At 60.5% G+C, this 113764-nt stretch carries 113 protein-coding genes, 2 tRNA genes, 1 other RNA gene, 3 pseudogenes and 1 riboswitch (2 of these 120 only partly in view); of the genes and pseudogenes, 54 read left to right on the forward strand and 65 right to left on the reverse strand.

From position 1 onward, the window contains the following. Positions 1-1037, forward strand: the 3' portion of a protein-coding gene (locus ND528_RS22295; protein WP_263471265.1) for an OprD family porin. The gene continues 280 nt to the left of window position 1, outside the view; only the last 1037 of its 1317 coding nucleotides appear in the window; the start codon falls outside the window, past its left edge; its stop codon occupies positions 1035-1037. A 185-nt stretch (positions 1038-1222) separates the two neighbouring features. After that, positions 1223-2731, forward strand: coding sequence for a sensor domain-containing diguanylate cyclase (locus tag ND528_RS22300; RefSeq protein WP_263471266.1), 1509 nt, complete (start codon positions 1223-1225; stop codon positions 2729-2731). A 150-nt stretch (positions 2732-2881) separates the two neighbouring features. Here ND528_RS22300 and lpxC read toward each other — a convergent pair whose 3' ends face one another. The 18 genes from lpxC to rsmI all read right to left on the reverse strand — a co-directional run bounded on the left by lpxC (position 2882) and on the right by rsmI (position 22472). Further along, a complete protein-coding gene (gene lpxC, locus ND528_RS22305) occupies positions 2882-3793 on the reverse strand; it encodes a UDP-3-O-acyl-N-acetylglucosamine deacetylase (RefSeq protein WP_007916984.1) in 912 nt (303 codons plus the stop codon). A 112-nt stretch (positions 3794-3905) separates the two neighbouring features. Next, positions 3906-5102: a cell division protein FtsZ gene (gene ftsZ / locus ND528_RS22310; protein ID WP_016773283.1), complete on the reverse strand. Its 1197-nt coding sequence runs from the start codon at positions 5100-5102 to the stop codon at positions 3906-3908. 105 nt (positions 5103-5207) lie between these two features. Further along, positions 5208-6467: a cell division protein FtsA gene (ftsA, locus tag ND528_RS22315; protein WP_016773282.1), complete on the reverse strand. Its 1260-nt coding sequence runs from the start codon at positions 6465-6467 to the stop codon at positions 5208-5210. A 15-nt stretch (positions 6468-6482) separates the two neighbouring features. Continuing rightward, the gene (locus tag ND528_RS22320) at positions 6483-7349 is read right to left on the reverse strand and encodes a cell division protein FtsQ/DivIB (RefSeq protein WP_073473459.1); all 867 of its coding nucleotides are present in this window, start codon (positions 7347-7349) and stop codon (positions 6483-6485) included. A 4-nt stretch (positions 7350-7353) separates the two neighbouring features. Continuing rightward, positions 7354-8328 (reverse strand): D-alanine--D-alanine ligase, encoded by a 975-nt coding sequence (locus ND528_RS22325; RefSeq protein WP_263471267.1) that lies wholly within the window; start codon positions 8326-8328, stop codon positions 7354-7356. Beyond that, entirely contained in the window at positions 8325-9785 is a 1461-nt protein-coding gene (murC, locus tag ND528_RS22330) for a UDP-N-acetylmuramate--L-alanine ligase (protein ID WP_024014243.1), read from the reverse strand. The genes ND528_RS22325 and murC overlap by 4 nt, the downstream gene beginning before the upstream one ends. Then, complete coding sequence (gene murG, locus ND528_RS22335) at positions 9778-10848, reverse strand: undecaprenyldiphospho-muramoylpentapeptide beta-N-acetylglucosaminyltransferase (protein ID WP_016773277.1); 1071 nt, start codon at positions 10846-10848, stop codon at positions 9778-9780. The genes murC and murG overlap by 8 nt, the downstream gene beginning before the upstream one ends. Next, complete coding sequence (gene ftsW, locus ND528_RS22340; protein ID WP_016773276.1) at positions 10838-12055, reverse strand: putative lipid II flippase FtsW; 1218 nt, start codon at positions 12053-12055, stop codon at positions 10838-10840. The genes murG and ftsW overlap by 11 nt, the downstream gene beginning before the upstream one ends. Then, entirely contained in the window at positions 12052-13398 is a 1347-nt protein-coding gene (gene murD, locus ND528_RS22345) for a UDP-N-acetylmuramoyl-L-alanine--D-glutamate ligase (RefSeq protein ID WP_137214131.1), read from the reverse strand. Before murD ends, ftsW begins: the two co-directional genes overlap by 4 nt. Before the next feature lie 5 nt (positions 13399-13403). After that, complete coding sequence (gene mraY, locus ND528_RS22350; RefSeq protein ID WP_016773275.1) at positions 13404-14486, reverse strand: phospho-N-acetylmuramoyl-pentapeptide-transferase; 1083 nt, start codon at positions 14484-14486, stop codon at positions 13404-13406. Further along, positions 14486-15853 (reverse strand): UDP-N-acetylmuramoyl-tripeptide--D-alanyl-D-alanine ligase, encoded by a 1368-nt coding sequence (locus tag ND528_RS22355; RefSeq protein ID WP_130909690.1) that lies wholly within the window; start codon positions 15851-15853, stop codon positions 14486-14488. The genes mraY and ND528_RS22355 overlap by 1 nt, the downstream gene beginning before the upstream one ends. Further along, the gene (locus ND528_RS22360) at positions 15846-17309 is read right to left on the reverse strand and encodes a UDP-N-acetylmuramoyl-L-alanyl-D-glutamate--2,6-diaminopimelate ligase (protein ID WP_263471268.1); all 1464 of its coding nucleotides are present in this window, start codon (positions 17307-17309) and stop codon (positions 15846-15848) included. The genes ND528_RS22355 and ND528_RS22360 overlap by 8 nt, the downstream gene beginning before the upstream one ends. Continuing rightward, positions 17309-19048: a peptidoglycan D,D-transpeptidase FtsI family protein gene (locus ND528_RS22365; RefSeq protein ID WP_174823877.1), complete on the reverse strand. Its 1740-nt coding sequence runs from the start codon at positions 19046-19048 to the stop codon at positions 17309-17311. The genes ND528_RS22360 and ND528_RS22365 overlap by 1 nt, the downstream gene beginning before the upstream one ends. Then, a complete protein-coding gene (ftsL, locus tag ND528_RS22370; RefSeq protein WP_016773269.1) occupies positions 19048-19341 on the reverse strand; it encodes a cell division protein FtsL in 294 nt (97 codons plus the stop codon). Before ftsL ends, ND528_RS22365 begins: the two co-directional genes overlap by 1 nt. Beyond that, a complete protein-coding gene (gene rsmH, locus ND528_RS22375) occupies positions 19338-20285 on the reverse strand; it encodes a 16S rRNA (cytosine(1402)-N(4))-methyltransferase RsmH (RefSeq protein ID WP_024014247.1) in 948 nt (315 codons plus the stop codon). Before rsmH ends, ftsL begins: the two co-directional genes overlap by 4 nt. Continuing rightward, entirely contained in the window at positions 20282-20737 is a 456-nt protein-coding gene (gene mraZ, locus ND528_RS22380; RefSeq protein ID WP_007917012.1) for a division/cell wall cluster transcriptional repressor MraZ, read from the reverse strand. The genes rsmH and mraZ overlap by 4 nt, the downstream gene beginning before the upstream one ends. A 402-nt stretch (positions 20738-21139) precedes the next feature. Next, positions 21140-21493: RNase P RNA component class A (gene rnpB, locus ND528_RS22385), an RNA gene on the reverse strand. A 73-nt stretch (positions 21494-21566) separates the two neighbouring features. Beyond that, entirely contained in the window at positions 21567-22472 is a 906-nt protein-coding gene (gene rsmI, locus ND528_RS22390) for a 16S rRNA (cytidine(1402)-2'-O)-methyltransferase (protein WP_161984073.1), read from the reverse strand. A 177-nt stretch (positions 22473-22649) separates the two neighbouring features. Between rsmI and ND528_RS22395 the strand changes: the two genes are divergently transcribed. The 4 genes from ND528_RS22395 to ND528_RS22410 all read left to right on the forward strand — a co-directional run bounded on the left by ND528_RS22395 (position 22650) and on the right by ND528_RS22410 (position 26093). Further along, positions 22650-24461, forward strand: coding sequence for a penicillin-binding protein activator (locus ND528_RS22395; RefSeq protein WP_130909687.1), 1812 nt, complete (start codon positions 22650-22652; stop codon positions 24459-24461). Then, the gene (locus ND528_RS22400; RefSeq protein ID WP_263471269.1) at positions 24461-24823 is read left to right on the forward strand and encodes a YraN family protein; all 363 of its coding nucleotides are present in this window, start codon (positions 24461-24463) and stop codon (positions 24821-24823) included. Before ND528_RS22395 ends, ND528_RS22400 begins: the two co-directional genes overlap by 1 nt. Before the next feature lie 101 nt (positions 24824-24924). Next, entirely contained in the window at positions 24925-25518 is a 594-nt protein-coding gene (locus ND528_RS22405; protein ID WP_008082788.1) for a phosphoheptose isomerase, read from the forward strand. Beyond that, on the forward strand, positions 25515-26093 hold the full coding sequence (locus ND528_RS22410; protein ID WP_024014250.1) for a BON domain-containing protein: 579 nt from the start codon (positions 25515-25517) through the stop codon (positions 26091-26093). Before ND528_RS22405 ends, ND528_RS22410 begins: the two co-directional genes overlap by 4 nt. A 158-nt stretch (positions 26094-26251) precedes the next feature. On the opposite strand, the gene ND528_RS22415 is transcribed toward ND528_RS22410, so the two are convergent. From ND528_RS22415 to rplM, 7 genes are all read right to left on the reverse strand, one after another. After that, entirely contained in the window at positions 26252-26665 is a 414-nt protein-coding gene (locus ND528_RS22415; RefSeq protein ID WP_016773263.1) for a ClpXP protease specificity-enhancing factor, read from the reverse strand. A 16-nt stretch (positions 26666-26681) separates the two neighbouring features. Next, positions 26682-27299 (reverse strand): glutathione S-transferase N-terminal domain-containing protein, encoded by a 618-nt coding sequence (locus ND528_RS22420; RefSeq protein ID WP_007961620.1) that lies wholly within the window; start codon positions 27297-27299, stop codon positions 26682-26684. 146 nt (positions 27300-27445) lie between these two features. After that, entirely contained in the window at positions 27446-28228 is a 783-nt protein-coding gene (locus ND528_RS22425; protein WP_212617101.1) for a cytochrome c1, read from the reverse strand. Further along, a complete protein-coding gene (locus tag ND528_RS22430) occupies positions 28228-29439 on the reverse strand; it encodes a cytochrome b (RefSeq protein ID WP_212617102.1) in 1212 nt (403 codons plus the stop codon). The genes ND528_RS22425 and ND528_RS22430 overlap by 1 nt, the downstream gene beginning before the upstream one ends. Then, a complete protein-coding gene (gene petA / locus ND528_RS22435; RefSeq protein ID WP_007917031.1) occupies positions 29439-30032 on the reverse strand; it encodes a ubiquinol-cytochrome c reductase iron-sulfur subunit in 594 nt (197 codons plus the stop codon). Before petA ends, ND528_RS22430 begins: the two co-directional genes overlap by 1 nt. Positions 30033-30305: 273 nt before the next feature. Continuing rightward, positions 30306-30698 carry a 30S ribosomal protein S9 gene (gene rpsI / locus ND528_RS22440; RefSeq protein ID WP_003228056.1) on the reverse strand — a complete coding sequence of 131 codons (393 nt, stop codon included), beginning with the start codon at positions 30696-30698 and terminating at the stop codon, positions 30306-30308. Positions 30699-30712: 14 nt separating this feature from the next. Next, positions 30713-31141 (reverse strand): 50S ribosomal protein L13, encoded by a 429-nt coding sequence (gene rplM / locus ND528_RS22445; RefSeq protein ID WP_007917032.1) that lies wholly within the window; start codon positions 31139-31141, stop codon positions 30713-30715. A gap of 244 nt (positions 31142-31385) precedes the next feature. On the opposite strand from rplM, the gene ND528_RS22450 reads away from it, so the two are divergent. After that, entirely contained in the window at positions 31386-32426 is a 1041-nt protein-coding gene (locus ND528_RS22450) for an NADP(H)-dependent aldo-keto reductase (protein ID WP_024014253.1), read from the forward strand. Positions 32427-32511: 85 nt separating this feature from the next. Here the strand turns inward: ND528_RS22450 and ND528_RS22455 are convergent, their stop codons facing one another. Beyond that, positions 32512-33648: an acyl-CoA dehydrogenase family protein gene (locus ND528_RS22455; protein WP_024014254.1), complete on the reverse strand. Its 1137-nt coding sequence runs from the start codon at positions 33646-33648 to the stop codon at positions 32512-32514. 250 nt (positions 33649-33898) lie between these two features. On the opposite strand from ND528_RS22455, the gene ND528_RS22460 reads away from it, so the two are divergent. Further along, positions 33899-34795, forward strand: a complete 897-nt coding sequence (locus tag ND528_RS22460) for a GlxA family transcriptional regulator (RefSeq protein ID WP_178084480.1) — start codon at positions 33899-33901, stop codon at positions 34793-34795. Positions 34796-35019: 224 nt separating this feature from the next. Here ND528_RS22460 and zapE read toward each other — a convergent pair whose 3' ends face one another. From zapE to ND528_RS22475, 3 genes are all read right to left on the reverse strand, one after another. Further along, complete coding sequence (zapE, locus tag ND528_RS22465) at positions 35020-36114, reverse strand: cell division protein ZapE (RefSeq protein WP_263471270.1); 1095 nt, start codon at positions 36112-36114, stop codon at positions 35020-35022. Positions 36115-36204: 90 nt separating this feature from the next. Further along, on the reverse strand, positions 36205-37560 hold the full coding sequence (locus ND528_RS22470) for a tryptophan--tRNA ligase (RefSeq protein ID WP_137214138.1): 1356 nt from the start codon (positions 37558-37560) through the stop codon (positions 36205-36207). 24 nt (positions 37561-37584) lie between these two features. Beyond that, the gene (locus ND528_RS22475) at positions 37585-38214 is read right to left on the reverse strand and encodes an alpha/beta hydrolase (protein WP_263471297.1); all 630 of its coding nucleotides are present in this window, start codon (positions 38212-38214) and stop codon (positions 37585-37587) included. A 144-nt stretch (positions 38215-38358) separates the two neighbouring features. Between ND528_RS22475 and ND528_RS22480 the strand changes: the two genes are divergently transcribed. Continuing rightward, positions 38359-38793 carry a YhcB family protein gene (locus ND528_RS22480; RefSeq protein WP_016773251.1) on the forward strand — a complete coding sequence of 145 codons (435 nt, stop codon included), beginning with the start codon at positions 38359-38361 and terminating at the stop codon, positions 38791-38793. A gap of 226 nt (positions 38794-39019) precedes the next feature. On the opposite strand, the gene ND528_RS22485 is transcribed toward ND528_RS22480, so the two are convergent. From ND528_RS22485 to ND528_RS22515, 7 genes are all read right to left on the reverse strand, one after another. Next, positions 39020-39754 (reverse strand): OmpA family protein, encoded by a 735-nt coding sequence (locus ND528_RS22485; RefSeq protein ID WP_130911278.1) that lies wholly within the window; start codon positions 39752-39754, stop codon positions 39020-39022. Between the two features lie 120 nt (positions 39755-39874). Then, positions 39875-40519 carry an MBL fold metallo-hydrolase gene (locus ND528_RS22490; RefSeq protein ID WP_122602295.1) on the reverse strand — a complete coding sequence of 215 codons (645 nt, stop codon included), beginning with the start codon at positions 40517-40519 and terminating at the stop codon, positions 39875-39877. 60 nt (positions 40520-40579) lie between these two features. Beyond that, positions 40580-43315 (reverse strand): LuxR C-terminal-related transcriptional regulator, encoded by a 2736-nt coding sequence (locus tag ND528_RS22495; RefSeq protein ID WP_263471271.1) that lies wholly within the window; start codon positions 43313-43315, stop codon positions 40580-40582. A gap of 343 nt (positions 43316-43658) precedes the next feature. Further along, a complete protein-coding gene (locus tag ND528_RS22500; RefSeq protein ID WP_212617107.1) occupies positions 43659-45023 on the reverse strand; it encodes a DUF1329 domain-containing protein in 1365 nt (454 codons plus the stop codon). 27 nt (positions 45024-45050) lie between these two features. After that, positions 45051-46940 carry a DUF1302 domain-containing protein gene (locus ND528_RS22505; protein WP_263471272.1) on the reverse strand — a complete coding sequence of 630 codons (1890 nt, stop codon included), beginning with the start codon at positions 46938-46940 and terminating at the stop codon, positions 45051-45053. A gap of 338 nt (positions 46941-47278) precedes the next feature. Continuing rightward, positions 47279-48961 (reverse strand): fatty acid--CoA ligase, encoded by a 1683-nt coding sequence (locus ND528_RS22510; protein WP_263471273.1) that lies wholly within the window; start codon positions 48959-48961, stop codon positions 47279-47281. 266 nt (positions 48962-49227) lie between these two features. Beyond that, positions 49228-49857, reverse strand: coding sequence for a LysE family translocator (locus ND528_RS22515; RefSeq protein WP_137214143.1), 630 nt, complete (start codon positions 49855-49857; stop codon positions 49228-49230). 241 nt (positions 49858-50098) lie between these two features. Between ND528_RS22515 and ND528_RS22520 the strand changes: the two genes are divergently transcribed. The 3 genes from ND528_RS22520 (at position 50099) to ND528_RS22530 (ending at position 52932) form a co-directional block, all read left to right on the forward strand. Then, a complete protein-coding gene (locus ND528_RS22520; protein ID WP_263471274.1) occupies positions 50099-51064 on the forward strand; it encodes a 2-hydroxyacid dehydrogenase in 966 nt (321 codons plus the stop codon). Between the two features lie 32 nt (positions 51065-51096). Then, positions 51097-52095, forward strand: a complete 999-nt coding sequence (locus ND528_RS22525) for a class I SAM-dependent methyltransferase (protein WP_016773244.1) — start codon at positions 51097-51099, stop codon at positions 52093-52095. A 39-nt stretch (positions 52096-52134) separates the two neighbouring features. Then, positions 52135-52259, forward strand: a riboswitch (yybP-ykoY riboswitch). A gap of 88 nt (positions 52260-52347) precedes the next feature. Continuing rightward, positions 52348-52932 carry a TMEM165/GDT1 family protein gene (locus ND528_RS22530; protein ID WP_041479980.1) on the forward strand — a complete coding sequence of 195 codons (585 nt, stop codon included), beginning with the start codon at positions 52348-52350 and terminating at the stop codon, positions 52930-52932. Between the two features lie 116 nt (positions 52933-53048). Here ND528_RS22530 and ND528_RS22535 read toward each other — a convergent pair whose 3' ends face one another. Next, a complete protein-coding gene (locus ND528_RS22535; RefSeq protein ID WP_122507852.1) occupies positions 53049-53864 on the reverse strand; it encodes a M48 family metallopeptidase in 816 nt (271 codons plus the stop codon). A 250-nt stretch (positions 53865-54114) separates the two neighbouring features. On the opposite strand from ND528_RS22535, the gene ND528_RS28725 reads away from it, so the two are divergent. Then, the gene (locus tag ND528_RS28725; protein WP_263471275.1) at positions 54115-56256 is read left to right on the forward strand and encodes a methyl-accepting chemotaxis protein; all 2142 of its coding nucleotides are present in this window, start codon (positions 54115-54117) and stop codon (positions 56254-56256) included. Between the two features lie 99 nt (positions 56257-56355). Here the strand turns inward: ND528_RS28725 and ND528_RS22545 are convergent, their stop codons facing one another. From ND528_RS22545 to ND528_RS22555, 3 genes are read right to left on the reverse strand one after another with little or no spacing between them, the layout of a single operon-like run. Then, a complete protein-coding gene (locus ND528_RS22545) occupies positions 56356-56979 on the reverse strand; it encodes an SOS response-associated peptidase (RefSeq protein ID WP_263471276.1) in 624 nt (207 codons plus the stop codon). 35 nt (positions 56980-57014) lie between these two features. After that, a complete protein-coding gene (locus ND528_RS22550) occupies positions 57015-57275 on the reverse strand; it encodes a putative signal transducing protein (RefSeq protein ID WP_130912868.1) in 261 nt (86 codons plus the stop codon). 9 nt (positions 57276-57284) lie between these two features. After that, entirely contained in the window at positions 57285-57467 is a 183-nt protein-coding gene (locus tag ND528_RS22555; RefSeq protein ID WP_130912867.1) for a CPXCG motif-containing cysteine-rich protein, read from the reverse strand. Between the two features lie 141 nt (positions 57468-57608). Here ND528_RS22555 and ND528_RS22560 point away from each other — a divergent pair, with 141 nt between their 5' ends. Then, entirely contained in the window at positions 57609-58772 is a 1164-nt protein-coding gene (locus ND528_RS22560; protein WP_174823868.1) for a 1-acyl-sn-glycerol-3-phosphate acyltransferase, read from the forward strand. 97 nt (positions 58773-58869) lie between these two features. Here the strand turns inward: ND528_RS22560 and ND528_RS22565 are convergent, their stop codons facing one another. Continuing rightward, positions 58870-59148 (reverse strand): hypothetical protein, encoded by a 279-nt coding sequence (locus ND528_RS22565; RefSeq protein ID WP_039761318.1) that lies wholly within the window; start codon positions 59146-59148, stop codon positions 58870-58872. Between the two features lie 193 nt (positions 59149-59341). On the opposite strand from ND528_RS22565, the gene ND528_RS22570 reads away from it, so the two are divergent. Further along, a complete protein-coding gene (locus tag ND528_RS22570; protein WP_016770662.1) occupies positions 59342-59548 on the forward strand; it encodes a hypothetical protein in 207 nt (68 codons plus the stop codon). Positions 59549-59796: 248 nt separating this feature from the next. On the opposite strand, the gene ND528_RS22575 is transcribed toward ND528_RS22570, so the two are convergent. Continuing rightward, the gene (locus tag ND528_RS22575; protein WP_024014276.1) at positions 59797-60381 is read right to left on the reverse strand and encodes a YajG family lipoprotein; all 585 of its coding nucleotides are present in this window, start codon (positions 60379-60381) and stop codon (positions 59797-59799) included. A 205-nt stretch (positions 60382-60586) separates the two neighbouring features. Here ND528_RS22575 and ND528_RS22580 point away from each other — a divergent pair, with 205 nt between their 5' ends. Further along, a complete protein-coding gene (locus tag ND528_RS22580) occupies positions 60587-60820 on the forward strand; it encodes a hypothetical protein (protein ID WP_039761314.1) in 234 nt (77 codons plus the stop codon). Between the two features lie 703 nt (positions 60821-61523). Continuing rightward, positions 61524-63032 carry a malate dehydrogenase (quinone) gene (mqo, locus tag ND528_RS22585; RefSeq protein WP_056790254.1) on the forward strand — a complete coding sequence of 503 codons (1509 nt, stop codon included), beginning with the start codon at positions 61524-61526 and terminating at the stop codon, positions 63030-63032. Between the two features lie 150 nt (positions 63033-63182). Here the strand turns inward: mqo and ND528_RS22590 are convergent, their stop codons facing one another. The 4 genes from ND528_RS22590 to ND528_RS22605 form a co-directional block, all read right to left on the reverse strand. Further along, positions 63183-63470: a PA4642 family protein gene (locus ND528_RS22590; RefSeq protein WP_263471277.1), complete on the reverse strand. Its 288-nt coding sequence runs from the start codon at positions 63468-63470 to the stop codon at positions 63183-63185. 63 nt (positions 63471-63533) lie between these two features. Beyond that, a complete protein-coding gene (locus ND528_RS22595; protein ID WP_212617113.1) occupies positions 63534-64013 on the reverse strand; it encodes a hypothetical protein in 480 nt (159 codons plus the stop codon). 63 nt (positions 64014-64076) lie between these two features. Beyond that, positions 64077-64550, reverse strand: a complete 474-nt coding sequence (locus ND528_RS22600) for a WbuC family cupin fold metalloprotein (RefSeq protein ID WP_263471278.1) — start codon at positions 64548-64550, stop codon at positions 64077-64079. 4 nt (positions 64551-64554) lie between these two features. Next, a complete protein-coding gene (locus ND528_RS22605) occupies positions 64555-65112 on the reverse strand; it encodes a hypoxanthine-guanine phosphoribosyltransferase (protein WP_016773231.1) in 558 nt (185 codons plus the stop codon). A 164-nt stretch (positions 65113-65276) separates the two neighbouring features. Here ND528_RS22605 and upp point away from each other — a divergent pair, with 164 nt between their 5' ends. Continuing rightward, the gene (upp, locus tag ND528_RS22610; protein WP_090286199.1) at positions 65277-65915 is read left to right on the forward strand and encodes a uracil phosphoribosyltransferase; all 639 of its coding nucleotides are present in this window, start codon (positions 65277-65279) and stop codon (positions 65913-65915) included. A 2-nt stretch (positions 65916-65917) separates the two neighbouring features. Continuing rightward, positions 65918-67192, forward strand: coding sequence for a uracil-xanthine permease family protein (locus ND528_RS22615; protein WP_016773229.1), 1275 nt, complete (start codon positions 65918-65920; stop codon positions 67190-67192). Between the two features lie 104 nt (positions 67193-67296). On the opposite strand, the gene hemH is transcribed toward ND528_RS22615, so the two are convergent. Continuing rightward, positions 67297-68322 carry a ferrochelatase gene (hemH, locus tag ND528_RS22620; RefSeq protein ID WP_212617115.1) on the reverse strand — a complete coding sequence of 342 codons (1026 nt, stop codon included), beginning with the start codon at positions 68320-68322 and terminating at the stop codon, positions 67297-67299. A 13-nt stretch (positions 68323-68335) separates the two neighbouring features. Further along, the gene (locus tag ND528_RS22625; RefSeq protein ID WP_212617116.1) at positions 68336-69238 is read right to left on the reverse strand and encodes a TIGR01777 family oxidoreductase; all 903 of its coding nucleotides are present in this window, start codon (positions 69236-69238) and stop codon (positions 68336-68338) included. A gap of 197 nt (positions 69239-69435) precedes the next feature. Here ND528_RS22625 and ND528_RS22630 point away from each other — a divergent pair, with 197 nt between their 5' ends. The 12 genes from ND528_RS22630 (at position 69436) to ND528_RS22685 (ending at position 79559) form a co-directional block, all read left to right on the forward strand. Then, positions 69436-70422, forward strand: a complete 987-nt coding sequence (locus tag ND528_RS22630) for an NAD(P)/FAD-dependent oxidoreductase (protein WP_130909546.1) — start codon at positions 69436-69438, stop codon at positions 70420-70422. Beyond that, positions 70419-70634, forward strand: coding sequence for a TIGR02450 family Trp-rich protein (locus tag ND528_RS22635; protein ID WP_130909547.1), 216 nt, complete (start codon positions 70419-70421; stop codon positions 70632-70634). The genes ND528_RS22630 and ND528_RS22635 overlap by 4 nt, the downstream gene beginning before the upstream one ends. Before the next feature lie 215 nt (positions 70635-70849). Further along, positions 70850-71812, forward strand: coding sequence for a YbgA family protein (locus tag ND528_RS22640; protein ID WP_212617117.1), 963 nt, complete (start codon positions 70850-70852; stop codon positions 71810-71812). Beyond that, positions 71812-72753, forward strand: coding sequence for a MerR family transcriptional regulator (locus tag ND528_RS22645; RefSeq protein ID WP_263471279.1), 942 nt, complete (start codon positions 71812-71814; stop codon positions 72751-72753). The genes ND528_RS22640 and ND528_RS22645 overlap by 1 nt, the downstream gene beginning before the upstream one ends. A 16-nt stretch (positions 72754-72769) precedes the next feature. Beyond that, positions 72770-74215 carry a deoxyribodipyrimidine photo-lyase gene (gene phrB / locus ND528_RS22650; protein ID WP_137214154.1) on the forward strand — a complete coding sequence of 482 codons (1446 nt, stop codon included), beginning with the start codon at positions 72770-72772 and terminating at the stop codon, positions 74213-74215. Next, the gene (locus ND528_RS22655) at positions 74208-74630 is read left to right on the forward strand and encodes a nuclear transport factor 2 family protein (RefSeq protein ID WP_263471280.1); all 423 of its coding nucleotides are present in this window, start codon (positions 74208-74210) and stop codon (positions 74628-74630) included. Before phrB ends, ND528_RS22655 begins: the two co-directional genes overlap by 8 nt. Beyond that, positions 74627-75409: an SDR family NAD(P)-dependent oxidoreductase gene (locus ND528_RS22660; protein ID WP_137214156.1), complete on the forward strand. Its 783-nt coding sequence runs from the start codon at positions 74627-74629 to the stop codon at positions 75407-75409. Before ND528_RS22655 ends, ND528_RS22660 begins: the two co-directional genes overlap by 4 nt. Continuing rightward, a complete protein-coding gene (locus ND528_RS22665; RefSeq protein WP_263471281.1) occupies positions 75406-76653 on the forward strand; it encodes an NAD(P)/FAD-dependent oxidoreductase in 1248 nt (415 codons plus the stop codon). The genes ND528_RS22660 and ND528_RS22665 overlap by 4 nt, the downstream gene beginning before the upstream one ends. Continuing rightward, positions 76650-77465 carry a DUF1365 domain-containing protein gene (locus tag ND528_RS22670; RefSeq protein WP_137214158.1) on the forward strand — a complete coding sequence of 272 codons (816 nt, stop codon included), beginning with the start codon at positions 76650-76652 and terminating at the stop codon, positions 77463-77465. The genes ND528_RS22665 and ND528_RS22670 overlap by 4 nt, the downstream gene beginning before the upstream one ends. After that, a complete protein-coding gene (locus ND528_RS22675) occupies positions 77452-78717 on the forward strand; it encodes an SAM-dependent methyltransferase (protein ID WP_137214159.1) in 1266 nt (421 codons plus the stop codon). Before ND528_RS22670 ends, ND528_RS22675 begins: the two co-directional genes overlap by 14 nt. Then, positions 78710-79201 carry a DUF2878 domain-containing protein gene (locus ND528_RS22680; RefSeq protein ID WP_263471282.1) on the forward strand — a complete coding sequence of 164 codons (492 nt, stop codon included), beginning with the start codon at positions 78710-78712 and terminating at the stop codon, positions 79199-79201. The genes ND528_RS22675 and ND528_RS22680 overlap by 8 nt, the downstream gene beginning before the upstream one ends. Positions 79202-79253: 52 nt before the next feature. Beyond that, positions 79254-79559 (forward strand): YkgJ family cysteine cluster protein, encoded by a 306-nt coding sequence (locus tag ND528_RS22685; RefSeq protein ID WP_024014290.1) that lies wholly within the window; start codon positions 79254-79256, stop codon positions 79557-79559. A gap of 133 nt (positions 79560-79692) precedes the next feature. Here the strand turns inward: ND528_RS22685 and ND528_RS22690 are convergent, their stop codons facing one another. The 6 genes from ND528_RS22690 to hemA form a co-directional block, all read right to left on the reverse strand. Beyond that, the gene (locus ND528_RS22690) at positions 79693-80211 is read right to left on the reverse strand and encodes an acyloxyacyl hydrolase (protein WP_122507863.1); all 519 of its coding nucleotides are present in this window, start codon (positions 80209-80211) and stop codon (positions 79693-79695) included. Between the two features lie 111 nt (positions 80212-80322). Continuing rightward, a complete protein-coding gene (gene murI / locus ND528_RS22695) occupies positions 80323-81114 on the reverse strand; it encodes a glutamate racemase (RefSeq protein WP_263471283.1) in 792 nt (263 codons plus the stop codon). Beyond that, positions 81107-81862, reverse strand: coding sequence for a molybdopterin-synthase adenylyltransferase MoeB (locus ND528_RS22700; RefSeq protein WP_263471284.1), 756 nt, complete (start codon positions 81860-81862; stop codon positions 81107-81109). The genes murI and ND528_RS22700 overlap by 8 nt, the downstream gene beginning before the upstream one ends. Beyond that, entirely contained in the window at positions 81856-82686 is an 831-nt protein-coding gene (prmC, locus tag ND528_RS22705; protein ID WP_263471285.1) for a peptide chain release factor N(5)-glutamine methyltransferase, read from the reverse strand. The genes ND528_RS22700 and prmC overlap by 7 nt, the downstream gene beginning before the upstream one ends. Continuing rightward, positions 82687-83769 carry a peptide chain release factor 1 gene (prfA, locus tag ND528_RS22710; RefSeq protein WP_016773210.1) on the reverse strand — a complete coding sequence of 361 codons (1083 nt, stop codon included), beginning with the start codon at positions 83767-83769 and terminating at the stop codon, positions 82687-82689. Continuing rightward, a complete protein-coding gene (gene hemA / locus ND528_RS22715) occupies positions 83766-85052 on the reverse strand; it encodes a glutamyl-tRNA reductase (protein ID WP_016773209.1) in 1287 nt (428 codons plus the stop codon). The genes prfA and hemA overlap by 4 nt, the downstream gene beginning before the upstream one ends. Positions 85053-85234: 182 nt before the next feature. Here hemA and ND528_RS22720 point away from each other — a divergent pair, with 182 nt between their 5' ends. The 8 genes from ND528_RS22720 (at position 85235) to ychF (ending at position 92157) form a co-directional block, all read left to right on the forward strand. Continuing rightward, a complete protein-coding gene (locus ND528_RS22720) occupies positions 85235-86959 on the forward strand; it encodes a tetratricopeptide repeat protein (protein WP_024014295.1) in 1725 nt (574 codons plus the stop codon). 3 nt (positions 86960-86962) lie between these two features. Continuing rightward, complete coding sequence (gene lolB, locus ND528_RS22725) at positions 86963-87580, forward strand: lipoprotein insertase outer membrane protein LolB (RefSeq protein ID WP_016773207.1); 618 nt, start codon at positions 86963-86965, stop codon at positions 87578-87580. A 3-nt stretch (positions 87581-87583) separates the two neighbouring features. Further along, positions 87584-88435 (forward strand): 4-(cytidine 5'-diphospho)-2-C-methyl-D-erythritol kinase, encoded by an 852-nt coding sequence (gene ispE, locus ND528_RS22730; RefSeq protein WP_263471286.1) that lies wholly within the window; start codon positions 87584-87586, stop codon positions 88433-88435. Between the two features lie 37 nt (positions 88436-88472). Next, a tRNA-Gln gene (locus ND528_RS22735) sits at positions 88473-88547 on the forward strand. 45 nt (positions 88548-88592) lie between these two features. Then, positions 88593-89534, forward strand: a complete 942-nt coding sequence (locus ND528_RS22740) for a ribose-phosphate pyrophosphokinase (protein ID WP_003171603.1) — start codon at positions 88593-88595, stop codon at positions 89532-89534. A gap of 141 nt (positions 89535-89675) precedes the next feature. Next, entirely contained in the window at positions 89676-90278 is a 603-nt protein-coding gene (locus ND528_RS22745) for a 50S ribosomal protein L25/general stress protein Ctc (RefSeq protein WP_016773204.1), read from the forward strand. Positions 90279-90449: 171 nt separating this feature from the next. Continuing rightward, complete coding sequence (gene pth / locus ND528_RS22750; protein WP_016773203.1) at positions 90450-91034, forward strand: aminoacyl-tRNA hydrolase; 585 nt, start codon at positions 90450-90452, stop codon at positions 91032-91034. Positions 91035-91056: 22 nt separating this feature from the next. After that, complete coding sequence (gene ychF, locus ND528_RS22755) at positions 91057-92157, forward strand: redox-regulated ATPase YchF (RefSeq protein ID WP_016773202.1); 1101 nt, start codon at positions 91057-91059, stop codon at positions 92155-92157. A gap of 182 nt (positions 92158-92339) precedes the next feature. Here ychF and ND528_RS22760 read toward each other — a convergent pair whose 3' ends face one another. Further along, on the reverse strand, positions 92340-93557 hold the full coding sequence (locus tag ND528_RS22760; RefSeq protein ID WP_073473520.1) for an MFS transporter: 1218 nt from the start codon (positions 93555-93557) through the stop codon (positions 92340-92342). 433 nt (positions 93558-93990) lie between these two features. Here ND528_RS22760 and ND528_RS22765 point away from each other — a divergent pair, with 433 nt between their 5' ends. Both ND528_RS22765 and ND528_RS22770 read left to right on the forward strand, forming a co-directional pair. Next, complete coding sequence (locus ND528_RS22765) at positions 93991-96048, forward strand: methyl-accepting chemotaxis protein (RefSeq protein ID WP_263471287.1); 2058 nt, start codon at positions 93991-93993, stop codon at positions 96046-96048. A 115-nt stretch (positions 96049-96163) separates the two neighbouring features. After that, a tRNA-Met gene (locus ND528_RS22770) sits at positions 96164-96240 on the forward strand. Between the two features lie 187 nt (positions 96241-96427). Here ND528_RS22770 and ND528_RS22775 read toward each other — a convergent pair. Next, positions 96428-96765, reverse strand: a pseudogene (locus ND528_RS22775) (helix-turn-helix domain-containing transcriptional regulator). A gap of 398 nt (positions 96766-97163) precedes the next feature. Between ND528_RS22775 and ND528_RS22780 the strand changes: the two are divergent. The 8 genes and pseudogenes from ND528_RS22780 to ND528_RS22810 form a co-directional block, all read left to right on the forward strand. Continuing rightward, positions 97164-98216 carry an S-type pyocin domain-containing protein gene (locus ND528_RS22780; RefSeq protein ID WP_263471288.1) on the forward strand — a complete coding sequence of 351 codons (1053 nt, stop codon included), beginning with the start codon at positions 97164-97166 and terminating at the stop codon, positions 98214-98216. 25 nt (positions 98217-98241) lie between these two features. Next, entirely contained in the window at positions 98242-98412 is a 171-nt protein-coding gene (locus ND528_RS28305) for a hypothetical protein (protein ID WP_330221322.1), read from the forward strand. A 6-nt stretch (positions 98413-98418) separates the two neighbouring features. Next, the gene (locus tag ND528_RS22785) at positions 98419-98694 is read left to right on the forward strand and encodes a bacteriocin immunity protein (protein WP_130910067.1); all 276 of its coding nucleotides are present in this window, start codon (positions 98419-98421) and stop codon (positions 98692-98694) included. Between the two features lie 97 nt (positions 98695-98791). After that, positions 98792-99058 carry a bacteriocin immunity protein gene (locus ND528_RS22790; protein ID WP_263471289.1) on the forward strand — a complete coding sequence of 89 codons (267 nt, stop codon included), beginning with the start codon at positions 98792-98794 and terminating at the stop codon, positions 99056-99058. Continuing rightward, complete coding sequence (locus ND528_RS22795; RefSeq protein WP_076564114.1) at positions 99055-99324, forward strand: bacteriocin immunity protein; 270 nt, start codon at positions 99055-99057, stop codon at positions 99322-99324. Before ND528_RS22790 ends, ND528_RS22795 begins: the two co-directional genes overlap by 4 nt. Positions 99325-99374: 50 nt before the next feature. Next, on the forward strand, positions 99375-99623 hold the full coding sequence (locus ND528_RS22800; protein WP_150638764.1) for a bacteriocin immunity protein: 249 nt from the start codon (positions 99375-99377) through the stop codon (positions 99621-99623). Between the two features lie 216 nt (positions 99624-99839). Next, positions 99840-101672, forward strand: coding sequence for a gamma-glutamyltransferase (ggt, locus tag ND528_RS22805; protein ID WP_263471290.1), 1833 nt, complete (start codon positions 99840-99842; stop codon positions 101670-101672). A gap of 156 nt (positions 101673-101828) precedes the next feature. Then, positions 101829-101978, forward strand: a pseudogene (locus ND528_RS22810) (transcriptional regulator); the annotation flags it as partial. A 5-nt stretch (positions 101979-101983) separates the two neighbouring features. Here the strand turns inward: ND528_RS22810 and ND528_RS22815 are convergent. The 5 genes and pseudogenes from ND528_RS22815 to ND528_RS22830 form a co-directional block, all read right to left on the reverse strand. Then, the gene (locus ND528_RS22815; protein WP_130910070.1) at positions 101984-102616 is read right to left on the reverse strand and encodes a LysE family translocator; all 633 of its coding nucleotides are present in this window, start codon (positions 102614-102616) and stop codon (positions 101984-101986) included. A 73-nt stretch (positions 102617-102689) separates the two neighbouring features. Then, complete coding sequence (locus tag ND528_RS22820) at positions 102690-103289, reverse strand: flavin reductase family protein (RefSeq protein WP_263471291.1); 600 nt, start codon at positions 103287-103289, stop codon at positions 102690-102692. Positions 103290-103449: 160 nt separating this feature from the next. Further along, positions 103450-104010 (reverse strand): methyl-accepting chemotaxis protein, encoded by a 561-nt coding sequence (locus ND528_RS28530; RefSeq protein WP_241663599.1) that lies wholly within the window; start codon positions 104008-104010, stop codon positions 103450-103452. After that, positions 103990-104766, reverse strand: a pseudogene (locus tag ND528_RS28535) (PAS domain-containing protein); the annotation flags it as partial. The pseudogene ND528_RS28535 and the gene ND528_RS28530, both read right to left, overlap by 21 nt. Before the next feature lie 114 nt (positions 104767-104880). Next, positions 104881-106194 (reverse strand): MFS transporter, encoded by a 1314-nt coding sequence (locus tag ND528_RS22830; protein ID WP_263471292.1) that lies wholly within the window; start codon positions 106192-106194, stop codon positions 104881-104883. Positions 106195-106537: 343 nt separating this feature from the next. Between ND528_RS22830 and ND528_RS22835 the strand changes: the two genes are divergently transcribed. Next, a complete protein-coding gene (locus ND528_RS22835) occupies positions 106538-107956 on the forward strand; it encodes a short-chain fatty acid transporter (protein ID WP_263471293.1) in 1419 nt (472 codons plus the stop codon). A 60-nt stretch (positions 107957-108016) separates the two neighbouring features. Here ND528_RS22835 and ND528_RS22840 read toward each other — a convergent pair whose 3' ends face one another. Further along, a complete protein-coding gene (locus ND528_RS22840; protein WP_042609686.1) occupies positions 108017-108307 on the reverse strand; it encodes a nucleotidyltransferase family protein in 291 nt (96 codons plus the stop codon). 217 nt (positions 108308-108524) lie between these two features. Between ND528_RS22840 and ND528_RS22845 the strand changes: the two genes are divergently transcribed. Continuing rightward, positions 108525-109697: a hypothetical protein gene (locus tag ND528_RS22845; RefSeq protein ID WP_263471294.1), complete on the forward strand. Its 1173-nt coding sequence runs from the start codon at positions 108525-108527 to the stop codon at positions 109695-109697. A 175-nt stretch (positions 109698-109872) separates the two neighbouring features. After that, positions 109873-110397 carry an SET domain-containing protein gene (locus ND528_RS22850; RefSeq protein ID WP_130910076.1) on the forward strand — a complete coding sequence of 175 codons (525 nt, stop codon included), beginning with the start codon at positions 109873-109875 and terminating at the stop codon, positions 110395-110397. Between the two features lie 9 nt (positions 110398-110406). Here ND528_RS22850 and can read toward each other — a convergent pair whose 3' ends face one another. Further along, positions 110407-111051 carry a carbonate dehydratase gene (gene can / locus ND528_RS22855; protein ID WP_039761245.1) on the reverse strand — a complete coding sequence of 215 codons (645 nt, stop codon included), beginning with the start codon at positions 111049-111051 and terminating at the stop codon, positions 110407-110409. Positions 111052-111191: 140 nt separating this feature from the next. On the opposite strand from can, the gene ND528_RS22860 reads away from it, so the two are divergent. Then, positions 111192-111596, forward strand: a complete 405-nt coding sequence (locus tag ND528_RS22860; RefSeq protein WP_130910077.1) for a serine kinase/phosphatase — start codon at positions 111192-111194, stop codon at positions 111594-111596. A 117-nt stretch (positions 111597-111713) separates the two neighbouring features. Here ND528_RS22860 and rimI read toward each other — a convergent pair whose 3' ends face one another. Together rimI and ND528_RS22870 are read right to left on the reverse strand one after the other, a co-directional pair. Then, the gene (gene rimI, locus ND528_RS22865) at positions 111714-112166 is read right to left on the reverse strand and encodes a ribosomal protein S18-alanine N-acetyltransferase (RefSeq protein WP_076564123.1); all 453 of its coding nucleotides are present in this window, start codon (positions 112164-112166) and stop codon (positions 111714-111716) included. Further along, on the reverse strand, positions 112159-112905 hold the full coding sequence (locus tag ND528_RS22870) for a hypothetical protein (RefSeq protein ID WP_041480020.1): 747 nt from the start codon (positions 112903-112905) through the stop codon (positions 112159-112161). The genes rimI and ND528_RS22870 overlap by 8 nt, the downstream gene beginning before the upstream one ends. 242 nt (positions 112906-113147) lie before the next feature. On the opposite strand from ND528_RS22870, the gene mksB reads away from it, so the two are divergent. Then, on the forward strand, positions 113148-113764 hold the 5' end (the start) of the coding sequence (gene mksB, locus ND528_RS22875; protein ID WP_160768349.1) for an Mks condensin complex protein MksB. 664 nt of this gene lie beyond the right edge of the window; 617 of the gene's 1281 nt are visible here — the first part of the coding sequence; the start codon lies at positions 113148-113150; its stop codon lies off the right edge, out of view.

A 113764-nucleotide genomic window follows, 5' to 3' on the forward strand; every position in this document is an offset into this window, starting at 1 on the left:
GTGGTGGCGGGACCGACGGTTCGAGCATCCTGCCGATCAGCGATGGCAACGGCAAAGCGCCGGGTTCGTTCTCCACGGCGGGTGGCACGTTGAAAATCCGCGCCTTCGATACCGAGTTGAAGGCCGGTGATCTGTTCCTCACCAACCCGGTGATTGCCGGGGGCGACACGCGGATGCTGCCGCAGACCTTTCGTGGCATCAGCCTGAGCAACCACAGCTTCGACGGCTGGTTGATCGAAGGTGGCCAGGCCAGTTTCACCAAGCCCTATAACCAGAGCGGTCATACCCGCATCGGAACGTCGTACGGTTCGCTCGCCGACGGTGACGAAAGCCAGCACCTGAACTGGGCCGGTGTGGCCTGGAGCGGAGTTGAGGGCCTGACCAGCAGTCTTTACGCCTCCGAGCTCAAGGACATCTGGAACCAGTACTACTACGACCTCGACTACACCTGGCAACTGAACGATCTGGTCAGCCTCAACCCGGGCCTGCATTTCTATCACACGCAAGACACCGGTGATGCGCTGCTGGGCAACATCGACAACAACACCTGGAGCACGCATCTCACCGTCGGCATCGGCAACCACAGCGTCACCGCCGCCTACCAGCGGGTCAACGGCAACACACCATTCGACTACATCAGCCAGGGCGACAGCGTTTACCTGGACAACTCGCAGCAGTATTCGGACTTCAACGGCCCGAACGAACGCTCGTGGAAGCTCAAGTACGCCTATGACTTTGCTGGCGTCGGCTTGCCAGGCCTGACTTCGGCGCTGTCATATTCGCTTGGCACGGTCGACCTGACCAAAGCCGACCCCGACAGCGCAGGCTATTCGAGCTGGTACAGCGCCGATGGCCGCAACGCCAAACATTGGGAACGCGATATCGATTTGCAGTACGTCGTGCAAAGCGGCCAGGCCAAGAACCTGGCGGTGCGCCTGCAATGGGCGACCAACCGGGGCGGCAACGGCTACGGCGCGATTGATTCGGATACAGATGAATACCGCGTGATCATCGACTACCCGGTCAACGTCTTCTAAGATCGGCGCTGCGTTTTTCAGATCCTCTGATCTACCCTGTGGGAGCGAGCCTGCTCGCGAAAGCGGTGTGTCATTCAACACAGATGTTGACTGACAATCAGCTTTCGCGAGCAGGCTCGCTCCCACAGGTTCGTCCGGCGTCAGCCCAACTAAGCTTATGAAACCACTCCAACCGGCTCCTCATCATGATCGCCAGCCGCAAGCCTTCCACCACAGGCCTTACCGGTCGCCCCGAGCGCCTGCTGATCCTCGGCAGCCTGCTGACCGTGATTGCGATGGTGTGCATCGTCACCTTCCTGCTGATTCGCGAGTACGCCAGTGCGCAGGAAGCCGCCACGCGCCGCGCCACGACCATCGCGCAATTGATCGATGCCGATGTGCTGCGCACCGTCGAGCTGTACGACCTGACGCTGCAAGGGCTAATCGCCGCCGCCCAGCGTGACGACCTGCAGAACGTCTCGCCGCAGATCCGTCATCTGGCACTGTTCGATCGCTCTGCCACCGCGCGCTTCAAGGGCGACATCCTCCTGCTCGACAAGCATGGCGAGGTGATCGCCGACTCCTCGCGCATCGAAGCGAAACCGGGCAATTTCGCCGATCGCGATTATTTCCTCGCCCACGCATTCAACCGCGACATCGGCATGTTCATCAGCCGCCCGTTCAAGACCCGCTGCGATTGCGAAGAGGCCGATCAGTGGCGCATCAGCTTCAGCCGGCGCATCTCCTCGCAGACCGATGAATTCCTCGGCGTTGCCGTCGCTTCGTTGAAACTCGACTACTTCGACGACCTGTTCAAAAGCCTCGACATCGGCACCGACAGCACACTGAACATCATCAACAGCGATGGCGTGCTGCTCGCGCAGAAGCCCTATTTGCAAAGCGATTCGGTCGGCAAGAGTTTCGGCAACCGGCCCAACGTCGTGCGGATTCTCAACGATCGCGATGGCAGCGGCAGTTTCACCAGTACCTCGAGCATGGATAAACAACGCCGGCTCTATACCTACTCGCGGGTCGGCAATCTGCCGTTGACCGTGATGGTGGCGCTGTCCAGCGAGGAAGTGTTCGGTACCTGGCGGCGCACAGCGATCCTGATCAGCGGCGCCACCGGCGTGTTGTGCCTGGGCCTGTTGTGGCTGACCTGGCTGCTGGCCCGGGAACTGCGTTTGCGCCATCGCGCCGAACGCGAACTGGCGCAACTGGCTGCCACCGATGACCTGACCGGTGTGGCCAACCGGCGCATGCTCGATCAGACCCTGCGCCACGAATGGTTCCGCGCCCAGCGCTCGGGCCAGCCGCTGTCGGTGATGATGATCGATGCCGACCACTTCAAGGCCTTCAATGATCGTCATGGCCATCAAGCTGGGGATCAGGTCTTGCGTGAACTGGCCAAGGTAATCACCGCGAACGTGCGACGCCCGGCAGATCTGGTCGCGCGGTATGGCGGTGAAGAGTTTTCGGTGATTCTCGCCGAGACCGACAGCGCCGGGGCGCAGCAGATCGCGGAGCAGATTCGCCAGGCTGTGGAAAACTTGCCGTGGGTCGAAGGCGCTGAGCGCGCGATGACCGTGAGTATCGGCATCGCCACCTGGACATCGGCGAGCGAGATGACTCTGGAGCAGCTGCTGTTTGCGGCGGACAAAGCGCTGTATCAGGCCAAGGAAGGCGGGCGTAATCGCGTTGTAGTGTCAGTTTAAAGTCAAAAGATCGCAGCCTTCGGCAGCTCCTACATCTGGAATGCGGTATCCCTGTAGGAGCTGCCGAAGGCTGCGATCTTTTGATCTTATAAAGGGCATAAAAAAAGGCCATCCGAGGATGGCCTTCAAAAAACTAGAGAGGTTTTTTACTTACACCGCCGCAACAGGGCGCATGTAAGAGATCGGTGCGGTGCTGGCGTCTTCGAACGTCACCACTTCCCACGCATCTGTCTGCTCAATCAATTTGCGCAGCAGCTGGTTGTTCAGTGCATGACCGGACTTGAAGCCTTTGAACTCACCAATAAGGCTGTTGCCCAGCAGGTACAGGTCGCCAATCGCGTCGAGGATCTTGTGTTTGACGAATTCGTCTTCATAACGAAGACCGTCTTCGTTCAACACGCCATCAGCGTCGACCACGATCGCGTTTTCCACGCTGCCGCCGAGTGCGAGGTTGTGCTTGCGCAGGTACTCGATGTCACTCATGAAGCCAAAGGTACGGGCGCGGCTGACTTCTTTTACGAACGAAGTGCTGGAAAAATCCACGCTTGCACTCTGGGTGCGGTCCCGGAATACCGGGTGATCGAAATCGATCTCGAAGCTCACCTTAAAGCCTTCGAAAGGGACGAAAGTGGCGCGCTTGTCGCCGTCTTCCACTGTCACTTCACGCAGGATGCGGATGAATTTCTTGGCGGCGTCCTGTTCTTCCAGGCCTGCCGATTGAATCAGGAATACGAAGGGTCCAGCGCTGCCATCCATGATCGGGACTTCGGACGCGGAGAGCTCGACGTAGGCGTTATCGATGCCCAGGCCAGCCATGGCCGAGAGCAAGTGCTCTACCGTGTCCACTTTGACGTCGCCATTGATCAGCGTCGTCGACATAGTGGTTTCACCGACGTTTTCCGCGCGGGCAGGAATCTGCACCACAGGGTCGAGGTCAGCGCGACAAAACACAATGCCAGTGTCGACAGGCGCAGGCTTGAGGGTCAGATAGACCTTCTCACCGGAGTGCAGGCCTACACCTGTGGCACGGATAATATTTTTCAGTGTGCGTTGTTTAATCATGGCTTGGGCCGCTTCAGCGCAAATTGCGAACTGGTATCAACAAAGGCTGGCGATGATAGCAGACCATGCCTTTGCTGAACACCAATCACCTTCATAGCCCTGATACATTCCATCAATCGGCCTGACGACGCAGGAATGCCGGAATGTCCAGGTAGTCCAGGTCATCCTGCGGATTCATCTTCGCGGCAGCCGCAGCACCGGCCTGAGCCTGGTTGCGCATGACGGTCGGACGGTCCAGATCACGGTAGTTCACCGCTGGCTGCTCCTGACGGGCCGGAGCCGGTTGTTGCACCTGCGCCGAAGCCATCGAGGTGTGAACGGTGTTGTCGATAACCTTTACAGGCTTCTCGATTTTCGCGCCCAGACCGGTAGCAACCACAGTTACGTGCAGCTCGTCGCGCATGTCCGGATCGATAACGGTACCGACCTTGACCATCGCGTGCTCGGAAGCGAAGGCTTCGATGATCGAACCAACGTCGGAGTACTCACCCAGGGACAGGTCAGGACCGGCGGTGATGTTCACCAGAATGCCGCGCGCGCCTTGCAGGTTGACGTCTTCCAGCAGCGGGTTGCGGATCGCCGCTTCGGTAGCTTCACGTGCACGGTTCGGACCGCTGGCGCAGCCAGTGCCCATCATCGCCATGCCCATTTCGCTCATCACGGTGCGTACGTCGGCGAAGTCGACGTTGATCATGCCCGGACGCTTGATGATGTCGGAGATACCGCGAACGGCACCGGCCAGAACATCGTCCGCCTTGGCGAAAGCCGACAACAGGCTTGCGTCTTTGCCGAGGATGGTCAGTAGTTTTTCGTTCGGAATGGTGATCAGCGAGTCGACGCTCTCCGAAAGCATGCGGATGCCTTCGTCGGCAATCTGCATACGCTTGCGGCCTTCGAACGGGAACGGACGGGTCACGACCGCAACGGTCAGGATGCCCATTTCCTTGGCCACTTCGGCGATGATCGGCGCTGCACCGGTACCGGTACCGCCGCCCATGCCGGTGGTGATGAACACCATGTTGGTGCCGGCCAGCACTTCAGCGATGCGCTCGCGGTCTTCCAGAGCGGCTTGACGGCCGACTTCAGGATTGGCGCCGGCACCCAGGCCCTTGGTCACGCCGGTGCCCAGTTGCAGGATGGTCCGCGCGCCGATGTTTTTCAGCGCTTGAGCATCGGTGTTGGCGCAGATGAACTCAACGCCTTCGATGTTGCTCTTGACCATGTGATTGACAGCGTTGCCGCCGCCACCGCCGACACCGATAACTTTGATTACCGGGCTTGCGGGGATGTTGTCTACGAGTTCGAACATTTTCCCTCTCCTTACATTCTCTAGTTTTTTCGCCTACTGCTGTTTGTAACGGTGTATCTACTGCAGTTGCTTGCCGCTTGAAGCTTGTCGCTCCAGGCTGCTTTTTTAAAAATTGCCCTGAACCCACTTTTTCAGTCGGTCCAGCAGCGGCGCCTGAGGCTCTTCGCTGCTGTAGCTGTCGCGGCTGCCGATGCCGGAGAACGAAACTCCGTCGGACTGCTTCTGCAGGCCGTACATCAACAAGCCGACGCCAGTGGAATAAATCGGGTTGCGCACCACGTCATCCAGACCTTTCACGCCATGCGGCACACCGAGGCGCACCGGCATGTGGAAGATTTCTTCGGCCAGTTCAGTGGCGCCTTCCATTTTCGACGTACCGCCGGTGAGCACGATGCCCGCCGGGATCAGGTCTTCGTAGCCGCTGCGACGCAGCTCGGCCTGGATCAGGGTGAACAGTTCGTCGTAACGCGGCTCGACCACTTCGGCCAGGGCCTGACGCGACAGCTCACGCGGTGGACGGTCGCCAACGCTCGGCACCTTGATGGTTTCGCCGGCACCGGCCAGTTTGGCCAGGGCGCAGGCGTAACGGATCTTGATCTCTTCGGCGTACTGGGTCGGAGTGCGCAACGCCATGGCGATGTCGTTGGTCACTTGATCACCGGCAATCGGGATCACCGCGGTGTGACGGATCGCGCCTTCGGTGAAGATCGCGATGTCGGTGGTGCCGCCACCAATGTCGACCAGGCACACGCCCAGTTCTTTTTCGTCGTCGGTCAGCACCGAGTAGGCCGAGGCCAGTTGCTCGAGGATGATGTCGTCGATTTCCAGACCGCAGCGACGCACGCATTTTTCAATGTTCTGTGCAGCGTTGACCGCGCAGGTGACCACGTGAACCTTGGCTTCCAGACGCACGCCGGACATGCCCAGCGGCTCGCGCACGCCTTCCTGGTTATCGATCACGTAATCCTGCGGCAGGGTGTGCAGCACGCGCTGGTCAGCCGGGATCGCCACGGCCTGGGCGGCGTCGAGTACACGCTCAAGGTCCGCCGAGCTGACTTCGCGATCACGGATCGCGACGATGCCGTGGGAGTTCAGGCTGCGGATGTGATTGCCGGCCACGCCGACGAACGCCGAGTGAATGCGGCAGCCGGCCATCAGTTGGGCTTCTTCGATCGCGCGCTGGATCGACTGCACGGTGGATTCGATGTTGACCACCACGCCCTTCTTCAGACCGCGGGACGGATGCGTGCCGATCCCGACGATTTCCAGCTGGCCGTCGTCCGCGACCTCGCCTACCAGCGCCACCACTTTGGAGGTGCCGATATCCAGACCGACGATCATTTTGCCGCTTTGCACGTTTGCCATGGGTCCTGCCTCTTCTTAATTCTTTGCGACAGCGGGTTGGGCTGTCGTCGGCGCTACGGGTTCCCGCCAGCCAACAGCGAGGCCGTTGGCGTAGCGCAGATCGATGCGCGCAATGTTCGTAATCTGCTCTTTCAGCGTCTTGTCATAGATGGCGATGAAGCGGCGCATCTTTTCCACCAGGTTGCCGCGTCCCAGCAGCAACTCGATGCCGGGGCCGGAACTGCCGGCACCGGTGGTCAGGAACCAGCTGCCGCGTTCACGCAATTCCAGGCGTGCAATCGAAAAACCCAGCGGCCGCAGCATCTGGCTCAGCACCTGATACTGCTGCATCACCTGCTGCTGAGCCCGTTGTGGGCCGAACAGCTGCGGCAGGTGTTCGTAGTTCGCCAGCTCCTTGGGCGTGAACGCCTGGCCCTGGTTGTTGAGCAACGACTCGTCGCCCCAACGCGCCACCGGCAATTGCTCTTCGAGGCGGATCACTACCTGATCCGGCCACACCCGACGCACTTCGGCGTGGGCGATCCAGGGCATCTGCTCAAGCTCGGTACGCATACCGGCGAGGTCGATGGTGAAGAAACTCGACGCCACGAACGGCGCGATCCGCTGCTGCACCGCCTGCTGGCTGATGTAGCTCAAGTCGCCCTGCACCGCGATCTTGCTGATCGGCCGGTCGGCGTACGGCAGCAAACGCTGCGCGCCTTCGTAGGTACCAAAGCCCAGCGCCACCAGCAGCACCGGCCAGAACAGGCTTTTCAGAAAGCCGAAATTGGCTTTCGGCAGGCGCGCGGACATCGGCTCTTTCGCCACCATTCGGCTGGCACCCCGCGGCACCGGCTTGCGGCCGGGTGCGGGTGGCTGATGTCTGAGATGAGCGCCTTGCATGGTCTTAACCTCGCGCCTCTGTTGCGCCTGCGTTTTCAACGCTGGCGGCCAGAATGGCCAGAACCAGTTGCTGGAAATCCAGACCGGCAGCCCGCGCCGCCATCGGCACCAGGCTGTGATCGGTCATGCCCGGTGCGGTATTGACTTCGAGGAACCAGAACTGCCCGTCGGCGTCCTGCATCACGTCCGCCCTGCCCCAACCGGCGATACCCAGCGCCTCACAGGCCTTGGCCGTGAGTTCCATGAGTTCCTGTTCCTTGACCGCGTCCAGCCCGCACGGAATGCGGTACTGGGTATCGTTGGCGATGTATTTGGCGTCGTAGTCGTAAAATGTGTGCGGTGTACCCAGGGCGATAGGAGGCAACACCTGGTCACGCAGGGTGGCGATGGTGAACTCCGGACCTTGAATCCATTGCTCGACCAACACTTGCGAATCGTAGGTACTGGCCGCTTTCCATGCGTCGATCAACTCGGACGCAGAGTTCACTTTGGCCATCCCGATACTTGAACCTTCATGCGCCGGTTTGACGATCAAAGGCAAGCCCAGTTCCGTCGCTGCGGAAATACAATCGGCTTCGCTGCACAGCACGGCGTGGCGCGGCGTCGGAATCCCGAGGCTGTGCCAGACCTGCTTGGTGCGCAGCTTGTCCATCGCCAGTGCCGAGGCGAGGATGCCGCTGCCGGTGTACGGAATGCCGGCGCATTCGAGCAGGCCCTGCATGCTGCCGTCTTCACCGCCGCGACCGTGGAGAATGATGAACGCGCGGTCGATCTTTTCGCTGAGCAGACGCTGCAGGAAGTCTTCGCCCACATCGATGCCGAACGCGTCGACGCCAGCGCTTTGCAGCGCTTCGAGCACGGCGTTGCCGGATTTCAGCGAAACCTCACGCTCGGCACTCAGGCCGCCGAAGAGCACGGCGACGCGGCCGAAGTCTTTCGGCGCAATGGTGGAGAACAGCTTGGCGTAGGCAGCAGTCATTTCAACTTCCCCTCGACCGGCGCCGCCACGGCGCCGGCGAACAATTCACTTTTCAACAGCTTCGGCGCGAGACCGCCGATATCACCCGCGCCCTGGCACAGCAGAATGTCGCCGGCGCGCAGCAGCGGCTTGACCAGCGGTGCCAGGTCAACGCCACGCTCGATGTAGATCGGGTCGAGCTGACCGCGCTGACGGATGCTGTTGCACAGCTTGCGGCTGTCGGCGCCCGGGATCGGCTCTTCGCCGGCCGGATAGACTTCCATCAGCAGCAGCACGTTGGCGTCGGCCAGGACATTGACGAAGTCGTCGTACAGATCACGGGTGCGGCTGTAGCGATGCGGCTGGTAGACCATCACCAGACGACGCTCCGGCCAGCCACCGCGCACGGCTTTGATCACCGCAGCGACCTCGGTCGGGTGGTGCCCGTAGTCGTCGACCAGCATCACGTTGCCGCCGTCCACTGGCAGTTCGCCGTAGACCTGGAAGCGTCGACCGACGCCCTGGAAGCCCGACAGGCCCTGAACGATGGCTTCGTCGCTGACGCCTTCGTCGGTGGCGATGCAGATGGTCGCCAGCGAGTTGAGCACGTTGTGGTTGCCGGGCATGTTCACCGACACGTCCAGCGGCTCGCGATCCGGGCGCAGCACGGTGAAGAAGGTCTGCATGCCCTGCTGACGGACATTGATTGCGCGTACGTCGGCGTCTTCGCTGAAGCCGTAGGTCACGGTCGGACGTTTCACCAGCGGCAGGATTTCGCGCACCACCGGATCGTCCAGGCACATCACCGCCAGCCCGTAGAACGGCAGGTTGTGCAGGAATTCGACGAAGGTTTTCTTCAGTTTGTTGAAGTCACCGTCGTAGGTCGCCATGTGGTCGGCGTCGATGTTGGTGACCACGGCCACCAGCGGCTGCAGATGCAGGAAGCTCGCATCACTTTCGTCCGCTTCGGCGATCAGGTAACGGCTGGTGCCAAGCTGGGCATTGGTGCCCGCTGCATTCAGGCGACCACCGATCACGAATGTCGGGTCCAGACCACCGGCCGCGAACACCGAAGCGATCAGGCTGGTGGTGGTGGTCTTGCCGTGGGTACCGGCGACGGCGATGCCGTGGCGATAGCGCATCAGCTCGGCGAGCATTTCTGCGCGCGGCACCACAGGAATGCGGCGCTCAAGGGCAGTCGCCACTTCCGGGTTGGAGGTGTTCACCGCGCTCGACACCACCAGCACATCGGCAGTAGCGGCGTTCTCGGCACGGTGACCAATGAAGATCTGCGCGCCGAAGGTTTCCAGGCGCTCGGTGACCGGCGACGCTTTCAGGTCGGAACCGGAGACTTGGTAGCCCAGGTTCAACAACACTTCAGCGATACCGCACATGCCCACGCCGCCGATGCCGACGAAATGGATGCGACGGATGCGGCGCATTTCCGGTTGTGGCATGGCTTTCTGATTCTCAACCATGGGCCACCTCCAGACAGGTATCGACCACGCTACGGGTGGCATCGGGTTTGGCCAGTCGGCGGGCCGCTTGGGCCATTGCTTCGAGTCGTTGCGGTTGCATCAAGACCTCTGTCAGGCGCGCGGCAAGATCCGCGGCACCAGTCGTTCTTTGCGGCATCAGGAAGGCAGCGCCTTCGCGGGCCAAATAATCGGCGTTGCGGGTCTGGTGATCGTCGATCGCGTGGGGCAAAGGCACCAGCATCGAGGGCAGACCGGCGGCCGCCAGCTCACTGATGGTCAGCGCGCCGGCGCGGCACACCACCAGGTCAGCCCAGCCATAGGCCTGGGCCATGTCTTTGATGAACGGCTGCACCTGCGCTTCCACACCCACGGCGCGGTAACGCTCGGCAGTCACTTCATCGTGATTTTTGCCGGCCTGATGAAACACTTCCGGGCGCAAATCGGCAGCGACTTGGGCCAGGGCTTCAGGCAGCAATTTGTTCAACGGTTCTGCGCCCAGGCTGCCGCCAAGGATCAGCAAACGCGCTTTGCGTCCGGCCAGCGCCGGTCGCGATGTGTCGAGGAACAGCTCGCTGCGCACCGGATTTCCGGTGGTACGGCGGCTGTCCGACAGAGTAAAGGTGTCGGGGAACGCTTCACACACTCGGGCGGCGAACGGCACCAGCAACCGATTGGCGGTGCCGGCGACAGCGTTCTGCTCGTGAACGATCACCGGCACGCCGGCCAGTTTCGCAGCAAGACCACCAGGGCCGGTCACATATCCGCCGAAGCCAACCACGCACACCGGCTTCAGGCGGCGCATGATCGCCCGCGCCTGCCACACCGATTTCAGCAACATCAGCGGCGCCTTGAGCAGCGACAGCTTGCCCTTGCCGCGCAGACCGCTGGCGTTGATCCGGTGCAGTTCAAGCCCAGCCGCCGGAACCAGTTCGTTTTCGATCCCGCGTGGCGTGCCGAGCCAGTGCACGGTATAGCCGCGCGCCTGAAACTCGCGGGCACAGGCCAGCGCCGGGAACACGTGGCCGCCGGTACCGCCGGCCATGATCAATACATTAGCGCCCATGAGTCGGCTCCTCGGCGAAGTCGCTCTCCTGGAATTCCATCTCTTCGCTGCCCAGGTGGGTTCGACTCTCCCACTCGATGCGCAGCAACAGGCCGAGACAGGCGCAGCAGATCACCAGCGAGCTGCCGCCGTAACTGAGGAACGGCAAGGTCAGCCCCTTGGTTGGCAGCAGGCCGACGTTCACACCGATGTTGATCAGGAACTGACCAATCCACAGGAACGACAAGCCGTAAGCCACGTAAGCGGCAAAGAACTGCTTGGCCTTCTCCGCCCACAGGCCGATGTACATGCCGCGAATACACACGAACACGAACAGCGCGACGGTGCACAGCGAACCCACCGCACCGAGTTCTTCGGCGAGTACCGAGAACACGAAGTCGGTATGCGCTTCCGGCAGGTAGAACTGCTTCTGCACGCTGTTGCCCAGGCCGACGCCCAGCCACTCGCCGCGACCGAAAGCGATCAAGGCCTGCGACAACTGATAACCGGCGCCGAACTGGTCGGCCCACGGGTCGGCGAAGTTGGTCAGACGCGCCATTCGATAGGGCTGCATCTGGATCAGCAGAACCACCGCGCCAACCGCCAGCACCACCATCAGCGAGAAACGGAACAACCCGACCCCGCCAAGAAACAGCATCGCCGCCGCCGCGCCCATCATGACTACGGTGGCACCGAAGTCCGGCTCCATCAGCAACAGACCGGCCATTGGCAGCAGGACGATGAACGGCTTGAAGAAGCCCATCCAGCTTTCGCGTACTTCTTTCTGCCGGCGCACCAGATAACCGGCGAGGTAGATCACCACGAACACCTTGGCGATTTCCGACGGTTGCACGTTGAAGAAGCTGAAACCGATCCAGCGCATCGAACCGTTCACTTCGCGGCCGATGCCGGGGATGATCACCATCACCAGCAGGCCGAACGCACCGATCAGCATCATCCAGCCGAGGCGCTGCCAGGTGGCGATCGGGATCATCATGGTGACGATGCACGCGCCCAGGCCCAGCACCACATATATAAGGTGGCGAATCATGTAATACAGCGGACTGCCCGACTGTGCCGCCGCCACTTCGGTGGACGCCGAGGCGATCATGATCAGGCCGAGACCGAGCAGCGCCAGGCAACCGGCGAGCATCGGGAAGTCGAGGTCGATGCCACGCCCGGTGATCAGCGGCGACGGGTACGGCTTGATGATGTTTCTCAGGTTCATGCCAGTTCCTCCACAGCGCGGACGAACTGGTGACCACGGTCTTCGTAATTCTTGAACATGTCGAAACTGGCGCAGGCCGGCGACAGCAGCACCACGTCACCCGGTTGGGCAGCGGCGCGGCATTGCTCAACGGCGTCAACCAGCGAGGTCGCGCGAATCAGCGGCACGGCATCACCGATGGCTGCGCCGATCTTGTCGGAGTCGCGGCCCATCAGCACCACAGCGCGGCAGTTCGCCGCCACCGGATCGCGCAAATCATTGAATTCGGCGCCCTTGCCGTCACCGCCGGCGATCAGAATGACCTTGCCGTCGATGTCCGTACCGAGGCCTTCGATCGCGGCCAGAGCGGCGCCAACGTTGGTGGCTTTGGAATCGTTGTAATAGGCCACGCCGTCGAGATCGCGCACCCACTGGCAACGATGCTCGAGGCCGGCAAACGTGCGCAACGCCGCGAGCATGGCGTCGAACGGCAGGCCCACCGCGTGACCCAGTGCCAATGCGGCGAGCGCGTTGGACTGGTTGTGTGCGCCACGAATTTTCAGTTCACGCACCGGCATCAGGTTCTGGAATTCGAAGGCGAGGTATTTCTCGCCGTCTTCTTCGCGAATGCCGAACGCCTTGAAATCCGGTTTGCTCAGGCCAAAGGTCCAGCATGGCTGGCCTTCGCCAATCAATGGACGGCTCAGGGCGTCCTGACGGTTGACCACAAACTGCTTCGCGCCCCGGAAGATCCGGTGCTTGGCCAGGTGATAGGCCGGCAGACCGCTGTAGCGATCCATGTGGTCTTCGCTGATGTTCAGTACGGTGGCGACTTCGGCGTTGAGCTGGTCGGTGGTTTCCAGCTGGAAACTCGACAACTCCATGACGTACAGCTCGACGTCATCGCTAAGCAGATCCAGCGCCGGCGTGCCGAGGTTGCCGCCAACGGCGACGCGCTTGCCGGCCGCAGCCGCCATCTCGCCGACCAGAGTAGTGACGGTGCTTTTCGCGTTGGAGCCGGTAATGGCCACGATCGGCGCCCGCGCGTTACGCGCGAACAACTCGATGTCGCCGGACATTTTCACGCCACGGGCAGCGGCGGCTTGCAGGGCCGGGGTCGCCAGCGCCAGGCCGGGGCTCACGTAGAGCTCGTCGGCACGGCAGAGGAATTCGACGTCCAGCTCGCCACAACGCACTTCCACGTGCGGATAGTCACGCTTGAGCGTGGCCAGTTCCGGTGGATTTTCCCGCGTGTCGGCCACAGCAAACGACGTGCCCCGGTTCGCCAGGAAGCGAACCAGGGACATGCCGCTCTTGCCGAGGCCGACAACGATGCGGAAGTGGTCAGAAGCGATCAGAGACACTCGTTCTACCTCAGCTTCAGGGTGGCAAGGCCGACCAGGACGAGAATCACGGTGATGATCCAGAAACGGACGATCACGCGCGGCTCGGGCCAGCCCTTGAGTTCAAAGTGGTGGTGAATCGGCGCCATGCGGAACACGCGGCGACCGGTCAGCTTAAAGGAGGCAACCTGAATGACCACTGACAGGGTTTCCATTACGAACACGCCGCCCATGATGAACAGGACGATTTCCTGACGGACGATCACCGCGATGGTGCCCAGTGCCGCGCCGAGTGCCAGGGCACCGACGTCGCCCATGAACACTTGCGCCGGATAGGTGTTGAACCAGAGGAAACCGAGGCCGGCACCGATCAGCGCACCGCAGAACACAATCAGCTCGCCCGCGCCCGGCACGTAAGGAATCAGCAGGTATTCGGCGAATTTCACGTTACCCGACAGGTAGCAGAAAATCCCCAGGCCGCCGCCGACCATCACGGTTGGCATGATCGCCAGGCCGTCGAGGCCGTCAGTCAGGTTGACCGCGTTGCTCGAACCGACAATCACAAAGTAGGTCAGCACGATGAAACCGGCGCCCAGCGGGATGCTGTAGTCCTTGAGCATCGGCAGGATCAGCGTGGTTTCCACCGGCGTCGCGGCAGTCATATAAAGGAAGATCGCTGCGCCGAGGCCGAACACCGACTGCCAGAAGTATTTCCAGCGGCTCGGCAGGCCACGGGAGTTTTTCTCGATGACTTTGCGGTAATCGTCGACCCAGCCGATGGCGCCGAACAGCAGGGTCACCAGCAGCACCACCCAGACGTAGCGGTTGCTCAGGTCAGCCCAGAGCAGCGTGCTGACGCCGATCGACGACAGGATCAACGCGCCACCCATGGTCGGCGTACCGGATTTGGACAGGTGCGATTGCGGGCCGTCGTTACGTACCGATTGGCCGATCTGACGGTTCTGCAGAGTACGGATCATCCACGGGCCATAGCACAGCGACAAGACCAGCGCGGTCAGCACACCGAGAATCCCGCGCAGGGTCAGGTACTGGAAGACCGCGAAGCCTTTGTAGAACTGTTGCAGATACTCCGCTAGCAGCAGCAGCATTAATGTTTCTCCAGACTGGACCCGCACAGAGCCGCAACGATGTTTTCCATCGCTGCGCTGCGCGAACCCTTGATCAAAATGGTGGTGTTTGTGTCCTGCTCGGCGGCGAGGGCCTGGATCAGCTCGGCCTGGGTGCCGAAGTGCTGCGCCTGCTCACCGAAAGCGTTTACCGCGTGGACCATGTTCGGCCCGACCGCGTAAAGCGCGGAAACCTTGCCCCGGGCGTACTCGCCCACGTCGCGGTGCCCCTGCTCCGCCCAGTCGCCCAACTCGCCGATATCTCCGAGCACCAGGACGGTGCGGCCGGAAAAGCCGGCGAGTATATCAACGGCCGCACACATCGAGGTGGGGTTTGCGTTGTAGGTGTCGTCGATCACGCGCATGCCGTTTTTCGCCAGTTGCGCGACGGTGCGCCCCTTGACCGGTTGCACCGCGCCGAGGCCGGTGGCGATGCCGAACAGCGACACGCCCAAGGCGTGGGCAGCAGCGGCGGCAGCCAGGGCATTGGCGACGTTATGGGTACCGAGCAGGTTCAGTTGCACGCGCTCACTGCCTTCAGGCGTGTGCAGATTGAACGCCGGGCAACCACGGGCATCAGTGGCCAGATCGCTGGCGTGGAAATTCGCCTCGCTGTTGCTCAGGGCGAAGGTCAACACCTGACGACCGGCAGCGCGGGTCTTCCAGATACCGAAAGCCTTGTCATCGAGGTTGAGCACGGCGATGCCATCGGCGGCCAGGCCTTCGATGATTTCGCCCTTGGCTTCGACGATTTTTTCCGGACCGCCGAACTCACCAACGTGAGCGGTGCCGGCGTTGTTCAGGATCGCCACGTGCGGTTTGGTCAGGCCGACGGTGTAGGCGATTTCACCGAGACGCGAAGCGCCCAGTTCGATCACGGCGGAGGTGTGTTCCGGCGCCAGTTCGATCAGGGTCAGCGGGACGCCGAGGTCGTTGTTCAGGTTGCCACGGGTCGCCAGCACCGGACCGCGCGTGCGCAGGATGCTCGCGAGCATTTCCTTGACCGTGGTCTTGCCACTGGAACCGGTCACCGCCGCCACTGGCTGGGTGAACGCAGCACGGTTCAAGGCGCCGAGTTGGCCCAGCGCCTGACGGGTGTCCTTGACCAGCAATTGCGGCAGCGCGCTGTCGGCGACTTCGCGCTCGACCAGTGCCGCCACGGCGCCTTTACCGGCAACGTCGTTCAGATAATCATGACCGTCGAAACGCGGGCCGGTCAGGGCGATGAACAACTGGCCGGACTGGATCGCCCGACTGTCGATGCTGACGCCGTCGAAACTCGCGTCAGCGCCGATCAAACGGGCTTCGAGTGCGTTGGTCAGTTCGCTGAGTGTCAGGGCCTTAAGCATGGGCCACCTCCCACGCGGTCAGGGCGCGATCGGCCTCGACCAGATCGGAAAACGCATGGCGCACGCCGTTGATTTCCTGATAGTCCTCGTGACCTTTGCCGGCCAGCACAATGACGTCATCAGCGGTTGCGCCAGCAATCAATTGCGCAATGGCCTGGCCGCGACCGGCGACGAAAGTGACTTTATCCACAGCGCTGAAACCGGCGCGGATGTCGTCGAAAATCACCGCAGGATCTTCGGTGCGCGGGTTGTCGTCGGTCACCAGCACTTGGTCGGCCAGACGCTCGACCACTTCGGCCATCAACGGACGTTTGCCGCGATCGCGATCACCGCCGCAGCCGAACAGGCACAGCAATTGGCCCTTGACGTGCGGGCGCAGCGCAGTGAGAACTTTTTCCAAGGCATCCGGGGTATGGGCGTAATCGACCACCACCAGCGGTTGCGTACCACCACCCAGACGCTGCATGCGCCCGGCCGGACCTTCGAGCTTCGGCAGCACTTTGAGAATTTCGTCGAGGGCGTAATCCAGACCGAGCAAGGCGCCGACTGCGGCCAATACGTTGCTCAAGTTGAAACGGCCGAGCAGCGTGCTGCGCAGGTGATGCTCGCCCTGTGGCGTGACCAGCGTGGCGCGCACGCCGTGGTCGTCGAACTGCGCTTCGCGGCAGAACAGGTACGCGCTGCTGTCGAGCAGGCTGTAGGTGATCAGGCGCGACTCGCGTTTTTCCGCCGCCAGTTGCCGGCCGAAATCGTCGTCGAGATTGACCACGCGGCACTTCAGGTCATTCCAGGCGAACAGCTTGGCCTTGGCCTCGGCGTACGCCTGCATGGTGCCGTGATAATCCAGATGATCGCGGGACAGATTGGTCATCACCGCCACGTCGAACGCCAGCGCGGTGACCCGGCCCTGATCCAGACCGTGGGACGAGACTTCCATGGCCACGGCTTTCGCGCCGGCCTTTTTCAGGTCGCCCAGGGTCGCTTGCACGGCAATTGGGTTCGGCGTGGTGTGCAGGCCACTTTCCAGCGCGCCATGGAAACCGGAACCCAGCGTGCCGACGATGCCGCAATGCTGGCCGAGCAGATCCAGCGCCTGCGCGACCAGTTGGGTCACGCTGGTCTTGCCATTGGTGCCGGTGACGCCGATCAGGTTCAGGTGGTGACTCGGTTCACCGTAAAAACGCCCGGCGATGTCCGACAGCTGCGCCGCCAGACCCTTGACCGGAATCAGCGGCACGTCAGTGATCGGCAGCACGGTGGCGCCTTCGACTTCATAAGCCACGGCAGCCGCGCCGCGTTGCAAGGCATCGGCGATGTGCGCACGGCCATCGAAGCGGCCACCGGGCACGGCGAGAAACAGATCGCCGGCGCGCACGTTGCGGCTGTCCAGCGCCAGTTCACGGATCAACAGATCATGGCCGGCGTGGGGAAATATCTTGTTCAGACTTAATGACATCAGCCGCGCCCTCCATTGGCTTTCAGCGGAACGACCGGGGTGGCGTTGGCCTGTTGCGTGGTCGGCAGGTTGTCCGGGGTCACGTTCATCAGGCGCAGGGTGCCGGACATCACACGGCTGAACACCGGCGCCGACACCAGACCACCGAAGTAACCGGCCTTGGTTGGCTCATCAATCACCACAACGATGGCGTAACGCGGATCGCTCATCGGGCCGAAGCCGGCGAACAGCGAACGGTAGGAGTTTTCCGCGTAGCCCTTGGTGCCAACCGAAGTCTTGCGCGCCGTACCCGACTTGCCGCCGACGTGATAAGCCGGCACTTGCGCACGGAACACGCCGCGCGGTGCTTCGATCACTTGCTGCAACATGCCCTGCATGGTTTTCGCCACGGCTTCCGGCAGCACTTGCGTGGTCTGCGGCATCTTGTCGGTTTTGATCAGGGTCAGCGGCGCGAGGCGACCGTTGTTGGCCAGTGCCGAGAACGCATGCACCAACTGGATCGCGGTCACGGAAATACCGTAGCCGTAAGACAAGGTTGCAGTTTCAGCCTTGCGCCATTCGCGATAGTTCGGCAGATTGCCGACACGTTCGCCGGGGAAGCCCAAACCGGTGTCCTGACCGAGGCCGACTTTCTGCGCGAGGCGGAAAATGGTTTCGCCGCCAATATCGAAGGCGACTTTACTCATGCCGACGTTACTGGAATTGATCAGGATGCCGGTCAGGTCGAGCACCGGCCCTTCGGTCTTCGACACGTCTTTGATGGTGTATTTGCCGATCTGCAACGAGCCCGGATACACCTCGACGGTGTCACTCGGTTTCCAGCGGCCGGTTTCGATCGCCGCGCTCATGGAAATGGCTTTCATGGTCGAACCCGGCTCGAACACGTCGATCATGGCGCGGTTGCGCATCATCGCCGGTTGCAGGTTGCGACGGTTGTTCGGGTTGTAGGTCGGCTGGTTGACCATGGCCAGAATCTCGCCGGTCTTCACATCCATGATCACCAGACTGCCGGCCTTGGCGCCGTTCTCGATGATCGCGTTGCGCAGTTCGCGGTTGGCCAGGTATTGCAGACGCAGATCAATCGACAACGCCAAGGGCTTGCCGGCCTTGGCGTTTTTGGTGACCTGAACATCCTTGATCAGCCGGCCACGGCGATCCTTGATGACTTGTCGTTTGCCCGGCACCCCGGCCAGCCATTCGTCATAGGCCAGCTCGACGCCTTCGCGACCGTGATCGTCGATGTCGGTAAAGCCGACCATGTGCGCGGTGACTTCACCGGCCGGATAGAAGCGGCGGAATTCTTCGATGCCATAGACGCCCGGCACTTTCAGATCGAGCACAGCCTGGCCCTGCTCGGGGGTCAGCCCGCGCACCAGATAAATGAATTCTTTGTTGGCCTGGGCTTCGAGGCGTTCGCTCAGGGCTTTCGGGTTCTGGCCCAACGCTGCGGCAAGTGCCGGCCACTTCTCTTTGGCCGACTGCATTTCCTTGGCGTTGGCCCACAGCGTGGTCACAGGCGTACTGACGGCCAGAGGCTCGCCGTTACGGTCGGTGATCAGGCCACGGTGCGCCGGAATCGGAATGTGCCGCAGGCTGCGCGCGTCGCCCTGGCCTTTAAGGAAGTCACGGTCGACCACTTGCAGGTCGATGATGCGCCAGCAGATCGCCGCGACCATCAGGCCGAGCAGCGCCACCATCAGGCGGAAGCGCCATGGGAACAGTGCGCCTTCGAGTTTCATCATGGCGCCACCATCTTCACGTCAGCCGCGCCAGGGATGTGCATTTTCAGTTGTTCGGTGGCCAGCACTTCGATGCGACTGTGCGCGGTCCAGGTGCTCTGCTCGAGAATCAAGCGGCCCCACTCGGCCTGCGCCTTGTCGCGCACGCTGAGTTCGTTATAAAGCGTGTTGAGCAACTGCCGGTTCCAGTGCGCGCTGTACGACACAGCAATGGCCGAAAACAGCACGCCGATAAACAGCAGCAGCATCAGAAAGCTGCCGCCGGGCAGTGGTTTGGCGAAAAGCTTGCTCACCGCAACTTCTCCGCGACACGCATGACGGCGCTACGGGAACGTGGGTTGGCTTTGAGTTCGGCGTCGGAGGCCGTCTGCGCTTTGCCGTGGATTTTGATTTTCGGTTCGAAGGCGACGTGGCGAACCGGCAGGTTGCGCGGCAGATTGTCGGCCTCGCCTTTCACCAGCTTGCGCATGAACAGTTTGACGATGCGGTCTTCCAGCGAGTGGAAGCTGATGACCACCAGACGGCCGCCAACTTCCAGCGCTTCCAGCGCGGCGTCGAGGCCGGCTTCCAGATCGCCGAGTTCGTTATTGACGTGAATGCGCAAACCCTGGAACGCGCGGGTGGCCGGGTTCTTGCCCTTTTCCCACGCCGGGTTGGCGACTTTCAGCACTTCGGCCAGATCGGCGGTGCGCTCGAACGGCTTGATGTCACGACGCTCGGCGACGGCACGGGCCATACGCCCGGAGAAGCGTTCTTCGCCGTATTCCTTGAACACCCGGGCGATTTCTTCCACCGGCGCGGTGTTGACGAATTCGGCAGCGCTGATGCCGCGGGACGGGTCCATGCGCATGTCCAGCGGACCGTCATTGAGGAAACTGAAGCCGCGCTCAGCGTCGTCAAGCTGCGGCGACGACACGCCGAGGTCGAGCAGAATGCCGCTGACCTTGCCGGTCAGGCCTTGCTCGGCAACCACCGAACCGAGCTCGGCAAAGCTGCGCTGCACAACGACAAAGCGGCCGTCTTCGGCCGCTAGCGTTTGCCCGGTGGCAATCGCTTGAGGATCCTTGTCGAATCCGATGAGCCGACCGTCCGGCCCGAGCTGGCTGAGGATCAACCGACTGTGCCCGCCGCGCCCGAACGTGCCATCCAGATAGCAGCCATCAGGACGTACGGCGAGAGCCTCGACGGCTTCGTCAAGCAGTACGGTGATGTGGTTAAAGCCGCTATCAATAGTCACAGGATCAAATCACGCAGTTCATCAGGCATCGCGCCCGGTTGTTGAATAGCAGCAAGGTCAGCGGCAGATACCGCGTTCCATGCATCCTCGTCCCACAATTGGAACTTGTTCAGTTGGCCGACCAGCATCGCGCGCTTATCGAGCTTGGCGTATTCGCGCAAACGCGGCGGAACCAGGAAACGACCACTGCCATCGAGTTCGAGGTCGACGGCATTACCAATCAATAAACGTTGCAGGCGACGGTTCTCTTCGCGAAGCGAAGGGAGTGCGCGCAACTTGGTTTCAATAATTTCCCACTCATCGAGCGGATAGACACACAGGCATGGATCAACGGCATCAATGGTCACGATCAATTGGCCGGAACTGCGCGAATCGAGCTCGTCACGGTACCGGCTCGGCATGGCGAGACGGCCCTTTGCATCGAGACTGATAGCGTTAGCTCCGCGAAACACGTCAGCGTTTCTCCAATTTTTATCGTTTTGAGCTCAAAAAACCCACTTCATGCCACTTTCCGCCACTTACGCACACTATAGGAATGCGCCCACCACACCGTCAAGGCGCGGATTAAAGGAAAAGCCTTACAGAACGGAGATTTAGCGCCGTAAAAGGAGGCTCAACGAGAATCTGACGTGAAGCTTCGACCAATAACTTGATGCAGCACTGAAAGCTGCGCTCGAAAGTTAAAGTAGTTTGTTAAGAGTAAGATTTTTTCGGTATTACAAAGGCGCTTCGGCTGTTGATTGAAGCAGGGTGGGAAAAGGCTATTACCGCGTTTGCCGCTGCCGGAGTTTCAGACCAGGCCGGCTGATATTACACAGCCGCGTCTTTTTTGTTTCAAGCAGGGAAAGAAAAAGGTGGAGAGTCGATCTGTAAGCCGGGTTCTGTCTTGAACAGTCATTCGTCTACGATGGCCATCACTGGACATCTTTAGCAACCTACCCGGTCCCAGCGCGGGCCACGCCTTGGGACCCTATTTGGTCTTGCTCCAAGTGGGGTTTACCTAGCCACGAACTGTTGCCAGACGTGCGGTGCGCTCTTACCGCACCTTTTCACCCTTACCGGCGCTTGCGCGCTTAGGCGGTTATTTTCTGTGGCACTTTCCGTAGGCTCACGCCTCCCAGGCATTACCTGGCACTTCGCCCTATGGAGCCCGGACTTTCCTCCCCCCCCTAATTTTCATAGAGGGCAGCGACTGTCCGATCGACTCTCCGCCGCGAAGGTTAACGGCAGAGCGCCGGAAGAACAAGCGCTAAAACCCTCAGGAACGCCATGGGCGACGGCTTACACGCCTTTCTGTTTATCCAGCGCTACCTGATACAAGACGTTTTTGCGCTCGCCGGTGATTTGCGCTGCCAGTGCGGCGGCGCGCTTGAGCGGCATTTCCTCCAGAAGCAGATCGAGGATGCGCATGGCTTCGCTGCTGACCGCGTCCTCCGACTCCGGCGCGGTCCAGCCGGCCACCAGCACCACGCACTCGCCGCGCTGCTGATTACTGTCGGACTCGACGAACGCACGCAGCTCGCTGAGCGGCAGGCCTTTGAGGGTTTCGAAGGTCTTGGTGATTTCCCGCGCCAGCAGAGCCTGACGCTCGCCGCCAAACACCGCTTCCATATCCTGCAGGCATTCGAGAATGCGATGCGGCGCTTCATAGAAAATCAATGTGCGCGGCTCTTCTTTAACCGCTTCCAGACGCGCCTTGCGCCCGACCGACTTGGCCGGCAGGAAACCTTCGAAGATAAAACGGTCGGACGGCAATCCTGCCGCCGACAGCGCCGCAATCAACGCGCAGGCACCCGGCACCGGCACCACGTTGATGCCGACCGCACGGGCCTGACGCACCAGGTGATAACCCGGATCGGAGATCAGCGGCGTGCCGGCATCGGAGATCAGTGCGACGTTGTCGCCCGCCAGCAACCGGGTAATAAAGCGGCTACCCTCATCCCGTTCGTTGTGTTCGTGGCATGCGGCCAAAGGCGTGCCGATGCCGAAGTGCTGCATCAGGCGCGCCGAATGCCGCGTGTCTTCCGCTGCAATCAGGGCCACTTCACGAAGGATCTTCAAGGCCCGGGCGCTGATGTCGTCCAGGTTGCCGATGGGCGTCGCCACCACATAAAGCGAGCCAGCAGCGGAATTCAAAGGACCTGGAGCAGTCAAAGCGCACACCTCGTGATCGGTAAAAGCGGCCATTGTAGCGCGTCATGAGGCTTGCGTTGCGCTCCGGCCGAGTGCGGTTTTTCGCCCGGTTGTGCGCTGCCGCAACATTTACTCCAGCTAAATTGACCGATTCACGCCAGTAACATCGCGCCCCGGCCAGTGCTTGGGTACAATTCCACGCTAATTTGATCGAGTATCAGGAACACTTACATGATCGCTTGCCTGCGGCTGCTCACTGCCCTCTGCCTCGCTGCCTTGTTGGCCGCGTGTGCCAGCTCCCCTTCCTCCAGCCTTGGCGAACTTCCACGGACTCCGGACGCCAGCATCGAGCAACTGCTCGAACAGGCTGCGCAGGCTAAAACCCCGGAACAAGCCGCCCTGCTGCGCCTGAGCGCGGCGGACCAGGCCTACCGCCAAGGCAATGCCGGCCAGTCCGCGCAGATCCTGCAACAAGTGCCGGTTGAGCAACTCAAGCCAGGCCAGCAGATTTTTGCCAACACGCTGTCCGCAGAGCTGGCCATGACGCGCAATCAGCCGAAAGCTGCACTGACTGCCCTGAGCCATCCAAGCTTCCAGAAGCTCAGCGAAATGCCGGAAGAGCAGCAAGTGCGCACCGGCACTGTTCACGCCCGCGCCCTTGAAGCCGATGGCCAGACGCTGGCCGCTGCCCGCGAGCGTGTGTTCATCGCACCGATGCTGGAAGGCGAAGCGGCGAGCAAGAACCACGAAGCGATCTGGACCCTGATCGCGTCGCTGCCAACCGATCAATTGCAACCGAACAACACCGACGATCTCGGCGGCTGGATGGCGCTAGCGCAAGCGGTGAAAACCGCAGGCACGCTGGAACAGCAACAAGCCGCAATCGACAACTGGCGTGCGCAGAATCCAAAGCACCCGGCGGCTGTCAACCTGCCGCTGCCACTGACCAAACTCAAGGAACTGGCCAGCCAGCCACTGAGCAAAATCGCCCTGCTGCTGCCCCAGGACGGCCAATTGGCGTCGGTCGGCAAAGCGCTGCGTGAAGGCTTCATGGCCGCGCATTATCAGGCGCAACAGGCCGGCCAGAACCCGCCCGCCATCGAGTTCTACGACAGTTCGAAGCTGACTTCGATGGACGAGTTCTATCGCAAGGCCCAGGCTGACGGCGTGCAACTGGTAGTCGGCCCGCTGGAAAAACCACTGGTCAAGCAACTGAGCACTCGCCCGCAACTGCCAATCACCACCCTTGCGCTGAACTACAGCGAAGGCGAGCAAGGCCCGGCGCAACTGTTCCAGTTCGGCCTCGCTGCTGAAGATGAAGCTCGCGAAGTTTCCCGGCGCGCCCGCGCCGATGGCCTGCATCGCGCCGCGATCATGGTGCCGAAGGGCGAATGGGGCGATCGCGTTCTGCGTGCCTTCAGCCAGGACTGGCAAGCCAATGGCGGCAGCATCGTTGCCACCGAACGTGTCGATCAGCCGGTGCAACTGGCCCAGCAGATCGCCGACATGTTCCAGCTGCGTCAGAGCGAAGCTCGCGCCAAGAGCCTGCAAAATGTTGCCGGCACCAATGTCGCCGCGCAGCCTTCGCGTCGTCAGGACATCGAATTCATCTTCCTGGCCGCCACGCCGCAACAGGCCCAGCAGATCAAGCCGACCCTGAACTTCCAGTACGCCGGCGACGTTCCCGTCTACGCGACCTCCCATGTGTACAGCGCCAGCGGCGACGTCAATCAGTACAACGACATGAACGGCATTCGCTTCTGCGAAACCCCATGGCTGCTGGAAACCAGCGATCCGCTGCGCCAGCAAGTAGCTGCGCAATGGCCGCAAGCCAATGGCAGCCTCGGTCGCCTGTACGCCATGGGCGCCGACGCCTATCGCCTCGCCCCGCGCCTGGGCCAACTCAAGGCCCTGCCGGACAGCCGCATCGAAGGCCAGTCGGGCAGCCTCGGCATGACCCAGACCCAACGCGTAGTGCGCCAGTTGCCATGGGCACAGTTCGTCAGCGGTCAGGTGCAGCGCCTGCCGGACACACCGCGCTGATGCCCGACAGGTCACGCTCGCAAAGCGGCAAGGATGCCGAGCGCCAGGCGCTCGAACATCTGCAACAACAAGGGCTGCGCCTGTTGGCGCAGAACTGGTTATGCAAACGCGGCGAGCTTGATCTGGTCATGCTTGATGGCGATACAGTAGTATTCGTTGAAGTCCGCTACAGAAAAAACACTCAATGGGGTGGCGCGCTCGCCAGTATCGACGAGCGCAAGCAGCAGAAACTGATCTTTGCAGCACAGTGTTTTCTTCAGTGCGAGTCGCGTTGGGCCAATTCCCCCTGCCGCTTCGATGTGGTGGCGATCGACAGCCACCCGAATCAGCTGAACTGGTTGCAGAATGCTTTCGACAGTTGATCGCCTGCACCCTGCCCCGTTTTCGTCCGACACATTTTGCTCTTTGCTTTGCGGGCTGCACATTCACGTGCCGAACAGCCGCGCCACTTAAGGTCACACAGATGGACATGCAATCCCGAATTCGCCAGCTTTTCCAGGCCAGTATCGACACCAAGCAACAGGCGATGGACGTACTTGCACCGCACATCGAGCAAGCCAGCCAGATCATGGTCAACGCCCTGCTCAACGAAGGCAAAATGCTCTCGTGCGGCAACGGTGGTTCGGCCGGCGATGCCCAGCATTTTTCTTCGGAGCTGCTCAACCGCTTCGAGCGCGAGCGTCCGAGCCTGCCGGCGATTGCGCTAACCACCGACACTTCGACGATCACCTCGATCGCCAACGATTACAGCTACAACGAAGTGTTCTCCAAGCAGATTCGCGCGCTCGGCCAGCCGGGCGATGTGTTGCTGGCGATTTCGACCAGCGGCAACTCGGCGAACATTATTCAAGCGATCCAGGCCGCACATGATCGCGAAATGATTGTCGTAGCTTTGACCGGACGCGATGGCGGCGGCATGGCGTCGCTGCTGTTGCCCGAGGACGTCGAGATTCGCGTACCGGCCAACGTCACTGCACGTATTCAGGAAGTCCACTTGCTGGCGATCCATTGCCTTTGCGATCTGATCGACAGCCAACTGTTCGGGAGTGAAGAATGACCCCTAATCGCCTTGGCCTTCTGGCCTTGACCCTGTGCCTCGGCATCAGCGGCTGCACCTCGGTGGTGAACGCCAGCCGTGAAGCGCCGATTGAAGACGACCGTGGCACGCGTACCTTCGGCAGCAAGATCGACGACTCGCTGATCGAAACCAAAGCAGGCGTGAACATCGCCAAGGCCGATCCGGCCCTGGACAACGATTCGCACATCGTCATCACCAGCTTCAACGGCGTGGTCCTGCTCGCCGGCCAAACGCCACGTGAAGACCTCAAGGCCAAAGCCGAACAAGCAGCCGCCAATGTCCAGCGCGTGAAGAAGGTGCATAACGAACTGCAAGTGCTGCAACCGTCCTCCCTGCTCGCGCGCCAGAACGACGCGTGGCTGACCACCAAGATCAAGACCCAGATGCTCACCGACGCCAGCATTCCTGGCTCGCGCATCAAAGTCGTCACCGAGAACGGCATCGTCTACCTGCTGGGCCTGCTGACCAAACAGGAAGCCACTCAGGCAACCAATCTGGTTCAGGGTGTGTCCGGTGTGCAGAAGATCGTGAAGCTGTTCGAATACATCGACTGACGCAAGCGCAGGAGCGTGTAGGAGCTGACGAGTGCAACGAGGCTGCGATCTCTTGATCTTGCTTCTAAAGATCAACAGATCAAAAGATCGCAGCCTCCGGCAGCCCCTACACCGCCAACGCAGGCACAAAAAAGGCGATCCATCCGGATCGCCTTTTTTTATTTCACAACCTTCAAACTTGGCCGGCCACTCGGGCGTGGCGGCTCGCTGCCCGGTGGCGGCGAGTCGTCATCCGGATCGATGTCTTCCTCGTCGTCCATCGGCAACTCGAGGTCAAACACCATGCCCTGGCCGTTCTCCCGCGCATAAATGCCCAGGATCGCGCTGATCGGCACGTAGAGACTGTGCGGAACACCGCCGAAGCGGCCTTCGAACGTCACCACGTCGTTATCCATGTGCAGATGACGCACGGCACTCGGCGAGATGTTCAGGACGATCTGGCCGTCACTGGCAAAACCCTGTGGCACCTGCACCGCCGGGTACTCGGAGTTAACCAGCATGTGCGGGGTGCAATCGTTATCCACAATCCACTCGTAGAGCGCGCGGACCAGATAAGGTCGACTGGAGTTCATAGCGGCTCCTTAAGCCTTAGCGCATATCGCGTTCGACACCAGACAGACTCGCCTGGAAAGCCTCACGCGCAAACTGGCGCTCCATATAATCAAGCAGCGGCTTGGCCGGCCGCGGCAGTTCAATACCCAGAATCGGCAAACGCCAGAGTATGGGTAATAGGCAGCAATCCACCAGACTTTGTTCCTCACTGAGGAAGAACGGCTTGTCGGCGAACAGCGGCGAAACGCCGGTCAGGCTTTCGCGCAGTTCCTTGCGCGCCACGACCCGTGCAGCCTCTTTGCTCTTGGGATCCAGAATCAGATCCACCAGCCCGCACCAGTCACGCTGAATCCTGTGGATCAGCAGACGGCTGTTGGCCCGCGCCACCGGATAAACCGGCATCAGCGGCGGGTGCGGGTAACGCTCATCCAGATACTCCATCACCACGGTCGACTCCCACAACGCCAGGTCACGATCGACCAGCGTCGGCAGACTGCCGTAAGGGTTCACCTCAATCAGTTTAGGCGGCTGGCGGCCCGCTTCCACGTAAATGATTTCGGCGCTGACACCCTTCTCTGCAAGCACGATGCGCACTCGGTGGGAATAGTGGTCGGCGGGGTCGGAGTAACAGGCCAACCGATTGGTCACGCCCATGGCGATCCTCCTCGCTTGTTGAATTTGTCGGAACCGGAAAAACGCGCGCGCCCAGAGGGCACCTCCCGCAGGGTCTGACTGAGCAGATCCTGCTTTAGCGGAGGCGCCCTTGGGCGCGCGCGATTAACAGCAATGCTTGAAGCGTATCAGTGCACGTCTTTCCAGTATTCACGCTTGAGCAGGTAGGCGAACACAAAGAAGAACGCCAGGTACAGCAAGACGTAAGTACCGATGCGCTGATGTTGCAGCTTAACCGGGTTAGCCGAGTAAGCCAGGAAGGTTACCAGATTCTTGACCTTCTCATCGAACTGCTCTTCGTTCAGAGCACCGGACTTCGGCACGATGGTCAACTGATCGCACGCTTCATGGGTCAGCGGCGTGCCGGTCAGCGGATCGTATTGCTTCTTGCCGTCCTCGACGATCTGCACCTGTTTGCAGCCGACGACCTGACGACCTTGCAGGCCGACCAGCACGTTAGGCATGCCGACGTTCGGGAAGACCTTGTTGTTCACGCCCCATGGACGCGCCGGATCTTCGTAGAACGACTTCAGGTAACCATAGAGCCAGTCGGTGCCGCGTACTCGCGCCACCAGCGTCAGATCCGGCGGCGCTGCGCCGAACCAGGTCTTGGCGTCGGCCGGCTGCATGCCGATGTTCATGTGGTCGCCAATCTTGGCACCGGTGAATACCAGCTTCTCCAGCATCAACTCGTGCGGGATGCCGAGGTCATCGGCGACGCGCTCGTAACGCTGGAACTTGGCACTGTGGCAACCCATGCAATAGTTGGCAAAGGTCCGCGCGCCATCCTGCAGAGCGGCTTTGTCAGAGACGTCGATATCGACACTTTCCAGTTCCGGACCATGACCCTCGGCGGCAAAAACCAAGGAAGGCAGAGCAGCAAAAATCAGAGCAAGTAATAACTTTTTCATCAGCCAGTCACCCTTTCCGGAACCGGTTTGGTCTTCTCGAGCCGGGTGTAGAACGGCATCAGAATGAAGTAGGCGAAATACAGGAAGGTGCAGACCTGCGACAGCAACGTGCGCCCCGGAGTTGGCGCAAGAACACCGAGAACGCCGAGAATCACGAAGGAGATGCAGAACACCACCAGCCAGATTTTGCTCAGCCAGCCCTTGTAGCGCATCGATCTCACCGGACTGCGATCCAGCCATGGCAGCACGAACAGCACCGCAATCGCCGCACCCATGGCGATAACGCCCAGGAGTTTGTCCGGCACCGCACGCAGGATTGCGTAGAACGGCGTGAAGTACCAGACCGGAGCAATATGCTCAGGCGTCTTGAACGGGTTGGCCGGCTCGAAGTTTGGTTTTTCGAGGAAGTAGCCGCCCATTTCCGGGAAGAAGAACACAATGAAGCAGAAGATGAACAGGAACACCACAACGCCGACAATGTCCTTCACCGTGTAGTACGGGTGGAACGCAATGCCGTCCAGCGGGATGCCGTTTTCGTCTTTGTGCTTCTTGATATCGACGCCGTCAGGGTTGTTCGAACCGACTTCGTGCAGCGCCAGAATGTGCAAGACCACCAGACCGAGAATCACGATCGGCAGCGCGACCACGTGCAAGGCGAAGAAGCGGTTCAGGGTGATTCCGGAGATCAGGTAGTCACCACGAATCCACTGGGTCAGGTCATCGCCGATCAGCGGAATCGCACCGAACAGCGAGATGATCACCTGGGCTCCCCAGTAGGACATCTGGCCCCACGGTAGCAGGTAACCCATGAACGCTTCGGCCATCAGTGCCAGGTAAATCAGCATGCCGAACACCCAGACCAGCTCGCGCGGTTTTTGGTACGAACCGTAGAGCAGGCCGCGGAACATGTGCAGATAAACGACGATGAAAAACGCCGAAGCGCCGGTCGAGTGCAGCAGACGCAGGATCGAGCCGTACTCGACGTCGCGCATGATGTATTCAACAGAGGCGAAGGCTTCTTCTGCCGATGGTGTGTAGCTCATCGTCAGCCAGACACCGGTGACGATCTGGTTGACCAGCACCAGCAACGCCAGCGAGCCGAAGAAATAGAAGAAGTTGAAGTTTTTTGGCGCGTAGTACTTGCTGAGATGGTCTTCCCACATCTTGGTCGCGGGAAAGCGCGCATCAACCCAATCCATGAACTTGCTCATCACGCTTTCTCCGTATCGACGCCAATGACAATCAGGTCATCGGTCTCATAGGAATGCGGGGGAACTGGCAGGTTCAAAGGCGCAGGTTGCGACTTGTAGACGCGGCCAGCCAGATCGTAGTGGGAACCGTGGCACGGGCAGAAATAGCCGCCTACCCAGTCCTTGCCCAGATCCGCAGGTGCCACTTCGGGACGGAAGGTCGGTGAACAACCCAGGTGTGTACAGATCCCGATCAGCAGGAGAATTTCCGGCTTGATCGAGCGTACTTCCGGGTCGACATAAGTGGGTTGCGTGGAGTTTTTGGAGGTCGGATCGGAGAGCTGACCCTCGATCTTCTTGAGATTCCCCAGGATTTCCTCGGTACGGCGGACAATGAACACCGGCTGGCCGCGCCATTCAGCAATCATTTGCTGGCCTGGCTCGATTTTGCTGACATTCACTTTCACCGGTGCACCGGCGGCCTTCGCCTTGGCACTGGGAAACCATGACCCCACGAACGGGACCGCAGCCCCCACCGCTCCTGCAGCACCCACCACGGATGTGGCTGCCACCAGGAAGCGACGCCGGCCTGCATTCACGCCGTCATTGCTCATTCAGTCCTCTCCCATCAGCTTTTTTGGCCTGTTAAATCAGGCGTCTACTAAATAAATCAAATGTTACTTATAAAAATTTTGCCCGAATGGTAATGAAAACCCCCAATTCTGACAAGGTTAATTCCCCGGGGCTCAGCCCCTTAAGCCTTGGAGTATAGGGGGTCTACGGCTGTGGCAAGTTGTCACAACGCAATTCTTTGATAAATCGCAGGCATAAAAAAACGCCCGCTTCCGTGAGGAGGCGGGCGTTCTTTTTTGAACGTGGAAGCGGAATTAACGCTTCGAGTACTGCGGACGCTTACGCGCTTTACGCAGACCAACTTTCTTACGTTCAACTTCACGGGCGTCGCGGGTAACGAAGCCAGCTTTGCGCAGAGCGCTACGCAGGGTTTCGTCGTAGTCCATCAGTGCGCGAGTGATGCCGTGGCGGATTGCGCCAGCCTGACCACTTACACCACCGCCGATCACGGTGACGTAGATGTCGAACTTCTCGACAGTCTCGGTCAGCTCCAGCGGCTGACGAACTACCATGCGGGCAGTTTCGCGGCCGAAGAAGTTATCCAGCGAACGGTTGTTGATGGAGATGTTACCAGTACCCGGACGCAGGAAAACGCGTGCGGTTGCGGTCTTGCGACGGCCAGTGCCGTAATTTTGAGTCGCCGACATAATGTACTATTCCGTTAAAACTTCAGTTCTTGGGGCTGCTGAGCAGTATGAGGGTGAGCAGCGCCCGCATAGACTTTCAGCTTACGGTACATGTCGCGACCCAGTGGGTTTTTAGGCAGCATGCCTTTAACCGCGGTCTCGATCACGCGCTCAGGGGCCTTGGCGATCAGCTTTTCAAAGTTGATCGACTTGATGCCGCCCGGGAAACCGGAGTGGGAGTAGTACATTTTGTCAGTGGTTTTAGCGCCGGTAACACGGATCTGCTCGGCGTTGATGACGACGATGTAGTCGCCGGTGTCAACGTGAGGAGTGTACTCAGGCTTGTGCTTGCCACGCAGACGGCTCGCGATTTCGGTGGCCAGACGACCCAGGGTCTGACCAGCAGCGTCGACGACAAACCAGTCGCGCTTTACTGTTTCCGGTTTAGCAGTAAAAGTTTTCATTCTTTATAGCCTCAGGGGCCGCCTGTAAATAAGACGGCGGATCTTACTGAATAGTGCGTACTTTGACAAGTCAAAGGCAGCCGGATACAGACGCTTTCGGGGGCTCGGGTCGGCGCGTCCGTTCAACGGCAAGATTCTTCGGCGGCGGCGCATCACTTCCACTGCAGAAAGAGGTCGGCAATTATGCAGATTGCGAAAATTTTTTCAACCTGCTTTTATGATTGTTTTGCCCAAGGAGCACCCGATGGACTATCGCCAGCTAGGCCGTACCGACCTGAACGTGAGTGCAATCTGCCTCGGCACCATGACTTGGGGCGAGCAAAACACTGAGGCTGAAGCCTTCGCCCAGATCGAGCGGGCGAAAGAAGCGGGGATCAATTTCCTCGACACCGCCGAAATGTACCCGGTGCCGCCCAAAGCCGAAACCTATGCCACCACCGAGCGCTACATCGGCAATTACTTCAAGAGTCGCGGTGACCGTTCCGACTGGATCCTCGCCAGCAAGATCGCCGGCCCCGGCAACACCATCGACTACATCCGCGACAAGAACCTGCGCCACAACCGCCAGCACATCACCGAAGCACTGGACGGCAGCCTCAAGCGCCTGCAGACCGATTACATCGATCTGTATCAATTGCACTGGCCGGAACGCAGCACCAACTTTTTCGGGCAGCTGGGCTACAAGCACAAGATCGAAGCCAACCTGACGCCGCTGGAAGACACCCTCGAAGCCCTCGACGAGCAGGTTAAGGCCGGCAAGATCCGCCACATTGGTCTGTCCAACGAAACGCCGTGGGGCACCATGCGCTTTCTGGCTCTGGCCGAAGCGCGTGGCTGGCCGCGTGCGGTATCGATCCAGAACCCGTACAACCTGCTCAACCGCAGCTTTGAAGTCGGCCTGGCCGAGATCGCCATCCGCGAACAGTGCGGCCTGCTCGCCTATTCGCCGCTGGCGTTCGGCTTCCTCTCCGGCAAGTACGAAGGCGGCGCCCGTCCACCGAAAGGCCGCCTCAGCCTCTACAGCCGCTTCAGCCGCTATTTCAACCCGCAATCGGAGGCGGCGTGCAGCCGTTACGTAGCCCTAGCCCGTGAACACGGTCTGGACCCGGCACAAATGGCCTTGGCCTTCGTGACCCAGCAACCCTTCGTCACCAGCAACATCATTGGCGCGACGACGCTTGAGCAACTGGACAGCAACATTGCCAGTTTTGATCTGAAACTGTCCGATGAAGTGCTGGCCGGGATCGAGGCGATTCACAAGGATCACCCGAACCCCGCGCCGTAAGTAAAAAGATCGCAGCCTTCGGCAGCTACAGGGTTCACACCGGTCCTGTGTAGGAGCTGCCGCAGGCTGCGATCTTTTCAGCCTCTCAAAGAGACCGCGCAATAATCTCCTTCATGATTTCATTGGTGCCGGCATAAATCCGCTGCACCCGCGCATCCGCCCACGCCCGGGCCACCGGGTATTCCCACATGAAGCCGTAGCCGCCATGCAGTTGCACGCACTCGTCGAGCACCTTGCATTGCAGATCGGTGCCCCAGTATTTGGCCATCGCAGCGGTCGGCACATCAAGTTTGCCCTGCAGATGCAGCTCCAGGCAGCGGTCGACGAAGACCCGGCCGATTTGAATCTCGGTGGCCATCTCGGCCAGTTTGAAGCGAGTGTTCTGGAAATCGGCAATCGCCTTGCCGAACGCCTTGCGATCGCGGGTGTAATCCAGCGTCCATTGCAACGCTGCTTCAGCCGAGGCCAGACCGCCAATCGCCACGGTCAGGCGCTCCTGCGGCAACTCCTGCATCAGATAGGCAAACCCGGCACCCGCCTGGCCGAGAAGGTTTTCCTTCGGCACGCGCACGTCCTGGAAGAACAGTTCCGAGGTGTCCTGCGCCTTCATGCCAACCTTCTCCAGGCGCTTGCCCTTCTCGAAGCCCGGCGTATTCGCCTCCACCAGAAACAGACTGGTGCCCTTGGCGCCAGCCTTGGGATCTGTCTTGGCCACCACGATGACCAGATCAGCCAGAAAGCCGTTGGTGATGAACGTTTTCGAACCGTTGATCACATATTCGTCACCGTCCAGCACCGCCGTGGTTTTCACCCCTTGCAGGTCGGAACCGGCGCCAGGCTCGGTCATGGCAATCGCCGTGACCATTTCGCCCGAGACCAGTTTCGGCAGGTATTTGTGTTTCAGCGCCTCGCTGCCGTAATGAAGGATGTAGGGCGCGACGATGTCCGAGTGCAGCGAAAAGCCGATGCCGGTCAGGCCCAGACGCCCGACTTCTTCAATCACTACGGTGCTGTAGAGGAAATCCGCGCCCAGGCCGCCGTACTCTTCCGGCAGATGCGAACAGAGCATCCCCGCCTCTCCCGCCTTGTTCCACAGTGCGCGATCAATGTGCCCCTGCTTCTCCCACTGCGCGTGATACGGCACGGCCTCTTTTTCGAGGAAAGTTCGCACGCTGTCGCGGAACAATTCGTGCTCGGAACTGAACAGGGTTCTGGGGATCATGCGGCACCTTTCTATGTTGTTGGAGGGATTCGGCTCTCAGAGACTAAGCCCGACTTCTGCTACGGGACACTGGACACATCCGACAAAAAATAAGACGATCCAGCCGTCTGGTGACCACTTTCCCTTATAAAAACAAAACAAAAGTTGAATTATGTCTAAGCACGTCTCCCCGCCCTTGCGGCGCGTCAGCATCCTGGCCATCGACCGGGTTTTCGCTTACACCCTCATGCAGGCCAAGGATTTTTTCCATGTGGCCAGCCTGCGTTACGGCAAACAACTGGGCCATGGCCTGACGCCGGCGTTCGAAACGCGTCTGGTCAGCCCCGATGGCAAACCGGTAAAAAGCTTCAGCGACGTGGTCATGCCGGTCGACGGCGGCCTGGAAAACGCCGACGTGATCATCCTCCCGGCGTTCTGGGACGATTTCGACACGCTGTGCAGCCGTTACCCGCAAATCATGCCGTGGCTGCGCGAACAGCATGCGCGCGGCGCGGTGTTATGCGGCGAAGCCACCGGAGTGTTCTGGCTCGCCGAAGCCGGGCTGCTCAACGGCAAGGAAGCGACTACCTACTGGCGCTTCTTCAACGCCTTCGCCGAGCGTTTCCCCAAGGTCTATCTGAATCAGGACAAGCACCTGACCGACGCCGACAATCTCTATTGCGCCGGCGGCACGACCTCGGCCTGCGATCTCTACATCTATCTGATCGAACGCTTCTGCGGCGCGAACGTGGCGCAAGCCGTGGCCCGTGACATCCTTTACGAAGTGCAGCGCAGCTACTCACCGGGACGTATCGGTTTCGGCGGGCAGAAGCTACATCAGGACGTGATCATCCTGCAGATCCAGCAGTGGCTCGAAGAACATTTTGCCGACAAGTTCCGCTTCGAAGACGTCGCCCGCGAGCACGGCATGAGCATCCGCAACTTCATGCGCCGCTTCCAGACCGCCACCGGCGACAAACCGCTGCACTACTTGCAGCGCCTGCGCATCGAGACGGCCAAGGGCCTGCTCTCGGGCACGCGCAAGAGCATCAAGACCATCAGTTACGAGGTCGGTTACGACGATGCGAGCTTCTTCGCGCGACTTTTCCGCCAGCACACAGAACTGTCGCCTAACCAGTACCGGCAGCAGTTTCAGCAGGCTGCCTGATCCGGCCTGATGATCGTTCCCACGCTCTGCGTGGGAATGCCGCCATTGGACGCTCTGCGTCCGCCTCGCAAGTGACGCGGAGCGTCACGGGATGCATTCCCACGCGGAGCGTGGGAACGATCAGTTACTGCGCTTTCGCGAGCAGGCTCGCTCCCACAGGGAAAAACTTCAGCGCATAAAAAAGGCCTGCAATCGCAGGCCCTTTTTCGTTGCCGAAACTCCGTTTAAGGCTTGTGCGCCCGCGACAGGAATTCGTGGGATTGCATCTCCAGCAGTCGGCTCAGCGTGCGCTGGAACTCGAAGGTCAGGCGTCCGCCGGTGTACAGATCCTTCAACTCGACTTCAGCAGAAATGATCAGTTTGACGTTGCGATCGTAGAACTCGTCGACCATGTTGATGAAGCGCCGGGCGATGTCGTCGGTGGTGACGCTCATCTGCTCGACGCCGCTGAGCAGCACGGCGTGGAAGATCTTGCCCAGTTCGATGTAGTCGTTCTGGCTGCGCGGGCCGTCGCACAGTTCACGGAAGTCGAACCAGGCCACGTCGTCGCAGGTGCGCAGAGCGCGGATTTCGCGGTTCTCGATGATCAGCACGTCGTTTTCCACCGCCGCCGTGCACTCCGGTGTCAGCGCCTTGAAGCTCTTGCGCAGGCTTTCGTGGGCAGCTTCGTCAAGCGGATAGTGGAACAGCTCGGCTTGCTCGAGGTGACGCAGACGATAATCGACGCCGCTGTCGACGTTGACGATCTCGGTGTTCTGCTTGATCAGCGCGATGGCCGGGAGGAAGCGCGCACGTTGCAGGCCATCCTTGTACAGGCCGTCCGGCACGATGTTCGACGTTGCGACCAGGGTCACGCCGTTCTTGAACAACTCTTCCATCAGCGTGCCGAGGATCATCGCGTCGGTGATGTCGGAGACAAAGAATTCATCGAAGCAGATCACCCGCGACTCGGCCGCGAAGCGCTTGGCGATGATGGTCAGCGGGTTCTTCTCGCCGCCCAGGGTCTTCATTACTTCGTGCACGCGCTTCATGAAGCGGTGGAAGTGCGTGCGGGTCTTTTCCTTGAACGGCAGCGCTTCGAAGAAGGTGTCGACCAGGTATGTCTTGCCGCGACCGACGCCGCCCCAGAAATACAGGCCCTTGACCGGCGCCTGATCCTTTTTGCCAAACAGCTTGCCGAGCAGACCCGGCTTGTTCTGGTCAGCGGCGATCAAGTCGTCGTATAGACGCTGCAAGTGACGCACGGCAGTTTCCTGCGCGGCGTCATGGAAGAAGTCCGGGCGTTTCAGATCAGCTTGATATCGTTCTAGGGGCGTCATAATTCGTTAGCAAGGCAACAAAAACGGGCCGTCACTGTAGCGACGGCCTGTGGGAATGGCAATCGGCCCTTGGTCGGGTCGTGCCGCCGATCAGTCCTGAGCCGGGGTCAGCGCGACGCGCAACGCCTCGATGGCGGCGTCCCGCGCACCGATGTCGGCAAACGCCGGGCTGTCGCCCACGCACTCACCGGCCAGCCAGACGCTGAAGCTCAATTCTTCAGTACGCACGTCCAGCGGCTCGCCGGACTGCAACTGTTTGGTCGCCTGGCCGGCAGTTTTGCCGTCGGCGAAGTTGCGCGACAACAGCAGTTGCTCGCCATCGGCTGCCAGCAGACGGAAACGGAAACTGCCGTCGTCCTCGCGGAAGCTGACGAAACGCGCGGCCTTCGCGGCTTTTTTCTTGGTAGTCGCGGCGACCTGAACCTGATTGACGAAAGAACGCAGGCCGACAGCTTCGCGCAATTCGTTGAGAAATGGCGTCGCAACCGCACGAGCCTTCTTCGCACCGATCTGCAGAATGTCTTCCAGATCCGCAGGACGCTCGATCAACTGGTGATACTTCTCGCGCGCCTCGCCCAGCTCGTTGTCGAGCAACTGGAACAGGCGATTCTTCGCTTCACCCCAGCCCAGACCACCGAGCAGTTCGCTGCGGAATTCGTCGGCCTGCGCCCGTGTGGCGAAGGCCTGGAACAGGGTGAACAGGTGCGAGTTGTCCGGATCTTTCGCTTCGCCCGGGGCCTTGGAGTCGGTGACGATCCGCGAGATCGCGTCCTTCATTTCCTTGGCGCTGGAGAACAGCGGAATGGTGTTGTCGTAGCTCTTCGACATCTTGCGACCGTCGAGGCCCGGCAATGTCGCCACGCTTTCTTCGATCAGCGCTTCGGGCATGGTGAAGAACTCTTTGCCCTGACCGAACAGATGGTTGAAACGCTGGCCGATATCGCGGGCCATTTCCACATGCTGAATCTGATCGCGACCGACCGGCACCTTGTGCGCGTTGAACATCAGAATGTCCGCCGCCATCAGCACCGGATAGCTGTACAGGCCCATGGTGATGCCGGCATCCGGGTCTTCACCGGTTTCAACGTTCTTGTCCACCGAGGCCTTGTAGGCGTGCGCACGGTTGAGCAGGCCCTTGGCGGCGACGCAGGTCAGCAGCCAGGTCAGCTCGGGGATTTCCGGGATGTCGGACTGGCGGTAGAAGGTCACGCGGTCAACATCGAGGCCGCCGGCCAGCCAGGTCGCGGCGATTTCCAGACGCGAGCGCTGGATGCGCACCGGGTCATCGCATTTGATCAAGGCGTGGTAGTCGGCCAGGAAATAGAACGAATCGGCCTGGCTGTCGCGGCTGGCGAGGATTGCCGGGCGGATGGCGCCAGCGTAGTTGCCCAGATGCGGCGTGCCGGTGGTGGTGATGCCGGTGAGAATGCGGGTACGGTTGGTCATGGGTAATCGCTTGTCAGACTGCAATCAATTCGAGAGACGCGGCAGCAGCAGATCCTTGAGATCGGTCAGCTTGCCGTGAAAAAAGTGTCCGCATTCTGCCACTTTCAGCAGCTCATGGGGGCGCTGGAGTTTTTCCGACCATTGGTAGACCAGCTGCGGATCGATGACTTCGTCGGTTTCCGGCTGGATCACGGTCAGCTTGCCCAGTTGCGGCAGTTGATCCTGCTCGCCCAGACGCATCACTGCCGGGGCAACCATGAACAGGTGTGCAAGCTGGACGCCTTGGGCTTCGAGACGGCCGCCGAGACTTGCTGCAACAAATCCGCCGAAGGAGAAACCGAACAGGGTCAGCGGCAAGTCCGGGTGTTTTTCCCGCAGCCATGCGGCGGCTGCCTCGGCATCATCGACTTCACCACTGCCCATGTCGTGCGTGCCCTGACTGGCGCCGACGCCACGATAGTTGAAACGCAAGGTGATCAGGCCTGCGTCGCGCGCGGTGCGCTGCAGGGTCGAGACGACCTTGTTGAGCATGGTGCCGCCCTGCACCGGGTTCGGATGGCAGATCAGCGCAATGCCGCGCGGCTGCTCGTTATCCAGGTAAAGGCTTTCCAATTGACCCACCGGGCCGTCAATCACTACAGGGGTTTCACGCATCAGCAAGGGAGGAACTCCGTGACCTCGAATCGGGTCGACTCGTCTAGCAAATTGTCTGTGCCAATCTATTGCGAGTGAATCGCGGTATACAGCGCAGGTTCGAGCCGTTAACGTAAAGCAAAGCCGTTTATAGAGGAAGGACTCGTGGAACACTCGCTCTTAGTTTGGTTGTTACCGACTCTTGCCCTGGTTGTGGGTGTCGCCATTGGATTCCTGATCGCGCGCGTTGCGCCGAACGCCGCACCGAGCCGCACGCAGCGTCAACTGGATGATATCCAGGAGCGTTTCGACAGTTACCAGAACGAAGTGGTCACCCACTTCAACAGCACCGCGATGCTGGTCAAGAAGCTCACTCAGAGCTATCAGGAAGTGCAGGATCATCTCGCCGAGGGCGCCAATCGCCTGGCCCTGGACGAGCAGACCCGCCAGCGCCTGATCGCCGCCCTGCACGCCGACGCAGCGCAGGCACCACGTGAACGCCTGACGCCACCGCGCGATCAGGAACCACCGCGTGACTACGCGCCAAAGAGCCCGAATTCGCCGGGCATGCTCGATGAGCATTATGGTTTGAAGAAGTAAGCAGTCTTCGCTGCGAACAAAAAGCCCCCGGACAGTCATGTGTCCGGGGGCTTTTTTGTATCTGCAATCTTCGCTGCCCTCGCCGGCCTCTTCGCGAGCAGGCTCGCTCCCACAGGGGGAATGCATTTCAAATGTGGGAGCGAGCCTGCTCGCGAAAGGGCCGCTACAGGCGACACAAAAAAATACCCGATCACAAGACCGGGCATTTCTTCATCCAGGCAATCGCTTATGGATACTGCTGCACCGTACCCGGCTGTTGCTGCTGACCACCGTACTCCTGGCCTGGAATAGCCTTCAGGTTGACTTCGACCCGGCGGTTCTGCGCGCGGCCGTTGACATCACCGTTACTGGCAATCGGGTTATCCGGGCCGGCGCCACGGGCCGACAGGTTGGCACCGCTGACGCCTTGCGAGGTCAGGTAAGTCGCCACGCTCTGCGCACGACGCTGGGACAGGTCCATGTTGTGCTGGCGGCTGCCGGTGCTGTCGGTGTAGCCGACGATTTCGATCTGGTTCTGGTTGAACTCTTTCAGCGAGTTGGCCAGGTTGTTCAGCGGTTGATAGAAGCTGGAAGCGATGTTCGCCGAATCGGTGGCGAAGGTGATGTTGCCCGGCATGATCAGCTTGATCTGATCGCCCTGACGCTGCACTTCAACGCCAGTGTTGGCCATGCTCGCGCGCAGTTTCTTTTCCTGCTGGTCGGCGTAGTAGCCGTAGCCTGCTGCGGAAGCACCGACCACGGCGGCGCCGATCAAGGCGCCCTTGCCACGGTTGTCGTGACCGATGGCGGCACCGGCAAGTGCACCGGCCAGCGCACCGAGGCCACCGTATTTGGCGGTTTTGCTCATGCCTTGCGAGCCACCGTCGGCCTGACCCTGATTGTCATACGGATTAGGCGAGGCGCAGCCGGACAGCACGGCCACGGCAGTAGCGACAATAATCAAACGACGCGTGGTGAACATGGAGAGCTCCTGGTTTTTTGCATTCTGTGGTGCAGCGGCCACTGATCAATCAATGGACCTGCGCGGGCGTTGGATCATGACAATGCCTAAAAATTCCGCCCGCTGCCCGTGACAAAAAATTCAGGCACGTACAAACGGGTTCTCGCGCATCTCATCACCCAGACGCGTGTCCGGACCGTGCCCGGTGACAACCGTCGCGTCCTCGTCCAGCGTATACAGCCGCTGCTTGATCGAACGCACGATGGTCGCCTGATCGCCGCCCCACAAATCCGTGCGCCCAACCCCGCGACGAAACAGCGTGTCGCCGGCTATCAACAGCTTAGCCTCGGAAAACCAAAAGCTCATGGAACCGGGGGTATGACCCGGCGTGTGCAAAGCCACGCCGCAACCGCAGGCCAGCTCTTCGTCATCGCTCAACCAGCGATCCGGCGATGGCACCGGGGTGTAAGGCACGCCGAACATCTGGCATTGCATTTCAAGATTGTCCCAGAGGAACTGGTCGTCCTTGTGCAGATGCAGGGTCGCACCGGTTTTCTCCTTCATCTGCCCGGAAGCGAGAAAGTGATCAAGATGCGCGTGGGTATGGATGATGCTGACGACTTTCAGGCCATGGGCATCGAGACGCGCCATGATCAGATCAGGGTTGCCGCCGGGATCGACGACGATGGCTTTTTTTGTGAGCGGGTCGCCGATGATGGTGCAGTTGCACTGCAATGGGCCGACGGGGAAGGTTTCGCGGATAAGCGCAGGGCTGGGCGTGGTCATGGAAAAATCCTGGACAGGGTCAACGCCGTTGGCAACGGCCGATGGCGAATTTTACCGTCGCTAGAGCAATAACCCCAATGCCTTCGCCCGCGCCACGGCCTGCGTACGCCGCTCAACCCCAAGCTTGCTGTTGATATGGCTCGCGTGGGTTTTCACGGTGTGCAGGGAAATGAACAACTGCTCGCTGATCTCCTGATTGGAACAGCCTTGAGCGATCAGGCGCAGCACGGCCAGCTCACGGCTGCTGAGTTGTTCGGTAGCGGAGCTTTCCACGGCCGGGCGTGGCGCGGCTGTTGGGAAATGCGTGAGCAATTGCTGGCTGACCGCGTTGCAGGAGAGTGCCTGCAATTGCCCGCGCATCCAGTCGGCATGGCTTTTCAGTAGCGCATCGAAGGGCTGGAAGACGCCGCCGGCAGCGGCTTCCAGAGCTTGGCTCAACGTTTTGCGGGCTTCCGGTTCGCGCCCATTCGACAGCAACAGCGTCACCTTCTGCGTCAACGCCATCACACTGAGCAACTGGCGTCCGGTCCGCTGGCCGTTTTCATGCAATACGTCCAGCCGACCTTCGGCCAGCATCGGTTGGCCCTGAATTACATCGAGCAGCGCCTGTTGCAGCTCCACATGCAGCGGCAGCTGCGGATGAAACTCCGGCGGTGCAGCGGCGTGTTCGCCGGTGTAGGTCTGGCCCAGGCGCGCAAGCCACGCCTCGGCGAGATCGATGCGGCCCTGGGCCAGCCACAGCTCGCATTTGACCAGGGTGATCATCGCCAGGTAGTAGATCGGCGGCACGTCCCAGATGTGCATCAGGCGTTCGGCTTCGGCGAGTTCGGCGAAGGCCTTGGCGAACTCGCCGCTGGCGCCGTCGAGGCGGGCAATCACGCAGTGGCCGATCAGCACGCTGATGTCGCGACAGGCCCGCGCCTCGCCAATGCCGGCCAGCAGGCGTACGCGTGCGGCTTGCGGCTGCAAACGCATCGCCAGCAGGAAACCTTCGTACAACGTCAGCCGCGCGCGCACGGCGTACAGTCGTTGCGGCGACAGACCGCGCAAGCGCTCCAGGCCCTGATGCACTTCATCCAGCGCGCGCTGAATCTCGCCCCGCGATTGCAGAACCCGCGCCCTGTCGTAATGCGCCAGTGCTTCGAATAATGGATTGCCGACCCGCTGCGCCAGCTCAAGCGATTCGCGGTTCAGGCCACGGGCGCGCCACAGATCGCCGTCGGCGATCGCCAGATTGGACAAGGTCGACAGACACATCAGGCGCTGGCCGTAACGCTTGGCCGGCAGGCTCTCCAGCGCTTCGCTGCAATAACGCAGGGTCAGTTCGCGATGGCCGCGTCCGCGAGCGATGATCCCGCTAAGCGCCAGCCATTGCGCCAGCATGGATTTCTGCGCCGTGGCCGAAGGCGCCGGCAGGAAACGGCTCAAATGGCTGGCCAGCTCTTCAGCGGCGTCGAGCTGACAGGCCAGCCCCAGCGCCCAGCTGTACAGCACGATCAGCCGTGGCGTACTGATCAGCAGGCTGTCGGGCAAGTCCATTTTCCATCGCAGCAGCATGCCGACGTTCTGCTCGGCGAGCAGCTGTTCTTCGGACAGGTTCTGTACCAGGTTCGCCGCGACATCGAGATGCCCGGCACGCAACGCCTGCTCCACCGCTTCGTCGAGCAAGCCCTGTGCGTTGAACCAGCGGCAGGCGCGCAAATGCAGTGTAGCGTTGGGCACCATCGCCTGGGCGATTGGCCGGCTGCGCAACAAGTCAGAAAACAAATGGTGATAGCGATACCAGTGACCGTGCTCGTCCAGCGGCACCAGAAATACCTGGTGGGCGAGCAGAAAGCGCAGGATCTCGGCGCTGTCATGGGCTTCGCGGACCGCGTCGCACAGCTCGCTGCAAAAGCGTTCCTGCGGTGCGGTTTCGTAGAGGAAGGATTGCACTTCGGTTGGCAAGCAATCGATGACTTCTTCGAGCAGATAATCGCGTATCAGCCCTTCACCGCCATTCAGCGCTTGCGGAAGCGCGGCATCGTTGCCCGCCTCGGCCACCGCCAGCAGCCAGAAGCGCAGACCGGCGACCCAGCCTTCGCTGCGCTGGATCAGGCTTTCCAGTGCTTCGCCGCGCAGTGAGCTGCTGTGGCGGTCGAGCAAAGTCAGGGCTTCGTCGTGGGTCAGGCGCAAGTCCTGTTCGTGCAGCTCAAGCAACTGCCGCGACAGGCGCAGACGCGCCAGATGCCAGTCCGGGCGCTGACGACTGGTGACCATCACCAGCAAGCCATCGGGCAGATGATTGAGGAAGAATTGCAGGCACCGGTCCAGCACCGGCCCCTGGGCGAGGTGGTAGTCATCGAGTACCAGCAGCAACGGTGCGGCTGGATCGAGGTGCGGCGCCAGCTCATCGAGCAGACCGTCGAGCCACTCTTCGAACGCGAATGGTTGATGGCGCTGACGCATTTTCAACAGGCCGAGGGCACCAGCGCCCAACGCAGGAAAATAGTCTTGCAGACCTTCGAGCAAGCGCTCGAGAAAACGTCCGGGATCGCTGTCACGCGGACTCAAGCCCAGCCAGAGACTTTGCCAATGCGCCGGCAGACTTTGACAGAACTCCACCGCCAGCGAGCTCTTGCCGAACCCGGCCGGGGCGCTGACCAACAGTAACCGACCACCGAGCCCGGCCTGCAGACGCTGGCAAAGGCGCGGCCGCAGGACATAGCCGTCAGGCAGCGGCGGGCGAAAAAAACGCCCGTCCAGTGCTGCGACGGTGATGCTTGCGGGACCCGGAAGTGGGGACAGATCAGTCATGGCCGGCTCTTGTTCGAAGGCGATTGGCGGCGTTGCAGATGTCCGCAGCCTAGCCTTAAACGAACCGGTTATGAAGGTTGCTGCTACAAATGGCTACAAAAAGGCTACACAGCGCCGCCAATATCCGGCATCACCGACCAATCGCGACCACGATGAATCCGTGTAGGAGCTGCCGAAGGCTGCGATCTCTTGACTTTGCTTTTTCCAGAATCAAAAACAGGATCAAAAGATCGCAGCCTTCGGCAGCTCCTACATGAGCGGTGCGGCGTAAACCGCACGCAAAAAAACGCCCCGAACCGGTCGGGGCGTTTTCACGAGGATGCGGCCTCGGGTTTACGCAGGTTTAGCGAACACCATCCTGACGCAGAGCGGCCGGGGTGAAATCGCTAGTGGTGGCGGTGAAGCCGAAGTCATACGCCTGCTTCTCTTCGTTCTTCATGCCCAGTGCCAGATAACGGCCGGACTGCAGGTCGTAGAGGGTTTCGAGGGCGTACCACGGCACTTGCTTGTCGTAGTAGTTCTCGGCATGTGCCTCGGCTACACGCCACAGTTGGCCACGACCGTCGTAGTGGTCGATGACCGCTGCCTGCCAGGTGTCCTCGTCGATGTAGAAGTCACGCTTGGCGTAGATGTGGCGCTGGCCTTCCTTCAGGGTCGCGACCACGTGCCAGACGCGGCGCAGCTCGTAGCGAGCCAGGTCCTGGTTGATGTGACCGGCCTTGATGATGTCGGCGTACTTCAGTTTCGGATCGTCGAGTTTGTAGCTGTCGGAGGCGATGTACATCTCTTTCTTGCCTTCGAGCTTCCAGTCGTAACGATCCGGCGCACCGTTGTACATGTCGAGGTTGTCCGAGGTACGCAGGCCGTCGGCGGCAGTACCCGGGCCGTCATACGACACTTGCGGTGCACGGCGCACACGACGCTGACCGGCGTTGTAGACCCACGCCGAACGCGGCTCCTTGACCTGATCGAGCGTCTCGTGCACCAGCAGTACGCCACCGGCCAGACGCGCCGGCGCGGTCACTTTCTGCTTGAAGTAGAACAGGATGTTGCCCGGGTTCGCCGGATCGTAGTCCTTCATCTTGTCGCGAAACACGAACTGATCCTGGAAGTACACCAGGCTGTACGAGCCGTTCGGTTGCGGCGTGGCCTGGGTCACCAGACGGGTCACGCTGCCGCCGCGATAACGGGTGATGTGGTTCCAGATCACTTCCACACCGGTTTTCGGGATCGGGAACGGCACGGCGGTATCGAAGTTTTCCAGACCGTTGCCGCCGGACACCAGGTTGGTGCTGGTGGCGTTCTTCTTGATCGCGGCGAACACGTCATCCGGCACGGTGGCGCCGCGATGGGACGGATAGACCGGCATCTTGAAGGTTTCCGGGTAGCGCTTGAACATCGCGTACTGGCCCGGCGCAAGCTTGTCCTTGTACTTGTCGACATCCTTGGCGGTGATGGTGAACAGCGGCTGCTCACTGGCGTAAGGGTTGGACAGGAAGCCCTTGCTGTCGACGCTGCCGGCATTCTTCGGCAGCGGTTTCCAGGCCGGGATCGAACCGTCGGCATTACCGGCCATTTCCGCGCCCATTGGCGTCAGGCTCTTGCCCAGTTTATCCGCTTCGGCAGCAGGCACCGCCGCCATGACACTGGTCGCCAGCAGCGACAGGCCCAGAACACCGGCGTGGAACAGACTCTTTGTTATTTTCATAAATTCGTTCGTCCTGAAATGCAGTGCTTAGAAGTTCACGCCGAAGCTGAGCGCCACGAAGTCGCGGTCGTCCACGGTGGTGTACTTGCCGTCGAAGAAATTGGTGTAGGCCAGGCTCGCGGTGTAGGTGTTCTGGTATTCGGCATCGACACCCAGGCTGACCGCTTTGCGACCTTCCTCGAAGTTGCCGCCAGGGCCTGGCGAGTAACCGCTGACGTCGTGGGACCAGGCCACGTTCGGCTTGAGGTTCACACCGGCAAACACGTCGTTGTATTCCCAGATCGCCCGACCACGGTAGCCCCACGACATCGACGTGGTGAAACCGTCGTTTTCGCAATTGCGGCTGCGGTTGTTCTGCGGCGAACCCGGGCCTGCACCGTTGATCGTGCTGTTGTTGAGGATGTTGGCGCAGGTATCGACTGTGCCAGTGGCCGGCAACTCACCCGGACCGTAGACCGGGTCACGTCCATAACGCTTGTCGGAGCGGCTTTCCAGGCCACCGACGTAGGTCGCGCCGACTTCACCGACGAGGGTCAGACGACTGGCGCCCATGACCTGATCGAAGAAGTGCGTGAACGTCGTCTGGATCTGGGTGATTTCCTTGCGCTCATAGCCATGCAGATCCTGACCCGGCACGCCAGTGAGCAGCGAAGCGTTGGTCAGCGCGCCGCCCAGTGGACGCACGCCGGCAAACAGGATGTCGGTGGAGTTCAGTTGTACCGGCGCGTTCGGACGGTAGCTGATCTCACCGCTCCACGCCGTACCGGTAGGCAGGGTGGTGGAAAAGCTCAGACCGTAGAGACGAATGTCTTCCGGGTATTCGATGAAGTAATTGGAGTTGCCCGCAACCAGCAGCGGTGCGAGTGCGGCAAACGGCCCCGGCAACCCGGCAGCGGTGTTGTAGACCGATTGCGGGGCACCGGTGGCGCTGAAGATCGGCGCACGGCTGTGGTAGTTCATGAAGTAGGCGCCGAACTCGGTGTCGAGTGGCTCGAACATGTATTTGAGGGACGCGCCCCACTGACCGCTATCACGCGCGTCACGGTCCGGCCCACGGCGCACCAGCACGCCTTCTTCGTCGACGTTGACACCGTTGGCGGCCAACGGCCCCAAAGCGACGGCCGGAATCTGCGAACGCTTGTTCAGTACGCGCAAATTGTTGTCGCAACCGTCGGCAACGATGTCCGGCTGGGAGAAGAAGGTGCCGCAGTTGTCGACGACGGTCTGGTCCCATTCCAGTTGGTAGAACGCTTCGGCCGAGAGGTTATCGGTGAGGCTCTGCGACACATAGAACATGTTGACCGGAATCAGGCCTTCCTTGATCTCGGCGCCAGGACGACGGAATGCGGAAACGTCGATCGGGTTGATCGAGTTGATACCGCCGCCGATGAAGGTACTTTCACCCCAGCTCACTACCTGCTTGCCCAGACGCACGGAACCCGGCTGATCGGCAATCGCGTAGTTGTGATAGACGAAGGCGTCGAGGATCTGCCCGCCGGAGGACTTGGCGCCCTCTTTGCGGTTGCTGTCGCTGATGTCCTTGAATTCGCGGCTCTCGTCCTTCAGTTCGAAGTCGTACCAGTATTTGCCACGGACGAACACGCCGGTGTCGCCGTATTTCAATTCAAGGTCATGGATACCCTTGAAGATCTTCGAAAAGGTTTCGCCGCTCTTGAAGTTGGCGTGCCCGTCATCGGAAGTCTGCGACAGGCCGCGGCCGCCGTTGTTGACGCCGATGAGGTTCTTGTTCGGGCTCTGAGTAGACCAACTGGCACCGATCGACAGGGACGAGTCGAACTGGCCTTCGATTTCACCGACGTTGAAACTGACGCCGAATGCAGGCCCGGCGAGCGAGGAGGCAAGACTGACCGCCAGAGGCAGTTTCGCCCGGCGCCAGAACTGGTTTGCTGAGGTCATCGACGCTACTCCATGTGCATTATTGTTATGGCAGTGAGTACTTTTAAAAAACGCTGTGGAGGACCGGGCGCCAGGGCTGCCCGAAATCGCTCCAGAGTTGCTCGCCCCGATCAGTGCGTGTGCTCCGTTTCTAAAAAGTCCTTGAGCGGACTATATCCAGCGGGTGGTAGTGCTTGATCCCTCTAAAGTGTGATTTGCAGCCGCCAACCACTCTGGAACAGTCCTTTCGCCAGTCCGACACAAGTCGGCACGGCAAGGATGGCTGATTTTTTCGATTTCACAAGCCAAGCGCTTGCTTGGTGGGTCTGGCGCGCCGGTTTCGGCGCGCCAGCAGGCACTTAAAGTGTCGAGAGGAAGGTGCTGTTGTTGGCCTGCCATTCGGTGATGTCGAGGCGGATGCGCTTCTTGTCGAGCTTGCCGACACTGGTCTTGGGAATTTCGGTAACAAGGGCGATCTGACTGGGGATCGCCCACTTGCTCAGGTGCCCCAGCTCGACGAACGGTTTGAGGTGTTCCTTCAGTTCCCGTGCGCCGATCACCTGCCCTTCGCGGACCACCAGCAAGGCAAACGGACGCTCGCCCCACTGCGGATCGGCAATGCCCACCACTGCTACTTCGCGTACCGCCGCATGCCGGCTGATGAGGTCTTCGAGGTCGAGGGAGGAGATCCACTCGCCGCCGGTCTTGATCACGTCCTTGATGCGATCACGAATATCGATCACGCCCATGCTGTCGAGCGTGGCGACGTCACCGGTGTGCAACCAGCCACCGGCCCAGAGCTCGGCGCCCTTCTGCGGTTCGTTGAAATAGCCTTCGGTCAGCCACGGCGCGCGCAGCACCAGTTCGCCCTGGGTTTCGCCGTCAGCCGGAAGGAAATTGCCCTCGCCGTCGACAATCGCCGCTTCGACCAACGGTCCCGGCACGCCGGCCTTGATCCGGTAAGTGGTGCGCTCGTCTTCGCCGCCGGCCATCAGTTCGTCGTTGAGGTGCGCACAGGACACCAGCGGCCCGGTTTCCGACATGCCGTACGCGGCCGTCAGCTGAATGCCACGGGCCTTGGCGTTTTCATACAGGCTGCGGTTGAGCGCGCTGCCGCCGATGACGATTTTCCAGCCGCCAAAATCCGCACCTTGCGCGGCTTTGGCGTTGAGCAGCATCTGCAGGATGGTCGGCACGCAGTGGGAAAAGGTGACCCTCTCCTTGCGCCACAACTCCACCAGATACTCCGGATCGTAACGGCCCGGGTAGACCTGCTTGAGCCCGAGCATGGTCGCCACGTACGGCAAACCCCAGGCGTGGACGTGGAACATCGGCGTGATCGGCATGTACACATCGTTGGTGCCGAGCAGGCGTACGCTGTCGATCGAACCCATGATCGTCGCCACGCCGATGGTGTGCAGCACCAGTTGCCGATGGGTGAAATACACGCCTTTCGGATTGCCCGTGGTGCCGGTGGTGTAGAACGTGGTGGCCACCGAGTTTTCGTCGAAGTCCTGAAAATCGTATTGCGCACTCGCAGCGGCCAGCAGTTGCTCGTATTCGCCGACGAGGTTCGGCAGCTCTGCGGTTTTCTCCGGAAGATCGCTCAGCAGCAGGGTTTTCTCCACCGTGGTCAGCTGCGGCGCGATGGCCTGATACAGCCCGACGAACTCACTGTTGACCAGGACGAAGCGGTCCTCGGCGTGGTTCATGGTGTAGAGGATCTGCTCGGGCGACAGACGAACGTTGATGGTGTGAATCACCGCGCCGATCATCGGAATGGCGAACATGCATTCCAGGTAACGGTGGCTGTCCCAGTCCATCACCGCCACGGTGTCACCGGCCTTCACGCCAGCAGCCGTCAGCGCGTTGGCCAGCCGCGCAACCCGCTCGATCAGGGTCGGATAGCTGTAGCGCAACTGGTCGCGGTAGATGATTTCGCGGGTTTTCTCGTAACGGGCGCCGGACATCAGCAGCCGTTTGATCAGCAATGGATACTGGTAGGCCCCATCGGCCGGCGGAATGACCCGAGTCTGCAACATAAGAATCCCTTTTCTGACTGCACGGTGTTGGCGGAGAGATTCGTACTCTAGTGCGCCTGCATGACAGTCAAATCAGCCAAAGGAATGATTTGCAGAGCCGTACAAATGCTAGCTTTGCGCCAGCATTTCGGGCCGAAGTTGAAGAAAACACGACCGGTGGGAGCGAGCCTGCTCGCGAAGGCGTCGGGTCAGTCGACATTTTTGGTGACTGGACTGGCGCTTTCGCGAGCAGGCTCGCTCCCACAGGGATTGATGTGTTCCAGTGCTCAATGCATCTCGGTGAACGCGATTTTCACGCCGAGAGCAATCAGTACCGCGCCCATGGTGCGGTCGAACCAGTGGCCCATGCGGGCGAAGCCGGCGCGCACCCGTTGCTGGCTGAACAGCATCGCCACCAGGCAGAACCAGATCGCTGTCGCCACCGCCAGGTAAACGCCGTAACCGGCCTGCACCGCCAACGGCGTGTGCGGGTTGATCACCACGGTGAACAGCGAGAGGAAAAACAGCGTGGCTTTCGGGTTCAGACCGTTGGTGACGAAGCCCGAGGTAAACGCGCCCCGCGCGGTGCGTACGCCGGTTTCCCGGTGCAAGTCATCGTTGACGGTTTTCGCCGGTTGCGCGCGCAAGGCCTTGAAGCCGATGTAAAGCAGATACGCGGCGGCGGCCCACTTCAGCGCGTTGAACAGCACGATCGACTGCGACACGATTAGACCGATGCCGAGCAACGAATAGCCAACGTGCAGGAAAATCGCCGAGCCCACGCCCAGCGCGGTCCAGGTGCCGGCGCGGCGCCCATGGGTCACGCTCTCGCGCACCACCACGGCAAAGTCCGGGCCGGGGCTGGCCACGGCGAGCAGATGGATCAGGGCAACGGTCAAGAACTCGGTCCAGTACATGGGGGCTCCTCAGGATTCGAATGTTCACACTGGGCTCATTGCCGAATGCTTTCCCTGTGGGAGCGAGCCTGCTCGCGAAAGCGCTGGGTCAGCCAACAGAGATGTTGAATGGGCCAGAGCTTTCGCGAGCAGGCTCGCTCCCACAGGTGGTTCAGGGCATTTCGGTGTCGAGTAACCAATTGTTTCATCTGGTAGGCTCGGCAGAGTACGCCCTCCGCTCACAGCACAAAAGGTACAGTTGATGACGAACACGCGCCGCGCGGTATTCCTTGATCACCCTTCGCTGGATCTCGGCGATCTGGACCTCGGTCCGTTGCGCGAATGCTTCAGCGACTTGCAGCTGTTCGCTCAGACTTTGCCGCAAGAAGTCAGCGAACGCCTGCAAGGCGCCAGTGTGGCGATCACCAACAAGGTGATGATCGACGCCGCTGCAATGGCTGCCAACCCGCAGCTGAAACTGATCCTGATCAGCGCCACCGGCACCAACAACGTCGACCTCGCTGCCGCCCGCGCCCACGGCATCACCGTGTGCAATTGCCAGGCTTACGGCACGCCGTCGGTGGCGCAACACACGATCATGCTGTTGCTCAACCTCGCCACGCGCCTGGCCGACTATCAAAAGGCTGTGAGCGAAGGCCGCTGGCAACAGGCGAAACAGTTCTGTCTGCTCGACTACCCGATCGTCGAACTGCAAGGCAAAACACTCGGCCTGCTCGGCCATGGCGAACTCGGTGGCGCCGTGGCGCGGTTGGCCGAAGCGTTTGGCATGCGCGTGTTGCTCGGGCAGATTCCGGGGCGCCCGGCTCGGCCGGATCGCCTGCCGCTGGAAGAACTGCTGCCGCAGATCGACGCCCTGACCCTGCACTGCCCGCTCAACGAGCACACCCGGAACTTCATCGGAGCCGGCGAGCTGGCCGCGATGAAGCCCGGCGCATTCGTGGTCAATACCGCTCGTGGCGGCTTGATCGACGAGCAAGCGCTGGCCGACGCTTTGCGTAGCGGCCACCTCGGCGGTGCGGCGACCGATGTGTTGAGTGTCGAGCCACCGACCCAGGGCAATCCGCTGCTCGCCGCCGATATCCCGCGCCTGATCGTCACCCCGCACAATGCCTGGGGCAGTCGCGAGGCGCGCCAGCGTATCGTCGGGCAACTGAGCGAAAACGCCCGGGCGTTCTTCAGCGGTGAGGCGCTGCGGGTCGTCAGTTGATAAACTGCGGCACTTTTTTTCAAGGAGCAGTTATGGATCCGCGCAGTGAAGTACTGCTTCGTCAGGCCGAGTTATTCCAGGGTTCGCTGCTGTTGGCCGGCCTGCCCGCCGATGATTTGCTCGGGCGTCTGCCGAATGCGTTCGGCTGGTGCTGGCACGCTGGCGACCAAGCCGCACTGGACGCGCGTTTCGAAGGCCGCAGCCAGTTCGGCGTGAATGTCCCGGAGCGCGAGTTCGACAGCGCTGTGGTGTTCCTGCCCAAATCCAAGGACCTCACCGACTACATCCTCAACGCCGTGGCGTCGCGTCTGGCCGGGCGTGAAGTGTTTCTGGTCGGGGAAAAACGCAGCGGTATCGAAGGCGCGTCGAAACAGCTCAACCCGTTCGGCAAACCGCGCAAACTCGACAGCGCTCGCCACTGCCAGCTCTGGCAAGTCACCGTGGCCAATGCGCCTGAAGCGAAACCGCTGGAAAGCCTGGCGCAGACGTACGAACTGCCGCTGGCCGAAGGGCCGTTGAAAGTCATCAGCCTGCCGGGCGTGTTCAGCCACGGGCGACTGGATCGCGGCAGCGCCCTGCTGCTGGAGCATCTGGACAAACTGCCGAGCGGCCATCTGCTCGATTTCGGTTGCGGCGCCGGCGTGCTCGGGGCTGCGGTGAAACGTCGCTATCCGCACAATCAGGTGACGTTGCTGGATGTCGACGCGTTCGCCGCTGCCAGCAGCCGTCTGACCCTGGCCGCCAATGGCCTGGAAGCCGAAGTGCTGACCGGTGACGGCATCGACGCCGCGCCGATGGGTTTGAGCGCGATTCTGAGCAATCCGCCGTTCCATGTCGGCGTGCACACCGATTATTTCGCTACGGAGAACCTGCTGCGAAAAGCGGCGAAACATCTGAAAAACGGTGGCGAACTGCGCCTTGTGGCGAACAGCTTCCTCAAGTATCAGCCGCTGATCGAGGAGCACCTAGGCGTGTGTGCAATCAAGGCCGAAGGCAACGGTTTCCGGATTTACCGGGCCAAGCGCGGTTGAAAATTTGTTCTTGCCCAATCGGATTTGCCTAGGCAGAATCCGCTCCGTCCTAGGGGAGTAGTCTCCCACGAGCGCCAAGCTCGTCCGGCATACGTCAACATACTTGATCCTCAGATCATGGCGTATGCGACCCAAGCGTCCGCACCAGACGGATCGCAGGGTTTGACAAGACCTATGACACGCACACCTTACCCGGGGCGGGAAGGCTGTACGTGTCATAGCCGTGTCGACCCGCCCCTTAGGAAATCCCTGATGCTGGACTCGCTACTCGTTCCCACCGCTATCGTTGCCTTGGCCGAAATCGGCGACAAGACACAACTGCTCGCGCTGATTCTCGCCGCTCGCTTCCGCAAACCCTGGCCGATCATCGCCGGGATTGTCGCCGCGACTCTGGCCAACCACGCAGCAGCCGGTGCGGTAGGTGCCTGGGTCGGCAGTTTCTTCTCCGACGCCGTCCTGCACTGGATCCTCGCCGCCAGCTTCGCCGCCACGGCGCTGTGGACCCTGGTCCCGGACAAAATGGATGACGACGAAGCCAGCACGGCGCGCAAGTTCGGCCCGTTCCTGACCACGCTGATCGCGTTCTTCCTCGCGGAAATCGGCGACAAGACGCAGATCGCCACGGTGATGCTCGCCGCGCAATATCCGGAACTGTGGCTGGTGATTATCGGCACCACCGTGGGCATGCTGATTGCCAACGTGCCGGTGGTCCTGGCGGGTAACTTTGCCGCAGAGAAACTGCCACTGACCCTGATCCGCCGCCTCGCGGCTTCGGCGTTCATGATTCTGGCGATTGTTGCGGTTTATAAAGCGATGCAGAGCAGCGGCTGGGTTTGAAGCAGCTGCAAGCTTCTAGCTGCAAGCTGCAAGCTGCAAGCTGCAAGCTGCAAGCTGCAAGCTGCAAGTAAAAAGCTGCAAGCCACGCACATCTGCTTTAGCTTGCAGCTTGCAGCTTATCGCTTGCTGCTGTTGTAGAGCGGCATCACCTTCGGAATCGCTGCCTGCAACGCAGCAATGCGGCTGCTGGATGCCGGGTGGGTGCTCATGAATTCCGGTGGCGCGCCCTCGGAAGCCTTGCTCATCTTGTCCCACAGGGTGATCGCCGCGTTCGGGTTGTAACCGGCGCGGGCGGCCAGTTCCAGACCGATCAGGTCGGCTTCGTTTTCGTTGGCGCGGCTGTTGGGCAGGGTCATGCCGTAGTTGGCCACAGTGTCGGCCAGCGCCAGGCTGTCCTGCCCCAGACCGAACAGGGCACCAGCGCCCTGCTTGGCCATCTCCATACCGTACGCCTTGGACATCGCTTCACGACCGTGCTCGCGCAGGGCGTGGGCGATTTCATGGCCCATGACCGCAGCGATTTCATCGTCGGTGAGTTTCAGGCTGTCGATCAGTCCGGTGTAGAAAATGATCTTGCCGCCGGGACCGCAGTTGGCGTTGAGCTCATCGCTCTTGATCAGATTGACTTCCCATTGCCACTGCGCCGCGTCCGGGCGGAATGTTGGCGCCTGGGCGATCAAGCGGTTGGCGATGGTCTGCACGCGCTTGGCTTCAGGGCTGGTCTTGTCCAGCACACCTTTGCTCGACGCCTCGCCGACGGTCTTCTGATACGACTGCGCGTACATCTGATCGACCTCTTGCGAGGACAGCATGCTGAACATGTACTGCTTGCGCTCCACGCCCACGGCGCCGCCGCTGGTGGTGTTGACCGACTGACAACCGGCCAGCAACAGCGCTGCGCTCAAAGCACTTACCACTAATGTCTTGTTCATTCAAAAGCTCCCTGAAAACCTGAGGCGTATCCTAGGCGGCTAATTGTATTGGCGCCAGATACAACGGACGCATTGCGCGTACATTCACCTATGGCCGCAAGACCTCGTGGAAATTCCTCAAGCGCATTGAATCCGCCGCGCACCGATCCATCAGCGACATCGCGGGCCGATTCCGACCAACGTCTCTCATGGCCCTGCACACCCCGCCGATAAATCCCTCGCAGATTGTCCTCTTGCGTGCGGAGCTCCCATGAAGTTCAAGTCGATCCAGTTTTCCGTCGCCGCCCTGGCCGGCGCCATCGTTCTGAGCGTGGTCGCGGCGCTGGTGCTGTACGCGCTGTTCTCCGGCGCTCGCACGCAAGAAATGGTGCAACAGCGCACCCAGGCGCAGTTCGAGCAAGTCATCGAACAGCGCCTGACCTCGCTCGCGCAGACCCAGGTCAGCCAGATCCAGCGCGAACTCGAAGCGCCGCTGTTGATTGCCGGCGGTCTGGTACGCGTGAACGCCCTGCTCGGCGCGACCGGCGCCGACGGCCAGCCGCGCCTGAGCGTCAGCCGCGAACAACTGATCAGCCTGATTAAGGAAAACGTCGAAAAGAACCCGAAGATTCTCGGCACCTACATCGGCTGGGAAAAAAACGCACTGGACCACAATGACGCGGCCTACATCGGCAGCTCTGTAGTTGGTATCGATCCGGCCAACGGCCGCTTTTTGCCGTGGTGGTTCCGCAATACCGACGGCAGCCTGGGCGTGGACAAACTGGCCGATGTCGACGATCAGAAAACCCTGTCCACCGGCATACGCGCCAGCGAGTACTACCTGTGCTCGAAAGAGACGAAGAAAGCCTGCGTGATCGACCCGGCACCGTACAAGGTCGGTGACAAGATCGTCATGCTCGCCTCGTTCATCGAACCGATCATGATCAACGGCGCATTCCAGGGCATCGTCGGTGCCGACCTCTCGGTCAATTTCATTCAGGACATGCTGCTCGCCGCCAACCAGAAGCTTTACAGCGGCGCCGGTGAAATGGCGCTGGTCGGCGGCAACGGGCGGATCGTTGCGTACACCAAGGACTCGAGTAAATTCGGCGAGAAAGTCAGCGACATCCTCGACGCTGAACAAAGCAGCAACCTCGCCAACCTCAAGCGCGACGAAGTGACCTATTCGGTCAATCAGGCCAAGGGCCGCATCGAACTGTACCTGCCGTTCGGCATCGGCCAGACCGACGCACGCTGGACACTGATGCTGCAATTGCCGCTCAACGCGGTCATGGCCGATCTGCAAAACCTCCAGGCCGACCTTGATGCCCAACGCAAATCCGACACCTTCGGCATGGCCATGGTCGGTCTGGTCATCGCCGGCATCGGCCTGCTGGTGATCTGGCTGGTGGGTCACGGCATTGCGCGGCCACTCAAGCAAATGGTCGCCATGCTCGATGACATCGCTCAGGGCGAAGGCGATCTGACCCGGCGTCTGAGCAGCGACCGCAGCGATGAACTGGGCTCGATTGCCAAAGGCTTCAACACCTTCCTCGCCAAATTGCAGGCGATGATCACGCAAGTGGTGACCTCGGTGCAGAGCGTCAGCGATTCCTCGGAACACACCGCCGACATCGCCATCCGCACCAACATCGGTGTGCAGAAACAAATGGCCGAGATCGATCAGGTGGCGACCGCGGTGCAGGAAATGACCGCCACCGCCCAGGACGTGGCGCGCAATGCCACCCAGGCCGCACAAGCGGCAAGTCACGCCGATCAGGCCGCCAGCCAGGGCATGCAGATCGTGCGCGACACATCGGATTCGATTGGCGTACTGGCGGTGGAAATCGGCAAGGCTGTCGATGTGGTGCAGACGCTGGCCAAGGACAGCGAAAACATTAATGCCATCCTCACCGCCATTCGCGGCATCGCTGAACAGACCAATCTGCTGGCACTGAACGCGGCAATCGAAGCCGCCCGGGCCGGCGAGCAGGGTCGCGGTTTTGCCGTGGTTGCGGATGAAGTGCGCAATCTGGCGCAGAAAACCCAAAAGGCCACTGAAGAAATCCAGAGCATGATCCAGCAGTTGCAACAGGGCACCCGCGATGTGGTGCGCGTGATGGAAGACAGCCAGAACCGCACCGACGAAAGCGTGCAGCACGCGGCGAAAGCGGCCGAGGCGCTGGAGACGATTACCCAGGCCGTGTCGGTGATCAACGACATGAACACCCAGATTGCCAGTGCGGCGGAAGAGCAAAGCGCAGTGGCCGATGACATCAACCGCAATGTGATCAACATCGGTCAGGTGGCGAATGAAGTGGCCGGCGGTGCGGATGAATCGAGTTCGGCGAGCGCCGGGTTGACCAAACTGGCGGAACAGCAGCGGCGGTTGATCAATCAGTTCAAGGTTTGATCTTTAGATCCTCTTCGCGAGCAGGCTCGCTCCCACAGTTGGATTGCATTCACATGTGGGAGCGAGCCTGCTCGCGAATATGCCGGCACAGATCACTCATCACGCCGGGGTGAGACACTCCGGCCCGTTCAACTTCGGATCATTCACCAGATTCGCCAACACCCGCTCGCGCAGCGCCGCCGGCTCACTGGCGAGCAAACCCTGCAACACATGCAGCGGCGTTTGAGGATCAAGCCAGGCAGCCTGCCCCGCTTCATCAAGAATCAACGGCCGCCGCTGACTCGCCGCCGACTGAGTAATCACCGCCGTGCTCAGCCAGACCTGCTCCTGCACCGGATACGCTTCCCAGATCGCCGCGAAAAACAACGAAGAACCCTCCCCCGGCGTCAACCAGTACGGCCGCTTGCGCTGGGTGCCGCGCCATTCGTAAAAGCCGTTGGCCGGCAGCAGGCAGCGACGCAAGCGCAAGGCCTCACGAAACATCGGCTGTTCTGCGACGGTTTCGGCGCGGGCATGGGCCGGGGTCTTCGACAGATCGGTCAGCCACGGCGGCGTCAGGCCCCAGCGTGCACGGGCCAACGTGCGCTGGCCGTCTTCGTCGGCACGCAGCATCAACACCGAATCATTGGGGGAAATATTCCACTGCGCCTGCTGATCGGCGGGAAAACCTGGCAGGGCCGCGAAGTCGCGGTTCCAGCGAAACAGGGCATAACGTCCACACATGGGGCAACACGACTCTGAATAAAACGAAGGCCAGCCTAACAGACCAGCGTGCCGGGAAAGCTTTCCGGTTCGTCGCCGGGCAGCGGCAGCGCGGCATTGTACGCGGTGATCAACTCGCGGGCGTATTCGGCCTGATCGTTATCCACCGACAGCCAGAGCAGGCCGAAGATCGGCAATTCACCCGCACCGCCCACCAGATCACGGCCGATCAGGTGCGCCTCGATCCCTTCATTGGCGAGCATGCCCTTGAGCATTTCGCCTTCCATCAGGTTCGCCGGTTCGTAGATGCGCTGCATTCGCGGCCCTCACTCGTTTTCGCTGAAGACTTCCAAGTGCCACTCTTCTTCATGTACCTGCAGGACAAAGGTGATCGGACGACAGCACACCTGGCAGTCTTCGATATACGTTTGATCCCCAGCGGACAAATCCAGAGTGGTCTCGACTTCCTCACCGCAATACGGACATTCATAGCGTGCATTTTCCAGCATCGCGGTCTCCCCAGTGACTTGTGCGTATAATCGCCGGTCTATTTGCAGGGCTATTTTTGTCTGGCTACTTTTCAGACCGTGCCCCGCGGGTTTTCGATCAAACCCTTTACTTACCCTAGCCGTTTCCAACAAGAGAGCATGATGGGCGAATTCGATGCCATCCGACCTTACGACGACAGCGAAGTACCTGCGGTACTGGCAAGGCTGCTCGGCGACAAGGCGTTTCTAGATATCCTCACCCACTTCCGCTTCCCGCGTTTTGCCGGTGCCTTCGGCTGGATGCTCAAACCTCTTATAGCCCATCGGCTGCGTCGTGAGTTTGCCGACGTGAATTCCGTGGCTACCTTACAGGACAAAGTCGAGTTCTACGTCGACCACACCATCGAGCGCGCCACCGACGGCGTGACCTATACCGGTGTCGAGCAATTCAAGTCCGGCAGCGCCTACCTGTTCATCGCCAACCACCGCGATATCGTCATGGACCCGGCCTTCGTCAACTACGCCGTGTACCACGCCGGCCTGCCGACACCGCGCATCGCGATTGGCGACAACCTGCTGCAGAAGCCGTTCGTCAGTGACCTGATGCGCTTGAACAAGAGCTTTATCGTCCACCGCTCGATCACCGGCCGTCGCGAGAAAATGGCTGCTTATCAGTTGCTGTCGGCGTACATCAACCACTCGATCCGCAACGATTGCGCGTCGATCTGGATTGCTCAGGCGGAAGGTCGGGCGAAGGACGGCGACGACCGCACCGAGTCGGCGATCCTCAAGATGTTTCACATGAGCCGCAAGGACGAGCCGTTCGGCGAAGTGATTCGTTCGTTGAACGTTACCCCGGTGTCGATCAGCTATGAATACGACCCGTGTGACCAGGCCAAGGCCCGCGAACTGTACATCCGCGCCACCACCGGCACCTACGCCAAAGCGCCGGGCGAGGATGACGTGAGCATCGCCAAGGGCATCACCGGCTACAAGGGCCGGGTCCACGTGAACTTTGCCGCGCCGATCACCGAGGTGTTTGAAGACACCAAGCAATTGGCGATCGAAATGGACAAGCAGATTCTCGGCGGCTACCGGTTGTTCCCGGTGCATTACCTGGCGTACGCGCAGTGGGCGGATGCCGATCCGCAACTGAATGTGCCGAAAGCGGCCGAGGTGTTCCCGGCTGACGAACTGGCCAAGGCGCAGGATGAGTGGCAAAGCCGATTGGATGCCTGCCCAGCTGAGCATCGGCCGTACCTGGTGCTGCAATATGCGACGCCGGTGCGTAATCAATACCGGGTCAAGGCTGGGTTGCCGCTGTAAAGCAACAGCAAGATCAAAAGATCGCAGCCTTCGGCAGCTCCTACATGGGAATGATGTACATCCTGTAGGAGCTGCCGAAGGCTGCGATCTTTTGCTTTCAGAAGCGGGTGCTGATCCAGGAGACGATCAGAGCAAGCCCCAGGCAGGCAAAACCAAAACGATAGAAGAATCGGTTCATGCGCAACGTCGCCCAATCGAGGATCGGCTCGGCATTCGGCTGCGCCTGGCGCTGGGCGGCGAGACTGGCCTGGGCGCGTTGCTCACGACGGCGGGTCGCGTGCAGCAGCCAACTGCCCGGAAAGGCCAGAAGCAAGGCCAGCAGGTTGATCAACTTGGCGGGATGGGCGGTAAACAGCGTCATCAAGTGCAGCGACATCACAGACCTCGAACTTAACCGGTGTGGCAGACGCCAGACCGACGACCGCGGCGCGGATTCTACCCAAACCGGCCCACCCTGCCCCAGCCTTTGCGACAAATAACCTGACAATCGACCGATGGCTGTCCTGTGTCATGGCATCGTCACGTGGATGCTTCACCCTGCGCGCCTCGAAACCCGAATGGAATGCGACATGCTGCACGCGGAAAACCAGGATCGCCTGTACCTCATCACCCCTTACGACGACCAGCAAAGCCTGGTCGGCAGCCTTGCCTTCAACGTGCAGGATCGACACTGGCTGGTGTATTGCGCGCTGGGCGGGCATCAGCACGCGGACTTGCCCGAGACCGATTTGTTGACTGGCGTGAGTGTGCTCGATTTCTATTCCCAGGCTGCCTGAACGTCAAAAGCACCCTCACCCTAGCCCTCTCCCAGAGGGAGAGGGGACTGACCGAGGTGTTTGCGGTGAATACGCCGACTTAAGATACCGCGCCGAACTCAGGTTTTTGACGCACACGCGATCGGCTCCCTCTCCCTCGGGAGAGGGCTGGGGTGAGGGGAATCGATTTCCCATACGACACAAATCCCAGATCCAAAAAAAGCCCGGAACCATCACTGGCCCCGGGCTTTTTCACATTCGCTGCAAACTTACTCAGCGAGCACCTGACCCACGGTCGGGTCCTTGAACAGACGCGTCAGCGCATCGCTCAATACATCGCTGACCAGTTTGGTGTTGGTTTCCTGATTCGGCGCCATGCCGAAGCGCTGGTCCAGCGACGCACCGTAACGGCCGCTGTAGCGGCGGTTGGCGTTCTGCACGTCAGAGCGGAAGGTTGCGCCGATGGTTGCTTCGGTCACGTACATGCCTTCTTTCGGCGATTGATATTTCAACTCGGCCAGGGTCACGGTCAGCTGCGGCGCGTTAGGTGCGTTGGTGGTCGGGGTGAAGCCGAGCAGACGCACGGCGGCTTCGGCCTGGGCCTGCAGCTTGGGCAGGATCTGCTCGCGCTGCACGGTGATGGCGCTGGTTTCCGGGTACAGACCGCCACGGGTGCCCAGGGTTGGCGACGGACGACCATCGACCACACGCACGATGACAGGCTGGCCACGACCGACCGCTGGCAGTTGCGTGGTCAGCTTCGGCTCCGGATTCAGTTGTTGCGGGCTGTGGGCGCAGCCGGCCAGGGTCAAACCGGCGACAGTGATCAAACCGAACAACAGGCGTTGCAACATGCTCTTCTCTCCAGAATCAGGCACAAACAGGCCGGCAGTATAGCGGTGGGCCACTGCGCGTAACCAGCGCCGCGCAGTGAATACTGAAATGTCTGACAAACCCCGCCGAAAGCGGTTCCTGTCACACATTCTTCACCGTCCATACACCGCGGCGTCATGCCTCGCCGACAAGCTTCAAAGCAGTCCTCCTTCAAGGAACTCTGCCATGCGTTATCTGATCTCGCTGTTCGCCCCTCGCCCGCTGCATCGCAGCTTCGCCCTGCTCGACCGCAACGGTCATTGCCAGGCTTTCAAGCAGTGCAGCCTGCAACCGATGGGCGACGGCTGGGTGGAAATCGAAGAAATCCGCCTGACCTGGTTGAACCAGCCGCTGCCCGCCAGCGCCCGGGTCGTACCGCGACAAATGCGCGCACGGGGTCAGGTGCAGTTGAGCATCTGACCGGATGCCTAATAAAAGTCATTAAACACGAGCAACTGCGCGCATTTCTTCGCTACAATCTCCCCCCGATTATAAGGACGTCTCCTGATCGGGCCCCGCAACAGCGTCAATGCGCATGCATCGACATCAAAATCGCCCACAGAGAGCCGCCCACACAGATCGAGTGAAGTTGGCGCGCTTGCCTGTTCTTCCGGCAAGAACCCGCTTTTCGCGAATCTGCAGAGCTGTCATTCGCTCGGCCACCGCGTTGTTTGCCCTTGCGGGCAGGTGCCAGGCCAAGGCAGCCCTTTTTTGAGGTTCACGTCTTCAAAAGAGCGTGAAAAAAACGGGTTTTCACAACTTCACAAGAGTGTGGCGAGCAAATGAATAGTTTTGCGTCTGAACATGCACCATTAGCGTCCGAAACAGCCCAACGACACAGGACCGGGTATACCTCGAACATCGGAGCCTGAAGCCTGTCCGCTACGGATTTGGTTGCACGAAAACGGATGTCTCGACCATAAGTCGAATTGCCAGCCCTGCGTGAAAATGCGTTCATGGAACGCTTGAAACCAGGCCGCACGCATCCGTCGAAGTTGCGAAAAATTGCGAAGATTCGGACATGGCCAACCTGACCACGGATAGCCCGGGCCCACTGACCTGCCCTGGAACGCCTGGCAGCCATGCCGACAATTTGGTGCTGCAGATTTGGGAGACGCGTTAAATGGCGCATAACGAAGCAGTCGACGTAGTTCTGGTAGGGGCCGGCATCATGAGTGCCACCCTGGCCGTACTGCTCAAAGAGCTCGACCCCGCGATCAAGCTGGAAGTCGTCGAGCTGATGGATTCCGGTGCTGCCGAGAGTTCCAATCCGTGGAACAACGCCGGTACCGGTCACGCCGGCCTGTGCGAGCTGAACTACACGCCGCAGGCTGCCGATGGCAGCGTCGACATCAAGAAAGCCGTGCACATCAACACCCAGTTCGAGGTGTCGAAGCAGTTCTGGTCGTACCTGACCAAGAAGGGCACGTTCGGCTCGTGCAAATCCTTCATCAGCCCGGTTCCGCACCTGAGTTTCGTTCAGGGCGAAAGCGGTGTGTCGTTCCTCAAGGAGCGCTTCAATGTCCTGAGCAAGCACCACGCGTTTGCCGACATGGAATACACCGAAGACAAAGGCAAGATGGCCGAGTGGATGCCGCTGATGATGCCGGGCCGCTCGCCCGACGAAGTCCTCGCCGCCACCCGTGTGATGAACGGCACCGACGTCAACTTCGGCGCCCTGACCAATCAGTTGCTCAAGCACTTGAGCAGCGCCCCGGACACCCAGGTCAAATACTGCAAGCGCGTGACCGGCCTCAAGCGTAACGGCGCCGGCTGGACCGTCAGCATCAAGGACGTCAACAACGGCAACACCCGCGAAGTCGACGCAAAGTTTGTCTTCCTCGGTGCCGGTGGCGCGGCCCTGCCGTTGCTGCAGGCTTCGGGCATCGAAGAAAGCAAAGGCTTCGGCGGCTTCCCGATCAGTGGCCAGTGGCTGCGTTGCGATAACCCGGAAGTAGTCAAGCACCACCAGGCCAAGGTCTATAGCCAGGCGGCCGTGGGTTCGCCACCGATGTCGGTGCCGCACCTCGATACCCGCGTAGTCGATGGCAAGAAATCCCTTCTGTTCGGGCCGTACGCCGGTTTCACCACCAAGTTCCTCAAGCACGGCTCCTTCATGGACCTGCCGATGTCGGTGCGCGCCGGCAACATCGGGCCGATGCTGGCGGTGGCGAAAAACAACATGGACCTGACCAAGTACCTCGTCAGCGAAGTGATGCAATCGATGGAACAGCGCCTGGAATCGCTGCGGCGTTTCTACCCGCAGGCGAAAGCCGAAGACTGGCGCCTGGAAGTGGCCGGCCAACGGGTGCAGATCATCAAGAAGGACCCGAAAAAGGGCGGCATCCTGCAGTTCGGTACCGAACTGGTCGCAGCGAAGGATGGCTCCCTCGCTGCCCTGCTCGGCGCATCGCCAGGTGCGTCGGTGACCGTTTCGATCATGCTCGAGCTGATCGAAAAATGCTTCCCGGCCAAGGCGTCCGGCGAGTGGGCCACCAAACTGGCGGAAATCTTCCCGGCCCGTGAAAAGGTTCTGGAAACCGATGCTGCGCTGTATCGCAAGATCAACACGCAGAACAACATCGCCCTGGAACTGGTTGAAGAAAGCAGCGAGACACCAAGCTTCGCTTGATCTTGCGGCATGAAAAAACGCCCCAATCGGGGCGTTTTTTATGGACGCCAGAATCAAAAGATCGCAGCCTTCGGCAGCTCCTACAGGGCCAACATAAATCCCATGTAGGAGCTGCCGAAGGCTGCGATCTGTTGATCTTGTCTTTTGCCCTTAACCGCGGGACTTTTCGATCAGTTCAATGTATTCCGGGGCGTTGCGCTGATCGGCGATCAGGTCAACGAAGGTCTGGCCCTGCTCATCCTTGCCATCGACGTCATAACCCGCCGCAACGAAGAAGCCCAGAAAGCGCTCGAAATCATCGATGCGCAAACCACGATAGGCCTTGATCAGTTTGTGCAGCGACGGCGAAGTGGCGTCGACCGGCTCAAAATCGAGGAACAGCTTGATCTGCTCATCGCCGATCTCGTCACCAATCACTTGTTTCTTATCTTTACGCATTGCCGACTCCAGCTCGCAGACATGACACGGGGCGGGCAGTTTACCCCTGCCCGACCGCCCGGCTCAACGCGGACGAATCGCCCCGGTGTGCAAATCCGCCCAGATGTGGCCATTGGCATAACTGAGGAACTGCACATACACCGTGTCGTTGCGCAGCAGATCCATCACCACGCGGTATTGCGCCAATGGATAGAACAGCGTCAGGGTTTTGCTTTTGTCATCGTAGGCCGGTTTTTTCAGGCTCTTGCTTTCGCCGTCAAAACTCACCAGCACCTGGCTGATCGTCGCGCCCTTGTTCAGCGATTTGCCTTTGAGGCGGATCAACAAGGATGAGGTGACCGGAATCGGCTGCTGATTGGACTGGCGCTGCGCACCGACCACCACCGAATACTCGCTGACCTGCAGCAGTTGCTGCTGCTCGGGGTCAGCATCACGCAGGGTCAGATCGTCCGGCGGCAGGAACTGGCTGTGCATCGGCGCAGCGGACAGCGGCAGGCTGAGGGACAGCAACAGGGCGGCGAGACTGCGGATCAAGAGGCGCATGACAGGCTCCGGAGGGCGAGGCCAAGAACTCTAGCATGCACCTGCGCAAATCAATGCGCCGATTCAATCGAACTGCTTGCGCATCCAGGCCTGATAGTCAGCGACACCGGGCTCGCCATCACGCGGTGCCCATGGGGCGAGTTCGCCTTCACCGACCGGGCGATAGGGTCCGGCCTTGCATTCGAACATCAGGCTGTCTGCTTCCAGTACGACCAGTCCGTGAAAGACGTTCGTCGGCAGATCCACACCGACACAGGCCCCGCCGGCCTGCAGAACCTGCTTTTTCAACACGCTACCGTTTTCGTCGAAAATCAGCAGCCCCAGCCGCCCCTTGAGCACCAGCAACGTTTCAGCCTTGTTTTCACCCAGATGACGATGAGGCTGGATGTAGGTGTGCGGTTGCAGCCCCACCGCCATGCGATGACAGGCTTCTTCCATCTGATGGAAGTTGTGATGCTGGCGTCCGCGGGGATTGTGCGCGGCTTTCTCGGCCAACTCAGCGAACAGCGTTTGATCAAGAAAGCCAGGCGTACCCATCGCTTTACATTCCTTTAACCGCGTAAATCCCGTTGGCGTTGCGCCAGTAGCCCTTGTAGTCCATGCCATAACCGAAAATGTAGCGGTCGATGCATGGCAGGCCGACGAAATCGGCTTTCAGGTCCGGGCGCGCCTTGCGGTCGTGATCCTTGTCGATCAGCACGGCGGTGTGCACTTTGCGCGCGCCAGCGTGTTTGCAGAAGTCGATGATCGCGCCCAGGGTATGACCTTCGTCGAGGATGTCGTCGATGATCAGGACGTCGCGGTCGATGAACGAGACTTCCGGCTTGGCTTTCCAGAACAGGTCGCCGCCGCTGGTTTCGTTGCGATAACGGGTCGCGTGCAGGTAGGACGCTTCCAGCGGGAATTGCAGATGCGTCAGCAGTTTGCCGGAGAAGATCAGGCCGCCGTTCATCACGCAGAACACCACCGGATTGCTGTCAGCCAGTTGTTCGTTGATTTGTGCACCGACGCGGGCGATGGCCGCCTCGACTTCAGACTCGGTGTACAGGCAGTCAGCCTCTCGCATGATTTGACGGATATGCTCGAGATCAGCGGACATGGCGCTCTCCAGGGGTTGGCGGAATTGGAAAAGCGGGCAAAGGTACGCATCCCGCGAGGTCGAATCAAGCTCTTATGGACTAACGTACAGAATGTCCTATAGGACATCACCCTCGGATAGATTAATCTAGGCCGGTTTTTTTGCCCGCCGCCGGAGCCTTTCCCATGCCCATCCTCGAGATCCGCCATCCGCTGATCCGTCATAAACTCGGCCTGATGCGCCGCGCTGACATCAGCACCAAGAATTTCCGCGAGCTCGCTCAGGAAGTCGGCGCCCTGTTGACCTATGAAGCTACAAAAGACCTGCCGCTCGAATCCTACGACATTGCCGGCTGGTGCGGCACCGTGTCGGTGGAGAAGATCGCCGGCAAGAAGATCACCGTCGTGCCGATCCTGCGTGCCGGCATCGGCATGCTTGAAGGCGTGCTCAGCCTGATCCCGGGCGCCAAGGTTTCTGCTGTGGGCGTTGCCCGCAACGAAGAAACCCTGCAAGCGCACACCTACCTGGAAAAACTGGTACCGGAAATCGACGAACGCCTGGCGATGATCATTGACCCGATGCTCGCCACCGGCAGTTCCATGGTTGCCACCATCGACCTGCTGAAAAAGGCCGGTTGCCGCGACATCCGCGCCATGGTCCTGGTGGCCGCGCCGGAAGGCATTGCTGCCGTAGAAAAGGCGCACCCGGACGTGACCATCTACACCGCGTCCATCGATGAACGTTTGAACGAGCACGGCTACATCATTCCTGGGCTTGGCGACGCCGGTGACAAGATCTTCGGCACCAAGCAGAAGGACGCGTAACCATGCAGCAAGAGTTCAACGATCCGCTCTGGCGCACGGTACTGTCCGGCGCGCAGATGCTGTTCGTGGCCTTCGGCGCCTTGGTGCTGATGCCGCTGATCACCGGCCTGGACCCCAACGTGGCACTGTTCACCGCGGGTCTGGGGACGATCCTGTTCCAGATCGTCACCGGACGTCAGGTGCCGGTGTTCCTGGCCTCGAGCTTCGCTTTCATCACGCCGATCATTCTCGCCAAGGGCCAGTTCGGCCTCGCCGCGACCATGGGCGGGGTGATGGCGGCCGGTTTCGTCTATACCTTCCTCGGCCTGGCCGTGAAGATCAAAGGCACCGGCTTCATTGACCGTTTGCTGCCACCGGTGGTGATTGGTCCGGTGATCATTTCCATCGGCCTGGCCATGGCGCCGATTGCCGCGAACATGGCGATGGGCAAGGCCGGCGACGGCACCGAACTGATTCACTATCAAACAGCGATGATGATTTCCATGCCGGCGCTGCTGACCACGCTGATCGTGGCAGTGTTCGGCAAGGGCATTTTCCGTCTGGTGCCGATCATTTCCGGGGTGCTGGTGGGCTTTGCCATGTCGTTCTATTTCGGCGTGGTCGACACCGCGAAAATTGCTGCAGCGCCGTGGTTCGCCCTGCCGCACTTCACCGCGCCGGAGTTCAACTGGCAGGCGATTCTGTTCATCGTTCCGGTGGCACTGGCCCCGGCGATCGAGCACATCGGCGGCGTGATCGCCGTGGGCAGCGTGACCGGTCGCGATTACCTGAAGAAGCCGGGCCTGCATCGCACCCTGCTCGGTGACGGCATCGCCACCACTGCTGCCGGCCTGTTCGGCGGCCCGCCCAACACCACTTACGCCGAAGTGACCGGCGCGGTGATGCTGACCAAGAACTACAACCCGAAAATCATGACCTGGGCGGCGATCTTCGCCATCACCCTGGCGTTCATCGGCAAATTCGGCGCGCTGCTGCAGAGCATTCCGGTGCCGGTGATGGGTGGGATTCTGTGCCTGTTGTTCGGTTCGATTGCGGCGGTGGGCATGAACACCCTGATCCGCCACAAGATCGACCTGGGCGAAGCGCGCAACCTGGTGATTGTTTCGGTGACGCTGGTGTTCGGTATCGGCGGTGTGCTGGTCGGCACCGGCACCGGCCCGGATGACTTCGGCCTCAAAGGCATCGCGCTGTGCGCGGTGGTGGCGATTGCGCTGAACCTGATCCTGCCGGGCAATGATGGCTGGAAGCAGAAGAAGGCGGATGAGCCGCTGATCTAAGGCTTTCAGATTTTCATCGCCTGACAGATAGCATTCGCGAGCAGGCTCGCTCCCACAGATTGGAATGTATTTCCCCTGTGGGAGCGAGCCTGCTCGCGAAGCTTTTAAAGGGCCAGCGGCGCTCTTTCGCAGAGGGTCGCCAGCGCCTTGGCCCATTGCGGGTCGTCGTTCAGGCACGGCACCAGTACCAGTTCCTCGCCCCCCGCTTCGCGGAACTGTTCCCTACCGCGATCGCCAATCTCTTCCAGCGTCTCGATGCAGTCAGCTACGAACGCCGGGCACATCACCAGAATCTTTTTCACCCCGCTTTTCGCCAGTTCATCCAGCCGCGCTTCGGTATACGGCTCGATCCATTTCGCCCGGCCCAGGCGTGACTGAAACGACACCGACCATTTGCCGTCCGGCAGGCCCATGGTTTTGGCGAAGGCGGCGGCGGTACGGAAACACTGCGCGCGGTAACAGGTTGCCAATACCGCCGGCGAGGCGGTCTGACAGCAATCGGCGCCCTTGAGGCAGTGATTGCCCGTCGGGTCGAGTTTGCTCAGATGCCGCTCCGGCAAGCCGTGAAAGCTCAGCAGCAGATGATCGTAATCCTGCTGCAGATGCGGACGCGCACTGGCGACCAGTGCTTCGATGTATTCCGGCTGATCGTAGAACGGTTGCAGGATCGACAACTGGACATCGAGTTTCTTCTCGCGCAGCACGCGCCGGGCTTCTTCGATCACGGTGGTCGTAGTGCTGTCGGCGAACTGCGGATACAGCGGCGCCAGCGTGATCTTCTTATGTCCCGCTTTGACCAGACGCAGCAGACAGGTTTCGATCGACGGCTCGCCATAACGCATCGCCAGATCCACCGGGCCGTGTTTCCACGTGCGGGTCATCTGCTCCTGCAAGCGGCGGCTGAGCACCACCAGCGGCGAGCCCTCCTCCCACCAGATCGAAGCGTAGGCATGGGCCGATTGCTCGGGGCGCTTGATCAGGATCAGCGACACCAGCAACCGCCGCAGCGGCCATGGCAGGTCGATCACGTAGGGGTCCATCAGAAATTGATTGAGGTAGCTGCGCACATCGGCCACCGAGGTGGAGGCCGGAGAGCCCAGGTTGACCAGAAGCAAAGCGTGATCGGTCATGCAACGTCCTATTTCAGAGGCGGCTGGAGAGATCATCCAGAGCCGCGCGTAAATCCGTAAAGCGGAAAGCGAACCCCGCTTCGAGCAAGCGTGCCGGCGTGGCGCGCTGGCCGCCGAGCAATAACAGTGACAGTTCGCCGAGCATTACCTTCAGCGCCAGGGTCGGCATCGGCATGAACGCCGGGCGGTGCAACACACTGCCCAGCGTCTTGGCAAATTCGCGGTTGCGCACAGGTTTCGGCGCGCAGGCATTATAAGGACCGCTCGCCTGATTCCGGTGCAGAAGAAAATCAATCAGGGCGATTTGATCGTCGATATGAATCCACGGCATCCACTGCCGACCATTGCCCAAAGGCCCGCCCAGCCCGAGCTTGAACGGCAGCAACAGCCGCGACAAAAAGCCGCCCTCGGCCGACAGCACCAGACCGGTTCGCACCAGCATCACGCGTATGCCGAGGTTCTCGGCACGCAGCGCGGTTTCTTCCCAGGCGATGCACAACTGACTGGCGAAGTCGTCGATGCCGGGCGGCGATTCTTCAGTCAACTCGCGTTCGCCACCGTCGCCGTACCAGCCGATCGCCGAGCCGGAAATCAGCAGCGACGGTTTCTGCGCACGAGTTTCCAGCCACGCCAGCAGCGTTTCCGTCAGGGTGATGCGGCTGCTCCACAGCAACGCCTTGCGGCGATGGGTCCAGGGGCGGTCGGCAATCGGCGCGCCGGCGAGATTGACGATCGCATCCAGCGGATCTTCGCCGAGGTCTTCCAGACGGGCAATCCCGCGCACTTGCGCGCCGCAGATCTGCGTGACCTTTTCCGCGCGGCGACTCCACACCGTCAGGCGATGGCCCTGCTCCAGCCAGTGTCGGCAGAGCTGACGTCCTATCAAACCAGTACCGCCGGTCAGCAATATGTGCATGACATCTTCCTCGCGTGGCGTTTAACCCGGATCACTAGTCTATTTTTATAGGCAGGGATCTTTTCGATCGGGCAGGCTCTATGGTTTAACAATAGGCCAAGCTGTCAGAACGAGAACGCTAGAAGTTATACCAAAAAACAGAATTGTACAGGTTTGATCGACGGCGTAGTCTGTACAGAAAGGTAAACGAGGCCCCTATGACTGTACCTATCGCAATCATCGGCACCGGCATCGCCGGGCTCTCCGCCGCCCAGGCTCTGACAGAGACCGGGCATACCGTTCAACTGTTCGATAAAAGCCGCGGCAGCGGCGGGCGCATGTCGAGCAAGCGCAGCGACGCTGGCTCGCTGGACATGGGCGCTCAATACTTCACCGCGCGCGACCGGCGCTTCGTCACCGAGGTGCAGCGCTGGCAGAGCCAGGGCTGGGCCGCCGAATGGACGCCGCAGCTGTACACCTTCCAGGGCGGGCAACTGAACATGTCGCCGGACGAGCAGACCCGCTGGGTCGGCACGCCGCGCATGAGCGCCATCACCCGTGGCCTGCTCGATGGTCTGGATGTGCAGTTCGCCTGCCGCATCACCGAAGTCTATCGCGGTGAAGAACACTGGCATCTGCAGGACGCCGACGGCTGCACCCACGGCCCCTTCAGCCATGTGGTGATCGCCACACCAGCGCCGCAAGCCACCGCGTTGCTGGCCGCCGCACCGAAACTTGCCGGCGTCGCAGCCGGGGTGAAAATGGAGCCGACCTGGGCCGTCGCCCTCGCCTTCGAAACTCCACTCGATACGCCAATCGAAGGCTGCTTCGTGCAGGACAGCCCGCTCGACTGGCTGGCGCGCAACCGCAGCAAACCCGGGCGCGACAGCACGCTTGACACCTGGGTGCTGCATGCAACCAGCGCCTGGAGCCGGCAACATATTGATCTGTCCAAGGAAGCAGTGATCGAGCATTTGCACGGTGCTTTCGCCGAACTGCTGCACAGCGCCATGCCTGCGCCGACCTTCAGCCTCGCCCACCGCTGGCTCTACGCCCGCCCCGCTACCGGCCATGAATGGACCACGCTGGCCGATGTCGATCTGGGCCTGTACGCCTGTGGCGACTGGTGCCTGTCAGGCCGCGTTGAAGGCGCCTGGCTCAGTGGTCAGGAGGCTGCACGTCGCTTGCACGAACACCTGCAATGAATCGCATCAATCCGCGCAAATTGCTGCTGTCGAAGTGGACAGCAGCCCAGCCGCAAAACCGCGAAAAACATTTTCTGGTGACCGAACTGATCCGCGACGAGGAAGGTACGGTGCTGGAAGTTGAATTGCAGGCGGTGCTGACCCAGCGTAGCGAGCGACTGGATTGGCAGGTGCTGAAAGACAGCGAGAACTGGTTACTCGGCTGGAAATAGATTTCCCTTGTGGGAGCGAGCCTGCTCGCGAATGCGCTGTGCCAGATGCGGATTCACTGACTGACACACCGCTTCGCGAGCAGGCTCGCTCCCACAGTGTTCTTGGTGAACCCAAAAAAGTTATACAAATCATTTGACTTGTACATCCATCGATCTATGCTGAGGAAAAGTTGTACAGAGATAACTCTCTGTACAGGTATAGATTCGAGGTGCTCATGTCTACTGCTTCCCTGTCCAAGCCGAAGATCGCCATCAGCGCCTGCCTGTTGGGCGAAGAAGTGCGCTACAACGGTGGGCACAAGGAATCGCGGCTGTGCAGCCGTACCCTCACCGAATATTTCGATTTCGTCCCGCTGTGCCCGGAAGTCGCCATCGGCATGGGCATTCCCCGTGAGCCGATCCGGCTGGTCGGCGACCCGGAGCAACCCGAGGCCGTCGGTACCGTCGACCGCACTATCAACGTCACCAGGCCGCTGGCCGAGTACGGCGAGAAAATGGCCGCCGAGTTGCAGGACCTGTCCGGCTACATCTTCATGCAGCAGTCGCCCTCCTGCGGGCTGGAACGGGTCAAGGTCTATCACGACAACGGCGCGCCAGTGAATGGTGGCGGACGCGGCATCTATGCGCAGGCATTTTGCGCACAACATCCTGACCTGCCCGTGGAAGAAGCCGGGCGCCTCAACGATCCGGTGCTGCGGGAAAACTTCATCACTCGCGTGTTGGCCTACAGCGCATGGCAGCAAGTGCTGGCCGAGGGCCTGACCCGCCGCGCGCTCACCGAATTCCACTCGCGCTACAAGTACCTGCTGATGGCGCACAACCCGCTGCAATACAAAAACCTCGGCAAATTGCTCGGCAACATGGCCGACAGCGATCCCGCCGAACTCGGCCCACGCTACTTCAGCGAACTGATGGCCGCGCTGAAGAAATGCGCCACACGCGGTACTCACTGCAACGTGTTGCTGCACCTCAGCGGATATTTGAAACAATCGCTAAGCGCCGAAGACAAACAGGAAATGCAGCAGATCATCGGCCAGTACCGCCAGGGCATCGTGCCGCTGGTGGTGCCGCTGACACTGCTCAAACACCACTTTCGACTCCATCCGGACCCGTACATCGCACAGCAGGTTTACCTGCAGCCGCATCCGGAAAACCTCAGTCTGCGAAACTCGATCTGATGAACGATAAAACCGACAGCAGCGCCCAGGAAGACCTCGGCGCCGACTTCAAGAAAGCCCTCGACGAGGGCTGGTTGCCGATTCGCGAAGTCGCGCGGCAGACCGGCGTCAACGCCATCACTTTGCGTGCGTGGGAACGTCGCTATGGGTTGGTGGTGCCGCAGCGCACGCCCAAGGGTCATCGGCTCTACAGCGCTGAACATGTGCAGCGGATCATGGCCATCCTCACTTGGCTCAACCGTGGGGTGGCGGTCAGCCAGGTCAAGCCACTGCTCGACGCGCCGCAAGCCTTCACCGAAACCGTGGAGAACGACTGGCAGCGTCTGCGCCAGACTTTGCTCTCGGCAGTCACCGCACTGAATGAGCGCACGCTGGATGACAGCGTCAATCAGGCCATCGCCCTGTACCCGCCACGGACCTTGTGCGAGCAATTGCTGATGCCGTTGCTGGCCGAGCTCGAACAGCGCTGGCAGGGCCAGTTCGGCGCGCAGATGGAGCGCACGTTTTTCTATTCCTGGCTGCGCAGCAAGTTCGGCGCACGCATCTACCATAACAACCGCCAGTTGCATTCGGCGCCGCTGCTGTTGATCAATCATTCCGACCTGCCGCTGGAGCCGCATCTGTGGCTGTGCGCATGGCTGATCAGCAGTGCCGATTGCCCGGTGCAGGTGTTCGACTGGCCGCTGCCTGCCGGTGAGCTGGCGCTGACCGTCGAGCATCTGCAAGCCCGTGGTGTGCTGTTGTATTCGAGCAAAGCCATGCAATTGGCGCAGTTGCCCAAGCTGTTGGCGAACGTCAATTGCCCGACCCTGATTGCCGGCCCCACGGTGCACATTCACCACACCGAGCTGTCAGCACGCACCGCCCAAGCCACCGATCTGTTCCTGGCCGAAGATCCGCTAGCAGCCCATCAGGCGCTGCTCGAGCGCGGATTGATTTGATGATGGGTTTAATCACATGCAATTGATCTGGCTGCGCAGCGACTTGCGCCAACATGACAACACTGCCCTCGCGGCCGCCGCAGCGCGCGGCCCGACGGTGGCGGTGTATCTGTTGAGTCCGCAGCAGTGGCTGGAACACGATGATGCACCGTGCAAGGTGGATTTCTGGCTGCGCAACCTGCGCGAACTGAGCCAGAGCCTCGGCACGCTGAATATCCCGTTGTTGATTCGCAGCGCGCCGCACTGGGATCAGGCACCGGCAGAGTTGCTCAAGCTCTGTCGGCAATTGAAGATCGAAGCAGTGCATGTCAACGAGGAATACGGCGTTCACGAAAGCCGCCGCGATGAAGCCGTGGCCGACACGTTGCGAGCCGAGAGCATTGAGTTCCACAGCTATCTGGATCAGTTGCTGTTCAAACCCGGGACGGTGCTGACCAAGACCGGCACCTATTTCCAGGTGTTCAGTCAGTTCCGCAAGGTCTGCTACGAGCGCCTGCATCGCTCGATGCCGGCCTTGGTCAAAGCACCGGGCAAACAGGCCGCCCTGGATATTGCCAGCGATGCGATTCCCGAGGCTGTCAAAGGCTTCGCCACACCGAGCGAATCCCTGCGCGCCTTGTGGCCGGCCGGCGAGCAAGAAGCGCGGCGCCGGCTCGACACCTTCACCGATGCGCAGATCGATTATTACCGCAGCGAGCGCGACTTCCCGGCCAAACCGGGCACCAGCCAACTGTCGGCGTACCTCGCCGCGGGGGTGATCTCGCCACGCCAGTGCCTGCACGCCGCACTGCAAAGCAATCAGGGCGAGTTCGAAAGCGGCAAGGTCGGCGCGGTCACATGGATCAACGAGTTGCTGTGGCGCGAGTTCTATAAACACATTCTGGTCGGCTACCCACGCGTCTCCCGGCATCGCGCCTTCCGCCCGGAAACCGAAGCGCTGGCCTGGCGCGATGCGCCGGAAGAACTCAAGGCCTGGCAGGAGGCACGCACCGGACTGCCGATCATCGACGCTGCGATGCGCCAATTGCTGGAAACCGGCTGGATGCACAATCGCCTGCGCATGGTCGTGGCGATGTTCCTGACCAAAAATCTGTTGATCGACTGGCGCGAGGGTGAACGCTTTTTCATGCGTCACCTGATCGATGGTGACCTGGCGGCGAACAATGGCGGCTGGCAATGGAGCTCGTCCACAGGCACCGACTCGGCGCCGTACTTCCGCATTTTCAACCCGCTGAGCCAGTCGGAAAAATTCGATGCCGAAGGCGTGTTCATCAAGCACTGGTTGCCGGAACTGGCCGGGCTCAACAAGAAGGAAGTGCACAATCCGGCGGCAGCCGGAGGACTGTTCGGCGTGGCCGATTATCCGGCCCCGATCGTCAACCTCAGCGCTTCACGCGAGCGCGCGCTGACGGCGTTCAAGAACCTGCCGTCGCGCCAGCCTGTCGGCGGCAGCGATGAGTGACTTCCTGCGCAGCTTCGCCCGCGAGTTTTCCGGGTTGAACAGAGACAACCTGTATCGCCTCGGCGAGCTGTACAGCGACGACATTCATTTCACTGATCCGCTGCACGAAGTTCAGGGCCTGGCACAACTGCAGGATTACTTCAGTGAGCTGTACGCCAACGTCAGCGATCTGCGTTTCGATTTTCACGGCTTTGACCAGATCCGCGAAGGTGAGGGTTACCTGCGCTGGGTCATGAGTTATCGCCATCCGCGCCTGGCCAAGGGCCGGGAAATCAGGGTCGGTGGCTGTTCGCACCTGCTCTGGCGCGACAAGGTTTATCGCCATCGGGATTATTTCGATGCCGGGGCGCTGCTGTATGAACACTTGCCAATATTGGGCCGGGTGATTGCCTGGCTGAAAAGGAGAATGGGATGAGTCGTACACCTCCACGGCGGTATTGGTTGACCGGCGCCAGCAGTGGCATCGGTGCAGCATTGTGTGAGGACATCTTGAAAAGCGGCGCGCATCTGGCGGTCAGCTCGCGCTCGACTGCGCCGCTGAAAGTCTTGTCCCAGCGTTATCCGGGACAGGTGCTGGTGGTGCCCGGCGATCTGACCAACAGTCAGACCGTGCGCGAAATCGGTGAGCAGATCGGCGCGGCCTGGGGTTCGCTGGACAGCGTGATTCTCAACGCCGGCACCTGTGAATATGTCGACGCGCGCCAGTTCGATTCGTCGATCATCGAGCATGTGGTGCGCACCAATCTGCTCGCCAGCAGCTATTGCATCGAAGCCGCCTTGCCGCTGCTGCGCAAAGGCACCGCGCCGCACCTGGTCGGCATGGCCAGCTCGGTGACCTACCTGCCGCTGCCACGGGCCGAAGCCTATGGCGCATCGAAGGCCGGGCTGCGTTACCTGTTCGAATCGCTGCGCATCGATCTGGCGGATGAAGGCATTGAAGTCACCATCATCAGCCCGGGTTTTGTCGAAACGCCGCTGACCGAGAGGAACGATTTCCCGATGCCGCTGAGCTGGCCTGCGGATAAAGCGGCGCGGCACATCTTCGCCAAACTCAAGGACCGTCCGCTGGAAATTGCCTTCCCGGGGCTGTTCATGGCCGCGCTGTGGCCGCTGTCGAAACTGCCCGCCCGCGCGCAACTGGCGATCGGCAAACGCATGGTGCGCAAGAACCCTCCGCAGCGGGACCCGATATGAAAATCGCCGTAATTGGCAGCGGTATCGCCGGGCTCACCTGCGCCTACCTGCTGAACCGCCGCCACGACATCACCGTGTTCGAAGCGAGTGACTGGGTCGGCGGCCATACCCACACCGTACCGGTCAGCGTGGCCGGGCAGTCGTTCGCCATCGACACCGGTTTCATCGTGTTCAACGACTGGACCTACCCGAACTTCATTCGTTTGCTCAACCAGCTTGGCGTGGCGTTCAAGCCGACCGAAATGAGCTTTTCGGTAACCGATCCGGACACCGGCGTGGAATACAACGGCAACAACCTCAACAGCCTGTTTGCCCAGCGCAGCAATCTGTTGTCGCCGGGGTTCTGGGGCATGCTGCGCGACATTCTGCGCTTCAACAAAGAAGCCCAGCGCGACCTGATGGAACTGCGGATTGCCGCCGACACCACCCTCGACGATTACCTCAAGGCCGGCGGCTACGGCGAGCGTTTCGTCCTGCATTACATCGTGCCGATGGGCGCGGCGATCTGGTCGATGCCGATGGCGGAAATGCTCAACTTCCCGCTGCAATTCTTCCTGCGCTTCTTCAAGAATCATGGCCTGCTTTCAGTCAGCGATCGTCCGCAGTGGCAGGTCATTGAAGGCGGTTCCAGTGCCTATGTGGCGCCGCTGACCGCTTCGTTCAGCGACAGGATCCGCCTGAACTGCCCAGTCAAGCGCGTCGAGCGCAACCAGCACGGCGTGGTTATCCACAGCCCGGCCGGCCTCGAACATTTCGACAAAGTGGTGTTCGCCTGTCACAGCGATCAGGCGCTGAACCTGCTGGCCAACCCGAGCGACGCCGAGCGTTCGATTCTCGGTGCCCTGCTCTACGCCGACAACGACGTCGTGCTGCACACCGACACGCGCCTGCTGCCAACGCGCAAACTGGCCTGGGCCAGCTGGAACTATCGCCTCGGCGGCGCCGGCCATACGCGCGCGGCGGTCACCTACAACATGAACATCTTGCAAGGCATCGAAAGCGACACCACGTTTTGCGTCAGCCTCAACCAGACCGCCGGCATCAGCCCCGATAAAGTGCTGGCCCGTTACACCTATGCCCACCCGCAATACACGCTCGCCGCAGCGGCCGCGCAAAACCGTTGGGGCGAACTCGATGGCGAGCAGCACACGCATTATTGCGGCGCCTACTGGGCCAACGGCTTTCATGAAGATGGCGTGGTCAGCGGGCTGCGCGTGGCCGCCGCGTTCGGTGAAACCCTGTGAACAGCGCTCTGTACAGCGGCGTCATCGGCCACCGACGTTTTGCCCCGCGCCGCCACGAATTCCGCTACCGCATCGGCCTGCTCTATCTCGACCTGAGCGAACAGGACGCCGTACTGGCCCTGTCGCCACTGGCGGGGCGCAGCCGCTTTGCGCCGTTCTCGTTTCGCGAAACCGATTACCTCAAAGCCTTCACCGGCAAGGGCATGCGCCTGATCGACGCCGTGCGCCAGCAGGTCGGCGCAGCTATCGGTCATGAGCCACAAGGCGCGGTGTGCCTGCTGACCCAGCCGCGCAGCTGGGGGCTGTCGTTCAATCCGGTGAGTTTCTTCTATTGCCATGAAGCCGACGGACAACTCGCGGCGATCGTTTGTGAAGTAACCAATACGCCCTGGCGCGAGCGTTATCACTATGTGCTGCCGGCGCAGGTGCCGACCAGCCTGGTGGATTTCCATCAGCATTTCGCTGTGGCCAAGGCGTTTCACGTCTCGCCGTTTCTGCCCCGCGACCTCGAATACCGCATGAGCTTCAGCCCCGCTGCGCAAAGCCTTGGCGTGCACATGGCCGATTGGCAGGGCAACGAGAAACTGTTCGACGCCACGCTGAATCTGCGCCGCGAGCCGCTCGATCGGCGCAGCCTGCACCGCTACCTGCGGCGCTTCCCGTGGATGACCGCAAAAACCGCTTTGGCGATTTATTGGCAAGCACTGCGACTGCTACTCAAGCGCGCGCCGATCTTCGCTCACCAGGCTGCCGACGGCAGCTTTCAAACCGCCACTGTGCCTCCGAAGGAGCCGCACCATGAAATCCTCTAGCCTGCCGCTCGGTCGCTTCAGCACCAACGGTTTGACCGGCTCGCTGCTGCGCCGTGGCGTGTTGCGCCAGTTGGCGCAGCTCAAACACGGACAATTGATGGTCGTCGAGGATGGCGAACAAATGCTCTTCGGCACGCCGGGCAGCGCCCTGCTCGGCGAAGTCCATGTACTCGACCCGGCCCTGTGGGGCATGGTCGCCGGCAACGGCTCGATCGGCGCCGGCGAAGCATTCATCCACGGCTACTGGAGTTCGCCGGACCTGACGGCTGTGGTGCGCGTATTCGTCAGCAATCTCGATGTGCTCGATGCAATGGAGGGTGGCCTGGCGCGACTCGGCCGCCCCTTTGTGCAAGGGCTGCACTGGCTCAATCGCAACACGCGCAAGGGTTCGCAGAAAAACATCGCCGCGCATTACGACCTCGGCAATGAACTGTTCGAACAGTTTCTCGACCCGACCATGATGTATTCCGCCGCCCAGTTCCTTTCGCCGAGCGACACCCTGGAACAGGCGCAACTGAACAAACTCGAGCGCATCTGCCAGAAACTCGCGCTCAAGCCCAGCGACCACCTGCTGGAAATCGGCACCGGTTGGGGCAGCATGGCCCTGTACGCAGCGCAGCATTACGGTTGCCGCGTGACCACTACGACGCTGTCGAAAGAGCAGTTCGCGTTCACTGCCAAGCGCATCGAACAACTTGGCTTGCAGGATCGCGTCACCTTGCTGCTCAAGGATTACCGCGACCTAAGCGGCGAGTACGACAAACTGGTGTCGATCGAGATGATCGAAGCGGTCGGCCATCGGTTCCTGCCCACCTACTTCAAGCAATGCGCGCAGTTGCTCAAGAGCAACGGCCTGATGCTGCTCCAGGCGATCACCATTCGCGAGCAACGCTACGAACAGGCCAAGCGCAGCGTCGACTTTATCCAGCGCTACATCTTCCCCGGCGGCGCCCTGCCCTCGGTGCACAAGATGCTCGATGTGGTCAGCCGCGAAACCGACATGAACCTGCTGCACATGGAAGATTTCGGCCTGCATTACGCCAAGACCCTGCGCCTGTGGCACGAGAACTTTCGCCTCGCCCACGGTCGCCTGAGCGAACTGGGCTACGACGATTATTTCCTGCGTTTGTGGGAGTTCTATCTGTGCTACTGCGAGGGCGGATTCCTCGAACGCACCATCGGCACCGCGCAATTGCTGCTGGCCAAACCGGCGGCGATGACCGCGCCGCTGCTCGGTCGCTTCGATGCGTGAACGTGTCGCCAACGCCGTGCTGTTTCAGCTCGGCTGGCTGGCCTGCGTGCTCGGCGGCAACAGTTTGTGGCTGCTGCTGGCACTGGCGGCACTGGTGATTCATCTGCGCTGGATCAGCAGTTGGGCGGCAGAAGGTCGTTTGATTCTGTGCGTAGTGATTGTCGGCACGGCGGTGGACAGTGTCTTGCGTTACCTCGGCGTGTTCCTTTTTGAAGACGCCTCGCCGCTGATTCCGCTGTGGCTGATGCTGCTGTGGGCGCTGCTCGCCACCACGTTGCGCCACTGCCTGGCCTGGAGCGCGCGGCCATGGTGGCTGGCCAGCGGACTTGGCGCGGTGGGCGGCGCATTGTCGTACTACGCTGGCGGTCGCCTGGCCGGCGTGCAATTTCCCTACGGCGAGGCGGCGACGCTGGTCGTTATCGGGCTGCTCTGGGCAGGCTTGTTCCCACTGTTGCATTTGATGGCGCGGCGTCTGGCGCCGTGAGCGTCCGTCAGCGCTTTCACACCCACAGCGATCACTGCCTTACACTGCCACGATGAAAACCATCCCCCACACCCAAATCGCCGAACCGGCGGTCACCTGCTCGACCTGCGCGGCGTGCTGCTGCCAGCTCGAAGTGATGCTGATCACCGACACCGGCGTGCCTGATCGCTTTATCGATACCGATGAATGGGGCGGTGAAGTGATGCTGCGTCTGGACGACGGCTGGTGCGCGGCGCTGGATCGCGACAGCATGATGTGCACGATCTATGAACGACGCCCGCTGATTTGCCGCGAGTTTGAAATGGGCGCGCCGGAGTGCATCGAAGAGCGCCGGGGTATTGCGACAGCCTACCGCTGATTCTTTGACAACGCAGAAACAACTGTGGGAGCGAGCCTGCTCGCGAAGCGGTGTGTCAGCCACCATTTGAATTGACTGACACTCAGCTTTCGCGAGCAGGCTCGCTCCCACGTTGGTTCCGCGTAGCGGCGTGTTACAGCGGCATTGTGTAATGCAGCGCGTAGCTTTCTACACCATCGTTGTCGCTGGACAGGCCGGCGTTGGAGTAGTGCGTGGCGCGGATGCCGACTTCGTGACCGCCGTTGAAGCGCAGGCCGACACCGATGCGGTCTTCGAACTGGAAGGACCCGCCCAGCTTGTTGCTCTCATATTCGGTGTTGGAGAAGAACGCCGCGCCGATACCCGCTTCAACGTACGGTTTGACCGACTGACCGGCAAATTCGTAAACGAAGACAGGCGAGAACGACAGGCTGTTGTTGCTGGAAGTCTTGTCACCTTCCCAATACGTGTAGGCACCGCTCCAGTAGCCGGTCAGGCGACCGACGTCGCTCTGCAGCCAGCTCTTGTCCCAGTCGAAATTCATGCCTAAGCGATACGTCATTGTCGAATCGCTGGTACCGCCGACGGCGAATTCAACGCCAGCGGCTTGTGCAGAAATGCTTTGCCCCATCAGTGCGGCCGCAATCGCGGCCAAGCAGAATAGTCGCTTCACTTTGAAACTTCCTTTTCCGGAACGATCGTTTGGTTTTTAGTTGCTGCTGTCGCTATAGAAATCCGCGCTTGGTCAGAAGTTCAGCGTTTTTTCAGTTATTTCACATTTTTTTTACAAGTCGAAGTTTTGCACATTCGACGCAATTTGGCCCAGCAACGGTAGGATTTTTCTGAGAGATTGCGGATCACCGCTGGTCCAGAACTTCACCGGCAGGTTTGGTCCCTGGGCGAGCAGATCGCGCTCATTGAGCAAGCGCTCCAGCTGCCGGGCCACGGCAGCTCCGGTATCGATCAGGCTGACATCGTCGGCGATCATCGACCGTAGTAGCGGTTTTAGGAAAGGATAATGGGTGCAGCCCAAGATGATCGTGTCGCAGCCCTGAGCCAGTAAAGGCGCGACGTAGCCCCGCAGTAAGGTGCGCAATTGAGGGCTATGCAGGTCGCCACTTTCAATCAGCTCGACCAGCCCCGGACACGGCTGAGTGATGACTTTTATGTCAGCCGCGAAACGATCGAGCAACGCGGCGAACTTGGCGCTCTGCAACGTACCTGTCGTTGCCAGCACGCCAACCACGCCACTGCGCGTTGCCGCTGCGGCCGGTTTGACCGCCGGTTCCATGCCGACAATCGGCCAGTCGGGAAAGTCGCGACGCAGGTCGGCAACACCGGCCACGGTCGCGGTATTACACGCCAGCACCAGAGCCTTGGCGCCCTGTTCGCGGAAAAAACCGGCCATCACACTGCAACGCTGACGGATGAATTCCGGGCTCTTTTCGCCGTAGGGAATGTGCCCGCAATCGCCGACATAGAGCAGCGATTCATTGGGCAACAAGCGTTGGATTTCGCCGAGAACCGACAAGCCGCCGACCCCGGAATCGAACACGCCGATCGGCGCTTCACGCATGGCGCGCGCCACAGACGCTGCAACCCGGATCACGCTTGACCCGCAGCTCACGGAACCGCGAACCCAGAGCGTCGATCAGCAACAAACGCCCCATCAAGGGTTCGCCAAAGCCGACCAGCACCTTCAACGCTTCCAGCGCCTGCAAGCTGCCGACCAGGCCGACCAGCGGCCCCACCACGCCAGCCTCGCTGCAGGTCAGTTCGGCTTCGCTGCCGTTTCCGTACAGGCAGTGGTAGCAAGGGCTTTCGGCACGCCGTGGATCGAACACCGACAGTTGCCCTTCCAGACGAATCGCCGCGCCGCTGACCAATGGCTTGCGCGCAATAACACAGGCGGCGTTGACCGCCTCACGCGTAGAGAAATTGTCCGAGCAATCGAGCACCAGATCCACCGCCGCCACCGCTGCGGCGAGGCAATCCTCGTCCAGCGCCTGTCGGTGAGCGACCAGTTCAATTTCGGGATTGATCGCGCCCAGGCGCTTGAGCGCCGAGTCGACCTTGGACATGCCGACACTGTCGGTGTCGTGAATGATCTGCCGTTGCAGGTTGGTCAGGTCGACCGTGTCGAAATCCGCCAGATGCAACTCGCCGACGCCCGCTGCCGCCAGATACAACGCCACCGGCGCGCCGAGACCGCCGAGGCCGACGATCAGCACGCGGCTGGCCTTGAGCTTCAGTTGCCCGTCGATATCGATGTGTTGCAGCAGAATCTGCCGGCTGTAGCGCAGCAATTCCTGATCATTCAGCACGGCAGGCGCCCCAGACTGATGCGTTGATGGCCGCCCAGATCGGTGCGGCTATGGACTTCTGCAAAGCCACGAGTCAGCAGCAGATCACGCACGGCTTCGGCCTGATCATAGCCGTGTTCGAGCATCAGCCAGCCTCCGGCATCAAGATGATCCGGCGCCTGCGCAACAATCAGGCGCAGATCGTCGAGGCCATCTTCACCGGCGACCAGCGCACTGGCCGGTTCGAAGCGTACATCGCCCTCGACCAGATGCGGATCGGCGGCGGCAATGTACGGCGGGTTGCTGATGATCAGATGGAAGCGCTGGCCTGCAAGTGCGCTGAACCAATGGCTGCTCAGCACCGTAGCGTTGTTCAGGTGCAGACGCTGGCGATTGCGTTCGGCCAGGGCCACGGCTTCAAGCACACGATCGACGGCGGTGACTTTCCACGCCGGGCGTTCGCTGGCCAAAGCCAAAGCAATCGCGCCACTGCCGGTGCCCAAGTCGAGCACCTTGGCCGGGGTTGCCGGCAGCAGCTCAAGGGCTGCCTCTACCAAAAGTTCTGTATCGGGACGCGGGATCAGCGTGTGCGGCGCGACTTCCAGATCGAGTTTCCAGAAGCCCTGCTGGCCGAGAATGTAGGCCACCGGCTCGCCACTGCGGCGGCGTTGCAAATACTCGGCAAAGGTCAGCGCAGCCTCGCTCGGCACGATGCGCTCGGGCCAGGTGTGCAGAAAGCTGCGCGACTTGCCCAGTGCGGCGGCCAGGAGCAATTCAGCGTCCAGACGCGCAGTCGGCGAGTCCGGCAACTCGGCAGCGCGCAACAGGCTGGCGATGATGGTCATTTATTCACCTATCGCTGCGAGTTGGTCAGCCTGATATTCGGCCAGCAACGGCTCGATCACGGCTTCGACGCCACCGGCGAGAATTTCATCCAGGGAATACAGGGTCAGATTGACGCGATGATCAGTGACCCGCCCCTGAGCGTAGTTATAAGTGCGGATGCGCTCGGAACGGTCGCCGGAACCGACCAGCAACTTGCGCTCACTGGCAATCGCGTTGGCTGCCGCTGCGTTCTGCTGATCGTTGAGTTTCGCCGACAGCCACGCCATCGCCCGGGCACGGTTCTTGTGCTGGGAACGTTCTTCCTGACATTCGACGACGGTGCCGGTCGGGATGTGGGTGATGCGGATCGCCGAATCGGTGGTGTTGACGTGCTGACCACCAGCGCCGGAGGAACGGTAAGTATCGACGCGCAGATCTGCCGGGTTGATCTCGATGGCTTCGCGCTCGTCCGGCTCGGGCAATACCGCCACGGTGCAGGCCGACGTGTGGATCCGGCCCTGGGATTCGGTAGCCGGTACGCGCTGGACGCGGTGTGCGCCGGACTCGAATTTCAACTTGCCGTAAACGTTGTCGCCTTCGATGCGCGCGATGACTTCTTTATAGCCACCATGCTCGCCTTCGTTTTCCGAGAGGATCTCGACGCGCCAGCCACGCCGCTCGGCATAACGCGAGTACATGCGGAACAGGTCGCCGGAGAAGATCGCCGCCTCGTCGCCACCGGTGCCGGCGCGGATTTCGAGGAAGACGTTGCGCCCGTCATTCGGATCTTTAGGCAGCAGCATGCGCTGCAGATCGGATTCCAGCGTGACCAGCAACTCCTTGGCTTCGCGAACTTCTTCCACGGCCATTTCGCGCATGTCCGGGTCGTTGTCCTTGAGCAGCGCCTGCGCGCCTTCAAGATCGCTTTGTACGCCGAGCAGCTTTTTATAGGCGGCCACTACCGGCTCGAGTTCGGCGTACTCTTTGGAATAGGCGCGGAATTTGGCCTGATCGGCAATGACTTCACCGTCGCCGAGCAGCGCGGTCAATTCCTCGAAACGGTCCTGGAGAATGTCCAGCTTGTTGAGCAGTGACGCTTTCATTGCGGTTTTTTATCCGAAAAACTATCCGGTGAGCCCTCAAGGGCAAAGAGTTCCTGGGCCATGGCCAGCGCATCGAGGCGGCCTTCGGCAGACAGCTTTTTCAACTGCACGCTGGGCGCATGCAAGAGTTTGTTGGTCAGGCCACGGGCCAGTTGCCCGAGCACGTCTTCGGCGTTGCCGCCGTTGGCCAGCAGACGCAGGGCTTTTTGCAGCTCCTCGTCGCGCAGGCGTTCGCTCTGTTGACGATAGGCCTTGAGCACATCGACCGCCGCCAGTTCGCGCAGGCGCACCATGAAATCGTCGGCGCCGACCGAGACCATTTCCTCCGCCGCTTGCGCAGCGCCCTGACGGCTCTTGAGGTTCTCGGCGACCACTTCGTGGAGATCGTCGACGCTGTACAGGTAAACGTCGTCCAACTCGCCGACTTCCGGCTCGATATCCCTCGGTACCGCAATGTCGACCATGAAGATCGGCTTGTGCTTGCGCAGCTTCAGCGCACTTTCCACCGCACCCTTGCCGAGGATTGGCAACTGGCTGGCGGTCGAACTGATGACGATATCGCTGCGCACCAGCTCCGCCGGAATGTCCGAGAGCAGCACCGCGTGAGCGCCGAACTGCTCGGCCAACTGACTGGCGCGCTCCAGCGTGCGGTTGGCAACGACGATGCGCTTGACCCCCAGCTCATGCAAATGGCGCGCGACTAAAGTAATCGTCTCACCGGCACCGATCAGCAGCGCCTGGCTGCGTTGCAGATCGCTGAAAATCTGTTTCGCCAGGCTCACTGCGGCAAACGCCACCGACACCGGGTTCTCGCCAATCGCAGTATCGGTACGCACCTGCTTGGCGGCATTGAACGTTGCCTGGAACAGCCGCCCCAGCAACGGACCGATGGTGCCGGCCTCGCGGGCCACGGCGTAGGCCGATTTCATCTGACCGAGAATCTGTGGTTCGCCCAGCACCAGCGAGTCGAGCCCGGAAGCGACGCGCATCATGTGACGAACAGCCGCATCGTCTTCATGCACATAGGCACTGGCGCGCAGCTCGTCGAGGCTCAGATGGTGATAATCGGCCAGCCAGCGCAGCACGACATCGGCCGACAGCTGATCCTGTTCTATATAAAGCTCACTGCGATTGCAGGTGGAGAGGATCGCGGCTTCGCGGCTGTCGGTCAGTCGGCAGAGCTGCTGCAAGGCCTCCACCAGCTGCTCAGGGGTAAAGGCCACGCGCTCGCGGACGTCTACTGAAGCAGTCTTGTGGTTGATACCGAGTGCAAGGAAGGCCATTCAAGGTCGCTGGTGGTGACGTGAAGCCGGCAATTGTCCTACTTCGAAAGATTCAGAACAACTACCGCTGACTATTGTCCCAATCGTCAGCCCCTATAATGGCCACAATTGAGTCTCGGTTATGTTTGGCCGAAGGCTTGTGTCATGATGATCCGACCGCAGGTTAGTCGTCCTCTTCCTATATGAATAGATCTTCCGCGTTGCTCCTCGCTTTTGTCTTCCTCAGCGGCTGCCAGGCCATGGCGCCCGTTGCGCCGGACGGCACCCCACCGGTCGAAGACACCACGCCCGCCCCTGAAAAGCCCAAGGTTTACGGCTCGTTCAGCGAGGAAACCGTGTTCAGCCTGCTGAGCGCCGAACTCGCCGGCCAGCGCAATCGTTTCGACATTGCCCTGGACAATTACGTGACCCAAGCGATCAACACCCAGGATCCGGGCGTCTCCGAGCGCGCTTTTCGCATCGCCGAATATCTGGGCGCCGATCAACCGGCCCTCGACACCGCGCTGATCTGGGCGCGCAACGCGCCGGACGATCTCGAAGCGCAACGCGCCGCCGCCGTGCAACTGGCCCGCGCCGGGCGCTACGACGACTCCATGGTCTATATGGAGAAAGTCCTGCAGGGCAAGGGCGACACCCATTTCGATTTCCTTGCGCTGTCGGCCGCCGACACCGATCAGGAAACCCGCAACGGTCTGATGAAAAGCTTTGACCGTTTGCTCCAGCGCCACCCGAACAACAATCAGCTGATTTTCGGCAAGGCTCTGCTGTTGCAACAGGACGGCGACAATCAAGGCGCGCTGACTCTGCTCGAAGACAACCCACCGGAAGACGGCGAAATCGCACCGATCCTGCTGCGAGCGCGCCTGCTGCAATTGCTCAACCGCGGCGATGAAGCGCTGCCGCTGTTGCAGAAAAGCATCAGGAAATACCCCGAAGACAAGCGCCTGCGCCTGACTTACGCGCGCATGCTGGTCGAACAGGACCGCATGGACGACGCCAAGGCCGAATTCTCCACCCTCGTTCAGCAATACCCGGAAGACGACGAACTGCGTTATTCGCTGGCTCTGGTGTGCCTGGAAGCCAAGGCGTGGGATGAGGCCAAGGGTTATCTGGAAGACCTGATCGCCCGCGAAAGCCACGTCGATTCAGCGCATCTGAACCTTGGCCGGATTGCCGAAGAGCGCAATGACCCGCAAGGCGCGCTCATCGAATACGCCCAGGTCGGCCCGGGCAATGACTATCTGCCGGCACAGCTGCGTCAGGCCGATATCCTGATGAGCAACGGCAAGACCGCCGAAGCGCAGAGCAAACTGGCCGCCGAGCGGGACGAGCAACCGGATTACGCGATTCAGCTGTATCTGATCGAATCGGAAAGCCTGTCGGCCAACAAACAGGACGACAAGGCCTGGAAGGTTCTGCAACAAGCGCTGCAGAAGTATCCGGACGATCTCAATCTGCTTTACACCCGCGCCATGCTCGCGGAAAAACGCAATGACCTGGCGCAGATGGAGAAAGACCTGCGCCTGATCATCAAGCGCGACCCGGACAACGCCATGGCGCTGAATGCGCTGGGCTACACCTTGTCCGATCGCACCACCCGCTACGCTGAAGCGAAAACGCTGATCGAGCAGGCGCACCAGATCAATCCGGAAGACCCGGCGGTTCTCGACAGCCTCGGCTGGGTCAATTATCGCCTGGGCAATCTGGACGACGCGGAGAAATACCTGCGCCAGGCGCTCGAGCGTTTCCCCGACCACGAAGTCGCCGCGCACCTTGGCGAAGTCCTCTGGGCCAAGGGCAATCAACGCGAAGCCAAACAAGTGTGGGGCAAGTTCCTCAAGGATCAGCCCGACAGCACCATTCTGCGCAGCACCATCAAGCGCCTGACCGGATCCGAGAATCTTTAAACCATGCTTTTGCGCCACGTTATTGTTTTCAGCTTCATCGCCCTGCTCGCCGGCTGTTCGGGTTTCGGCACTCGCGAATCGGTCGAGGGTCACGGCAGCCCGGCCCAGTGGGCGGCAAACAAACAGCAACTGACCGGCCTTGATGGCTGGCAGATCGACGGCAAGATCGGCATCCGCGCGCCGAAGGATTCCGGCAGCGGCACGCTGTTCTGGCTGCAGCGTCAGGACTACTACGACATTCGCCTGTCCGGCCCGCTGGGCCGTGGCGCGGCACGCTTGACCGGGCGTCCGGGCAAGGTGTCGCTGGAAGTCGCCAACCAGGGCCGCTACGAATCGCAATCTCCTGAAGCCTTGCTTGAAGAGCAACTGGGCTGGAAATTGCCGGTGTCGAATCTGGCCTGGTGGGTTCGCGGTCTGCCTGCTCCGGAAAGCAAAAGTCGCTTGAACCTGGACGCCGACAGTCGCTTGGCCAGCCTTGAGCAGGACGGCTGGAAAGTCGAATACACCGCCTACACCGAACAGAATGGTTATTGGCTGCCCGAGCGCATCAAGCTGCACGGCACCGACCTCGACGTGACGCTGGTGATCAAGACCTGGCAACCGCGCAAGTTGGGGCAATAACGCATGACCGCTGCACGCCTGACCCTGCCCTCGCCGGCCAAACTCAACTTGATGCTGCACATTCTCGGTCGCCGTGAAGACGGTTATCACGAACTGCAGACGCTGTTTCAGTTTCTCGATTACGGCGATGAACTCACTTTCGCCGTGCGTGACGACGGTGCGATCCAGTTGCACACCGAGTTCGCCGGCGTGCCCCACGACAGCAACCTGATCGTGCGCGCGGCGAAGATGTTGCAGCAACAGTCCGCCTGCGCGCTCGGTATCGACATCTGGATCGACAAAGTCCTGCCCATGGGCGGCGGCATCGGTGGCGGCAGTTCGAATGCGGCGACGACTTTGCTCGGCCTCAATCATTTGTGGCAACTGGGCTGGGATGAAGATCGTCTCGCCGCACTGGGCCTGTCACTCGGTGCCGACGTACCGGTGTTCGTCCGTGGCCATGCGGCATTTGCCGAGGGTGTTGGCGAGAAACTGACCCCGGTCGACCCCGAAGAACCGTGGTATCTGGTGCTCGTGCCGCAAGTCGCTGTTAGTACGGCAGAAATTTTTTCCGATCCTTTGTTGACACGTAACACACCGCCCATTAAAGTGCGCCCCGTTCCCGAGGGAAACAGTCGAAATGACTGCTTGCCGGTGGTAGCAAGGCGTTATCCAGAGGTACGTAACGCATTGGATTTGTTAGGTAAATTTACCGAAGCAAAGCTCACCGGAACTGGAAGTTGTGTGTTTGGGGGCTTCCCAAGCAAAGCTGAAGCTGATAAAGTCTCGGCCCTTCTGACAGAGACCCTTACAGGGTTTGTAGCGAAAGGAAGCAACGTTTCGATGTTGCATCGCAAGCTGCAAAGTCTGCTCTAAAGGAATCAAGTGCCCGGCACTTGAAAGCAACAGATACAGGGGCGTCGCCAAGCGGTAAGGCAGCAGGTTTTGATCCTGCCATGCGTTGGTTCGAATCCAGCCGCCCCTGCCATTTTCTCTACTCATCCAGGTTACCCTCAGCCTCTAGGTACTGCGCGTGTCCAAGATGATGGTCTTTACGGGGAATGCCAACCCCGATCTGGCTCGGCGTGTCGTACGTCAGCTGCATATCCCTCTCGGTGACATCTCTGTCGGCAAGTTTTCCGACGGCGAAATCACAGCCGAGATCAATGAAAACGTTCGCGGTAAAGACGTCTTCATTATTCAGCCGACCTGCGCTCCGACCAACGATAACCTGATGGAACTGGTAGTGATGGCTGACGCCTTCCGCCGCTCCTCGGCTACTCGTATCACTGCTGTTATTCCTTATTTTGGTTATGCCCGTCAGGATCGCCGTCCGCGTTCCGCACGTGTGGCTATCAGCGCGAAAGTCGTTGCTGACATGCTTACCGTAGTCGGCATCGACCGTGTTCTCACGGTTGATCTGCATGCTGACCAGATTCAGGGTTTCTTCGATATTCCGGTAGATAACATCTACGGCTCCCCGGTTCTGGTGGATGACATCGAAGATCAGCGCTTCGAAAACCTGATGATCGTGTCCCCGGACATTGGTGGCGTCGTGCGTGCACGGGCTGTTGCCAAGTCGCTGGGCGTCGATCTCGGGATCATCGACAAACGCCGTGAGAAAGCCAATCACTCTGAAGTGATGCATATCATCGGTGATGTCGAAGGGCGTACCTGTATTCTCGTCGATGACATGGTCGATACCGCCGGCACCCTGTGCCATGCGGCCAAGGCCCTGAAAGAGCATGGCGCAGCCAAGGTCTTTGCCTATTGCACACACCCTGTGCTGTCGGGCCGGGCCATCGAGAATATCGAAAATTCCGTGCTGGACGAGCTGGTGGTGACCAACACCATCCCGCTGTCCGCTGCAGCACAAGCCTGTGCACGTATCCGCCAACTGGATATCGCACCGGTTGTTGCCGAAGCGGTTCGCCGCATCAGCAATGAAGAATCGATCAGCGCGATGTTCCGTTAAGGGCCCTGCCCTTTACGAAATGTCTCGTTGACGAAAAGCGCCCCGCCCCGGCATTCCTGTCGGGGCGGGGCTTTTTTGCCCATACCGTGTTCGGCGCTGGTCGCAAACGCCACTCGGTCATGGCTATTTTGGAGATACAAAATGAACGATTTTACTCTGAATGCTGAAGTGCGTTCCGACCTGGGGAAAGGTGCGAGCCGCCGCCTGCGTCGTCTCGCCGCTCTGGTTCCAGCTGTTGTTTACGGTGGCGACAAAGCCCCTGAATCCATCAGCATGCTGGCCAAAGAAGTTGCCAAACTGCTCGAAAACGAAGCGGCTTACAGCCACATCATCGAGCTGAACGTTGGTGGCACCAAGCAGAACGTCATCATCAAGGCTCTGCAGCGTCACCCGGCCAAAGGCCACGTGATGCACGCTGACTTCGTACGCGTTGTTGCCGGCCAGAAACTGACCGCCATCGTGCCTGTACACTTTGTTGGCGAAGAAGCTCCAGTGAAGAAAGGCGGCGAAGTTTCGCACGTTGTTGCTGAAATCGAAGTGACCTGCCTGCCAAAAGATCTGCCTGAGTTCATCGAAGTCGACCTGTCGAAAGCAGAAATCGGCACCATCATCCACCTGTCGGACCTCAAAGCTCCTAAAGGTGTTGAGTTCGTTGCTCTGGCACACGGCGATGACAAGGCTGTTGCCAACGTCCACGCTCCACGTGTAGCTGCAGAACCTACCGAAGAAGGCGCAGCAGAGTAATTCACTCTGTCATGCCGGAGTGAGCAAGTAACATCGCGGACTGGAACGTAGCGAGAAAGCGGGCGAGAACGCGGAGTTTACATCCATGGTAAATGAGCATTTTTCGTCCACTTTCGCCGCTTTCCCCGATCGCGGCGATGTTATCCACCACTCCAAGGAAGGGCCCCTATCGTGACTGCCATCAAACTGATCGTTGGCCTGGGAAATCCAGGCGCTGAATACGAACAGACCCGGCATAACGCAGGGGCCCTTTTTGTTGAGCGCATCGCCCACGCACAGAATGTGAATCTTGTGGCCGATCGCAAATATTTCGGCCTGACCGGGCGCTACTCGCATCAGGGTCAGGATGTTCGTCTGCTGATTCCCACCACCTACATGAACCGCAGCGGCCAGGCCGTGGCGGCACTCGCCGGTTTCTTCCGCATCAAGCCTGAAGAAATCCTCGTGGCGCATGACGAACTCGACTTGCCTCCGGGCGTTGCCAAGCTCAAGCAGGGCGGCGGCCATGGCGGTCACAACGGGTTGCGCGACATCATTGCGCAACTGGGCAATCAGAATACGTTCTACCGCCTGCGGCTTGGCATCGGCCACCCGGGCGTTGCCAGTATGGTTTCAAATTTCGTCCTGGGTCGTGCGCCACGCGCCGAACAGGAAAAACTCGATGCCAGCATCGACTTTGCCCTCGGCGTGCTGCCGGATATCCTCGCCGGGGAATGGAACCGCGCGATGAAAAACCTGCACAGCCAGAAGGCCTGACTTTTACCCGAGGGGAAACACCATGGGATTCAATTGCGGCATCGTCGGCCTGCCTAACGTCGGCAAGTCCACCCTGTTCAACGCCCTGACCAAATCCGGTATCGCGGCCGAGAACTTCCCCTTCTGCACCATCGAGCCGAATAGCGGCATCGTGCCGATGCCGGATCCGCGTCTGGAAGCTCTGGCGGCCATCGTCAATCCGAAGCGCATCCTGCCGACCACCATGGAGTTCGTCGACATCGCCGGCCTCGTCGCTGGCGCCTCGAAAGGTGAAGGCCTGGGCAACAAGTTCCTGGCCAACATCCGCGAAACCGACGCTATCGCTCACGTGGTGCGCTGCTTCGAAGACGACAACGTGATTCACGTGTCCAACAGCGTCGACCCGAAACGCGACATCGAAATCATCGACCTTGAACTGATCTTCGCCGACCTCGACAGCTGCGAGAAGCAACTGCAGAAAGTCGCGCGCAACGCCAAGGGCGGTGACAAGGACGCCGTGGTTCAGAAGGCTCTGCTCGAGCAACTGATCGCGCACTTCACCGAAGCCAAACCGGCGCGCAGCCTGATGAAGAACATGAGCGCGGATGAGAAAGCCGTGATCAAGGGCTTCCACCTGCTGACCACCAAGCCGGTCATGTACATCGCCAACGTTGCCGAAGACGGTTTCGAGAACAACCCGCACCTGGATGTGGTCAAGGCCATCGCCGAAGAAGAAGGCGCCATGGTCGTTCCGGTGTGCAACAAGATCGAAGCGGAAATCGCCGAGCTCGATGACGGCGAAGAAAAAGACATGTTCCTCGAGGCCCTGGGTCTGGAAGAGCCTGGCCTGAACCGCGTGATCCGCGCCGGCTACGAAATGCTGCACCTGCAGACCTACTTCACCGCCGGTGTCGAAGAAGTCCGCGCCTGGACCGTCAAGGTCGGTGCCACCGCACCACAGGCCGCTGGCGTGATCCACACCGACTTCGAAAAAGGCTTCATCCGTGCCGAAGTCATCGCCTACAACGACTTCATCCAGTACAAAGGCGAAGCCGGCGCCAAAGAAGCCGGCAAGTGGCGCCTGGAAGGCAAGGATTACATCGTCAAGGACGGCGACGTAATGCACTTCCGCTTCAACGTCTGAGCAACAGCCGCACACGAAAAAGCCGCGTTTGATACGCGGCTTTTTTGTGCCTGAAATTCAGTGACTGAGTACATTTCCCTGTGGGAGCGAGCCTGCTCGCGAATGCGGCGTGTCAGCTAAGCATTCGTCAACTGACACACCCATTCGCGAGCAGGCTCGCTCCCACAGTTCGATTCGTCTGTTCAGGCCTTTCTGGTACGCGGTAAAAAGATCGCCAACACACCAAACAATGGCAGGAACGAGCACAGGAAATACACATACTCAATCCCGTGCACATCCGCCAGATGCCCAAGCAGCGCTGCACCAATCCCGCCGAAACCGAACATGAGTCCGAAGAAAATTCCGGCAATCATGCCGACATTGCCCGGCACCAGTTCCTGCGCGTACACCACAATCGCCGAGAATGCCGACGCCAGAATGAAGCCGATCACCACGCTGAGAATGCTGGTCCAGAACAGATCGACATGCGGCAGGATCAGGGTGAAAGGCGCCACCCCCAAGATGGAAAACCAGATCACAGCCTTGCGCCCGATCTTGTCGCCAATCGGTCCGCCGAAGAATGTTCCCGCCGCCACTGCGCCCAGGAAAAGGAACAAGTGCAGCTGCGAGCTGGCCACCGACAGGTCGAACTTCTCGATCAGGTAGAAAGTGAAGTAACTGGTGAAACTGGCCATATAGAAATACTTGGAGAACACCAGCAGCCCCAGCACCACCAGCGCACTGGTCACCCTGCCCTTCGACAAGCCGTGCGTCGCCGCCTGGCCGGCCTTGAGCTTGAACAGGTTGAGGTGATTGGCGTACCAGCGACTGATGCGGTACAGCACGAACAGCGCAAAAACCGCGAACAGGCCAAACCACGCCACATTGCCTTGGCCGAAGGGAATGATGATCGCCGCCGCCAGCAGCGGGCCGAACGCGGAGCCGGCATTGCCGCCGACCTGAAAGGTCGATTGCGCCAGACCAAACCGGCCGCCCGAGGCCAGTCGCGCAACACGCGAGGCTTCCGGGTGAAAGGTCGACGAGCCGATACCAATCAGCGCCGCCGCCAGCAGAATCAATGGGAAGCTGCCGACCACCGACATCATCAGAATGCCGATCAAGGTACACACCGTGCCCGCCGGCAACAGCCACGGTTTGGGGTGGCGATCAGTGTGATAACCGACCCACGGCTGCAACAGCGACGCGGTCAATTGGAAGGTCAAGGTGATCAGGCCGACCTGGGTGAAGGTCAGGCCATAGTTGGCCTTGAGCATCGGGTAGATCGACGGCAGCACCGACTGGATCAGGTCGTTGATCAAATGAGCCAGCGCCACCGCGCCGATGATGCGCATCACCAAGGGGCTGCTTTGCGGAGCAGCGGTCGCCGAGGCAGCGGCGGTCTGAACGTTGCTGATAGCCATGGAAAATTCCGGACAGCAGATGGGTGCCCGCAGGCAGGTGCGTCAATGTGCCATTTTTCGGTGCGCTCGCGCTATCCCCTTAGCCAGCTAACTAAGTTATTGGACACACCACCGTGTAGGAGCTGCCGAAGGCTGCGATCTTTTGATCTTGCTTTAACCATCAAAGTCAAAAGATCGCAGCCTTCGGCAGCTCCTACAGGGGATCGTTGGCAGCGAAGGTGATAGCGCAACGCCATGGTCTGAATCTTGCCTTGCTTCTGCCCTTGAACACGATCGCCTTACAAAGGCGCTCGACAATGGGAAGTTTCGCTACAGAGCCGGCCTACAGAGCGGGCATGGGTGAACTTTCGAGGCCTTTTAGAGGGCACGGGTCGTGAGCCAACAGCTCGCGATGCACGCCAATGGTGCGTGGTGTCCAGAGGAGTCATGAGGCATGCAGGCTTTCCTTTCACCGGGGATCAAATTGCTGGGGCGGTTTGGCTTCGCAGGTAAATTCCAATTGTTGTTTCTGCTGTTCATTCTGCCGCTGGCCGGCAGCCTGTTGATGATCGGCCATGACTATCGCGAGAAGCTCAATCTGATCGCCGGCGAACGTGCCGGTGTGCGTCAATTGCTCGCGCTGGATGCGCTGGACAACCTGCTCGCCGCGCAACGCGACCGCGCCGCCCGCTGGCGCGCCACCGAGACCAATCGTCAGCCGACACCGGCCACCCTCGCCGCCATGGCTGCCTTCGACGGCGTGCAACCGGCGGTGCTGCAAGCCACCACCGAGCTGGGCAATGCCCTGAACCAGCAAGGCGCCGACGGCGCAATCCTCGAACGCTTTCAGGCGCTGCAAACCGCACTCAATGGCCTGGATACGAAAAGCCTCAGCAATGTCGGCTGGTGGCCGGACGGTTATGACCGCTTCACCAATGCCCTGGGCGCGCTGCAAGCCTTGCGCGAGCAGATCGTCATGGACAATCGCCTGACCCTCGCGCCGTGGCTGGAAACCTACCTGCTGACGCAGATTTCCACGCAGCACGCACCGGACCTGATCGAGCGGGTCGGCCGTCTCGCCGCGGTCGGCCAGGCTTCGGTGGTCTCCGGGCAGTTCACCCTGCAGAGCCGCCTGCAGTTGCGCGACCTGCGCAGTCGAATCGGCGACGCCCGCGAGCAACTGGTGAAAACCGCCGGCCTGCTGGAGGCGCGTCTGCCAGTCGAGCTGCAAGCCTGGGCCGGTCAGTATCACGACAGCCTGAAACACCTCGACAGCGGCCTGAAAGTCCTCGACGACGGTGTGTTTGGCGGCAGCATCAACCTCAAGCCAGAGGACTTCGAACGCAGCCTCGACGCGCTGCTCACCGACCTCGCTTCCCTGCGCCAGCAATCCCTGGTCGCGCTGGATCAGCGGCTCGATGCGTATTACAGCTCGGCGATCCGCCAGTTCATTGTTGTCGCCGCAATTTTCGGTTGCCTGCTGTTGGCCGCGCTGTACCTGTTCGTCTGCCTGCAAGCCTCGATCCGCCGCAGCGCCAGCGGCATCACCTTGCTCGCTGAGGCCTTGCGCGACGGCAACCTGAGCCTGCAAGTGCCGGTAGTGGGTCGCGATGAGCTGGCAGCGATCAGCACCGCGCTCAACGTCGCTGTGGTGCAACTGCGCAGCAGCATGCTGGGCGTCGACCACGAGACCTCGCAGTTGAGCAACGCGGTACGCAGCCTCAACCAACACTCCAGCGGCGCCCTCGGTGAAGTTGAGGCGCAGCAGTTGCAGATCAGCCAGATCGCAGCTGCCGCCACGCAATTGGCCGCGACCTCGCAAGGCGTCGCGCAGAGTTGCGAACAGGCTTCCGCCAGCGCCCAGCAAACCCGGCGCATCGCCGCCGACAGCAGCCGCGACAGCCAACGCACCACGGCCAGCATTCAGCAGCTCAATCAGCGCCTGAACGACACTGCCGCCGCACTCGGCCGGGTCAGCGAGCAAGGCCAGCAGATTCAACTGGTCGTGGACACCATTCGCGGCGTCGCCGAGCAGACCAACCTGCTCGCGCTCAACGCCGCCATCGAAGCCGCCCGCGCCGGCGAACAGGGTCGCGGCTTTGCCGTGGTCGCCGACGAGGTGCGCAGCCTCTCGCAACGCACGCAATCGTCCACCGCGCAGATCGCCGGCACCGTCGACAGCCTGCGCGCCACGGTCAACGAAGCGGTGAGCCTGATGGAGGCCGCCTGTGGTCAGGCGCAATCGGATGCCGAAGCGGTCACCGGACTCGGCGAACGCCTGGGAGAAATCGCCAGCGCCGTACAGAGTGTCACCGACACCCTGGCGCAAATCGCCACGGCGGTTGAAGAACAGGCCAGCACCGCCGACGAAGTCAGCGGCAATATCCAGCAGGTCGATCAGGCAGCGGTGCGTTTGCTCGAAGGCGCACGCGCCGTGAACCTCGCGGCCGACACCTTGAGCCAAGGCAGCGAAGCCCTGAGCGCCAATACCGCCAGATTCCAACTGCGCTGACGCCCTCCCCGGCCCCGATTTTCGGGGCCCGAGGATAAGCGGTTGAAAACAGGAAGAAATATTTTCGATTTACGCTTGACGCTTTGCCATTTCAGGGGAATAATGCGCGCCACTTGGCTACATAGCTCAGTTGGTTAGAGCATAGCATTCATAATGCTGGGGTCCGGGGTTCAAGTCCCTGTGTAGCCACCAAGTACTAAAAACGGCTTACCGAAAGGTAGGCCGTTTTTTTATGCCTTGAGAAAAGTTGCGCTCTGCTTCACTCGCAACCTACCGCTTAATGTCAGCGGATCAATTCCACGTGCCCCATCAGAGAAATGCCGCAGGGAAAAAATCAGAAAGCCCGACATCGAGCCGGGCTTCTTATTACCACGGTGGATCACGCTGCTGTGTGTTCCTGATCATCCTGACTGTGAGCGACCACCTTCGACAAACCGAGCCCACAGCAGACAGCACCTTCAGTAGCGTAGAAAGGCCCGGGTTTCCATCTGCTGAAAATTGCCGGTAAAGATTGCCTCTATTGAGTCCGGTTGCGTTGGAGACAGCGGCAAAACCGCCTCTCGCTTCCACCACACGTCGCACCGCGGTGAGAAACACAGACTCACCGCCCTCTTCATCAATTTCTTCCAATGCTGCAACGAGATATTCGAGAGCGAAATTCTCGTCCGTGCGCAGCATTTCGAGAACACTGTCCTCGTGATTGCTTACGCTTTTCATTGAGCTACCTCTTCAGCGCCTTCCAGATTTCTTTTGATTGATCGATGTCGTGTTGCTGCCTTTGTTTTGTTCCACCGCCCAGCAAAAGTGAAGCCCCTCCTGGCAACCGTACAGAAAACATCCTCAGGCAACGCCGCGTAGGCTGTCGACCTGAATAATCTGTACGAGAAATCCGGCGTAATCAGCCATTCAAACGAAAAGACTACAGCCGCGACCGACGATAATTTCGCCTGACCCAGGCGCAAAACCGCTGGACTGAGATAGCCCTGTAGGAAGCAGGCTCTGCTCACGTAAGAACTGGATTTTTCATCACTTCAAGCACCCGCCCCTCTCTCCCCGAATTGCCCTTCGACCGACAAGCTCCCCTGGCTCGATCCAGCGCCATGCAGGGAGTTGGCATGCCTCAATACAAATACCTTCTCGACGATGACTGGTTTTTAAATCCGTATAGCGGTGGCAGGGCCTGGTTTACTTTGCTTCCACCGAAAGCGCCGGAGCCGGTGTACATCGAGAAGGATGAGTGGCCTGCGCCCAAGCCACGCGAAGACAGGGTCTTTGCCAAGTCCTGCACGCCGGACAACTGGTGTCGCACGGACGCTGGCACTGCCGAGGAGCCAGCCAGTAACTTCGGCAAGATCATGGTCGCTGGCGCCATGCTCATGCCCTCCGCCAGTACCGCTGTCGCGACGGCAATAGGCGCCGACCTGGCTTTGGGGCGTCTGGCCGGCGGCGGGATTTTGCAACAGCGCCTGAACTGGGCCATCCGTGGCGCCGGCGGGCCGGCCAGTGTGTTCGTGCTGGGAATGCTGCCGAGCAAAATGGCCGACGGCACGCTTCACACCGACGAAGAACTACGCCGCATGAGCCGCGCCACCACGCGCGTGCGCTTCCAGTTTCGTCGTGATGCCGAAGGTGTTCTGCGGGTCTACGGCATCCACTCCGGCGCCTCTGGCGATGACGCCGTACGCACGGTGAGCGTCAATTGGAACGCCGACAAGACCGCCATGGAGGCCAAGCTCAACGGCATCACCATTCTCTGGACGCCGCAACGCGGGCCGTTGGGGTCGATGCCTCCGCTGGTTTATCCCGACCACGGTGAGGCACTCGGCCCGATCCTCGTCCACCCGATCCCGGACAACACCGATAGCCAGATTGAGGGTCTGCCGGGCGAGGATGTAACGGCCGAGGATTGTATTCTGGTGTTCCCGGCGGACACCGGGCTGAAGTCGTTGTATGTGGTTTATTCGAGGCCGGCGAGGCAGACGCCGGGGATCGTTACGGGGGTGGGTGAGGATGTGTCGGGGATATGGCTTGCGGGGGCTGATTCGGGCGTGGGGGTTCCGATTCCAACAGACGTTGCCAACTCTCTACGAGGACGAGAATTCAAAAGCTTCGACTCATTCAGAGCAACCTTTTGGAAAACGGTTGCAGAGTCAGCATCGGGGGGGTGAGTTGATTGAACAGAATGTTGGTCGCATGCGTAAGGGTAAGGCGCCACGTGTGCGTAAAGCCGATAGAGTCGGCGGTAGAAAGTCTTATGAAATTCACCATCTCGAAAAAATATCCAAGGGCGGTGGCGTATATGACCTAGATAACCTTCGAGTAAATACTCCTCGGAACCATATAGATATACACCGGCGTGAATAGGCAAATATGAAAGACACCTTATTAAAAGCCAGCATTTCTGAGTACACAGAGGCCGAATTCGTCGCGCTACTACAAGAGCTCGCGAAAGAGGATGAAGAGGCTGAAAACGATGATCGTGCTGATTTACTGTTGGCACACTTCGAGACAATCAGCGAGCATCCAGCAGGATCGGACTTGATCTACTACCCGGAGCCTGGTGCTGATAACTCGCCTGTGGGGGTAATGCAAAGTGTCAGGGACTGGCGAGCAGCACAGGGATTATCCGGGTTCAAAGACTCTTGATAAGTCGTGTCGTTGAGGGTTCGAGCCATCGAGTTAACTTTGGCTCTCACGATTTATTGCGTCTCAACACATCCAAGATTCGTGCATGAGATAGGCAATGGCAACGGAATTCCTTATTAAAGACGATTTGTCAGATTACACCGAGCAAGAATTCATCAACCTCCTTGAGCGCATTGTCGGAAATGAGGGGAGCGAGAAAGAAGAAAGCAAGATCGTTCTTCACTTCAATTTGATTTGTGGACATCCAAGAGGATCCGATTTGATTTTTTACCCTGAAAATGGCGCCGATGACTCGGCACAGGGAATCATTGAGTCATTGAAGAAATGGCGTAGTGACCATGGGCTGTCGGGCTTCAAGCAATGATAAGAAAACGCACCAAGCAAAGCATAGCTGACTACACAGAATCAGAATTCATCTGTTTCGTGAAAAATATAAGAGCAGTCAACAGAAGTGGGTCTGACAAGGAGCTTGGCAGATTGCTGGCGGAATTCAGGGCTTTGACCGGCCACCCCGCTGGAACAGACCTGATCTTCTACCCCGAGCCCGGAGCAGATACAACATCTGCCGGAATAGCTCGTACAGTCATGGCATGGCGCGAAGCGAATCGACTACCCGGATTCAAGACATGAATCCAGCCGCCCGTTTCATTTGAACTGTGGAACTACAACTTGGGAATGTCATGACTAACATATCCGACTACACCGAAGCAGAATTCTTGAAATTTGTGCAATCTGTTCTTGCAGCCAACACAAGCCCAGACGAGATTCTCGATCCGCTGTTGTTTGAATTTGTACGTCTGTGTGAGCACCCAGCGGGCACTGACCTTATCTATTGGCCCGAGGACATGAAACAACAAACAGCCGAGAGCATTACCGAAATCGTGAAAAAGTGGCGCTCTACCCATGGTCTACCCGGCTTCAAGCAATAAGTTTCTGACTCACTAACCCTGCATCACTCTCAAGAAGATCGCATCGCCTGAGTTACCCCTTTCGCGAGCAGGCTCGCTCCCACAAGGGCATCGTTTTCGGCCAATCGACTGGCGCGGCCGCTGAGCGGGAGGGCTGTAATCCCCACGCGGTTTGCACCCCGCCGGCCCGCTCGATAAAGTCCTCCATGACTTTTATTCCACGGACGGAGATCCCGCGTGTTTCCAGCCCAGCCCTTGAAGCGCTTTCGCCTGCTAGCCCTGACACTGCTTGTCAGCGCTCTGACCCTCACCGCGTGCAACGCCCCGCCCTCTTCTTCCTTGCCGCTGGCGCCGGAAGCCGCTTCCGGTTACCGCACTGATCTGCAAACCCGACACGCCAATAAACACATGGCCGCTGCTGCCAACCCGCTCGCGGCCGAGGCCGGGCGGGAGATGTTGCGTCAGGGTGGTTCGGCGATTGATGCGGCGATTGCGATGCAGGCGGTGTTGACGCTGGTTGAGCCGCAGTCTTCCGGGATCGGTGGCGGGGCGATGATTGTGTTGTGGGATGGCAAGCAGGTGCGCACCTATGACGGCCGCGAAACGGCGCCGGCCGGGGCCACTGAGAAGCTGTTCCTGAAGGCTGACGGTAAACCGATGGCTTTCACGCAAGCGCAGATCGGCGGGCGCTCGGTCGGTACGCCCGGGGTATTGCGGGCGCTGGAGCTGTCGCATCGACAACACGGTCGCTTGCCATGGGCGAAGCTGTTTGAGCCAGCGATCAAACTGGCCGAGCAAGGCTTTGCGATTTCCCCGCGCCTGCATTCGCTGCTGACTGCCGATCCACTGATACGCCAGTCGCCAGACATGGCTGCGTACTTCCTGAATGACGATGGCAGCGTCAAAGCCGTCGGCACGCGCCTGCAAAACCCGAAGTTGGCCGCCGTGTTCAAACGCATCGCCAGCGAAGGTGCCGATGCGCTGTACAACGGTCCGATCGCCGAAGAGATCGTCGCCAAGGTTCAACAGCACGCCAACCCCGGCAGCCTGTCGCTGACCGATTTGCAGCGTTATCAGGCCAAGGAGCGCGCGCCGCTGTGTACCGACTACAAGCGTTGGCAGGTCTGCGGCATGCCGCCACCGTCGTCGGGCGGGATCGCCGTGGCGCAGATTCTCGGCACGTTGCAGGCGCTGGAGACTCGCGACCCACGCCTGTCGCTGACCCCGCTCAAACCAGTGAACAGCAATAGGCCAGCCGGCATCGAACCGGCGCCGCAAGCGGTGCATCTGATCGCCGAGGCCGAACGCCTGGCCTATGCCGATCGCGCGCAATACGTGGCCGACACCGACTTCGTCCCGGTGCCGGTCAAAGGGTTGCTCGATCCTGCCTATCTGGCCAGCCGCGCCAGCCTGATCGGCGAGCGCAGCATGGGCAGCGCCAAACCGGGCACACCGCCGGGCGTACAGGTTGCCTACGCACCGGACCGCTCGCCGTTGCGCATCTCGACCTCGCAAGTGGTCGCGGTGGATGATCTCGGCGGCGCCGTGTCGATGACCACCACCATCGAAGCCGCGTTCGGCTCGCACCTGATGGTTCAGGGTTTTCTGCTGAACAACCAGATGACCGACTTCTCGTTCATCCCCGAAGAGAACGGGCAGAAAGTCGCGAACCGCGTCGAACCGGGCAAACGCCCACGCTCGTCGATGGCGCCGACGCTGATCTTTGATCGCAACACCGGTGAATTTGTCGCCACGGTCGGCTCCCCCGGCGGCTCGCAGATCATCGAATACGTGGCGAAAACCACCATCGGCCTGCTCGACTGGAACCGCGATGCACAAAGTGCGATCAACCTGCCCAACTTCGGCAGCCGCAATGGCCCGACCGAACTGGAACAGGGGCAGTTCAGCCCGGCGCTGATTCAGGCACTCAAGGACAAGGGCCACACGGTCAGCGAAATCGACATGACCAGCGGCACCCAGGCGATCGTGCGGGTGAAGGATGCGCAGGGCAAAGCGACATTGACGGGGGGTGCCGATCCTCGGCGTGAGGGAGAGGCGTTGGGGGATTGAGTATTACGAAGTGGGCAGAAAAGGCTTACCGGGAGGTAGGCCTTTTTTTTCGGCGATTGGCTCTGTTCATATGTCCCTAGTCGCCTTTTCCTACCCCGAAAAATAGTTGCTTGGCTTAAATTCAATCAGCAAAGATCGTAAGAAAATGGAGCAACCATGAATCCGAGCCCGATCCATACCGAAGAAGATTACAGACTGGCACTCAAAAAGGTTTCTGCGCTGTTCGACAGTGAGCCGGAACCTGGCACCTCTGAGGGTGATTATTTCAACGAAATGATTAACCTCATCGAAGCCTATGAAGCCCGGCAATGTCAGCGATTCGCCACCAAATGCACCCCAAACAACAAATAGCACCCACCTGCCAATCGATCCAGCCACTGGCGTGACCGCTCGTAGACACTAGCAACCCGGCGGCTGGCGAAGAACAGAGCGACGCTGCAATACCAGCTGAACGACAGCGTGGCCATGGTCAGCACGGCCAGCGCCAGCAGGAGCGGCGGTACGTGGGGCGGCATGGCGGTGGCGAAGATGGTGGCGACAAAGAGTGCCGATTTCGGGTTGGTCATGTTGCCGAGGAAACCGCGAGCGTAGACGCCGGAATAAGTCTGCCGGGGCGCAGCCGGTGTACCGGGGGCAACCGTAGCCTTGCGCTTGAATTGCTTCAGCCCCAGATAAATCAGGTAGCAACCGCCGGCAATCTTGAAGCCCAGATAGAGGGTCGGCGCGGCGCTGAACAACGTCTTGATTCCCAAGCCGCCGGCAAGGCCCCACAGTACCGTGCCGGTGGCCACACCCAGCGCAGCCACCACGCCATGTCGGCGCGAGTGACTGGCCGCGAGTTGCGCAATGTTGAAGAAATTTGGCCCGGGCGTGACCACCGCCACCGTCCACAACAGCGCCAGCGACAGCAACGGGGCAAGATAACCGGCAACAGAAACATCCATGAGCGTTGCGCCTGAGCAGTGGAATGAAGCCTCTACCTTGCTACATCCGCTGACGGTTTTCCATCAACGTCATTTAAACCGCCAACGTCTTGCCATCCACCCCATCCCCAATCTTCAGGAAATGCCCGCCCGCAACGTGGTGCAGCGTGCGCAATCCATCCTGCCCTTCGAAATGCCAGCGCCCATCGCTGAACACACGCTCATCGGCCTGGGCAGCAATGACTTCGGCAAGGAACAGGTCGTACTGCTCGTGATTGCGCGGCTCCGGCAGCAGGCGGCATTCGAGCCAGGCGACACAGCCGTCGAGCAGCGGCGCTTCAACCTGTTCGCCAGCGAAGGTGTGTAGGCCGTACGCCTGAAGCTTGTCCCGGCCCTGGTTGCGGGTGATTTCCAGGCCGGAGGTGTTGCCGACGGTTTGCACGATATCGGCCTGATTGACGCAAGGCACGTTCAACACAAAGGTGCCGGAGGCCTCGAGCAACTGGCGGGTCCAGGTGGATTTGTCGAGGACGACGGCGACTTTCGGCGGTTCGAAATCCAGCGGCATGGCCCAGGCGGCGGCCATGATGTTGCGCTGGCCGTCGTGAGCGGCGCTGACCAGCACGGTCGGCCCGTGGTTGAGCAGGCGGTAGGCTTTGTTCAGGGGCACCGGACGGCGGTGGGAGACGCTCATGGGAATCTGCTCCAGAGGAAAAGGAGCCGATTGTAGCGTTGTCACTGGCGAAACACAGAACCTGTGGGAGCGAGCCTGCTCGCGAAAGCGGCGTGTCAGCCAACATTAATGTTGAATCGCCTTCGCGAGCAGGCTCGCTCCCACAGTTGATCAGTGTCGATCAGTGAGACAGCTGATTGGCAAACTGCCCCACTGCATCCACCACTTTCTGCGCACCGTCCTGAATCTCGACGATCACCGTGCCCGCCTCCGCCGCCAGCGCCAGGCCCTGTTCAGCCTGGAGCTTGCCGTCGGTCATCAGGGCCACGGCGTTGCGGGCCATTTCCTGGTTCTGTCGTACCACGCCGACGATTTCGTCCGTCGCCTGGCTGGTGCGCGAGGCCAGTTGCCGGACCTCGTCCGCGACCACGGCAAAACCACGGCCCTGCTCGCCGGCCCGGGCGGCTTCGATCGCGGCGTTGAGCGCCAGCAGGTTGGTCTGTTCGGCAATGCCGCTGATGGTTTTGACGATCGTGCCGATCACCAACGACTGCTCGTTGAGCGCCTCGATACCTTCGCCAGCGGCTTGCATGTGCCGCGACAAATCACGCATCACGTTCACCGCTTCGGTGACGACCGTGGTGCCCCGTTGTGCGGTGCTGTCGGTCTGTTGCGAGGTGCTGTAAGCGATGCTGGCCGCGTCGGCAACCGCCTGCTCGCGGTTGACCTGATCGGTGATCACCGTGGCGAACTTCACCACTTTGTACAGTCTGTCGTTGGCATCGACCACCGGGTTGTAGGACGCCTCCAGCCACACCGTACGACCATGGCTGTCGATACGCTTGAAGCGGCCTGCGACGAATTCGCCGCTGTTCAAGCGCCGCCAGAAGTTCTGGTACTCGGCGCTGTTGTATTCTTCCGGGGCGCAGAACGTGCGGTGATGTTTGCCTTTGATCTGCGCCAGGCTGTAACCCATGCCGTTGAGGAACCGATCATTGGCGCTAAGCACATTGCCGTTAAGATCGAACTCGATCACGGCGGTAGAGCGCACCAGCGCGCCGATCAGGTTCTCATGCTCGCGGGAGGCTTCGATGGTGCGGGTCAGGTCGCTGGCGTAGAAGGAAATGTGTCTGATCCGGCCATCGGACGAGCGCACCGGTTGCACGATGGAACGCAGCCACGCCTCGTCGCCATTGCCGCGCAACAGGCGCACGGCGCCGGCGAAGTGCTCACCACGGCTCATCGAGTTTTTGAAGCGCTGATGGAATTCGTCGGTTTTGACGTGGGCCGGCACGATGTCTTCAATTGCCCGGCCGACCAGGTCCTGGCTCTTGTAGAGCATTTCATCAAGAAAATTCTGGTTGACCGAACGAATCCGCCCGTCGGGCTCAAGGGTCAGCGCGAGCATTTCGCTTTCCAGGCTTTCCTTCACTTGTACAAGGCTGGAGAGTTCTTCGCGCAGAGCGGCCAGCTCTTGTTTCAAGCGTTTATTGAACATGGGAAAGCACCGATGGCAGGGTAGTTAGCGGATACAACCTAGCCATCGGCCTTGCGCAGCTTTTCTGAAGCCAGCGCCAGATCCGTCAGTCGAAAATAATCCGGCGCTTGCGGCTCAGGCAGCGCCGGCAGCCTGACACGGTCCGGTACGTGGCATGCGCGCACCGAAATACGCCGCTGTCAGAACTCCCACCGCGCCCATCACTGCACAGAAGATTACGCAGACCCACGGGCTCCACGGCATCAGACCAATCAGCAACAGCGGCGTGATACTCGCCCACGCCGCGTAGGCAATGTTGTAGGTGAAGGAAATGCCCGACACGCGAATCCGCGCCGGGAACAACCCGACCATCACCGAAGGCACCGCACCCACTACCCCACAAGCGAGACCGGCGACCGCATAGGCCATGCCGATCCAATGCCCGCCCAGGATCAGACAGCCATACAACACGCCAATGCCCAATGGCAGCAACAGGCTGTAGAGCATGACCGTGCGCCAGGCGCCGATGCGATCGACCAGCAGCCCCGCGATCACGCAGCCAATGTTGAGAAAGACGATGCCCAAGGCACTGAGGCCGAAGGTGTGGCTGGCGGTCATGCCGAAGGTTTTCTGCATCATGGTCGGGGTGATGACCACGAAGACCACCACCGCCGAGGTGAGTACGCAGGTGAGCAACATGGCCGGCAGCATGGCCAGACGATGTTCACCCAGCACCGTGCGCAACGGCAGCTCGACCCGCGCCTCGCGCTGCGCTTCCATGGCCATGAACACCGGGGTTTCGCTGAGCCATCGGCGCAGATAAACGCCCACCACGCCGAACACGCCGCCGAGCAGAAACGGATAGCGCCAGGCGTAATCGAGAATTTCGCCAGGCGTGAACACCTGCGCGAGGAAGGTCGCGGTGAGTGCGCCGATCAAGTAACCGAAGGTCAGGCCGGCCTGCAGAAAGCCCAAGGCGTAGCCGCGATGGCCGGTCGGTGCATGCTCGGCGACGAACACCCAGGCACTCGGCACTTCACCACCCACCGCCGCGCCTTGCAGAATGCGCAGCGCCAACAACAATAACGGGGCGAAATAGCCGATCTGTGCGTAGGTCGGCATGATCCCGATCAGCAGGCACGGCAGCGCCATCATCAGGATGCTCAGGCTGAACACCTTTTTGCGGCCCAGACGGTCGGCGAAATGCGCCATCAGAATCCCGCCCAGCGGCCGCGCCAGATAACCGGTGACGAAGATGCCGAAACTCTGCAGCAAACGCAGCCACTCGGGCATTTCCGGGGGGAAGAACAACTGACTCAGGGTCAGTGCGAAGAATACGAAAATGATGAAATCGTAGATTTCCAGCGCCCCGCCGAGCGCCGCAAGGCCGAGGGTCTTGTAGTCGGAGCGGCTGAACGGCGCCGGTCGGGCTGGAGAATTGGCAGTCATGACAAAGAACTCAGGCATCGGCAAAAACCAAGGCGCTCATGGTCTACGCAAAAACGCGGATCGACAACCCGTCAGACCATAGTCTCGGTTTGCGAAAACCTGCTCAACAAAAGGGCGGCGCTTGATTTACTGTTAGCGCCTGTCCAAGGGACCACGCCAACACCGACCAGCCGCCCATGTGGGAGCGAGCCTGCTCGCGAAAGCGTCAGTTCAGACAACCTGATGCTGAATGTGCCGACGCCTTCGCTAGCAGGCTCGCTCCCACAGGGGATCTCTGTGGCTGTCGAGCCGGGCGACTGCTCCCACGGATCAAAATAACCATAAAAAATCCGAGGTACTTCCCGTGGCCGTTGATATCGAAGATAGCCGCTCCGCGCGCTTTGCCCTGCGCTGTTCAAGTTTTGCCGAACGCTGGTTTCCCGATTCCTGGGTATTCGCCGCGCTGGCCGTGATCATCGTTGCACTGGCCACGCTGGCCATGGGCGCCAAACCCACCGCTGCAGCGATGGCCTTCGGCGACGGCTTCTGGAGCCTGATCCCGTTCACCATGCAGATGGCCTTCGTGGTGATCGGCGGTTACGTCGTCGCCAGCTCACCGCCCGCAGTCAAGCTGATCGACAAACTGGCACGAATCCCGAAGAACGGCCGCTCCGCCGTGGCCTGGGTGGCGTTGATCTCGATGGTCGCCTCGCTGCTCAATTGGGGTCTGTCGCTGGTATTCGGCGGGCTGCTGGTACGCGCCCTCGCCCGCCGCACCGATCTGAAAATGGATTACCGCGCCGCCGGTGCTGCGGCATACCTTGGCCTTGGCGCGGTGTGGGCGCTGGGCTTGTCATCGTCGGCCGCACAGTTGCAGGCCAACCCGGGCAGCCTGCCGCCGTCGATCCTGTCGATCACTGGCGTAATCCCGTTCACCGAAACCATTTTTCTCTGGCAGTCCGGGGTCATGCTGCTGGCGCTGATCGTGATCTCGATCATCATCGCCTACGCCACCGCGCCCGGGCCGAATTCGGCACGCGACGCCAAGGCCTGCGGCATCGACCCGGCGTTCAACCTGCCGCCGCTGCAACCGCGCACGCGCCCCGGCGAATGGCTGGAACACAGCCCTTTGCTGATCATCGTGTTGGTGCTGCTGGGGGCGGGATGGCTGTTTCACGAGTTTTCAACCAAACCGGCGATTACCGCGATTTCGGGCCTGAACACCTATAACTTCCTGTTCATCATGCTCGGCGCGCTGCTGCACTGGCGCCCGCGCAGCTTCCTTGATGCGGTGGCCCGTGCGGTGCCGACCACCACTGGCGTGTTGATCCAGTTCCCGCTGTACGGCTCGATCGCCGCGCTGATGACCACGGTCAAAGGCGCCGATGCGCAAACCCTCGCGCATCACATCTCGACTTTCTTCGTCAGCATCGCCTCCCACGACACCTATGCGCTGCTGATGGGCGTCTATTCGGCGATTCTCGGTTTCTTCATCCCGTCCGGCGGCGGCAAATGGATCATCGAAGCGCCCTACGTGATGCAAGTGGCCAATGACCTGCAATACCACCTCGGCTGGGCGGTGCAGATCTACAACGCCGCCGAAGCCCTGCCGAACCTGATCAACCCGTTCTATATGCTGCCGTTGCTGGGCGTGCTCGGGTTGAAGGCGCGGGATCTGATCGGCTTCTCGTTCGTGCAACTGCTGGTGCACACGCCACTGGTGCTGCTGCTGTTGTGGGCGCTGGGGACGACATTGGCGTATACGCCGCCGGTGATGCCGTAAGTCGATAAAAACGCACCTGCTCAAGGGCAGGTGCTCTTAAAACTTGGTTTGATCGCTGCTTTAGACGGGTCGCGCCTGATCAAGCACCTGCTGACGAAATTTCACTGGCAGGTCGCCGGGGGTCAGCACCTCGACCGCAACACCCAGCAGGTCTTCAAGCTCAACCTGAAGCCCGCCCAGATCAAAAAGCGTCGTGCCGGGCAGCGGGTCAACCAGCAGATCGAGATCGCTACCGTCCAGATCCGTCCCCAGCAATGCTGAACCAAATACACGCGGGTTGGCCACACGAAAGCGCCCGATCACTTCGCGGACGGCGGACCTTTGCATGTCGAGAGCAGTAGAAGGCTTCATGACTCACCCTTGGAAAATTCGATGTCGCTGCAGTCTAGCAGTGCGGACGCGCACCAGGCAGCGTGCTTGTTGGCACAGCCGTAACAATATGTGCGCTGCTTGGGTCATACCGCATTCAGGCAAGAATCCACACTCAACCGCTTTTCTGTCAAACACCGCTGATCCACTATGAAGCGCCCCCAAATCGAGGGGAACCCACGCTGAAAAGGATCTGAGCATGTTCAAACTCGCAGGACTTACCCTCGTTGCACTGACGCTAAGCGCCGCCGCCCACGCCGATGTCGACGTGAAACTGGGCAGCACCGAGCGCGTCACCCGGCTCTTCGCCTACCCCAACAATTGCAGCGTGATCTGCTTCCGCAACTGGACGCTGGAGCAGACCGTCGCTCATTACTTGAGCCAGAGCGTACAGCGCGACGGTTACGCCGATGCCAAGGTGCTGGTGAAGACCGACAACGATCAGCTTTACGCCGAGATCACCGGAGTGCCGGACGGCTATGACAAGCCGCTGTCGGCGTTGCTCGATGCCGGCGACCTGGCGTATGCCGGCGCCAGCAAACTGAATGCCGATGGCAAGTGGGCCTACAGCTGGTATCTGTTCCTGCCGCTGGGCATGGCGCTGGAAAATCGCAAGAGCGTCGAGTTGCTGCACTTCCCGCCTGACTACTCGCTGACCCAGGCGCAGGACTACCTGCGCTCGAACACCACCGACCGCTGGGCGACTTTGCTGACCGATAACGGCATCCCTGCCGGGCAGACGCCGGCTTATCAGACCATCATCGACATCGCGCCGATCGCCGCGCCGTCCAACGCCGGCGGGGATCTGGAGGACGTCTATGACTACTTCAAGGATTACCAGACCACGCTGGTCAAGCAGTTCAGCAAGACCGCCAGCGGCACGACGCTGCCGATGGTTGCGTTCGGGGCGCCGGTGCGCAACTGGATCAAGGAACAGTATGGGCCGACGGTGGGCGTATTGGGTCTGGCAAGCATCAGTCCGAGCGAAGGGGTGAACGTGCCGGTGCTCGGTTCCAACCATCCGAGCTATATCTGGTACGCCGCCGATCCGAAGAGCTATACCGGCGACGATGCCCAGGCCAAGGCTGACGCGGCGGGCCTGAAAGTCATGGGTCAGGATCTGAGCGCGGCCTGCTGGCAGGCCGGGATGGGCAGCAAACCGGGCAGCGATGCGCAGGCCACGCTGAACAGTTGCACGCAAACATGGCAAGTGACGCAAAAGGTCAAAACCTGCGAGTTGTTCTATACCTCGATTCGCGATCTCAGCGCCGAACAAGCCGCTGCCAAGTGCGCAACGCCACCGGTCAAGACGCAACTGCAACAGCTGAAAGCGCCACTGCCTGCGGCCGCCGTGCCCGCACCTGCTTTGTAATCGTTGCCGCAGTAACCCCGTGTCAGCCAATGCTGACGCGGGATAACGGCGATCGCGCCTGTCAGGTTTGACAGTAGACCAGTAGTTTCAATTGCGCGACGCTTGGATCCAATCATGCATCGCCAGGCGAGGCATGGGCACAACCCGGAGGCAATACCCACCGACAAGGACTGTTATGAACAATCAAGCCATGGGCCGGCACTCGACGCGCGACACCGAAGGCATCTATCCCTTCGCCGGACTTCCCGTGCGGCTGGGCTTTCCATCCTGCGATGACTTCCAGATCATCCGCAACGAACGAGGCGTTGCCACGGCAGTGGTCGCGCGCCGTGAGTTTCTGCGCATCAGCCGAATGTGCCGGGTTTCCGGGCAATTGCTGCCCTATCGCTGTCGACAGACCCGCCAGTTGCAAACCGGCATCCACGTTTACGATCCGCGCTTTTGCGGGGTGCTGGAACACGCCTGCGACCCGAATGTATTTCTCGACATGAGCGAGTTGTGGCTGTGGGCCTTGAAAGATATCCACAGCGGCGAACATCTGAGCATCGATTACGCATCGACCGAAGACAAACTGCTACGCCAGTTCGCCTGCGATTGCGGCGCGTCGCGCTGCCGTGGGTGGATCACCGGTTACGACGAACCACCCACGCCTGAAGGCCAGCGCTTTTTACAGCGCTGGCGGCATCCAGGCCGAAGCTGAAAGCTACGGTTACGGCGCGCCGACCGGACGCAAACGGTATTGCGGCGGCAACTGTTCGAAACCACTGATGGTGGTATTGAGACTTTTCCAGCGGCCATCCTTGATCCCGTAGATGCAGCCGTGGATCGACAGGGGCTGGCCGCGATGCCAGGCGTTCTGGATGATGCTGGTGTGCGCGACGTTGGCCACTTGCTGGATCACGTTGAGTTCGCACATGCGATCGACCTGCTCTTCTTCGGTCGCCAGCTTGGCCAGCTCTTCGCGTTTCTCGTAATACAGATCGCGGATCGAGCGCAGCCAGCCGTCAATCAGGCCAAACTGGCGATCCTGCATCGACGCACGCACACCGCCGCAGCCGTAGTGGCCGGTGACGAGGATGTGCTTCACCTTGAGCACATCAACCGCGTACTGGATCACGGACAGGCAGTTGAGGTCGGTGTGCAGCACGACGTTGGCCACGTTGCGGTGCACGAACAGATCGCCCGGCAGCATGCCGACGATTTCATTGGCCGGTACGCGTGCGTCGGAGCAACCGATCCATAGATATTCCGGAGTCTGCTGGCGCGCCAGTTTGGCGAAGAAATCCGGGTCTTCCTTGGTGATCGCGTCAGCCCAACGCTCGTTGTTATCAATCAGGTCTTGTAGATCGTGCATGGATAAGGCCTCAAGAAAGATGCGCAGGTTTGATAGACGACCACCCGTCGAAGTCACGCCGCCAGCGCAAAGTGTTTTCGTTGGAATTCTCGCGCGCCCGGTGAGTCCACTCAGTAAGGCCCACACTATGAGGAATTGCCATGACTGATTCACGACGCCCTTATGATGCGGTGCAACCGGAACCCATCGATGATAACGAAGACCGCATGGGCTCGGTGCACGAGCTGGACTTTGACGACGAAGAGCCCAGCGCGAAGATCGGCGATGAGCTGCCCGAGCGTGAACGTGAACAATTGATGCCTGCTGAGCGAGTGCGTGAGGCGGGTATGACCGGGGCCTCGGTGGACGATCACCAGCCGACTGATGATGACCTGAGCCCTGAGACTTTGATTCGCGAGGATGGTGCGCGCGATGCCGAGGAAGTCGGCGAAGGCAATCCGGCGGATTGGGATTTGAGCGAGGTCGGTGAAAACGACATCGGCGGCGGTGACGGGCTGGATGAAGCGGAACTGGCGGATCTGGATCCGCTGGATGGCAAGCGCTGATCAGCTGAGTTGAAACTCGCTCCCTGTAGGAGCTGCCGAAGGCTGCGATCTTTTGACTTTTTTGCAAAATCCAAAGCAAGATCAAAAAATCGCAACCTTCGGCAGCTCCTACAGGGCTTAATCCACCAAGGTACAGGCCATCACCACCGCATCCTCACGCCCGCCCACCGCCGGATAATAATCGCGACGCCGGCCGATCTCGTTGAAGCCATAACGCTCATACAACCTGAACGCAGCAGTATTACTGTCGCGCACTTCGAGAAAACATTCGCGAGCCTCGGCCGCATACGCCCGCGACATCAAATGCTCAAGCAACGTCAGGCCCAACCCGCGCCCCTGATTTTCCGGCTTGACGGTGATATTGAGCAGGTGCGCCTCATCAAGAATGATCTGCACCACGCCGTGGCCCACCTGCTGCTGCCCTTCGAACATCAGCCAGATCTGGTATTTGCCCAGGCCATCGAGAAAGATGCCCCGGGTCCACGGATGGCTGTACGCGGCGTATTCGATCTTCAACACAGCGTCCAGGTCCGCCTCGGTCATCGGGCGAAAGGTTACAGCCTCACTCATCGGATTGTTTCCAGCGCGCCATCAGCCGACGCATGGCTTGCCACACAGCGGCCTTGCGCTGTGGCTCTTCCATTAACAGTTCCAGACCGGGAATCGCCCAGGCCAGGCCCAGACCTTCGATCTGCAATTCACTATTGAACGCTTCGGCGTCCGCTTCCCCGGCAAATTTCACCGCCGGCAGGCCGATCAGCCACAGACAGGCGCAGGGCGCCGCTTCCATCTGCACCGAGAGGAAGCCTTGCACGAAGTCGCGCGCCGCTTCCGGGCCTTGATCCAGCGTGCCGCGATTGAGCCACGGCCAGCGCACAGGTTCGCCGACGATTTGCGGCGCATCCGGCAGACCGGCGGCGCGCAGCATGTCCTTGAGCAGCAGGTAGGCCGGATCGCGACTCTGAAACGCTTCGCCTGTGGGTAACTCGACCAGCAGCAGGCAACGCCCGGCGCGCAGCAGTTGCAGGGCGAAACGCGGCGGCGGCACTGGCGCAGGCTTGACCACCACCGGCGTGTCGTCGACTTCCTCCACCGGTTTGGCGCCGTTGCGGGTACTGGCCAGCGACGGACGCGGCACCTCGATTTTCGGTCGCTCGGCCTGACGCGCGGCAGGCTGCGCCGGTGCTTCGGCCTGAGGCGCCGGAACAACCGGTACCTCAAGCTCAGGCTCGGGCATCTCCAGCAGCTCGGGCCGCGACGGTGCGGCGAAAGGCAGTTCGGTGCGCGGCAGCCAGTTGACCACCTGCATGGCGTTCAAATAGGCGCGGCGGCGGGACTCGATAAGCAAAGGTCGGCCACTTGTGGATAACGGAAAGTGCGCTGATTCTACCGCCCTTCGCACAAGATCGCTCGCTGTTGATCGATACCCCGCGCTGCGCTGCGCCGCTGCCCTTTGGGCAAAGAATGCGACAGCCCGTCCCGAGAGTGAATCGCCGCGCCTGTGATGCAGTACAATCGCCGCTTTTAATCGCCAACCAGCCGGCCATTCCGATGATCGAACCCAAGCGCGTCTTGCGCGCCCTCGCTGAACACTGGGCACTTCTGGAGCCACTGTGCGAGCACTTCGACCAAGGCACCCTGAGCCTCAACGAACTGCGCACGCAACTGGCCGCCCAACAACTCGACAGTACGCCGCAGGACATCACCAGCCTGCTCGACGTGTGGATTCGCCTCGATATTCTGGTTCCGGTGGCGAAAAGCCCGAACCGTTTCGAGCTCAACGCGCAGATCCACGACTTCCTCGCCTACCTGCGCCGCGAACACCGCCTCGGTCTGTGCCTGGAAATCGAAGCCTACCTGCGTCACCTTGAGCGTCTGGCCGGTTATATCCAGGACGCTTTCGACGTTCGTGACGGCAACGATCTGGCGCGCCAGCTGCGCTTGCTCGACATGCGCGTGCGCGACGTCCTGAAGAAACTCGACAACGATGAACAAGCCCTGGTGGCAGTGGCCGAACGGGCGAAGACCAGCGACCGGCAGATTCCGCTGCGTCAGCGGTACGCCGAAGTCCTGGCGACGTGGGACGAATACGTCGAGCCGATGATCGATCTGGTCAACGCCGACGGTGCCTTCGAGCAAGGCGTGCGCAAGGTCGAAACGGTGCTGCT

The sequence above is a fragment of the Pseudomonas mercuritolerans genome (genome assembly GCF_025706525.1).
In the GTDB taxonomy this organism is placed as follows: Bacteria; Pseudomonadota; Gammaproteobacteria; order Pseudomonadales; family Pseudomonadaceae; genus Aquipseudomonas; species Aquipseudomonas mercuritolerans.

Bases quoted from the DNA above. Each gene is read 5' to 3' on its own strand.
- ND528_RS22300 (WP_263471266.1), top strand. From the start codon at position 1,223: ATGATCGCCAGCCGCAAGCCTTCCACCACAGGCCTTACCGGTCGCCCC.
- lpxC (WP_007916984.1), bottom strand. From the start codon at position 3,793: ATGATTAAACAACGCACACTGAAAAATATTATCCGTGCCACAGGTGTA.
- ftsZ (WP_016773283.1), bottom strand. From the start codon at position 5,102: ATGTTCGAACTCGTAGACAACATCCCCGCAAGCCCGGTAATCAAAGTT.
- ftsA (WP_016773282.1), bottom strand. From the start codon at position 6,467: ATGGCAAACGTGCAAAGCGGCAAAATGATCGTCGGTCTGGATATCGGC.
- ND528_RS22320 (WP_073473459.1), bottom strand. From the start codon at position 7,349: ATGCAAGGCGCTCATCTCAGACATCAGCCACCCGCACCCGGCCGCAAG.
- ND528_RS22325 (WP_263471267.1), bottom strand. From the start codon at position 8,328: ATGACTGCTGCCTACGCCAAGCTGTTCTCCACCATTGCGCCGAAAGAC.
- murC (WP_024014243.1), bottom strand. From the start codon at position 9,785: ATGGTTGAGAATCAGAAAGCCATGCCACAACCGGAAATGCGCCGCATC.
- murG (WP_016773277.1), bottom strand. From the start codon at position 10,848: ATGGGCGCTAATGTATTGATCATGGCCGGCGGTACCGGCGGCCACGTG.
- ftsW (WP_016773276.1), bottom strand. From the start codon at position 12,055: ATGAACCTGAGAAACATCATCAAGCCGTACCCGTCGCCGCTGATCACC.
- mraY (WP_016773275.1), bottom strand. From the start codon at position 14,486: ATGCTGCTGCTGCTAGCGGAGTATCTGCAACAGTTCTACAAAGGCTTC.
- ND528_RS22355 (WP_130909690.1), bottom strand. From the start codon at position 15,853: ATGCTTAAGGCCCTGACACTCAGCGAACTGACCAACGCACTCGAAGCC.
- ND528_RS22360 (WP_263471268.1), bottom strand. From the start codon at position 17,309: ATGTCATTAAGTCTGAACAAGATATTTCCCCACGCCGGCCATGATCTG.
- ND528_RS22365 (WP_174823877.1), bottom strand. From the start codon at position 19,048: ATGAAACTCGAAGGCGCACTGTTCCCATGGCGCTTCCGCCTGATGGTG.
- rsmI (WP_161984073.1), bottom strand. From the start codon at position 22,472: ATGGCCGCTTTTACCGATCACGAGGTGTGCGCTTTGACTGCTCCAGGT.
- ND528_RS22395 (WP_130909687.1), top strand. From the start codon at position 22,650: ATGATCGCTTGCCTGCGGCTGCTCACTGCCCTCTGCCTCGCTGCCTTG.
- ND528_RS22400 (WP_263471269.1), top strand. From the start codon at position 24,461: ATGCCCGACAGGTCACGCTCGCAAAGCGGCAAGGATGCCGAGCGCCAG.
- ND528_RS22405 (WP_008082788.1), top strand. From the start codon at position 24,925: ATGGACATGCAATCCCGAATTCGCCAGCTTTTCCAGGCCAGTATCGAC.
- ND528_RS22410 (WP_024014250.1), top strand. From the start codon at position 25,515: ATGACCCCTAATCGCCTTGGCCTTCTGGCCTTGACCCTGTGCCTCGGC.
- ND528_RS22415 (WP_016773263.1), bottom strand. From the start codon at position 26,665: ATGAACTCCAGTCGACCTTATCTGGTCCGCGCGCTCTACGAGTGGATT.
- ND528_RS22420 (WP_007961620.1), bottom strand. From the start codon at position 27,299: ATGGGCGTGACCAATCGGTTGGCCTGTTACTCCGACCCCGCCGACCAC.
- ND528_RS22425 (WP_212617101.1), bottom strand. From the start codon at position 28,228: ATGAAAAAGTTATTACTTGCTCTGATTTTTGCTGCTCTGCCTTCCTTG.
- ND528_RS22430 (WP_212617102.1), bottom strand. From the start codon at position 29,439: ATGAGCAAGTTCATGGATTGGGTTGATGCGCGCTTTCCCGCGACCAAG.
- petA (WP_007917031.1), bottom strand. From the start codon at position 30,032: ATGAGCAATGACGGCGTGAATGCAGGCCGGCGTCGCTTCCTGGTGGCA.
- rpsI (WP_003228056.1), bottom strand. From the start codon at position 30,698: ATGTCGGCGACTCAAAATTACGGCACTGGCCGTCGCAAGACCGCAACC.
- rplM (WP_007917032.1), bottom strand. From the start codon at position 31,141: ATGAAAACTTTTACTGCTAAACCGGAAACAGTAAAGCGCGACTGGTTT.
- ND528_RS22450 (WP_024014253.1), top strand. From the start codon at position 31,386: ATGGACTATCGCCAGCTAGGCCGTACCGACCTGAACGTGAGTGCAATC.
- ND528_RS22455 (WP_024014254.1), bottom strand. From the start codon at position 33,648: ATGATCCCCAGAACCCTGTTCAGTTCCGAGCACGAATTGTTCCGCGAC.
- zapE (WP_263471270.1), bottom strand. From the start codon at position 36,114: ATGACGCCCCTAGAACGATATCAAGCTGATCTGAAACGCCCGGACTTC.
- ND528_RS22470 (WP_137214138.1), bottom strand. From the start codon at position 37,560: ATGACCAACCGTACCCGCATTCTCACCGGCATCACCACCACCGGCACG.
- ND528_RS22475 (WP_263471297.1), bottom strand. From the start codon at position 38,214: ATGCGTGAAACCCCTGTAGTGATTGACGGCCCGGTGGGTCAATTGGAA.
- ND528_RS22485 (WP_130911278.1), bottom strand. From the start codon at position 39,754: ATGTTCACCACGCGTCGTTTGATTATTGTCGCTACTGCCGTGGCCGTG.
- ND528_RS22490 (WP_122602295.1), bottom strand. From the start codon at position 40,519: ATGACCACGCCCAGCCCTGCGCTTATCCGCGAAACCTTCCCCGTCGGC.
- ND528_RS22495 (WP_263471271.1), bottom strand. From the start codon at position 43,315: ATGACTGATCTGTCCCCACTTCCGGGTCCCGCAAGCATCACCGTCGCA.
- ND528_RS22500 (WP_212617107.1), bottom strand. From the start codon at position 45,023: ATGAAAATAACAAAGAGTCTGTTCCACGCCGGTGTTCTGGGCCTGTCG.
- ND528_RS22505 (WP_263471272.1), bottom strand. From the start codon at position 46,940: ATGACCTCAGCAAACCAGTTCTGGCGCCGGGCGAAACTGCCTCTGGCG.
- ND528_RS22510 (WP_263471273.1), bottom strand. From the start codon at position 48,961: ATGTTGCAGACTCGGGTCATTCCGCCGGCCGATGGGGCCTACCAGTAT.
- ND528_RS22515 (WP_137214143.1), bottom strand. From the start codon at position 49,857: ATGTACTGGACCGAGTTCTTGACCGTTGCCCTGATCCATCTGCTCGCC.
- ND528_RS22520 (WP_263471274.1), top strand. From the start codon at position 50,099: ATGACGAACACGCGCCGCGCGGTATTCCTTGATCACCCTTCGCTGGAT.
- ND528_RS22525 (WP_016773244.1), top strand. From the start codon at position 51,097: ATGGATCCGCGCAGTGAAGTACTGCTTCGTCAGGCCGAGTTATTCCAG.
- ND528_RS22530 (WP_041479980.1), top strand. From the start codon at position 52,348: ATGCTGGACTCGCTACTCGTTCCCACCGCTATCGTTGCCTTGGCCGAA.
- ND528_RS22535 (WP_122507852.1), bottom strand. From the start codon at position 53,864: ATGAACAAGACATTAGTGGTAAGTGCTTTGAGCGCAGCGCTGTTGCTG.
- ND528_RS28725 (WP_263471275.1), top strand. From the start codon at position 54,115: ATGAAGTTCAAGTCGATCCAGTTTTCCGTCGCCGCCCTGGCCGGCGCC.
- ND528_RS22545 (WP_263471276.1), bottom strand. From the start codon at position 56,979: ATGTGTGGACGTTATGCCCTGTTTCGCTGGAACCGCGACTTCGCGGCC.
- ND528_RS22550 (WP_130912868.1), bottom strand. From the start codon at position 57,275: ATGCAGCGCATCTACGAACCGGCGAACCTGATGGAAGGCGAAATGCTC.
- ND528_RS22555 (WP_130912867.1), bottom strand. From the start codon at position 57,467: ATGCTGGAAAATGCACGCTATGAATGTCCGTATTGCGGTGAGGAAGTC.
- ND528_RS22560 (WP_174823868.1), top strand. From the start codon at position 57,609: ATGGGCGAATTCGATGCCATCCGACCTTACGACGACAGCGAAGTACCT.
- ND528_RS22565 (WP_039761318.1), bottom strand. From the start codon at position 59,148: ATGTCGCTGCACTTGATGACGCTGTTTACCGCCCATCCCGCCAAGTTG.
- ND528_RS22570 (WP_016770662.1), top strand. From the start codon at position 59,342: ATGCTGCACGCGGAAAACCAGGATCGCCTGTACCTCATCACCCCTTAC.
- ND528_RS22575 (WP_024014276.1), bottom strand. From the start codon at position 60,381: ATGTTGCAACGCCTGTTGTTCGGTTTGATCACTGTCGCCGGTTTGACC.
- ND528_RS22580 (WP_039761314.1), top strand. From the start codon at position 60,587: ATGCGTTATCTGATCTCGCTGTTCGCCCCTCGCCCGCTGCATCGCAGC.
- mqo (WP_056790254.1), top strand. From the start codon at position 61,524: ATGGCGCATAACGAAGCAGTCGACGTAGTTCTGGTAGGGGCCGGCATC.
- ND528_RS22590 (WP_263471277.1), bottom strand. From the start codon at position 63,470: ATGCGTAAAGATAAGAAACAAGTGATTGGTGACGAGATCGGCGATGAG.
- ND528_RS22595 (WP_212617113.1), bottom strand. From the start codon at position 64,013: ATGCGCCTCTTGATCCGCAGTCTCGCCGCCCTGTTGCTGTCCCTCAGC.
- ND528_RS22600 (WP_263471278.1), bottom strand. From the start codon at position 64,550: ATGGGTACGCCTGGCTTTCTTGATCAAACGCTGTTCGCTGAGTTGGCC.
- ND528_RS22605 (WP_016773231.1), bottom strand. From the start codon at position 65,112: ATGTCCGCTGATCTCGAGCATATCCGTCAAATCATGCGAGAGGCTGAC.
- upp (WP_090286199.1), top strand. From the start codon at position 65,277: ATGCCCATCCTCGAGATCCGCCATCCGCTGATCCGTCATAAACTCGGC.
- ND528_RS22615 (WP_016773229.1), top strand. From the start codon at position 65,918: ATGCAGCAAGAGTTCAACGATCCGCTCTGGCGCACGGTACTGTCCGGC.
- hemH (WP_212617115.1), bottom strand. From the start codon at position 68,322: ATGACCGATCACGCTTTGCTTCTGGTCAACCTGGGCTCTCCGGCCTCC.
- ND528_RS22625 (WP_212617116.1), bottom strand. From the start codon at position 69,238: ATGCACATATTGCTGACCGGCGGTACTGGTTTGATAGGACGTCAGCTC.
- ND528_RS22630 (WP_130909546.1), top strand. From the start codon at position 69,436: ATGACTGTACCTATCGCAATCATCGGCACCGGCATCGCCGGGCTCTCC.
- ND528_RS22635 (WP_130909547.1), top strand. From the start codon at position 70,419: ATGAATCGCATCAATCCGCGCAAATTGCTGCTGTCGAAGTGGACAGCA.
- ND528_RS22640 (WP_212617117.1), top strand. From the start codon at position 70,850: ATGTCTACTGCTTCCCTGTCCAAGCCGAAGATCGCCATCAGCGCCTGC.
- ND528_RS22645 (WP_263471279.1), top strand. From the start codon at position 71,812: ATGAACGATAAAACCGACAGCAGCGCCCAGGAAGACCTCGGCGCCGAC.
- phrB (WP_137214154.1), top strand. From the start codon at position 72,770: ATGCAATTGATCTGGCTGCGCAGCGACTTGCGCCAACATGACAACACT.
- ND528_RS22655 (WP_263471280.1), top strand. From the start codon at position 74,208: ATGAGTGACTTCCTGCGCAGCTTCGCCCGCGAGTTTTCCGGGTTGAAC.
- ND528_RS22660 (WP_137214156.1), top strand. From the start codon at position 74,627: ATGAGTCGTACACCTCCACGGCGGTATTGGTTGACCGGCGCCAGCAGT.
- ND528_RS22665 (WP_263471281.1), top strand. From the start codon at position 75,406: ATGAAAATCGCCGTAATTGGCAGCGGTATCGCCGGGCTCACCTGCGCC.
- ND528_RS22675 (WP_137214159.1), top strand. From the start codon at position 77,452: ATGAAATCCTCTAGCCTGCCGCTCGGTCGCTTCAGCACCAACGGTTTG.
- ND528_RS22680 (WP_263471282.1), top strand. From the start codon at position 78,710: ATGCGTGAACGTGTCGCCAACGCCGTGCTGTTTCAGCTCGGCTGGCTG.
- ND528_RS22685 (WP_024014290.1), top strand. From the start codon at position 79,254: ATGAAAACCATCCCCCACACCCAAATCGCCGAACCGGCGGTCACCTGC.
- murI (WP_263471283.1), bottom strand. From the start codon at position 81,114: ATGCGTGAAGCGCCGATCGGCGTGTTCGATTCCGGGGTCGGCGGCTTG.
- prmC (WP_263471285.1), bottom strand. From the start codon at position 82,686: ATGACCATCATCGCCAGCCTGTTGCGCGCTGCCGAGTTGCCGGACTCG.
- prfA (WP_016773210.1), bottom strand. From the start codon at position 83,769: ATGAAAGCGTCACTGCTCAACAAGCTGGACATTCTCCAGGACCGTTTC.
- hemA (WP_016773209.1), bottom strand. From the start codon at position 85,052: ATGGCCTTCCTTGCACTCGGTATCAACCACAAGACTGCTTCAGTAGAC.
- ND528_RS22720 (WP_024014295.1), top strand. From the start codon at position 85,235: ATGAATAGATCTTCCGCGTTGCTCCTCGCTTTTGTCTTCCTCAGCGGC.
- lolB (WP_016773207.1), top strand. From the start codon at position 86,963: ATGCTTTTGCGCCACGTTATTGTTTTCAGCTTCATCGCCCTGCTCGCC.
- ispE (WP_263471286.1), top strand. From the start codon at position 87,584: ATGACCGCTGCACGCCTGACCCTGCCCTCGCCGGCCAAACTCAACTTG.
- ND528_RS22745 (WP_016773204.1), top strand. From the start codon at position 89,676: ATGAACGATTTTACTCTGAATGCTGAAGTGCGTTCCGACCTGGGGAAA.
- ychF (WP_016773202.1), top strand. From the start codon at position 91,057: ATGGGATTCAATTGCGGCATCGTCGGCCTGCCTAACGTCGGCAAGTCC.
- ND528_RS22760 (WP_073473520.1), bottom strand. From the start codon at position 93,557: ATGGCTATCAGCAACGTTCAGACCGCCGCTGCCTCGGCGACCGCTGCT.
- ND528_RS22765 (WP_263471287.1), top strand. From the start codon at position 93,991: ATGCAGGCTTTCCTTTCACCGGGGATCAAATTGCTGGGGCGGTTTGGC.
- ND528_RS22780 (WP_263471288.1), top strand. From the start codon at position 97,164: ATGCCTCAATACAAATACCTTCTCGACGATGACTGGTTTTTAAATCCG.
- ND528_RS28305 (WP_330221322.1), top strand. From the start codon at position 98,242: ATGCGTAAGGGTAAGGCGCCACGTGTGCGTAAAGCCGATAGAGTCGGC.
- ND528_RS22785 (WP_130910067.1), top strand. From the start codon at position 98,419: ATGAAAGACACCTTATTAAAAGCCAGCATTTCTGAGTACACAGAGGCC.
- ND528_RS22790 (WP_263471289.1), top strand. From the start codon at position 98,792: ATGGCAACGGAATTCCTTATTAAAGACGATTTGTCAGATTACACCGAG.
- ND528_RS22795 (WP_076564114.1), top strand. From the start codon at position 99,055: ATGATAAGAAAACGCACCAAGCAAAGCATAGCTGACTACACAGAATCA.
- ND528_RS22800 (WP_150638764.1), top strand. From the start codon at position 99,375: ATGACTAACATATCCGACTACACCGAAGCAGAATTCTTGAAATTTGTG.
- ND528_RS22815 (WP_130910070.1), bottom strand. From the start codon at position 102,616: ATGGATGTTTCTGTTGCCGGTTATCTTGCCCCGTTGCTGTCGCTGGCG.
- ND528_RS22820 (WP_263471291.1), bottom strand. From the start codon at position 103,289: ATGAGCGTCTCCCACCGCCGTCCGGTGCCCCTGAACAAAGCCTACCGC.
- ND528_RS22830 (WP_263471292.1), bottom strand. From the start codon at position 106,194: ATGACTGCCAATTCTCCAGCCCGACCGGCGCCGTTCAGCCGCTCCGAC.
- ND528_RS22840 (WP_042609686.1), bottom strand. From the start codon at position 108,307: ATGAAGCCTTCTACTGCTCTCGACATGCAAAGGTCCGCCGTCCGCGAA.
- ND528_RS22845 (WP_263471294.1), top strand. From the start codon at position 108,525: ATGTTCAAACTCGCAGGACTTACCCTCGTTGCACTGACGCTAAGCGCC.
- ND528_RS22850 (WP_130910076.1), top strand. From the start codon at position 109,873: ATGAACAATCAAGCCATGGGCCGGCACTCGACGCGCGACACCGAAGGC.
- can (WP_039761245.1), bottom strand. From the start codon at position 111,051: ATGCACGATCTACAAGACCTGATTGATAACAACGAGCGTTGGGCTGAC.
- ND528_RS22860 (WP_130910077.1), top strand. From the start codon at position 111,192: ATGACTGATTCACGACGCCCTTATGATGCGGTGCAACCGGAACCCATC.
- rimI (WP_076564123.1), bottom strand. From the start codon at position 112,166: ATGAGTGAGGCTGTAACCTTTCGCCCGATGACCGAGGCGGACCTGGAC.
- ND528_RS22870 (WP_041480020.1), bottom strand. From the start codon at position 112,905: ATGCAGGTGGTCAACTGGCTGCCGCGCACCGAACTGCCTTTCGCCGCA.